This window comes from Pseudomonas sp. FW305-E2, from assembly GCF_058782925.1.
Window position 1 is genome coordinate 1 of record NZ_JBYSYE010000020.1, and the last position, 95,776, is coordinate 95,776.

The window sequence follows — 95,776 nt, forward strand, 5'->3', positions numbered from 1 at the left end:
GGCGAGGGGCATGGGGCGTCCTTGTCCGTTGAAAAGGTGCCACTGTAGCGCAGTTGCTCCCCTTATGGTCGACCAGCCGGCAGCAATGGTTGACCACCCGCCAGCCACTGCGTAGCCTTGCCCACTTCGAGGTTCTTCGGCCTGGCCGAAGCTAAGACGGGAACGCGGTACAAGCCGCGGCTGCCCCCGCAACTGTAAGCACCGACAACGGATCGACACAGCCACTGCGCCAGCGCGCGGGAAGGCGTCATCCCGCCAGCCCGCTGTTCGACTGAACGGGGACATGGAACGGTGCAAGCCAGGAGACCTGCCTCGTCACGTTTTCGACTTTCAACCGGGCGGGGTGATCCGGTGGCGAACAAGCCCGGCCGGCCTGGCCTGCGGCTGTCGTCCTGCATGCCCGCGCCACACTGCCAAGGGCAATGCGACATGAAAACACTGGCCAAGCTCCCCGTCACCATCGTCACCGGCTTCCTCGGCTCGGGCAAGACCACCTTGCTGCGCCACATGCTCGACAACGCCCAGGGGCGCCGCATTGCGGTCATCGTCAACGAGTTCGGCGAACTGGGCATCGATGGCGAAATTCTCAAGCAGTGCAGCATCGGGTGCACCGAGGAAGAAGCCAGCGGCCGCGTCTACGAGCTGGCCAATGGCTGCCTGTGCTGCACCGTGCAGGAAGAATTCTTCCCGGTGATGCGCGAGCTGGTGGCCCGCCGTGGCGACCTCGACCACATCCTCATCGAAACCAGCGGCCTGGCCCTGCCCAAGCCATTGGTACAAGCGTTCCAGTGGCCGGAAATCCGTAACGCCTGCACCGTCGATGCGGTCATCACCGTGGTCGACAGCCCGGCCGTGGCCGCTGGCACCTTTGCTGCCTACCCGGACCAGGTCGATGCCCAGCGCAAGCTCGACCCTAACCTGGACCATGAATCGCCCCTGCATGAGCTGTTCGCTGACCAGTTGGCCAGCGCCGACCTGGTGGTGTTGAACAAGGCCGACCTGATCGACGCCGAAGGCCTGGCCAAGGTGCGTGCCGAGGTGGCCGAAGAACTGCCGCCGGCGGTGAAAGTCATCGAGGCCAGCAGCGGCAAGCTGCCACTGGAGGTGCTGCTGGGCGTGGGTGCCGAGTCCGAGGCGCATATCGATGGCCGCCGAACCCACCACGATTCGCATCACGACGGCGACGATCATGACGATCATGACCACGACGCTTTCGACTCCATCTCTATCGACCTGCCGGAAGCCGACGAAAGCCTGCTGCTCGATGCATTGACCCAGTTGGTGGTGGAGTTCGGTATCCTGCGCGCCAAAGGCTTCGCCGCCATCCCGGGCAAGCCGATGCGCCTGCTGGTACAAGGCGTGGGCACCCGTTTCGACAAGCACTTCGACCGCGCCTGGCGCGCCGATGAGCCGCGCATCACTCGCCTGGTGCTGATCGGCCAGGACCTCGATGCTGCCCAGCTGGAAGCGCGCCTGCGCCAGGCACTGGGCGCCTGACCCATGCACCTGCTGCGGACCCAGCCCGGTGGTTTCGTACCGGATGACAGCATTGCCGACCTCGGCCAGACACCCGCCGAGCTGGTGATTCTCTGCAGCGGCGATTCACACCTGGCCTTGCTCGCCGACACCGCCGAGCAATTGCCCGAAGACTTTCCCAGCCTGCGCCTGGCCAACCCGATGCAGGTGCAGAACCATGCCTCGGTCGACCTGTATGTCGACCAGGTGCTGCGCCACGCCAAGGTCATCCTGGTGTCGCTGCACGGTGGCGTTGGTTACTGGCGCTATGGTGTCGAACAACTGGTCGAGCTGGCCGCCCGTGGCGTGCAGCTGATTCTGGTGCCGGGCGATGACCGCCCGGACCCGGAGCTGACCAGCCTGGGCAACGTCCGCGGTGAGCAGGCCGAGCGGCTTTGGCATTACCTGCGCCAGGGCGGCAAGGCAAACGCCATCAACCTGTTCAACTGCCTGGCCAGCCAATGGCTGGGCCGCGACTATGCCTGGGACGAGCCGCAGCCTTTGCCGCGAACGGCGGTCTATCACCCCGCCAAGGGCAGCGCGACACTCGAGGACTGGTACCCGCACTGGCACCCCGAGCAGCCAGTGGCGCCGTTGCTGTTCTACCGTTCGCACCTGCAAGCGGCCAATACCGCGTTCATCGACGTGTTCTGCCAGCGCCTGCAGGCTGCCGGCCTGAACCCGTTGCCGATCGCCGTGGCCAGCCTCAAGGAAAGCGCCTGCCTGGAACAGGTCGAAGCCTGGCTGGACGAGGTCGGCGCTGAAGTGCTGGTCAATACCACCGGTTTCGCCTTGTCCAGCCCCGAGCGCCCCAACCTGCGCCCGTTTCGCCGCGACATCCCGGTGCTTCAGGCAATCTGCGCGCAGGACAACCAGCCAGGGTGGGAAGCCAGCGAGCAGGGCCTGGGCGCGCGCGACCTGGCCATGCACATTGCATTGCCGGAGCTGGACGGGCGCATCATCACACGCCCTGTCAGTTTCAAGGACATGGCTTGGCGCAGCGAGCGCAGCCAGTCCGACGTTGTCTGCTACCGCGCCCACCCCGAGCGCATGGACTTTGTCGCCGAGCTGGCCCGCCGCTGGGTCGAGCTGGCCCGCCTGCCCAACGCCCAGAAGCGTGTGGCATTGGTGCTGGCCAACTACCCGACCCGGGATGGCCGCATTGGCAATGGCGTCGGCCTGGACACGCCCGCCGCCGCACTCAACATCCTCAAGGCGCTGCAGGCCGAAGGCTATCCGCTGGCCGAGTTGCCGGGCAGCGGTACGCAACTGATCCACCAGCTGCTCGGTGGCGTGACCAACGACCTCGACCATCTCGACCAGCGTCCCTGTGCCCAGAGCCTGAGCCTGGCCGATTACCAGGTGGCGTTCGAGCGCCTGCCGCAGGCCAACCGCCAGGCAGTACTGGAACGCTGGGGGCCGCCCGAACAGGACCCGATGTTCCGCAGCGGCCGGCTGATGGTTGCCGGCCTGCGCTTTGGCTTGACCTTCGTCGGTATCCAGCCGGCGCGGGGCTACCAGGTGGACCCTAGCGCGGTGTATCACGACCCTGACCTGGTGCCACCGCATGGCTACCTGGCATTTCACTTCTGGTTGCGTCACGCATTTGCCGCCGATGCGGTGATCCACGTCGGCAAGCATGGCAACCTCGAATGGCTGCCCGGCAAAGGCGTCGGGCTGTCGGCGCAGTGCTGGCCGGACGCGCTGCTGGGTCCGCTGCCGAACATCTACCCGTTCATCGTCAACGACCCGGGCGAAGGTGCCCAGGCCAAGCGCCGCACCCACGCGGTGATCATCGACCACCTGATGCCGCCGCTGACCCGTGCCGAAACCTATGGCCCGCTGCGCCACCTGGAACAACTGGCTGACGAGTTCTATGAAGCGCAGTTGCTCGACCCTCGACGTGCCCGCGAGTTGCAGCGTGACATCCTCGAGCTGGTCAAGGCCAACCACATCGACCGTGAGTTGCAACTGGAAGGGCAACTGGACGATGCGGCGCTCTGGCTGCCGCGCCTGGACACCTACCTGTGCGACCTGAAGGAGTCGCAGATTCGCGATGGCCTGCACGTGTTTGGTCAGTCACCTGAAGGGCGGCTACGCCTGGATACGCTGCTGGCGTTGTTGCGGGTCGAGCGTGGCGACGGTCGTGGGGGTAATGCCAGCCTGCTGCGGGCTTTGGCCAAAGCACTGGTGCCGGGCTGGGACCCGCTCGACTGCGACCTTGGGCAGCCGTGGCAGGGCATACGCCCTGAACAGCTGCAGGCCATGAGCAATGAACCTTGGCGCACCTGTGGCGACACCCGCGAGCGCCTTGAGCTGCTGGCACTTCAGGTGATCGGGCAGGCACTGGAGGGCACGGCACAGTTACCCGACCTGAGTGAGTGGCAACCGGTGCACGCTGTAGTGCAAGCCCTGCGTGAAGCGGTCGCACCCAGCCTGGACGCCTGCGGCACGGCTGAAATGCATGGCCTGCTGGCGGCACTGGCCGGGCGCTTCGTGCCCGCCGGCCCCAGTGGTGCGCCTAGCCGAGGGCGCCTCGATGTGCTGCCCACTGGCCGCAACTTCTATACGGTGGACGTGCGCAACCTGCCCACCACCACAGCCTGGCGCCTGGGCTTCGCCTCGGCCAGCCTGATCCTCGAGCGCCATCTGCAGGACCACGGCGATCACTTGCGTCAGCTCGGCCTGTCGGTGTGGGGCACGGCGACCATGCGCACCGGCGGCGACGACATCGCGCAGGCCATGGCGCTGATGGGCGTGCGGCCTGTCTGGGCCACCGGCAGCCAGCGCGTCGACGACTTCGAAATCTTGCCGTTGAGCCTGCTCGACCGCCCGCGGGTGGATGTGACGTTGCGCGTTTCCGGCTTCTTCCGCGATGCCTTCGGTAACCTGATCCGCCTGTTCGACGCCGCCGTGCAGGCCGTGGCCGCGCTGGACGAACCTGACGACCTCAACCCCCTGGCTGCCCGCGTGCGCAGCGAACGGGCCACGCTGCAGGCTCAAGGCGTGGATGCCGAGCAGGCTGCACGTCAGGCTGGCTGGCGGGTGTTCGGTGCCAAACCCGGCGCATACGGTGCCGGGGTCCAGAACGCCATCGACGGGCGCTTGTGGCACAGCCGCGACGACCTGGCAGAGGTCTACCTCAACCACGGCGGCTATGCCTACGGCGGCAGCGACGACGGCACCCCGGCCCGCGCCCAGTTCGCCCAGCGCCTGGCCAAGGTGCAGGCGGTGCTGCAGAACCAGGACAACCACGAGCACGACCTGCTCGATTCCAACGATTACTACCAGTTTCAGGGCGGCATGCTGGCGGCCTCGGAAACCCTGTCCGGGGCGGTGGTGGCCAGCTACCATGGCGACCACAGCCAGGCCGACCGACCGCGCATCCGTACCCTCAAGGAAGAGCTGAACCGGGTGATCCGCGCCCGTGCGCTCAATCCCAAGTGGATCGACGGGGTCAAGCGTCACGGCTATAAGGGTGCCTTCGAGATGGCCGCGACAGTCGACAACCTGTTCGCCTTCGACGCCACCACGCACCTGATCGACGACCATCATTACCAGGGGCTGGCCGATGCCTATGTGCTCGACCCGGCAACCCGCGATTTCATGCGCGAGCACAACCCCGAGGCCCTGCGCGACCTCACCGAGCGCCTGCTGGAGGCCCAGCAGCGCGGCTTGTGGCAGGCGCCGGGCGACTACCGCGAAGCCCTTGAGGAACAACTGCTCGATGGCGAGGAACAGGCTTGAAATGAGTGAACCCGTACAATTTCCGCTGGCGGCCGTGGTCGGTGCAGACGAACTCAAGCTGGCGCTGTGCCTGACCGCCATCGACCCCAGGATCGGTGGTGTGCTGATCGAAGGGCCGCGTGGCATGGCCAAGAGCACCCTGGCCCGTGGCCTGGCCGACCTGCTTGGCGAAGGCCCGTTCGTCACCTTGCCATTGGGCGCCAGTGAAGAGCGGCTGGTCGGCACCCTCGACCTGGATGCCGCGCTGGGGCAGGGCAAGGCGCAGTTTTCCCCGGGCGTGCTGGCCCAGGCCGACGGCGGTGTGCTGTATGTCGATGAGGTCAACCTGCTGCCCGACACCTTGGTCGATCTGTTGCTTGACGTGGCTGCCAGCGGCACAAACCGCATCGAGCGTGACGGTATCTCGCATCGGCACAGCGCCCGCTTCGTACTGATCGGCACCATGAACCCGGAAGAGGGCGAACTGCGCCCGCAGTTGCTCGACCGTTTCGGATTGAACGTGGCGCTGGAGGGCTTGCCGGAGCCCGAGGCCCGGCAGCAGATCATTCGCCGCCGTCTGGCCTTCGACAGTGACCCTCAGGCGTTCTGCGCACACTGGGCCCAGGCCCAGGCGCAACTGCGCGAGCGCTGCCACGCGGCGCGCCAGGCCTTGGCCGACATTGCCCTGGATGACCAGGCGCTTGCCTGGATTACAGAGCGCTGCTACGCCGCCGGCGTGGACGGCCTGCGTGCCGACCTGGTGTGGCTGCGCGCTGCGCGCGCCCACTGTGCCTGGCGTGGGGCTGCAGCTATCGAAGAAGTGGATGTCGAGGCGGTGGCCGAATTCGCCTTGCGCCATCGCCGCCGTATGACGCCCCAGGCCAGCCCGCCGTCGGCGCCACAGCCGCCTGACCAGCAGCCTGGCGCCGGCAACCCGGGCGAACAGGGTGGGCAGGGCGACTGGGGGGCATTACCGGCACAGCCGGTAGCCAGCGGCGCCCGCCGCGAGGTGCCGAACTGGGCAAAAAAGCCCTGAGCATCCCCCAGCCACCAGCCAACGGGGCGGATGCCAGAACGGGCATAGGCAAGCAGAACGGTACCCGCCGTGGCCTCGTGCGAAATGCGGCGGCCGGCCGGGTAGCCTGGCTGCCGACCTTGCTCAAAGGGCGGCCACGCCAGCGACAGGACCTGTGCTGGCAGCAGCGCCAAGGCAGGCCGGCAGAATTGTGGCTGGTGATCGTCGATGCCTCGGCTTCAACCCGGCGCCATCAGGCGCTGGCACAGACCAAAGGGCTGCTGGCGGCATTGTTCGACCAGGCCTACCGCCAGCGCGCCCGCCTGGCCCTGCTGACTGCCAGCGGGCGCACACCACAGTGGCAGCGCCACGGGCTGAAGGCATCCGCTGCCTTGCAACCCTGGCTGCAGGCCTTGGGAGCAGGTGGGGGCACGCCGCTGATCGCCGCCCTGGAACAGGCGCGGCACTGGCTACAGGCGCGGCAGCGAGCCCATCCGCAAGAGGCCTTGCGTTGCCTGGTGTTCACCGACGGTCGCCTGCAGCACAGCAATACCGTGCAGCCGATGCCATGCGCCACGTTGTTGGTCGATATGGAACTGGCGCCCGTGCGCCTGGGACGCGCGCAGCGTCTGGCAGAACAATTACAGGCTGATTACCAGCACTTGCAACAATTCAAGGTGGTGGATTGAACTGGCAGGTTGCGACACGTTGTCGCAATTGGGAAAGTTGCCACAACAGCAACAGAGAAGTTGTACAAGTGCGTGACCATGCACGCACTTGTTGTGCTGGCCGATCTTACTTCGGCATCGACCACGGTTGCAGGTCGTAGCCCTTTTCACACAATTCGGCGCGCACTTCTTCGATCAGGCTGGCCCACTGGGCCGGGTCGGAGTAGATGCGCGACGACACTTGCTTGGCGCCGATGCGGGTGCTGGTCCGGTCGATCACTGCCAGGCTCAGTTCACCAGTACCGTTGGGTGCATCCCAGGCTACGCACTGGAAAGGTTCGAAGGCGTGGTCGGCAATCAGCAGTGCTTCGTTGACACGGAGCGGGGCATTCATGGTTCGGTCTCTCTATGGTCCCAAACATCGAAGTGAAGTCCGCGTTGCTTCAAAGTCGCCTCATTGATCGCGAAATGCAGCGCGGGGTTATGTCTACTGATGCTCGTTGTTCGTGGGTAAGTCACACATTGGCTGTAAATTTTTTTTCAGGGTCGACGCTGTTCTTGCCTGCGCCGCCATGTGATGTCGATAAAGTGCGAAAATTCCCGTGGCGGTTTGTAAAAAAATGATTCGGCAGACAGACGGTACTGGGCACCGTCAACTTCGTTGCTACTGTTAAACGGGCGCCACAACTTGCTGTTTTACTTCAAAAAACCAAAAACTGGCGCCAAGGATCGGTCATGCAGCAGCCTGCCGCTCAACGCCGTTTGCTTATCGTCGACCCCTGCGACGATTGCCACCGCTTGTTACCTGGCCTGCGCAACGCAGGCTGGGATGTGGACAGCTGTATGCTCGGGGCCGCGCTGGACCACACGTGCGATGTCGGGCTATTGCGCTTGCAGGCTTCGCACCTGAGGCACCCGGACGCGGTCAAGGACATGATCAAGCGCAGCAACACCGAATGGATTGCCGTGCTCAGCGCCGATCAGTTGCGCATGCCGGCGTTCGGTGATTTTGTGTGTGAGTGGTTTTTCGACTTCCATACCCTGCCGTTCGACGTCTCCCGCGTGCAGGTAACCCTGGGCCGGGCCTTCGGCATGGCGCGCTTGCGCGGCAAGGGGGCCGTCAAGGTCGATGAGGCAACCCATGAGTTGCTCGGCGAAAGCCGGCCTATCCGCGAGTTGCGCAAGTTGCTGGGTAAACTGGCACCCACCGAATCGCCTGTGCTGATCCGCGGAGAAAGCGGCACCGGCAAAGAGCTGGTGGCGCGCACCTTGCACCGCCAGTCGCAACGCAGCGAGCAACCGTTCATCGCGATCAACTGCGGGGCGATCCCCGAGCACTTGATCCAGTCCGAACTGTTCGGCCATGAGAAGGGCGCCTTTACCGGTGCCCACCAGCGCAAGACCGGGCGTATCGAAGCGGCCGATGGCGGCACATTGTTTCTTGATGAAATCGGCGACCTGCCGTTGGAATTGCAGGCCAACTTGCTGCGTTTTTTGCAGGAGAAGCACATCGAGCGGGTGGGTGGCAGCCAGCCCATACCGGTGGATGTACGGGTGCTGGCGGCCACCCATGTGGACCTCGAGCGGGCCATCGAGCAAGGGCGTTTCCGCGAAGACCTGTATTACCGCCTGAACGTCTTGCAGGTGGTGACCGCGCCGTTGCGCGACCGGCATGGTGACCTGTCGATGCTGGCCAACCATTTTGCCCATTTCTACAGCGTGGAGACCGGGCGTCGGCCACGGTCGTTCAGCGACCATGCCCTGGCGGCGATGGGGCGGCATGACTGGCCGGGCAATGTGCGCGAACTGGCCAACCGCGTGCGCCGCGGGTTGGTGCTGGCCGAAGGGCGGCAGATCGAGGCGCAAGACTTGGGGTTGCAACTGCTCGACCCGGAACAACAACCGCTGGGCACGCTGGAAGAATACAAGCAGCGCGCCGAGCGCCAGGCGCTGTGCGATGTGCTCAACCGGCACAGCGACAACCTGAGCGTGGCGGCCAAGGTGCTGGGCATTTCACGGCCGACGTTCTATCGGTTGTTGCACAAGCACCAGATACGCTGAGCGCTGCTGAGGTACGCTTGCGCTGTTCTTTGAAGCCGCTCTTACACAAGCCGGTGTAGGAGCGGGTTCACCCGCGAAAGGGCCGGGCCTGCTGGCCAATTTCCACCCGCCGTTCACCGTTGTCGCGGCTACCGTATTCGCGGCTAAAGCCGCTCCTACCGGGGAACCACAAGCCTGTGTAGGCGCGGGTTTACCCGCGAAAGGGCCGGGCCTGCTGGCCAATGTCCACCGGCCGTTCACTGTTGTCGCTGCTACCGTATTCGCGGGTAAACCCGCTCCTACACCGGGGGTGGACACACATCGGTTTAGCCGCGAAGAGGCCCTGCCCGGCGAACTCAGTGCGGTCCGCGCGGGATGGTCTTGAGCAAGTCTTCGGGGCTGATATGCCCCACCACCTGGGCCACCGCGCTGCCCGGGGTCGGCAGGTCGATGATGTGGCTCTTCATCTTGCCGATCACATGCATCTCGCACGGCTTGCAGTCGAACTTCAGGGTCAGCACTTCGTCACCCTGAATCAGCTGCATCGGTGCCACCTTGGTACGCACGCCGGTCACGCCCTTGGCCTGCTTGGGGCACAGGTTGAAGGAGAAGCGCAGGCAGTGCTTGGTGATCATCACCGGCACTTCGCCGTGTTCTTCATGCGCTTCATAGGCCGCATCGATCAGTTGCACACCGTGGCGGTGGTAGAAGTCGCGGGCCTTCTGGTTGTATACGTTGGCCAGGAACGACAGGTGCGACTCGGGGTACACCGGCGGTGGCGTGGTCTCGGCCTTGCGCCCGCCACGCGGATGCGCCTGCACGCGTGCTGCAGTCAGTGCCTCGATGGCTTCGCGGCGCAGGGCCTTGAGCTGCGAGTTGGGAATGAAGTACGCCTGCGGGGCATCCAGTTCGATGCGGTCGGCGTGGTACAGGGTGGTGCCCAACTGGCCGAGCAGGTCGTGCAACTGCTCCAGTGCCTGCTGCGGCTTGTTGGCTACGCCGAATGGGCCGTCCAGGGCCACCTGCACGCTTACGCCTTCTTCACTGCTGAGGGTTAGCATCAAGCGCTGCTCGCGCAGGACGGCGTGCCACTCCACGCCGACCCGGCGTTCGGAGGAGGTGCGTTGCAGGGCCTGTTGCCAGTTGTGGTCGAGGTTGCGCGACAGCGGGTGGTTGGGCCGCAGCTTGTGCAGGCCTTCGGGCATTTCGTTGGGCTCGACGCGATAGCGGTAGCGCTTCTGGCCGTCTTCTTCGAATTCGCCACGCGGTTCGGCGATGTTGGCGCGGAAGCCCACCACTTCGCGCTTGACCAGCACATTGAGGCCGTCGCCGTTGGTCAGCGGTACGTCGGTGACCACTTGCATGTCACGCTTGCCGACCTTCTCCACTACGCCCACCGGCAGGCCGGTGAAGGTTGGCGAGTCGAAGGCGCCGATATCGACCTTGCGGTCGGTCACGAAGTAGTCGGTGCTGCCGCGGTGGAAGGTTTTATCCGGGTCGGGCAGGAAGAAGTGTTCGGTACGGCCGCTGGACGCGCGGGCGTACTGAGGGCGGTCTTCAAGGATGGCATCGAGCTCTTTGCGGTAATGGGCGGTGATGTTCTTCACATAGCCCATGTCCTTGTAGCGGCCCTCGATCTTGAACGAGCGCACGCCGGCATCGACCAGGTCAGCCAGGTTGGCGGTCTGGTTGTTGTCCTTCATCGACAGCAGGTGTTTCTCGAACGCAACCACGCGGCCCTGGTCATCTTTCAGCGTGTAGGGCAGGCGGCAGGCTTGCGAGCAATCACCACGGTTGGCGCTGCGGCCGGTCTGCGCATGGGAAATGTTGCATTGGCCAGAGAACGCCACGCACAGCGCGCCGTGGATGAAGAACTCGATGGCGGCATCGGTTTCGGCGGCGATGGCGCGGATTTGCTGCAGGTTCAGCTCCCGCGCCAGTACCAGTTGCGAGAACCCGGCCTGGTCGAGAAACTTGGCCCGTTCCAGGGTGCGGATGTCGGTCTGGGTGCTGGCATGCAGCTCGATCGGCGGGATGTCCAGCTCCATCACCCCAAGGTCCTGCACGATCAGCGCGTCAACGCCGGCATCGTACAGCTGGTGAATCAGCTTGCGCGCCGGTTCCAGCTCGTTGTCGTGCAGGATGGTGTTGATGGTGGTGAACACGCGTGCATGGTAGCGATGGGCGAACTCGACCAGCTCGGCGATATCGCTGACTTCGTTGCAGGCGTTATGGCGCGCGCCGAAGCTCGGGCCGCCGATATAGATGGCGTCAGCGCCGTGCAGGATCGCTTCACGGGCGATGGCCACGTCACGGGCAGGGCTGAGCAGTTCCAGGTGATTCTTTGGAAGGGACATGTCGTTATATTTTCGGGCTGTCACGGTTTAGGCGGGCATTGTAGCGGTGAAATGGGCTGGCGGCATCATTGGGGTGCCGAGAGGTGCGGGATTGGCTGCGGGTACGCGCAACTGTGGGAGCGGCCTTGCGTCGCGAAAGGGCCGCAGAGCGGCCCCGGCGATCTTGCAGTCAGTCAACGATGTTGGGGGCGCGCACCCCAACATGCGCAGCTCAGCGCTTGGCAGCCATCGCCGTCACTTCCACACGCATGCCTTCAAAGGCCAGTGAAGCCACACCCACCGCCGCACGCACCGGCCAGGGCTTGCTGAAGAAGCGCTGGTACACCTCGTTGAACGCTGCGCGGTCGGCCATGTCGGTCAGGTAGATGGTCAGGTGCAGCACGCGGTCCATACCGCTACCGGCCTTTTCCAGAGCCACTTTCAGCGCCTGCAGGGTGCATTCGCTCTGCTCGACGATGCCGCCCAGTTCCAGGCTGCCGTCGGCGTGGGTCGGGATTTGCGTGGTGACCAGCACGCCGTTGTACTCGGCAACGTCCGAGGAAATCGACTCGGCGTCCGGGTCCGGGGTGTAGAGGATGTCTGCATGTGCCATGGTGTGTCTGCCTTGCAACGGAAGGAAAACGGCAAGCCTACGCGAGCGCACCTGCCCGGTCGAGGGTGCCTCGGCGTTTGAAATGCGCGGCGTTCGCCGTCAGAATCGCAGGCGATTGCAAAACCAGGGGTTTACGTTGAACGAACAGACTTTGTCCAGGCGCCTGGAGCGTGTGGCCGCCCATGTGCCACAGGGCGCGCGCCTGGCCGACATTGGCTCGGATCACGGCTACCTGCCGGTGGCCTTGATGCTGCGTGGCGTGCTCGAGGCCGCGGTAGCGGGTGAAGTGGCACAGACGCCGTTCGCCTCGGCCCAGCGCAATGTGCGCAGAAACGGCCTGCAAGCGCAGGTAACCGTACGCCTGGCCGATGGGCTGGCAGCGGTCGAGCCGCAAGACCGTATCTCGGTGGTGAGCATCTGCGGGATGGGCGGCGACACCATGTGCGAGATACTCGAGGCCGGCAAGCAGCGCCTTGGCGGCGTCACGCGCCTGGTACTGCAGCCCAATGGCGGTGAGCGCGAACTGCGCCAGTGGCTGGCGGGCAATGGTTACCAGATCGTCAGCGAAGAGCTGCTACGGGAAAACCGCTTCGATTACGAGATCATCGTCGCCGAGCCGGGCAGGGGGGTGTATAGCGCTGAACAGCTGTACTTCGGCCCCGTGTTGATGCAGGAGAAAAGCGAGGCGTTTGTGGTCAAGTGGCGGCGCATGCTGCGGCAGAAGCAGCAGACCCTGGCCAATTTCCAGCGGGCCCGCGATGCGGTGCCTCAGGCGAAGGTCGACGATTTCAATCAGCAGGTGGGCTGGATCACCCAGGTGCTGGCCTGACTCACTGCTGCGAGCAGTTGCCCATTTCCCGGTAGTCGATTTCGCGCTTCTGGCCCTGATGGTCGACGTACACCATGTGTGCGGTGCCTACCTGGCAGTCGGCGGCGTTGCTGGCCGGTGTGATGGAGATGACCTTGGCCACGTCCAGCGGCATGCCGTATTCATATTGGCTGCTGACTGGCTGGTTGTTGCCGGCATCGGCAAAAGCACCGAACGAGGCGAAGGCAGCGGCAATGGCAAGGACAGCGATCGAGCGTTTCATGACAGGCTCCTTTTTTAATGGATGGCTAATGATCTATTCATTGGTCATCCACAATAAATGGGCTAAACCGTGATAGATTCCTGCCTGTAACGCAAGAATAAGACAAAGAAAGGAGCCCACCTTCATGGACATGCTGCATGCCATGCGTACCTTCACCCGTGTGGTGGAATGTGGCAGCTTCGCTGCAGCTGCCAATGCTCTGGATATTTCTGCAGCGCAGGTTTCGCGCATCATTGCCGAGCTGGAGAACCAGCTGCAGACCCGCCTGCTGCACCGCACCACCCGGCGCTTGCGCATGAGCGAGGCGGGTGAGCGGTTTCTGGAGCGTGCTCGGCAGATCATGCTGCTGACCGAAGAAGCCGTGGGCGAAGCGCGAGGGGCGCACCTCACGCCTCGCGGCCATCTGCGTTTGCACTGCCCGCACGGCATGGGGCTGTTGCTGATGCCGCTGGTGGCCGGCTACAACACGCTATACCCGGAAGTGGTGATTGAGCTGACGCTGTCGCAGCGTAACCCCGACCCGCTGGCAGAAGGGCATGACGTGGTGATCACCGTGGACGGTGCGCTGCCGGATTCGCAGCTGATCGCTGTGCCGCTGGGCAACATTTTCAGCATCCCCTGCGCGGCCCCCGGTTACCTGGATACCCACGGTGTACCGGAGCGCCCCGAAGACTTGCACGGCCATCGCTGCCTGCGCATGGCTTACCCGATGTACGAAGGCGATTGGGTGTTCCCGCAAGGGGTTGACCAGTGCGTGATCGCGCCGAATGACAGTTTTTCCACCAACGTTGCCGACGCCATGCTGGTGGCCAGCGAGCTGGGCATGGGCATTGGCCTGCTGCCGTTCTACACCGCCAGCGAGGCGATCGAGCAGGGGCGCTTGCGCCGGTTGTTGGCACCGTATCGGTTGAGGGAGAGTGCGCTGTATGCGATGTATCCGTCACGCCACTACCTGGACGCCAAGGTGCGCACCTGGATCGACTACCTCAAGGAGCAGTTGCCGGCGCTGTTCGAGGGGCATGCCAGGGTGGTGGATGACGCGCGGTATTGGCGCTGAGGCGAGAAGTTTGCCGCGGTGACATTCCTGTGGGCGCGGGCGCGCCCGCGAACACCGGCAAAGCCGGTGCCAGCCACAGCGTCGCCCGCGCCCCCAAGAACCGCGTTGCCTTTGCGTTACAGCGGATAGTTTTTCAATTCCCGTGCAATCAGCATGCGCTGGATCTCGCTCGACCCTTCATAGATCTGGGTAATCCGCGCATCCCGGTAGTAGCGCTCCACCGGGTAATCTTCCAGATAGCCGTACCCACCATGCACCTGGATGGCCATCGAGCACACCCGCTCGGCCATCTCCGAAGCGAAGAGCTTGGCCTGTGACGCTTCCGACAGGCACGGCTTGCCGGCGCTGCGCAGGCGGGCGGCATGCAGGATCAGCAAACGTGCGGCGTTCACCTGCACCTGCATGTCAGCCAGCAGATTGGCGATGCTCTGGTGTTCGTTGATCGGCTTGCCAAACTGTATGCGGTCACGCGAGTAGACCAGCGCCGCTTCGAATGCGGCGCGGGCGATGCCCAAGGCCTGGGCGGCAATGCCGATACGGCCGCCTTCGAGGTTGGACAGGGCAATGGCCAGGCCCTTGCCACGCTCACCGAGGATATTGGCGGCAGGAATGCGGCAGTTGTCGAAGGTCACTGCGCAGGTGTCGGAGGCGCGAATGCCCATCTTGTGCTCGCTGCGGTCAACCTTGAACCCAGGGTTGTCGGTGGGCACCAGGAACGCCGACAGGCCTTTCTTGCCCAGCTCCGGGTCGGTCACTGCGAAGACGATCGCCAGGCCGGCACGGCGGGCATTGCTGACGAACTGCTTGGCACCGTTGATGACCCACTGGCCATCCACCCGCTCGGCGCGGGTGCGCAGGTTGTGCGCCTCGGAGCCGGCCTGTGGCTCGGTCAGGCAGAAGCAGCCAATCACCTCGCCGCTGGCCAGGCGTGGCAGCCACTGCTGTTGCTGGTCGGCGGTGCCGTAGGCCAGCAGCGGGCCGCAACCTACCGAGTTGTGGATGCTCATCATCGCCCCGGTGGCGCCGCAGCCGGCGGCGATCTCTTCCACGGCCAGGGCATAGGCGACATAGTCGGTGTAGCTGCCGCCGAAGTCCTCGGGCACCACCATGCCCAACAGGCCCAGTTCGCCCATCTTGCGCACCACGCCATCATCGATCCAGCCGGCCTTTTCCCAAGCCTGGGCATGGGGTGCGATTTCGCCACGGGCAAAGTCCCGGGCCATGTCGCGGATCATGATCTGTTCTTCGCTCAGTTCGAGGTCTTGCATCTGTGTACTCCCGGGCTCACAAGCCTTCGAAGAATTGTTCGACCCGCTGGCCTTGCAGCGCGGCCAGGGTCGGCGGGTTCCAGCGGGGCTGCTTGTCCTTGTCGATGATCAGGGCACGCACGCCTTCGATGATGTCGCCGTGCTGGAACCACTGGCGGTCCAGGTGCAGTTCCATGGCAAAGCAGTCGTCAATGCCCAGCTCGCGCCCCCGGCGCAGCATCTCCAGCGTAACCGCCATGGCCAGAGGCGAGCGGGTTTCCAACTGATCGGCGGTGGCCACCGCCCAGGCGTGGCTGTCGCCAAGGCTCACCGCACGCAGTTGCTCGACGATGGCTGGCAGGTCGGGCAGGGCGAAGAAGTGGTCGATGGCCGGGCGCAGCTTTTCCAGTGGCGCATCATCCAGTGTCTGGGTGCCGAGCCTGGCCAGCAGGTTTTGCAGGTCCTTGAGCGGGTGGTCGCTGAAGTCGAGCTGGTCGAGGCCCCGGTCGAGGGCAGCGAGCTGATCGCTGGCCAGGTACCAGTCGGCCAGGCCGCAGTACAAGGCGTCGGCCGCCTGGATCTGGGCACCGCTGACACCCAGGTAGATGCCCAGCTCGCCGGGGATGCGCGAGAGGAAGTAGCTGCCGCCCACGTCCGGGAAGTAGCCGATGCCAACCTCGGGCATGCCCAGCCGGCTGCGCTCGGTGACCACGCGCAGGTCGCAGCCTTGGGCCAGGCCCATGCCGCCCCCGAGGGTGAAGCCGTCCATTACCACCAGTATTGGCTTGCGGTAGCGGTGGATGACCAGGTCGAGGGCGTACTCTTCGACGAAAAAGGTTTCATGCAGCGTGTCGCCGGCCTTGAAGCTGTCGTACAGCGAGCGGATATCGCCACCGGCACAGAACCCCTTGGGGCCTTCGCCGCGCAGGACCACGGCGCGTACCTGCGGGTTGTCGGCCCACTGGTCCAGGTGCTGACGCAGGCTGCGCACCATGTCCAGGGTCAGGGCATTGAGACCGGCTGGGCGGTTCAGGGTCAGGTGGCCGATCTGGTTGCGGACCTCGGCCAGTACATGGTCGGTTGCTGCCGGGGTATGAGCGTGTGCAGTCATTGCGTTCTCCCTGCTTTGTTATTGATTTTCCAAGTGAAGTCTGGAGTTCGCTGGAGGATCGCAGGATCCTGGCATGCGAATTTGCCTTGCACAATCGACAATTGTGCAAGGGTACCGTGCGTTTTTACCTTGTGTGAGGCCAGCGCGCGCTTGTGGAGCAGCCTTTGCCCCCACGGGATTCCGTCCCCCGATTCGGGGGATCCTGCTGGGGGATCCTCCCCAATCCGTTGCGGTTGATCGTACAAGTTATTGATTAATATTGAACTTTTCTTCTGGCACACACCTTGCTCCAGCTCCCCGCAGAGATCCTGTGTCCCGGAGGTGCAGCATGTCGACGCCGCTCAAAGGCCCCATCCTGTCATCACTTGTACTGGCCTTGCTTGGCTGGGAAGCAACCAGCGAGGCGGCTGTGCAGTGCCAGCGCACCCTGGTCGCCAACGTGGTGGCACTGGACCAGCCACTGATGTTCAACCGCCTTGGCGCGCAAAACGCCAACGGCATGATGTTTGCCCTCCGTGAGGACGTGGTGGACGACAAGCACGTCCCCCTCAGCAAGGGCGGGGCCGCGGTACCGGGCAAGGTCACCCTGCGCCCCGACAAGCGCCCGCGGCCTATCGTGCTGCGCGTGGCGGCCGGTGACTGCCTGACGGTCAACCTGACCAACCTGCTGGATTACAAGGCGAACCCCAACAAGCACGGCATCGAGGCTGAAGAGCCCGAGGGTGAGGAAGAGGGGCCGGAGGTTGAAAACGAAGGCGGCGAAGGCTTTGTCGCCGACGAACAGGTGGCCGAGCGTATGGTTGGCTTCCAGGTCAACGGGATGCAGGCGGTGAACAGCATTGCCGATATTTCCGCCTATACCGGGCGTAACGGCAACTTCTTCGTCAGCCCCGGCAGCACCCGCAGCTACACCCTGTATGCCGAGCGCGAAGGGGCCTTCGCCGCCACCAGCAAAGCCGCTACGTTCGGCGGCGAGGGCACGGCGGGCAATGTCTCCAACGGCCTGTTCGGCCAGGTGGTGGTCGTGCCCAAACTGGGCCGTACCTACCGCAACACCCTCACTGAAGAAGAAATGCGCCTGGCCACCACGGGTCGAACCGCCACCGGCCAGCCCGTGATCGACTACGAAGCCCGTTATCCGCAGGTCGAACCGTGGATCGCCGAAGGCAAGGCCGGCAAACCGATCATTGCCATGGTCAACGGCAACGAGATCATCAGCAGCGAAACCGATGCCATCGTCATGGGGCCCAACCCTGACGGTAGCTTCCCCAGTTCCACTTACCCGCTGGAAAGCGCGGGCAAACGCAACCCGGCGCTGCCCAACCGACTGGAAGCGTTCCGTGATTTCGCCTCGCAGTTCGCCGACGAGGTTGCCGGTACCCAGGCCTTCCCTGGCTACTGGGCCGACCCGGTGATGGGCCACGTGCTGGAGCCGGCGCGCGATTCGTTCATGATCAATTACGGCTCTGGTGGCATGGGTGCCGAAGTGGTGGCCAACCGCTTGGGGGTGGGCCCGATGCACGACTGCCTGTCGTGTGCCTATGAGGAGTTCTTCCTCAGCGCCCACACGGTCGGCGATATAGGCACCCTGGTGGATGTACCGGCCAACGTTGGCCTGGAACACATCCGTCCGGGCGAGGTGCCGCCGGCCAGCGCCGTCGGGGTCAAGGCCAGCATGGCCCTCTACCCCTCAGAGCCTGCCAACGTGCACCACAGCTATATCGGTGACTTCACCAAGTTCCGCAACACCCACAACGGGCACGAGCAGCACATCTTCCACTTGCACGGCCATCAGTGGTTGTTCAACCCCAATGACGACAACTCCGACTACATCGATGCCCAAGGCATCGGCGCCGGTGTCGGCTACACCTACGAAATCGCCAACGGTGGTTCGGGCAACCGCAACCGCGTTGCCGGCGATGCCATTTACCACTGTCACTTCTACCCGCACTTCGCCCAGGGCATGTGGGCCATGTGGCGGGTGCATGACGTGTTCGAAGAAGGCACGCGTCTGGAGGTAAGCGGGCAGGGCGAGAATGGCTTCCACAGTACCCCGTTCGCCCTGCGTAGCGGTAAGCCGGCCGTTGGCGCCCGGGCCCTGCCCGATGGCGAGATCGTTGCCGGTACGCCGATTCCGGCCATTGTGCCGTTGCCCGGCAAGGCCATGGCGCCCATGCCCGGCAAAGTCGTGGTCGTGCCCAAGCTCTCCGAAGCGTTGGTTGCCGCCAACGATGATGACCACGAAGACGAGGATGATGACGACCACGCCAGCGAGGCGCCCGTGCGCAAGGCCGTGGGCTCGCTGGCGCTGGTCGATCGCACCGAGGCCAACCGCAATGCCGACGGCACGCTGAAAAACCCAGGCTACCCGTTCTGGATCGGCGGCATGGAAAGCAGCGTGGGCAACCGCCCGCCAACCCCGCCCCTGGACATGCTCGACCCGGCCCTGGCCCGGCAACTGAAAGACAGTGGTAAAGCCCTGTGGGCCAACCTGGATGCGAACCAGGTCGATGGCTGGGACGGCGGCCTTGGCCGCCATGCACTGGACGGTGTGTCCGCCGGTGGCGTGGCGGAGACCACCACCACCAAACTGGACTTCACCAAGGTCGTGCACAAGGCCAAGCCCATCTACCTGCCGGAAGAGGGCACCGATGTCGAGCAGGCCGCCATGCAGTTCCACGCCATGGCTGAACACCCCAGCTATGCATTGATCCCCGGCAGCCAGCCAGTGGCCAGTGCGTTCCGCACCAACGGCGCCTTGCCGACTGCGGGTGCGCCGTTCTACGAGCCGTGCATGGATGACCGTGGAAAACGCCTGACCCAGTCTTCCGGGGTAGGGGAGTTCAACAGTGGAGAGAGCCTGACGGGCGTGAACTTCCGTGGCGCCTCGGCCTTCACTGCCGACCGCCCACGCATCTACAAAGGGGCCAACATCCAGTTCGACGCGGTGTACAACAAAGTGGGCTACCACTTCCCGCAGGCACGCATCATTGCCCTGTGGGAAGACGCTTGGCCGGTCATTACCAAGCAGCGCCCGCCAGAGCCGCTGGTGATGCGCATGAACACCTTCGACTGCGCGATGTACCAGCACACCAACCTGATCCCGAACATCTATGAGATGGACGATTACCAGGTGCGCACCCCGACCGACGTGATCGGCCAGCACATCCACCTGCCCAAGTGGGACCTGACCGCTGCCGACGGCTCGGCCAACGGCTGGAACTACGAAGACGGCATTCTTTCGCCCGGTAGCGTGGTCGAGCGCGTGCATGCCATTCGTACTTACAACGGTTGCACTGATGGGGATAGCCGCGATGGCACCGCTGCCTGCCCGAAAGCCAGACAGCACCCGTACTTCGGCCGCTTTGGTCGCGCCGACTGGCTGGGCGCGCGTACAGCCATGCAGCGCTGGTTCGCTGACCCGCTGGTGAACGTGCATAACGTCGACCGTGGCCTGGGTACCATCTTCACCCATGACCACCTTGGCCCATCGACCCACCAGCAACTGGGCCTGTATGCCACCGTGCTGGCCGAACCGGCCGGCTCCACCTGGTACCACGCCGAAACCGGCGAGCAACTGTACAACCCGGCCACGCGCCAGGACGGCGGCCCGACCTCGTGGCAGGCGGTGATCCAGACCGGCGACCACGATGGCGACGGCAAGAACGACAGCTACCGCGAGTTCTTCCTGGAGTACAGTGACTTCCAGCATGCCTATGAAGCCGGGGTGTACGTAGGCGCAGGGCCGGACGGCATTCCCAATGCCCAGTCGTACCCGGCCACAGCCGACAGCTTCCGCTACGCCATCAACCCGCCCGTGCGCGGCAAGGCGTCGAACCTGCTCGAAGCCATCGTCGAGAAACGCGGCGGTCTCAACCCGGGCTGCCCAAGCCGGCCATGCCCGCAGGCGATCTCGGTGGATGACCCGGGGATGTTCGTCGTCAACTACCGCAACGAACCGCTGGCCCTGCGCGTGTATGACCCGAACAAGGTCGGCCCGGACGGCAAGCGTGGCATGCAGGCCGACGGCCTGGCCGGCGACCTCAGCTATGCCCTGCAAACCCGTACCGACCGCGCCATCCCGGCGATGAACCTGTCGCCATCGGCGATTACCTCGGCAGTCGGCCCTACCGGCGGCACTACGCTGTTCCCGCCGCATATCAACACGGCTGGCGCCGAGCCGGGCGACCCGTTCACCCCGTTGCTGCGCACCTATTCCGGCGACAACGTGCGCCTGCGCATGCACGCCGGTGGCCATGAAGAGGAGCACAACGTCACCCTGCACGGCGTGAAATGGCTGCAGAACGGTTCTGGCTTCGGCAACAGCTCCAACTCGGGCTGGAAGTCGTCGCAAATGATCGGCATCTCCGAGCAGTTGGGCTTCATGGCGCCGGTGTCGATGATCTCCAGTTCGGCAGCCACCAACGGCGACTACCTGTACTCGCTGGACGCGGCCCTGGAGGGCTATTGGAACGGTATCTGGGGCATCATGCGCAACTACACCGCGCAGCGTGCCGACCTGTTCCCGCTGCCCAACAACCCGCAGCCGGTGGCCATGCGCAACACCGTGAACTTCAACGGCATCTGCCCGAAAACCACGGCCAACCCGAACGGCATCGGTACCCGCACCACGGTCAAGCGCAGCTACGAGATCGTCGCAGCGCTGGCCAACGACATCCTCGAAAACCGTAACGGCGTCAGCATCAACGACCCGGCGGGCGTCGGCCAGCATGTCGGTGGCGCGCTCAAGGCCAACGGCGGCACCCTGGTGTTCAACAGCCGTAGAACCGCCATCCCACTGGTGAGCGGGGTAGACCCCGAAGATGGGGAGCCTTTCACCATCGGTGGCCACAGTGCGCCGCTGCATGACCCGACCGCGATCCTGTACGTGCGCAAGGCTGACCTCGATGCCACCACCGGCAAGCTCAAGGCGGGTGTCCCGGTAGAGCCGCTGGTATTGCGCGCCAATGCCGGCGACTGCATCAGCATCACCCTGGAGAACCGCTTGCCACTGGTGATGCCAGACCTGCCGAGCACTGCAGTGATGCACAACGTGGTCAAGCGTGACCGCTTCGACAGCGAAGGCTCCACCGCCTTTGCCAACAACCTGATGCGGCCGTCCAGCCACGTGGGCCTGCATGCGCAACTGCTGGCCTACGACATCACCAAGTCAGACGGTGCCAACGTTGGCCTGAACCCGGTGCAGACCGTGCCACCACGTGCCGGCACCAGCGGCGCTTACCCGACCAAGGAGTACCAGTACTACGCCGGCCACCTGGAGCGTGAAGGCAAACCGGTGTCGCAGCTGGGCCGCACGGTGGACAACATAAACACCACGCCTATCGAGTTCGGCGGCCTCAACCTGACCCCGTCAGACTTCATCAAGCAGCCGCAGAAAGGCCTGGTGGGCGCCATGAGCATCCTGCCGCAAACCGCCACCTGGACCGAGGATACTGCTACCCGTACCCAGGCCACGGTGAAGGTCAGCGGCCAGCCGGACTACCGCGACTTCGTCACGGTGTGGCAGCGCGCACTGAACATGCGCTGGGCCGATGGCCGTCCGGTAGAAGGCATCAATACCGAAGGCAACGGTGCTGCCGGTGACCCGCAAGACAACGGCAACATGGCGGTCAACTACAAGACCGAACCGTTGTGGCTGCGCTTCGGCATGGCGCCCGACTCGCCATTCGGCCGCGCCAATGGCCTGGGCTTTGGTGATGTACCCAACGCCCACATGGCCTACGCCAACGCCCTGGTCGGTGGCGACCCGCAAACCCCGGTGCTGTACGCCAAGCCTGGCCAACCGGTGCGCAACCATATCGTGATGCCCAGTGGTGGCAGCCGCGGCATGGTCTACCAGCTGGACGGGCACGTATGGCCACTGCACAACTACCAGGCCGAGAAGAGCGATGCGGACGGTTACCCGATTGGCCTGCCTGGTATCGGTTCGGTGCGCTTTGGCTACAACCCGATGGCCATGTACATCGGCGCGCAGGAAAGCGTACTGCCAGCGGCGCACTTCAGCTTCATGTTGCCGAGTGCTGGCGGTGCCAACGCGGTGGCGGGTGACTACCTGTTCCGCGACTACGCCGCCTACGGCAACCTCTCGGGGCTGTGGGGGATCTTGCGGGTGACCAATGAAGCGCCGCCGGCAACGGCCCCGGCGCAGTGACGGAAGGGGAACGCGAGCATGAACAAAAAGACTCGCCCTGCTTACCTGGGGGTAGTGCTGGGGGTAGCGCTGATCGGCCTGGGCGTGGCGTACGAAAAGCTATGGTGCGACCCGCGCGAGCTGTTGCAGGAACGGGGCGGCTCGCAGGCCTTGCACCGGCTCAGCCGGGACGGCGTGAACGTGGAGTTCGAGGCCCGGCCATTGGCCGGCGGCGAACTGAAGGAGGGCGGCTTCGCCAACATCCGCTTCAAGCTCAGCGACCAGACCAGTGGCCAACCGCTGTCGGGCATGGCCCCGGGGGCGTGGATCGACCCGGCGCAGTCGGCCCCGGCCGGGGACCGCGAGCAGAGCTGCAAGGCGCGGGTCGCGCTGTTTCTCAAGAGCAGCATCGGGGCCCGGCCGCTGCTCGACCTGAACAGCTACTTCTTGCTGATGTTGAACAATGACGCCAGCCTGACAGTGATCGACCCGACGGTGTCGGTGGGGGGCGTGACCAGCACCATGGCCCGCATCGAGCTGCCAGGGCGGCCCATGGACTGGGCGGCCACCAGCGACGACAAGCAGGTTTTCGTGTCGATACCCGAGCGGGGCAAGGTCTCGGTGATCGATACCGAAACCTTCACCCGCGTGGCCGACCTGGACGCCGGCGACCAGCCGCTTCGCGTGGCCCTGCAGCCGGACCAGCATCGGCTGTGGGTTGGCAACAACAGCAGCGACCCGGGCAAAGGCGGGGTAACAGTGATCGACGTGCCGGGGCGCAGCGCCATGAAGCACTTCAACACCGGTACCGGGCACCACGAAATCGCCTTCAGCGCCGACTCGCGCTATGCCTATGTTAGCAATCGCGACAGCGGCACCCTGAGCGTCATCGACATCCCGGAAATGCGCCTGGCCAAGACCATCAAGGTAGGCCCGCACCCGCTGTCGGTCAGCTATTCGGCGCTGTCCCAGGCTGTGTACGTGGTCGATGGCGAGGAGGGCAGCGTACGGGTGTTCGATGCCCGCAGCCATCAGTTGCGCCACACGGTCCAGGCCGAACAGGGCCTGGGGCCGATGCGCTTCAGCCATGATGGCCGCTACGGCCTCGTGCTCAATACCCTGGAGAACCAGGCCCTGGTCATCGACGCCAGTACCGACAAGCTGATCCACCGCATCCCGGTGGCGGCCGAACCGTACCAGCTGACGTTCACCAAAGGCTATGCCTATGTGCGTGGCCTGGCCTCGCCGAAAGTGAGCATGATCAATCTGGCCAGCCTGGGCGAGGGGCGTGCGCCCATCGTGCAAGGCTTCGAGGCTGGCCCGGCAGCGCCGCGCCAGGCCGGCGACCTGCCACTGGCCCAGGGGCTGTCGGTATCGCGTGATGACAATTCGGTGTTCGTGGTCAACCCGGTGGACAACACCACCTACTTCTATGCTGAAGGCATGAATGCCCCGATGTCCGGCTACAACAACCGCGGCCACCAGGCCCGCGCCGCCATCGTCGTTGACCGCAGCCTGCGCGAAGTGGCCCCCGGGGTGTATGGCTCGACGGTGAAGCTGCCCGCCGCCGGCAAGTTCGACGTTGCCTTCCTGCTCAACCAGCCGCAAATCATTCATTGCTTCAGTACCGAAGTGGCCGCAGGGAGCGATGCCAGCAAACGTAAAGGTGCGCGTGCCGAGTTCATTGGCCTCGACCAGCCGCTGCCGCAGCACAGCGACTTCACCGCGCGGGTACGGATTGTCGGTGACGACGGGCAGCCGCGCCTGGGCCTGAACGACTTGAGCCTGCGCTACTTCCTGGCGCCATCGTCGATGCCGCGCAACCTGCAGCTGCAAGAGGTGGGCGAGGGCGTCTACCAGGCAGCGCTGAACTTGCCTGAGGCCGGCGCCTGGTACCTGCATGTGCAGTCGCCCTCGTTGGGGCGCAAGTTTGCCGAAGAAAACTACACCAGCCTGCGCGTTCTGCCGGCTGCTGCAACCAACGCCTCCCAGACTGACGTGAGGAATGTGCGATGAACGCCAAGCCTGCTTGCACACTGTTGGCCCTGAGCCTGGCATTCGCCAGCCACCTGGCCATGGCCCACGCCGGTCACGCGCATGACGGCCATGCCGGGCAGCCCCCGGCGGCGCATCAGGAAAAGGCCAGTGTGCGTTTTGCCGATGTGTCGCTGCTGAACCAGGAAGGCATGCCGGTACGTCTGGAGAAAGACCTGGTGGGTGACCATCTGGTGGTCATGGGCTTCATTTACACCAGCTGCACCACGGTATGCCCGGTGGTGTCGTCAATCATGGGCAAGGTCCAGCAGCAGCTGGGCGGCCGGGTAGGCGAGGAGGTTCGCCTGGTGTCGATCAGTGTCGACCCTCAGCGTGACGACGCCAAGCGCCTGCAAAACTATGCCAAGGCATTCCAGAAAGGGCCGGGCTGGAGCTGGCTGACCGGTACCCCGTACGCCATCACCGAAACCCTGAAGGGGCTGGGCAGCTTCAACGCCGACCTCAGCCAGCACCCGCCGCTGATACTGGTGGGTGACGGGCGTAGCGGGCACTGGACGCGTTACTACGGCTTCACCGACCCGGGCGTATTGATCGAAGAAATCAACCGCCTCAGTGCGCGCCGGGTACATGCCAAGAGCACCGCCATTGCCGACCATCACGAGGTGCAACCATGAGCACTGCAACCTCCCACCGCGCTGGGATGCGCGCATTCGACTGGCTGGTACTGGGTGGCTGCCTGTGGATCCTCACGTCGGTGGCGTTCGCCCACGAAGGCCATGCGCCGCAACCCCCCGAGCCGCAGCCAGCACCGCAGGCGATGGCCAGTGGTGGCGGTACACGCGACGCCAAGACCTGGTTCACCGACACCGTGCTGAAGGACCAGAATGGCCGCGAGCTGCGCTTTTACAGTGACGTGCTCAAGGACAAGGTGGTGATGCTCAACGTGATCTTCACCCATTGCACCGATGCCTGCCCGTTGATCACCCGCAAGCTGCGCGAGGTGCGCGAGGCCATGGGGCCAGCCCTGGCCGCCCAGGTGACCTTCGTGTCGATCAGCAGTGACCCGCTGAACGACACCCCCGAGGCGCTGAAGGCGTTCGCTGCCAAGCAAGGGGTGGATGGGCCGAACTGGTTGTTCCTGACCGGTGACAAGGCCAATGTCGACCTGGTGCTTGGCCGTATAGGGCAGTTCCTGCCGAGTCCCGAGCAGCATTCGACGCAGCTGATTGCCGGTGATGTTGCAGGTAAACGCTGGAGCAAGATTCGCCCGGATGCACCGCCAGCGGCGATTGCCCAGCGCATGCAGCTGTTGACCCAGCCGCTGGCAGGTCGGTAAGTATCATGGGCCGCCTGGGGAACTGGCCTCTGTGGCATCACCTGTTGTGGGAGCGGTCTTGCGTCGCGAAAGGGCTGCGCAGCAGCCCCGGCAGTGGCAGCTTAAGCGCAGAAAGAGGGGCGCGCTGCGCGCGCCTTTCGCGACGCAAGGCCGCGCCCACAGGGCTTGCGATATGGCTCACATGCGTGCTTGGCATGGCATCTTCGACCTCAGCCCTGGCCCTGGACCTGACCGACCACGAACAAGCCGGCAAACGCCTTTACCGCGAGGGCGTTTCCAGTAGCGACGCTCAATTGCAAGCCCGGGTAGGCGCCAGCGGTATCACAGTCCCCGCCAGCGTGCTGCCCTGCGCCAGTTGCCATGGCAACGACGGCCGTGGCCGTGCCGAAGGTGGTGTTCGCCCCCCCAGCCTCGACTGGCAACACCTGGCACTCGGTCAGGGCTCGCGCGAGGCCAACGGCCGCCGCTACCCGGCCTACACCGACAGCAGCCTGGCGCGGGCCATCCAGCAGGGTATCGACCCGGCTGGCAATCGCCTCGACCCGGCCATGCCACGCTTCGAGTTGACCTTGGCCGACCAGCGCAACCTCACCGCCTATCTCAAACGCTTGGCCGAAGAACGTGACCCTGGTGTGGAAGAGGGCGTGCTGCGCCTTGGCACGCTGCTGCCTGCGAGCGGTCCGCTGGCCGACGCCGGGCAGGTGGTGCGTGCCGTGCTGGAAGACGGCGTGGGTCAACTCAATCAGCAAGGCGGCATTCACGGGCGGCGCCTGGAAATGGTGGTGCTTGACTCAGGTTCTGACCCAGTCAGTGCCGAACGCGCCTTGCAACAGTTGCTCGAGCAAAAGCGAGTGTTCGCCCTGATCGCGCCATTGGCGCCCATGCTCGACCAGCGCCTGACGACCTTGCTGGCGCCACAGAACGTGCCGATGATCGGCAGTACCCCGCGCAGCGGCGGCAGTGCACAGATCTTCGACCCGCTGCCCGGCTTGCCCGAGCAATTGCTGAGCCTGGCAGGCCATGCCCGTGTGGCGCTGGGCTTGGCGCCGGATGAGTTACGCGTGGTGTATGCCGGTAACGAACACGCCGCGTTAGCCGAGCAGGTGCGCGAGCGTTTACGACAGCAGGGCTGGGCGCCACCCGCTATCCAGGCGTTCGACGGCCAGGCGGTGGACGGGCAGGGCATCGTCTTCCTTGGCCGCGCCCAGGCCTTTGCCGAGTTGGCGGCGGCGTTGCAGGTGGCGGGCCGCGAGCCCTACCTGTTCGCCGCTTCCAGTCAGGTAGCCGGCGCTGTGGCGCGCTTGCCGGCGCAGTGGTCGCAGCGGCTGTTTCTGGCCTACCCCTACGTGCCAGAGGACTGGACCGAGCATGGCCAGGCTACGCTCGCCGGGCTGCAGCAGCGCCAGGGCCTGGACCCGCGCCAGGTGTCGTTGCAGGTCAATACGCTGTGCGCGTTGCGCCTGCTGAGCGAAGCGCTGAAGCAGATTGGACGGGATGCCAGCCGCGAGCAACTGATTGCTGCGCTCGAAGGCTTGCACGATGTGCCCACCGGCCTGACCCCGGCACTGGGCTTTGGCCCTGGTCGCCGCCAGGGCATGGCAGGTGCCCATGTGGTGGCGGTGGCCCTGCCCGGGCCACGCTTTACTGCGGTCACCCCCTACCGGCCAGTGCCGGTCAGCCCTTGAGCGGAGGTTGTCATGCGGATCGTGTGGTTGTGCCTGTTGCTGGTGCTGACCAGCGTGAGCTGGGCCGATGTGCCAGCGGCGCGGGTCAATGGTGTCGAGATCGGGTTGATGCGCCTGGAGCGCTACTTCAGCGAGTACCTGGACGCCCAGGGGCGAGCGGTGACCAGCATCCGCAACCCAGGCCTGTACAAACGCCTGCGTGACCAAGCGCTGGACGAGCTGATCGACAAGGAGTTGTTATGGCAGGAAGCGCAACGCCAAGGCATTGCCGTCAGCGATGAACACGTGTCGGCACAGATTGGCGAGATAGAAGCGGCGTTTGGCAGCCCGGCGTTATTCGAAAGGCGACTGGCAGAGGCGGGCTTCGACAGGGCGCAGTACACTGAGTACACCCGGCATGAGATGGCGGCCCAGCAAGTGTACGCCCTGCTCAGCGCAGTCGACGCGCCGAGCCAGGGCGAAGTGGAGGCATTTTATGATGCCAACCAGCAGAGACTGCAAGGAGCGCAGAACCAAAGTGATAATCCATCGGTCATACGCGAACACGGCCTGGCCTTGGCCAGGGCAACGCTCATCGGGCAGCGGGAGGCGCAGGCGCGCCAATCCGTGCGCCAACGTTTGCGCGAGTCCGCTAAAGTGGAGATCGCTGACTGAGGCCGTTGATGGCGCTTGCCCCAATGCTGGGGAATTAGGGTTTGGCAATGTGCCATCATTTTCCCCGCTTGTGGGGAACAGGGTGGGTGCGCCTGCTCAGCGTAGGTGGGTTGCTGGCCAGCACCCTAGTAAAATCAGTGGCTTACAGTGGTGCAACATGACTATTCACGCCTGGCACGAAGCCTGCTCAAGTCTCTACAAGGGCGCACTTCGCAGACCGGGGAACCGGGCAGTATTGGGGAGTCGACCTTGGTGAACAGAGTATTGGTAGTCGATGACGAACAGACTCTTGCGCAGAACCTGCAAGCGTATCTGCAGGCGCAAGGCCTGGAAGTTCATGTTGCCCACGACGGTGCCAGTGGTATCGAACAGGCTGATAGCCTGGCACCGCAAGTAGTTGTGCTGGATTACCGCCTGCCCGACATGGAAGGTTTTCAGGTTCTGGAGGCTGTACGCAAGAACAGGCAATGCCACTTCGTGCTGATCACCGCCCACCCCACCGTCGAGGTGCGTGAGCGGGCCGCCGAACTCGGTGTGAGTCACGTCCTGTTCAAGCCGTTCCCACTGATGGAGCTGGCGCGTGCGATCTTCGACCTGCTGGGCATCGAGCGCCGGCGCAGGGCCACGGACAACCCGGCCGAAGGGTTCGTCGAACGACGCCAGAACAGGAACGAATCGTTCCCCCTGCAGTTGTACGATGGAAGCTGGGTGTTGGCCGACCGCCGCCGTAATGGCGCCAAGCCACCAGGGCCCGACGACGATCAACTGCTCACAGGGGAATAGCGGCGCCCGCACCCCTGGCCGAGCCAGCCTGCGACGCGCCCCTGAGCGGAGTCGCAGGCCATGCCAGAAGCATTCGATGCAACCCCGGAATCTGCAAAGCCTGCACCGACGTCTTCGCGCGCAGGCCCGCTCCCACAGGATGTATGCAGCCCACAGACCTGTGATGTACCTGTGGGAGCGGGCACGCCCGCGAAGAACCCAGCAAAAATTTCCGCCTACCCCCGCGAACTGCTGGCCCAGGCCCGTCTGCAAGCCACCGACGAGCGCCTGCTCGACTGCCTGGAACGCCTGGCCTGCGACACCCCCGACACCTTCACCCAGCGCCTGGGCCTGACCCTGCATTACCCGGTACTCGACAGCCACAGCCTGCTGGCCAGCACCCCACGCTTCGACAAGCTGGCCTTGGCCCAGTGCCTCAAGCGCGAATGTGTGCTGATCGAGCAAGGCGGCCAACTGCTGGGCGTGTTCGCCGACCCCTTCGACCACGCCCGCCTGGCCTGGATCGACGACGTACTGCAAGGCGCGCCGCTTTACCTGGCCCACGCCGCCGACCTGGCCACCTTTCTGGCCCGTCATGAAGAAAGCTTCCACGCAGTCGATGCCCTTGACCACGACGCCGACGCCAGCAGCGAAAGCGACCCGCTGCAACGCCTGTCGCTGGCCAGTATCAGCGAAGACCAGAGCCGCGTGGTCAAGCTGGTCAACTCCACCCTGTACGACGCCCTCAAGCTGCACGCCAGCGACATCCACCTGGGCATGACCGGCCAGGGCCTGACCATCAAGTACCGCATCGACGGCGTGCTCAACGGTGCCGGCAAGGCCAGTGGCAGCGCCTTCGCCGACCAGGTGATCTCGCGCATCAAGGTCATGGCCGAGCTGGACATCGGCGAAAAACGCGTGCCCCAGGACGGCCGCTTCAAGGTGGCCGTGGGCGACCGGCAAATCGACTTCCGGGTGTCGATCATGCCTAGCATCTTCGGTGAAGATGCCGTGCTGCGGGTGCTCGACAAGCAGGACTTGTCCGACCGGGTCAGCGGCGTGCAACTGCAAGCCTTGGGCTTTGCCGACGAAACCTTGCGCGCCCTGCGCCGGTTGGCGGCAGAACCCTACGGCATGATCCTGGTCACCGGCCCTACAGGCAGCGGCAAGACCACCACCCTGTACGCCATGATCAGCGAGATCAACCATGGCGTGGACAAGATCATCACCATCGAGGACCCGGTCGAGTATCAACTGCCCGGCGTGCTGCAGATCCCGGTCAACGAGAAGAAGGGCCTGACCTTCGCCCGCGGCCTGCGCTCGATCCTGCGTCACGACCCGGACAAGATCCTGGTCGGTGAAATCCGTGACCCCGACACGGCCCAGATTGCCGTGCAATCGGCGCTCACCGGCCATCTGGTGTTCACCACCATCCACGCCAACAACGTGTTCGACGTGATTGGCCGCTTCAGCCAGATGCAGGTCGACCCCTACAGCTTCGTTTCTGCGCTCAACGCGGTGCTGGCCCAGCGCCTGATTCGCCTGGCCTGCCCGCACTGTGCCACGCCCTGCGAACACGATGACGACACCCTGTATGGCTCAGGCCTGACCCGCGAGGGGGTGGCCGGCTGGACATTCGTCCGCGTCAAGGGCTGCGGCCACTGCCGTGGCAGTGGTTACCGCGGCCGCAGTGCCATTGCCGAACTGCTGCACCTGGATGACGACCTGCGGCAAATGATCGTGGAGCGCCGCCCGCTGGCGCAGATCAAGACGCTTGCCTGCCAGCGCGGCCTGCGCCTGCTGCGAGCCTCGGCCTTGGACCTGGTCCGCGATGGCCGTACCACCCTTGAGGAGATCAACCGTGTCACATTCATCTGACCGTTACTGCGCCGTCTTGGGCGCCGAGGGTGTCGGCCTGGGTCGCTGGCACAACAATCACCACCAATGGCTGGGCAGCCGCGCGTTCAGCAGCGACGCCATCCAACCGACCTGGGATGCCGCTGTCGACGGGCTGGCCGCACTGCTGGCCGAGCATGCGGTACGTGGCGCCCAGTTGCGGGTGTTGCTGTCGGCCCGCTACAGCCGCTTCTGTCTGGTGCCCTGGAGTGACGCCATCGGCCACCCTCGCGAGCTGGACGCCTATGCCCGCGCTTGCTTCGAAAACCTCTACGGGCAGCCGTTGGACGACTGGCGCATCGTGCTGTCACCGGAGCCTGCCGGTGCCGCCCGCATCGCCACGGCGCTGCCCGAAGCCTTGCTGCAGCGGCTGCAGGCACTGGGCCGGGAAAGCCGCCTGAGCCTGCGCTCGGTGCAGCCATACCTGATGGCTGCCTACAACCGTTGCTGGTCACAGCTGGAGCAGGGTGACTTCCTGTTCGTGCTGGCCGAGCCGCGCCGCAGTGTATTGCTGCTGGCCGCCGGCGGTGCCTGGCAACAAGTGCTGGCGCAAGGCTGCGCTGACAGCGACCAGGCCCTGCAAGCACTGATCGAGCGTACCTGTGAGCTGTACGGCGAGCACCTGCCGCGGGTGTACCTGCATGCCCCGGGCCGCTGCGACGTGCCGCAACTGGCGGCCGTGCAATTGTGCCAGCCGGCCAGCGAAGCCGACCCGCTGTGCGCCATGTGGCGGGCGGTGGCCTGACATGCGCCGCCTCGACCTGGAATTCCAGCCACGGCGCAGCGGACCGCTGGTTTGGTCGCTGCTCATCCTTGCCTGCGCCATGGTCGCCGGCCTGGTGCTGCTGCAGCAACGCTTGCAGACCGAGCACGTGGCGCTGGAAGCCAGCGTCCATAGCCTGGAACTGCAACTGGGCCGGCGCCCGGCCATCGCACAACCCAATAACAGCGCTGCCAGCCGGGAGCAGGCTGAGCGCCTGGCACAAATGCGCAGTGTGTCGCAGCAACTGCAACGCCCTTGGCAGCAACTGTTCGCCATGCTTGAAGCCATGCCGCAGGACGACGTCGCGCTGCTCGGCCTGACGCCGGATGCGCGCAAGGGCCAGGTGCGCATTGCCGCCGAGGCGCGCAACCTCGAAGCGATGCTGCAGTACCACCAGCGCCTGGAAGCCAGCGACGAGCTCAGCGACGTGTCGCTGCTCAACCACGAAGTGCTCGCTGCGCGGCCCGAGCACCCGGTGCGCTTCACCCTCACCGCCACCTGGGAGACCGGCCATGCGCGCCCTTGAATCGTTCAGCAGCCTGATCCTCCAGGAGCGCCTGCGCGTTGTCGGCCCGGTAGGCCTGGCTGCCATAGCCGTGGGCCTGCTCGCCATTGGCGTGGGGTGTGCCGGTGTGCTGCCGCAATGGCAAAGCGTACGCGAACTGCGCGCCAGCGAAGCTCAGGCCGGCGAACAGGTGGGGCGTGTCAAGCGGGGTGAGCTGAAGATTGCGGTCCAGCCCGAGCAGCAGGCCCTCGACAGCCTGCGCCAGCAACTGCCCGGTCAGCCCCAGGCCAGCGAGCTGATCGAGCGTCTGTACCGCCTGGCCAGCGCCGAGCGCATCAGCTTGGCCCGCGGTGAATACGCGCTGGGCATCGACCCCAAGACCCAGCTGGCCCGCTACCAGATCGTGCTGCCAGTGCGCGGCAGCTACCCGCAGATTCGCGGCTTTATCAAGGGCCTGCTCAAGCAACTGCCGACGCTGGTGCTGGAAGACCTTGAGCTGCAACGCAAACGCATCGGCGACAGCGAGCTCAATGCCCGCCTGCGCATGACCCTTTACCTGTCGAGGTCATGATGAACACACAACGTGCAGTCATCTGGGCCGGCTTCCTTGGCGTGAGCGCGGCGCTGGCCTGGGCACCGGACCATTGGTTTGGCCAGGACGATGGCGTCGCGGCCTTCGCGGGTAAACCCGCGCCTGCAACAGAAAGCGCTGCGTCCATGGTCGGCGCGGGCTTACCCGCGAAAGGGCCGGAACAGGCCTCCCGCGACCTGTTCCCAACCCAGCAATGGACGCCACCCAAAACCCTGGCCACGGTCACCGAACAACCCGTCATGACCGCACCTGTCGTCGCCGCGGCCCCGACGGCCCCGGAGCTGCCTTTCCAGTTCATCGGCCGCATGGGTGACCGCGACGACCTGCAGGTCTTCCTGCAGAGCGGCGAAAAACTCTACGTCGTGCGCCAAGGCGACGTGATCGAAGACACCTATCGCCTCGATCGGGTATCGGCCAGCGAGCTGAACCTGGTCTACCTGCCTTTGCACCAGTCGCAGACCTTGTCTGTCGGGAGCGCACCATGAAGTCGTCAAAGCTGTGCAAGCCTGCTCCGTTTCTGCTCGTGGCGCTGTGCGTGGCCATTGCCGGTTGCGGCTCCAGTGCGGTTCGCCAGGACAGCGACCAGTTGATGAAAGAGGGCCAGTACGAGGCCGGCATCGCCCGCCTGGAAGAGGCCCTGCGCGACGACCCGCGTGACACAGAGCTGAATATCGCCCTGGCCCACAGCCGCCAGGCGGCAGTCGAGGCCCTGATCAGCCAGGCCGACAGCGACCGCGTCCGCCATGACTTCGCCAATGCCCGCATGGGCTATGGCCGGGTGCTCACCCTGGAGCCGAACAACCGCCGCGCCCAGGATGGCATTCGCCAGCTGGAGCTGATCCGCACCCTGGACGATCGCGTAGCGCTTGGCCAGGCGGCGCTGCGCCAGGGCGACCTGTTCGGTGCCGAACGTTACATGCGCGAAGTCTTGCGTCTGGACCCGCAGAACCAGAAGGGCATAACCCTGCGCAGCGACATCGAAAACGTGCAGGCACGCACCGCGCAGCCGTACCCGCAATTGCGCAGCAAGCTCGAGCGGCCGGTCACCCTGGAGTTTCGCGATGCCAACCTGAAGACCATCTTCGAAGTGCTGTCGCAGGTGGCCGGCATCAACTTCATCTTCGACAAGGACCTGCGCCCGGACATGAAAGCCACCATCTTCGTGCGCGAGGTGCGCATCGAGGACGCGATAGCGCTGCTGCTGGAACAAAACCAGCTGCGCCAGAAGATCGTCAACGACAACACCGTCATGGTCTACCCCGATTCGCCGCAGAAGACCAAGGACTACCAGGAACTGGTCATGCGTACGTTCTACCTGACCAGCATCGACGCCAATACCGCGTTGAACATGGTCAAGACCATGCTCAAGACCCGCGACGTGTTCGTTGACGAGCGCCTCAACACCCTGACCATGCGCGACACGTCGGACGCGGTGCGCATGGCCGAGAAGCTGCTGCAGTCGCAGGACCAGTCCAACCCCGAGGTGGTGCTGGAAGTGGAGGTGATGGAGGTGGCCACCTCGCGCATCCTCGACCTTGGCCTGCAATGGCCGAACACCTTCGGCGTGCTGAGCGACGATGGCAACCCGGTCAGCGTGCTCGACCAGCTCAAGGGCATCAGTTCCAGCCGCATCAGCATTGCGCCGGCGCCGCAGGCCAAGATCAACGCCCAGGACAAGGACATCAACACCCTGGCCAGCCCGGTGATCCGCGTCAGCAACCGCGAGCAAGCGCGCATCCACATCGGCCAGCGGGTACCGATCATCAGCGCCACCTCGGTGCCATCGACCCAAGGGCCGGTCATTACCGAGAGCGTCACCTACCTGGACGTCGGCCTGAAGCTTGAAGTGCAGCCCACCGTGCACCTGAACAACGAAGTGGCGATCAAGGTGGCGCTCGAGGTCAGCAACGCCACCCCGCTGGAGGCCACCCGCCAGGGCACCATCCCGGTCCAGGTCGACACCCGCAACGCGCAGACCAGCCTGCGCCTGCATGACGGCGAAACCCAGGTGCTGGCCGGCCTGGTGCGCAACGACCACAACGCCAGTGGCAACAAGATTCCCGGCCTTGGCGATATCCCGGGCCTGGGCCGGCTGTTCGGCAGCAACAAGGACGACATGAGCAAGAGTGAGCTGGTGCTGGCGATCACCCCGCGCATCGTACGTAACCTGCCGTACCAGAGCCCGTCGGACATGGAGTTTTCCACGGGCACCGAGTCGGCCATGCAGGTGCGCCAGATGGCGCCACTGCCGCCGATGGACGTACCCGGTAATGCGCCGACCACCGATGAACCGGTCGTGGACAGCCAGATGGCGGTCGCCCCGGTCAACGGGAGCCCACGGCCATGAACGCGCGGCGTCGCATGCACGGCTTCAGCCTGATCGAGGTGGTGCTGACCCTGGCACTGCTCGGGTTGCTCGCCAGCATGGCCGCGCCGCTGACCGAAACAGTGGTACGCCGCGGCAAGGAGCAGCAACTGCGCGAGGCGCTGTACCAGATTCGCGACGCCATCGATGCCTACAAGCGGGCCTTCGACGCCGGCTACATCGAGAAGCGCGTGGACAGCAGTGGCTACCCGCCGAACCTGCAGGTGCTGGTAGAGGGCGTGCGCGATGTGCGCAGTGCCAAGGGCGCCAAGTTCTACTTCCTGCGGCGCATCCCGCACGACCCGCTGGTGGCGGCAAAGGATGAAGACGAAGGCGGCTGGGGCTTGCGCGCCTACGACAGCAGCCCCGACAACCCGCGCGACGGCGAAGACGTGTTCGACGTGTACTCCAGGGCCCGCGGCAAAGGCCTGAACAATATCCCTTACGGGCAATGGTGACAGCCATGAAACGCAGCAAAGGCTTCACCCTGATCGAACTGCTGGTGGTGATGGCGATCATCGCCACGCTGATGACCATCGCCATGCCGCGCTACTTCAACAGCCTGGAAAGCTCGCGCGAGGCCACCCTGCGTCAGAGCCTGGCAGTGCTGCGCGAGGCGCTGGACCACTACTACGGTGATACCGGCCACTACCCCGATTCGCTGGAACAACTGGTGGAGCAACGTTACCTGCGCAACACACCGGTCGACCCGATCACCGAGCGCAGCGATGCCTGGCAGTTGGTGCCGCCGCCCGAGGGCGTGGCGGGCGGCGTGGCCGATATCAAGAGCGGTGCCACAGGGAGGGCGCGTGATGGCAGCCTCTTCGCTGAATGGTAAGGCCAACGGCGGCTTCACCTACCTGGGTGTGCTGCTGCTGATAGCGGTCAGCAGCGTATCCCTGGCTGCCACCGGCACGATCTGGGCGAGCGCCGCCCAGCGCGACCGCGAACGCCAGTTGCTGTGGGTAGGCAGCCAGTACGCCCAGGCCCTGCGCAGCTACTACCGCGCATCCCCCGGGCTGGCCCAGTACCCGCAAGACTTGGCCGACCTGCTGCAGGACAACCGTTTCCCGCAGGCCAAACGGCATATCCGCAGGCTTTACCCTGACCCGATCAGCAACAGCGACGAATGGGGCCTGCTGCGCTCGATCGACGGCCGTATCACTGGCGTCTACAGCCGTTCGGACGCCACCCCTTTCAAGCGCAGTGGCTTCAGCGCCGAATGGAGCGGGTTCGAGGGGATGGAGCACTACAGCGACTGGCAGTTCGTCGCCGAGCAGGCCTTTACAGAAAGTGCACGCGGTGTGCAGACGAATGCAGGCCCGGGAGACACGCCATGAAGCGCCTGACTGCGCTGTGCCTGAGCCTGCTGCTGATGGCTGGGGTGACCACCTGCGCCAAGGCGGGTGCTGAAGACGAGATGCAGGGTTTTATCGTCGACAACACCATCTCGCACATTGGCCACGACTTTTACTACTACTTCGCCGACCGCCTGCGTGCCACCAGCCGTCTGGACTTCAACCTGGTGGTACGCGAACGCCCCGATGCCCGCTGGGGCAGCCTGGTGACGGTGGAGTTCGAGCGTGAAGTGGTGTACCGCCGCTTCCTGCCACCCAATACCACCGAGCTCAAAGACGAGGCCGTCGCCGCTGCCGACCTGGTCAAGCAGCAGATCATTCAACGCAAGCTGCAACGTCTGCTACAGGACACCACCGACTTGGAGAGGGACGAGCTATGAACCACCGCATACCCCGTTGCATTGCCGCCTGCCTGCTGGCCAGCGCCTGTGCTGCCCAGGCCACCGAGCTGGTGTACACCCCGGTCAACCCGGCCTTTGGCGGCAACCCGTTGAACGGCACCTGGCTGTTGAACAACGCCCAGGCGCAGAACGACTACGACGACCCGGACCTCAAGGACCGCGCCTCGGCCTTTACCGGCACCACGGCCCTTGAGCGCTTCAGCAACCAGCTGGAGTCGCGGATGTTGTCGCAGTTGCTGGACAACATCAGCAACGGCAACACCGGCAGCATGGCGACCGATGCGTTTCTCATCGACGTCATCGACGATTCCGGGGCCTTGAGCATCAAGGTCACCGATCGTGCCACAGGAGAAATTTCGATCATTGAGGTCAGCGGCCTGAACCCCTGAGAGGGAAGGGCTTTTATGTTGGGGAGAGAACACCATGAAACGTCTGCTGAGCGCGCTGCTGATCCTCACCGCCCTGGGCCTGCAAAGTGGTTGCAGCCTGCGCGAACCCATGTCGGCCGAACAGGACTCGGAAACCCCGACCCTGACCCCTCGGGCCTCGACCTACTACGACCTGATCAACATGCCACGGCCCAAAGGCCGGCTGATGGCCGTGGTGTACGGCTTCCGCGACCAGACCGGGCAGTACAAGCCGACCCCGGCCAGCTCGTTTTCCACCAGCGTCACCCAAGGCGCGGCCAGCATGTTGATGGACGCCTTGAGTGCCAGCGGCTGGTTCGTGGTGCTGGAGCGTGAAGGGCTGCAGAACCTGCTGACCGAGCGCAAGATCATCCGCGCGTCGCAGAAAAAGCCGGATGTCGCGGAAAACATCATGGGCGAACTGCCCCCGCTGCAGGCCGCCAACCTGATGCTGGAGGGCGGCATCATTGCCTACGACACCAACGTGCGCAGCGGCGGCGAAGGCGCCCGCTACCTAGGCATCGACATCTCCCGCGAGTACCGGGTGGACCAGGTCACCGTCAACCTGCGCGCTGTGGACGTGCGCACCGGGCAGGTGCTGGCCAACGTGATGACCAGCAAGACCATCTACTCGGTAGGGCGCAGTGCCGGCGTGTTCAAGTTCATCGAGTTCAAGAAGCTGCTGGAAGCCGAGGTGGGGTATACCACCAATGAACCGGCGCAGTTGTGCGTGCTGTCGGCGATTGAATCGGCGGTGGGGCACTTGCTGGCGCAGGGGATCGAGCGGCGGTTGTGGCAGGTGGCGGGGGATCCAGCTGATGGCAAGGCCACGGTGGACAAGTTCTTGAGCCAGAATCAGCAGCCTTGAAGCAGATTCAACGGCACCTGCGCGGTCGATGTGTGGGCCTTTTGTCGCGATAATGCAGCCATCCACCGTTGTTCGCCGTTCGTTCGGGCGTGGATTACGAAGATGCGCTGGTGCGCCTGTCCACGCTGCTGAAAGGGGCGTTTGCGACCAACCTCAAGGCGCTGGAACTGGCCAAGGGCACCTGCCGTGATCTGTTGTTGAGCAATGACCATGGGTTGGATTCGGCCAAGGCGGTGGTGGAGGCGTTGCTGGATGGGGTTGAGAGGCAGCAGCTGGCTGGGCGGAAGGCGGCGTCGAGTGCCTGACGGGGCTTGGGTATTGGTGATAGCGATCGATATCCCTGATTGACCTCGAGGGCCTCTTCGCGGGCTCGCCCGCACACACAGGTATGCGCAGTCCTCAGGCTTGGTGCCACCCTGTGGGAGCGGGCAAGCCCGCGAAGCAGGCGACGCGGTGTATCGCACCGGCAACGCCGGTGATCGCCGGCAAGCCAGCGCCCACAGCAATTGCGCCCGCTTACAGTAACCTGGCCAGCTACACCCCAATCCATCCACTACCAGATGACGGCCAGCCATTTCTCCCGCACACTGCGGAAAATTCCCAAGCCCGTACCCTGCCAACGTTGCAGGGCACAGCCGGAGTAGAAAATGGCGCGACAACTTATAACAAACGCCCACGACCCGCTGCACGAATCCCGCGAGGCCCGCCTGAAGCTGGTCAGCGAAGGCGAACTACCGCTGGGCATGCTGCGTGATGAGATCGACGCTTCCTGGCGCCGCAGCCTGGGCCACGGCCTGGATTGCCTGCAGGGCGAACAGGTCGGCTTGGGCTTGGAACAGGGCCATGACCTGCGCCTGCTGCTGGCGCGCAACCGCCTGTTGATCGATGCCGTTACCCCCGAACTCGACTACCTGGTCGCGCGCCAGGGCAAGGCTGGCATCGTCATCCTCGGCGATGCCCAGGCCAACGTGCTGGCCATCGAAGGCCAGAAGCACGTGCTGCAACGCGAAGGCCTGCGCGATCTGCACCCGGGCAGTTGCTGGAGCGAATCGCTGCGCGGCACCAATGCCATCGGCACGGCCGTGGTCGAAGGCCGGCCGACGCTGATCAACTGCGGCGAACATTACCTTGACCGCCTGAGCCCGTTCTCCTGTACTTCCGTGCCACTGCGCGACCCGCGGGGCGAGGTGATCGGCGTGCTCGACATCACCCGCGAAGGGGTGATGGCGCAACCGCAGGACAGCCTGTCGACCCTGATGCTGGCGGCCGGCAACATTGAAAGCCGCCTGTTTGGCCTGTGCCACCCGGACCAGTTGGTGCTGGCCTTCCACAGCCGCCCGCAGTACCTCAACAGTGCCTGGCACGGCCTGTTGGCCCTGAGCCTGGACGGCGAAGTGCTGGCTGCCAACGACAGTGCCTGCCAGCTGTTGCAGGTGCCGCGTCACGAACTGATTGGTCGGCGCAGCACCGACCTGCTGGGCGAACGTTCCCCGGCCTTTATCGCTCGCCTGTGGCAGGGTGGGGTCAGCAGCGTGCAGACCGCCAAGGGCGAGTTCTATTTCCGTGCCCTACAGCTGCCGCGCCATGGCCGGGTAACCCCCAGCACACCATCCAGCAAGCCGGCCTTGAGCAAACAGTCACCTGCACTCGATGCTCTGGCCGGTGGTGATCAACGCCTGGCGCGCAACCTGCGCATGGCTCGCCAGGGGCTGGGCAATGGTTTGCCAGTGCTGCTGCTGGGCGAAACCGGTACCGGCAAGGAAGTGGTCGCTCGCGCCTTGCACCAGGCCAGCCCGCGTGCCGACAAACCGTTTGTGGCAGTCAACTGCGCGGCCATTCCCGAAGGGCTGATCGAGTCCGAGCTGTTCGGCTACCGTGAGGGCGCCTTCACCGGTTCGCGCCGGGGCGGCATGGTCGGGCGGCTGATGCAGGCCCATGGTGGCACGCTGTTCCTCGACGAAATCGGCGACATGCCGCTGGCCCTGCAAGCACGCCTGCTGCGGGTGCTGCAGGAGCGCCGCGTAGCACCCTTGGGGGCGGGCGACGAGCAGGACATCGACGTGGCGCTGATCTGCGCCACCCACCGCGACCTCAAGCGCCTGGTGCAGGAGCAGCACTTCCGTGAAGACCTGTTCTACCGGGTCAACGGCGTGTCGCTGCGCCTGCCGGCCCTGCGCGAACGCGACGACCTGGCGGCGATCATCCAAGGCCTGCTGGACAAGGCCGATGCGCGTGGCGTAACCCTCGACCCGGCGTTGACCGCGTTGCTCGAAGGCTTCGACTGGCCAGGCAACATCCGCCAGCTGGAAATGGTGGTGCGCACCGCCCTCGCCATGCGCGAGGATGGCGAGCAGGTGCTGACACTCGATCACCTTACCGACTGCCTGCTGGACGAACTCGCCAGCAGCGCAGCGCCCTCCGGCAGCCTCAAGGACAGTGAACTGGAACAGATTCGCGGTGCTCTGGCGCGCCACCAGGGCAACGTCTCGGCCGCCGCCGCGGCACTGGGTATCAGCCGGGCGACGCTGTACCGCAAGCTCAAGCAGTTGCGCGGCTGACGTGGGCGGCCTGTTCGCAAGGCTGGTGGATTCCAGCGACCCTGTACTCATGCGCCAGGCGTTGGCCTGGCTGTATGGTTTCGTGCGCCCACACCGACGTGCCATCGGCCTGTTGCTCGGCTTATCGCTGGGTGCATCGCTGCTGGCGCTGGCGCAACCCTGGCTGGTCAAGACCCTGATCGACGAAGGGCTGTTGGCCAAGGACTACCAGACCCTCTGGCACATGGCGGCAATCATGATCGGCGCGGGCCTGCTGGGCACTGTGCTGGCCGGCGTCAACCGCTACCTGCATACGCGCCTGTCGGGGCGCATCCTGTTCGCCTTGCGCGATGACCTTTACCGCCATCTGCAGCAATTGTCACCGACCTTCTACGGGCGGCGGCGTATCGGCGACATCCTTTCGCGGCTGGATGGCGATGTGGCAGAGATCCAGCGCTTTGCCGTGGACTCGCTGTTCTCGGCGGTGTCGGCGGTGATCGGCCTGGTGGGTGCGGTGACGTTGATGCTGATGCTGTCGTGGCAGTTGTCCCTGTTGCTGGCGGTGCTGGTGCCGATCGAGGTGCTGTGGCTGCGCTGGATGCGGCGCAAGGTGGAACGCGAAGTGCGCAACCTGCGTGAGCGCTCGGCGGATGTGTCGTCTTTTCTGGTCGAGACCCTGCCGGCGATGAAGTTCATCCAGGCGGCCGGCCAGCAAGGCCGGGAAGCAGGGCGCCTGGACCAGCTTGGGCAAGGTTACATGCGCCAGCTGCTGAAGGTGCAGGTGACCGAATTCTTCACCCAGGCCATCCCCGGCACGCTCACCTCGTGGTGCCGCGCCTGTGCGTTTCTGGTCGGTGGCTGGTGGGTGATCCAGGGTACTTGGCAGTTGGGCGCGTTGATCGCCTTTTCTACCTACATGGGCATGGCCGTGGGGCCGGTGCAGAGCCTGCTGGGCCTGTATGTGGCGGTGCAGCGCATGGCCGTGAGCCTGGGGCGGGTCATGGAGCTCAAGCGCGAAGCGGTGACCGTGCATCAGGCAGTCAATCCGCAGCCCATCCCCGATGGCCCAGGCGAGTTGCGCCTGGAGGCGCTGAGCTTTGCCCATGAGGGGCGCCAGGGTGCGGTACTGAACAACGTGCAGGTGAGCATCCCGGGTGGCCTGAAAGTCGCCATCAGCGGTGCCTCCGGCGTGGGCAAGTCAACCCTGATCGACCTGCTGCAGCGCTTCTACGACCCGGACGCCGGGCGCATCCTGCTGGACGGCGTCGACCTGCGCGACCTGGACCTGGCTGCGCTGCGCAGGCGAATCGCCGTGGTCAGCCAGGACATCGTGCTGTTCCGTGGCACCCTGGCGCAGAACCTGGCTTATGGCGTGCCCGAGGCCAGCCGTGATGAACTGGAGCGGGTGGTGCGCCTGGCGCGGCTGGACAGCCTGGTCGACAGCCTGCCGCTGGGCCTGGACGGCCTGCTGGGCGAGCGTGGCCAGCAGTTGTCCGGGGGGCAGAAGCAGCGTATTGCCATTGCTCGTGCAGTGTTGCAGGCCCCGGCGATTCTGGTGCTGGACGAGGCCACTTCGGCGGTGGATGAGGCCACCGAACGTGAAGTGATCGCGGCCATCGACCAGCTGTTCGCCGGCCGCACGCGCATCCTGATCAGCCACCGGGCTTCGACCCTGGCCGATGCCGACCTGCATCTGCAACTGCATGACGGTCAGTTGCAGGTACTGGCGCAGGAGGTGATCAAGCATGGGCACTGACGTGCGCGTTGGCATCATCGACAGCGGCTGCTCGCCGGAGCAGGCCAACGGCTTGCGGGACGCCCGCCGTTTCTGGCTGGAAGACGGCCAGTTGCGCGAAGGTGAAATGCTCCCCGACCAGCTTGGGCACGGCAGTGCGGTGCTCGCCAGCTTGCAACACGAGGCCGGTCCGGTGTCGGTGCTGGTGGCCCAGGTGTTCAGTGCTCAGGCCAGCACCAGTGCGTTGCAGGTGGCTGCCGCATTGCTGTGGCTGGTGGAGTCGGGGGCGACGCTGATCAACCTCAGCCTGGGCTTGCAGCAGGACCGGCCCGTGCTGCACCAGGCCTGTGCCGAGGCTTTGGCCGCGGGTGTGCTGTTGTGTGCATCCAGCCCGGCGCAGGGTGGGCCGGTGTTCCCGGCCAGCTACCCGGGTGTCATTCGGGTCACTGGCGATGCCCGCTGTGCACCGGGCCAGTGGTCGTGGCTGGGTACTCGACAGGCGGATTTTGGCGCTTACGTGGGGGCGGGTGAGCGGGCGGGTGCGAGCCTGGGTTGTGCGGCGTTGAGCGGGAAGATTGCCGCCTTGCTGCGTGATGCCCAGGGAATGGACCGCCAGCAAGTGCATGACTGGTTGCGTGAACATGCGGCCTTCAAAGGGCCCGAGCGGCGAGGTGGCCGCCATGGCTGAGCTGCGCATCGTGGTGCTGGGCGCCGGCCCTGCGGGGGCCGCCACGGCCATTGGCTTGCGGCGGCTGGGTTACACCGTGACGGTGGTGTCGGAGTGGCGCCGTTTCGCGGCAGTTGAAGGTGTTTCGCAGCGGGTGCTGGAGGGCTTGCGTCATGCAGGCCTGGGTGGGGCCTTGAGCCAGGCGGCCATGCCGGCCACCCGCCAGGTACGCTGGAACGGCCAGCACCTGCACATGAACCAGGAGTTTTTGCTCGACCGGCAACGTTTTGACCAGGCGCTGCGCGAAGACCTTCAGCGCGCAGGCGTGAGTGTGGTCGAGGCGCGGGTGCGTGAGGTCGTGCCGGGGGGCGGTCATCATGTGCGCCTGGACGATGGGCAGGTGCTGACTGCTGATTTCCTGGTCGAGGCTCGAGGCCGTCAGGCGCCCCTGGCCACAGACCGCCTGCGTGGGCCGGAAACGGTCAGCCTGCTCAATGTCTGGCAGGGTAGCCCGGGTGCGCCTGCGTCGGCGGTGGAGAGCCTGGAGGATGGCTGGGCGTGGATGGCACGGCTGGAAGATGGCCGCTGTTACTGGCAAGTCACCCAGGACGCTGCCGGGCTGCCGGCAAAGGCTGGGCTGGCAGCGTACTGCGTGGCGTTGCGGGGCCGCAGCGCGTTGGTCGCTGAACTGTTCGACGATCAGGCATTGATACCGGCACAGGTGCATGCACGCAGCAGTACCGCCATTCTGGCGGGTGAATGTGTCGGGCAGGACTGGATCCGGGTGGGGGATGCCGCCATGGCCGTTGACCCGCTGTCGGGCAACGGGATTTTTCAGTCGCTCTCTTCGGCATTGCAGGCGCCGGTGGTGATCAATACGTTGCTGCGCAGGCCTGAACGGGCCGAGCTGGCGCGGCAGTTTCACCAGCAGCGGGTCGAGCAGCTGTTCTTGCGTTTTGCCCGCATTGGCCGGGATTTTTATGCCCAGGAACAAAGCCGGGTGGGGCAACCGTTCTGGGCCCGGCGCCAGGGTTGGCCGGATGCGGAACCCCTGCATCAGGCGGCTGATTGGCAAGCGGTGCGGGTTGAGCGGCGGCCGGTGCTGCGTGACGGGCTGGTGGATGAAGCCGAGGTCGTGGTGACAGCGGATCAGCCGTTGGGGGTGTGGCATTTGCAGGGGGTGGAACTGGCGCCGGTGGTGCGACAAATGCGCAGTGGGCGGCCTGTTGAGGCGGTATTGTCGGGGCTTGCGGGTGAACAGCAGAGGAGCGTGCGGCGGTGGCTAAGGGAGCAGGGGTTGGCTTGGTTTGAGACCAGGAGGCGGTAAATCAGCCCTACTGGACACCGCACTTGAGGTTTGGGTCATGGGGGGGCACGTTCACTCTTACAGCCGTCTGATGTTATTGCTTAATGAGTAATTATCCCTGGGATGAAGAGCTAAGGCCTCCGTATTGCCTGGAGAAATTGTCACCGGATGGTAGAGAAATTTCTTATGGTTTTCTGAGCCTGGCTTGAAAGTGTTGGACTCGACAATTTCGATTGCATAGCGGTCAGGGGTATACACCTCACGGACGTGTACGGGGCCCTGATATCCCGTCACAGATGATTGAGTCTTGTTCATGAGTTGTTCCATCATCGAAAGTCCACCGCCATGAGGACGGTTTGCAGAGTAACAGGAGATTAGATGGATGGGTTGTTGGGAAGCATCGATGCCCAGCTCATCGTTGAGGGCCGCTAGCATCTTGGTACCCGATATCAGGTTACCCCGACTCATCTGAATTTTTCCTGGTGCTCCATGCCCGTAGATGTTCAAGACGAGCCCGGTGGGACTTGACAAGTCCGAGGTCCAGAAAACTGCAAGATCATCCAACCTCGCAGCCCAGCCTTCATAGCTAAAGGCTATTTTTCCGATACCGATGGGTTGATGCCCAGAAGGGTCTCGTAAGTTTATGGGGTCGCCCAACACGTAGGTATAGGCATTAATTCCACCCCGATCGAATGGAGCATCATGATCGGGACTTTGGAATCGCATAATAACCGGATTGTATAGCCTGTAGCCGTTGCCCAGAAGATAATTTCCCGTGAGTGTATCGCGGTATTCTCCTTTGAATCCGAAATGGATGGGGTTTTTCAGTCCGTCATGGCCATAAGGGGAATAGGCGATAGCTCTGCGTTCATGTTCAAAAACGGAGTTGGCCACGTCTGTTGGCATTAACGATGTACGCGGCAGCAAACCTGATTGCTGCAGTGCGAGCAGTTGCTCGCCCTGGCGAAAAGCTGTACGGGCAGTGGTTTTCTCGATGCAGCTATGTTGATGTGCGCCTTGATAAAAAAATCTCATGTCAATCTCCGGTTCTCTCAGAAAATCATCCATGGGAGATGAATGATGTGCAGCTTGAGAGACAAGAAGCTACTGGCAAAATTGACAGGGTCTATGGAGGCATTGCTTGCTGAAGCTCAGACCCCACTCGTTCGTGGCTCGATCAATACATTCACCCCGGTTGATTGTCGAGTGTTAAATTGCTACCTACATTGCCCGAAGATATTAAAGTCTGGGCGCGACAAGGCGGACCACGAGCGTATTACCCAATATATGGGGGGCTTCCTCGCGGTGTGCCGGTCAGGTACTGCAAGATGAAAAGTATGAGCAAAAAATTGGCGAGCCATTACGCTTGAGCGCCTGGTTTGGCAGATGTGCTGATGGGCCGCAAAGCGGCCCGGGATTTCTAATCAGAAAAAGGTCCCGACAATCAATTGCAGGTAAGTCCCGGTATCCCGCCCACCCAGCTGCGTACCGCCATTGGCCGCACTGCGCTCCGGCTTGTAGAACCCCACCACCGGGCTGATCAGCAAGTGGTCGTTGACCATCCATTCCACATACAGATCCAACTCGCGCCCGCCAAGGTTGCCCTGGTCGGTGTCCAGCGTGTCGAAGTCGAAGTACAGCGCGCCGACGGTCAGGTTGTCCCGTGGCTTGCCCTTCAGCGCTACATGGTGCACTTGGCTGTTCTTGTTGAACGGCCCGGCATAGTTGGCTGCCACTTCACCCTGGAACCAGGTGCCGTAACCCCGGCTGAGGCCATAGAACAGTGGGTCGAAGCCTTCGGAGAAGCGGCTGTAGCGGTAGGTGGTGGTGGGTGACCAGGGCAGTTGGGAGAAGGTCCAGCTGCCCTCCAGGTACCAGGCATTCTCGCGCCCGCCGGTCTTGTCCTGGGTCACGTACTCGGCGGCCAGCTCCAGGTCTTTGACGCCCAGGTTGCCGCGCCCGCGCAGGCTGGCGGTGTCCATGCCGTCGCGGTGTTCCAGGCCCATGATCTGCGCGTAGCGCTGGTCCACGTCGAGGCCGCGGATCCAGCTCAGGCCGACGGTACCGGTATCGGCGACGTGCTCCAGGTTGGCGACCGCCAGGGAAGTGTCGGCCTGGTAATGGTTGTCGGACTTCAACCACATCAGGTCACCGCGCCAGCCCTGGTTGCCACCCAGGCGCAGCACGGCGGTGCGGTCGAAGGCCTTGCGTGCGGCCAGGTAGTAGGCACCGCCGCGATCGAAGTTGGCCCCCAGGTCGACCTTGCCCAGGTTGACCGGGTCACCCTGGATCAGAAAACCATCACCCAGGGTGACGACCTGGCGGCCACCGGAAATGTCCACGCCATCTTCGCCCAGCGCCGGGAACAGGTTGGCCGAGCGCCAGCCCAGGTACAAGTCTTCGATGGCGGTACGGCGTTCGTCGCCCAAGGTCAGGCCGGCGGCGTCGCCATCGCCCCAGGTGGCGGAACTGAGCAGGCTGAAGGCCCCGTAGAGGGTGCCGCTATCGGCCAGGGTCTGGCTGCCGCTGAGGCCGTATTTGACGTAGCCTTCCTGCCAGGCGGTGCTGCCGGGTTGGCGGTTGCCGGCCTGGTTGAAGCTTTCGTCGCTGTGGAAGACGCCGAACAGGGCTTCGAGGTTGGCGTTAAGGGTGGTGCCATCGTGGTTGTACAGCTCGTAGGCTTGGCTGGCGGGGACGGTTAACAGCAGGGCCAATGTGCAGGCGAGTGTGTGCCTCATGGGTTTGCTCCATGGTTTTTATTGTTGTTTTTGTGTCGCCTGTACCGGCCTCTTCGCGGGTGAGTTCGCGCCCACAAGGCACGTGATACCGGGTGTAGGAGCGGGTTTACCCGCGAAGAGGCCGGTACAGGAGAAAGGATCAGAGCTTGATCAACACCGATTTCAGCTCGGTGTAGTGCTCGATGGCCGCTGAGCCCATCTCACGACCAACGCCAGACATCTTGTAGCCACCAAACGGCAGCGCCGGGTCCAGCGCGCTGTGGCAGTTGACCCACACCGAGCCGGACTTGATGCGCGGGATCATGCGGTGCACGGCGGCCAGGTCGTTGGACCAGATACTTGCACCCAGGCCGTAGGGATTGTCGTTGGCCATGCCGATCACTTCGTCGATGTCATCGAATGGCATCGCCACCAGTACCGGCCCGAAGATTTCTTCCTGTACCAGGCGGTGACGCTGGTCCACATCGACAATCACCGTCGGCTTGACGAAGTAGCCAGGCCCGAAACTTTCACCCCCGCAGGCGATGGTGGCGCCCATTTCGCGGCCAAGTTCGATGTAGCCGGTGACACGGTCCTGCTGCTTGGCCGAGATCAGCGGGCCCATCTGCACCGCAGGGTCCAACCCGCTGCCCAGCGTCATGCCATTGGCGATGCTGGCAATGTCTGCCACCACGTTGTCGAAGTGCTTGCGGTGCACGTACAGCCGCGAGCCGGCGCAGCACACCTGGCCCTGGTTGAAGAAGATCGCCGTGGCCGCACCGGCTGCGGCCTCCTGCAGGTTGGCGTCGGGCATGACGATGGTCGGCGATTTGCCGCCCAGTTCCAGGGTGACGCGGGTCATGTTGTCCATGGCCGCCTTGCCGATCAGCTTGCCGACCTCGGTGGAGCCGGTGAAGGTCAGTTTGTCTACGCCGGGGTGGCGGCTGAGCGCGGCGCCGGCGTTCAGGCCAGTACCGGTAACCACGTTGAACACGCCGGCCGGGTAGCCGGCCTCGTCGACCAGCTCGGCCAGCTTGAGCACGCTCAGTGGGGTTTCATCGGCAGGCTTGAGCACCACGGTGCAGCCGGTGGCCAGTGCCGGGCCGAGCTTCCAGCAGGCCAGCAGCAGTGGGAAGTTCCAGGCAACGATGGCGCCAACCACGCCCACTGCCTCGCGGCGCACGAAGCCGTGGAACTGGTCGTTAGGCATCAGCGGCATGGACGCTTCGACGGTGCTACCCTCGATCTTGGTGGCCCAGCCCGCCATATAGCGCAGGAAGTCGATGGCCAGTTGCACGTCCATCACCTGGGCCACGGCGGCGCTCTTGCCATTGTTCAGGCATTCCAGTTCGGCCAGCTGGCGCGCATCGCGCTCCATCAGGTCGGCCAGGCGCCACAGCAGGTTCTGCCGCTCGCGCGGGCGCATGCGGCTCCAGGGCGAGTCGTCGAAGGCCTGGCGCGCAGCGCGCACGGCGCGGTCGACATCTTCGGCCTCGGCGGCCGGCACTTCACCCAGCACCTCGCCGGTGGCCGGGTTGCGGAACGACAGGGTGCGACCGCTGGCGGCGTCCTGCCAGTCGGCACCGATGCGCATCTTCAGCTTGCGTTCGAGAAAGGCGCGGGTGGCGGGCAGGATGGGCAGTTCGGAAAGCATGGGGCTGTGCCTCTTGTCATTGGATGTGACGGGCACTGGCGCAATGGCCGTGCCAACCTGGGCCGATGGCCGCAAAGCGTTGTGGGCGTTGGGTTTTGCCTGAGCGCAAGGCTGCGATTGCCAGGTTGCGCTGTTGCACATTGAGACGGTGTGAGACGGTGGTGAAACAGTGGCTGTTCGGCCTCTTCGCGGGCCCTGTCTCAACATGAAACACCCTGTCGCGAAATGGCACGCTGCAAATGGCCATCCCGGCTCCTGGCCAAGCCCCGAAAACCGCTTAAAGGGTTGAAAGGAAACGCTTTTACCCTAACTGGCACAGTTCCTGTATCACAACCGTCACATGCACACCTGCTGTACCAAAGCGTGCGAAAACGATAAGAACAACAACCGTGGAGGTCTGACCTTGAAGACGACTCGACTCCGGCGGCATGCGGGCAAACTGGCGCTGGTCGCCGCCGCGCTGCTGAGCACCCAGGCCATGGCGGCCGAGCAGGGCCCGAGCCTGTTGCAGAACAAGTGCATGGGGTGCCATATCCCCGAAGGCAACGACACCTATAGCCGCATCAGCCACCAGCGCAAGACGCCGGAAGGCTGGCTGATGAGCATCGCCCGCATGCAGGTGATGCATGGCCTTCAGATCAGCGACGACGACCGTCGCACGCTGGTCAAATACCTGGCCGACAAACAGGGCCTGGCGCCCAGCGAAACCGATGGCGTGCGTTACGCCATGGAGCGTCGGCTCAATACCGCCGAGCACTTCGACACCCAGCTCAGCGAGACCTGTGGCCGTTGCCACTCGGGTGCCCGTGTCGCCTTGCAACGGCGCCCGGCCAAGGAGTGGGAACACCTGGTCCACTTCCACCTTGGCCAATGGCCGTCCCTTGAATACCAGGCCCAGGCGCGTGACCGCGACTGGCTGCCGATCGCCCTGCAGCAAGTGGTGCCGGACCTTGCCAAGCGCTTCCCGATGGACAGCGCGGTTTGGGACGAATGGCAGAAGGCCAAACCCAAGGCGGACGTACTGCCGGGGCAGTGGGCATTCAGTGGCCATATGCTGGCCAAGGGCGATGTACGTGGGGTGATGAGCGTCACGGCCGGAGAGGGCGATACCTTCAAGGTCGAGGTCAAGGGTGCTTACGCCGACGGTACACCGTTCAACGGCAGCGGCTCGGCCATCCTGTACAACGGTTATGAATGGCGGGGCAATGTGAAGGTTGGCGATGCCAACCTGCGCCAGGTGTTCGCCGCGCTGGATGGCGAAATGAAAGGCCGTATGTTCGAAGCCGATCACGATGAGCGCGGCCTGGACTTCAGCGCCGTAAAAGAAGGCAAGGCGCAGTTGCTGGCGGTACAACCGGCGTTCATCAAGGCCGGAGGTGAAAGCGAAATCACCCTGGTTGGCAGTGGCCTGACTGGCAAGCCGGACCTGGGTGCCGGGGTGGAAGTGACCGAAGTGCTGGAGCAGACCCCGACCCTGGTAAGGGTCAAGGCCCGTGCCGCGGCCGATGCCAGGCCAGGGCTGCGCGAGGTGGCGGTAGGTGCGCTCAAGGGCGTGAACCTGGCGGTTTACGACAAAGTCGATGAAGTCAAGGTCGTGCCGGCGTTCTCCATCGCGCGCATTGGCGAGAACGGTGCCTCCGTGCCGAAAGTGCAGGGGCGTTTCGAGGCCGAAGCCTGGGGCAAGGATGCCAATGGCCAGCCGCTGCGTATCGGCTACCTGCCGGCCAGCTGGAAGGTCGAGCCGTTCAACGAGCGTGCTGTCGAGGATGAAGACGTCAAGTTCGCCGGGCAGATGCAGGCCGACGGTGTGTTCGTGCCAGGCGGTGCCGGGCCCAACCCTGAGCGCAAGATGATGACCAACAACGCCGGTAACCTGAAGGTCATCGCCACACTGGCCGACGGTGGCCAGACCGGCGAAGGGCACATGATCGTCACCGTACAGCGCTGGAATAACCCGCCGCTGCCGTAACGGCAGGCTGCAACGGTTTTCCAACGGATCGATTATCGGGAGGTCGCCATGGGCGTACTACTGAACTTGGTCGAACGCAACCTGCACGAAGTACAGGTTGATGCCGACCGCATGCTGTTCCATATCCCCAGCAGTTCGCTGTTCACCGCTGACGCGGTGACCGGCGGCATCATCGACACCTTGCGCCAGCAGGGCTGCTCGGCCGAGGAGCTGATGCAGCGCCTTGGCCAGCAGTTTGCCGGCGACGATATCCAGGACACCCTGCGCGAGCTGATCGCGCTGGAGCTGGTCAGCGACGGCTCGCCGCTGACCCCGGAAATCGCCCTCAGGCAAGTCGAGCGCACCGCTCTTAACACCGTGGTGCTCAACGTCAACACCGGTTGCAACCTCAGCTGCACCTATTGCTACAAGGAAGACCTGGACAAGCCTTCCGCCGGCAAGAAGATGAGTACCGCCACCGCCGAAGCCTCGGTGGAGATGCTGCTCAAGGAATCACCCAACGAGCAGCGCTACAGCGTGGTGTTCTTCGGTGGCGAACCGCTGTCCAACCGGCCGTTGATCGAACACATGGTGGCTTACTGCGAGCGGCGGTTCGCCGAAGCGGGCAAGCAGGTGGAGTTCATCATGACCACCAACGCTACTTTGCTGACCGAAGAAATCATCGATTGGCTCAACGTCCACCGTTTTGGCCTGTCGATCAGCATCGATGGCCCCAAGACCGTGCACGACCGCAACCGTATCACCGTGGGCGGGCAGGGCACCTATGACGTGGTGCGGCGCAAGGCCGACCTGCTGCTGTCGCGCTACACCAGCCGGCCAGTGGGTGCGCGGGTTACGCTGACCCGTGGCATTACTGACGTTGAAACCATTTGGAACCACCTGTTCAACGAAATGGGTTTCGCCGAGGTCGGCTTTGCCCCGGTTACCTCTGGCGACATGGCCGACTTCAACCTCACTGGCGACGAGCTGGTGCAAGTCTTCGCCAACATGAAGGCACTCGGCCGGCGCTACTTGGAGGCGGCACTGGAGCACCGCAACATCGGGTTCTCCAACCTGCATCAGCTGATCACCGACATCCACGAAGGCCACAAGAAGGCCCTGCCGTGTGGCGCCGGGTTGAAGATGCTGGCAGTGGACCACGAAGGTGAGTTGAACCTGTGCCACCGCTTCACCGGCTCCAGCCTGCCCACCTTCGGTAACGTGCACCAGGGCGTGAAGCAGGCGCAGCTCAACGACTTCCTGTCGCAGCGCCTGGACCGCAGCAACACCGGCTGTGAAAGCTGTCGCATCCGCAACCTGTGCTCCGGCGGCTGCTATCACGAAAGCTATGCGCGCTACGGCGACCCGCAGCACCCGACGTATCACTACTGCGAGCTGATGCGCGACTGGGTGGACTTCGGCATTGAAGTCTACAGCCGCATCATGGCCGCCAACCCGGCCTTCATCGATCGCTACATCACCCCGCGGAAGGCGCACTGACATGAAGCACTTGAAGCCCCTGAACAACAAGGCGCGCATCCTGGAGCAGGCCGCCGCCGAAGACCGTGTCGAAGAAGTGATGGCAATGAGCGCGGTGGCCGGCTGCACGGCCACTACCGACCCCGGCTGGGAGGTGGACGCCTTTGGCGGCGTGAGCTCGCTGTGCCAGCCGATGGAGGCCGACCTTTATGGTTGTTCCGACCCTTGCTGGTGGCCGGCCCAGGTGCCGGACATGATGAGCACCTACCAGGACTGGAACGCCCAGGCGACCAACTCGGCAGAGGACTGGCGCAACCTCGGCACCGTGTTCCCGAAAGACAAGTGACGGCCCAACAAGAATGACAAGGGGAAACCGCATGAAAGCTGGACGCTGCGCGCCATTGGCGCTCACCATCGCCGCCATGGCTTGCGCCGGGCTGGCACAGGCCGACGACACTGGCCCGGCACTCAAGGCTGGCCACGAATACATGATCGTGACCAACTACCCGAACAACCTGCATGTGGTCGATGTGGCCAGTGACACGGTCTACAAGAGCTGCCGGATGCCGGACAAGTTTGGCCCTGGCACCGCAATGATGGCGCCGGACAACCGCACCGCCTACGTGCTCAACAACCATTACGGCGACATCTACGGCATCGACCTGGACACCTGCAAGAACACCTTCCACGCCAACCTGTCCAGCGTAGCCGGTGAAGTCGGCCGCTCGATCTATTCGTTCGCCATCAGCCCAGACGGCAAAGAGGTGTATGCCACGGTCAACCCGACCCAGAGGCTGAACGACCATTACGTGGTCAAGCCACCCCGGCTGGAGGTGTTCAGCACCGCCGATGGCCTTCAGGCCAAGCCCGTACGCACCTTCCCGATGCCGCGCCAGGTGTACCTGATGCGCGCCTCCGACGATGGCAGCCTGTACGTTGCCGGGCCGGACATTTACAAGATGGACGTGAAGACCGGCAAATACTCGGTAGCCCTGCCGTTGCGCAACTGGAACCGCAAAGGCTACAGCGCCCCGGATGTGCTGTACTTCTGGCCGCACCAGAGCCCGCGCCATGAGTTCACCATGCTGTACACCATTGCCAGGTTCAAGGATGACAAGCAGGACCCTGCCACCGCCGAACCGCTGTATGGCTACCTGAGCATCGACCTGAAGACCGGCAAGACCCAGACCCAGGAGTTCGCCGATCTGACCGAGCTGTACTTCACCGGCCTGCGCTCGCCCAAGGACCCAAACCAGATCTACGGCGTGCTCAACCGCCTGGCCAAGTACGACATCAAACAGCGCAAGCTGATCAAGGCGGCTAATCTGGAGCACACCTACTACTGCGTGACGTTCGACAAGAAGGGCGACAAGCTTTACCTGGGCGGCACCTTCAATGACCTGGCGGTGTTCAACCCAGATACGCTGGAAAAGGTGAAGAACATCAAGTTGCCGGGTGGTGACATGTCTACCACGACGCCGCAGGTGTTCGTTCGCTAAACCGGTGTGTGCTTCTTCGCGGGTAAACCTACAAAGGACGGCGCCACATTTGAGGCCGGTGGAGGTTTTTGTAGGAGCGGGTTTACCTGCGAAGAGGCCAGCACAGAAAACACAAGAACAACAAGAGAACGCCCATGCCCCAGCCAAGCTACACCCAGGGCAACCAGGACAAGCCCCTGCTGACCCAATGCATCGGCGACGCCTTCGACGCCACCGTGGCCCGCTTCCCCGAGCGTGAGGCGCTGGTGGTTCACCATCAGGCCCTGCGCTACACGTGGCGGCAACTGGCCGACGCCGTCGACCAGCACGCCCGCGCGCTGATGGCCCTGGGCGTGCAGCCCGGTGACCGTCTTGGCATCTGGGCACCCAACTGCGCCGAGTGGTGCATTACCCAGTTTGCCAGCGCCAAGGTTGGCGCGATCCTGGTCAACATCAACCCGGCCTACCGTTCCAGCGAACTGGACTACGCCCTTGGCCAGTCCGGCTGCCGCTGGGTGATCTGTGCCGATGCGTTCAAGACCTCCGATTACCACGCCACGCTGCAGGGCCTGCTCCCGGGCCTGGCCAACGGCCAACCGGGCGCGCTGATCTGCGAGCGCTTCCCCGAGCTGCGTGGCGTGGTCAGCCTGGCGCTGTCGCCACCGCCGGGCTTCCTGGCTTGGCACGCATTGCAGGCCCGTGCCGAGGTTGTCAGCGGCGAGGCCCTGGCTGCGCGCCAGGCACAACTGCGTTGCGACGATCCGATCAACATCCAGTACACCTCAGGCACCACCGGTTTCCCCAAGGGGGCCACCCTTAGCCACAGCAATATCCTCAACAACGGGTACATGGTCGGTGAAAGCCTGGGCCTTACCGAGCACGATCGGCTGGTGGTGCCGGTGCCGCTGTACCACTGCTTCGGCATGGTCATGGCCAACCTTGGCTGCATGACACACGGCAGCGCACTGATTTACCCCAGCGATGCCTTCGACCCGCTGGCCACGCTGCGGGCAGTGGCGCAGGAAAAAGCCACTGCGCTGTATGGCGTGCCGACCATGTTCATTGCCGAACTGGACCATCCGCAGCGTGGAGAGTTCGACCTGTCGAGCCTGCGCACCGGGATCATGGCCGGCGCGACCTGCCCGATCGAGGTGATGCGCCGCGTGATTGGCGAGATGCACATGGCCGAAGTGCAGATTGCCTATGGCATGACCGAGACCAGCCCGGTGTCCTTGCAGACCGGTGCCGCTGACGACCTGGAGCGTCGCGTGACCAGCGTCGGTCGCACCCAGCCCCGGCTGGAGAGCAAGGTGGTGGACGCCGAAGGCAACACTGTCCCGCGTGGCGAGATCGGCGAACTGTGCACCCGCGGCTACAGCGTGATGCTGGGTTACTGGAACAACCCCAAAGCCACCGCCGAGAGCATCGACGCAGAGGGCTGGATGCACACCGGCGACCTGGCGGTGATGGACGAGCAGGGCTATGTGCGTATTGTCGGACGTAGCAAGGACATGATCATTCGCGGCGGCGAGAACATTTATCCGCGCGAGCTGGAGGAGTTCTTCTTCACCCATCCGGCGGTGGCCGATGTGCAGGTGATTGGCGTGCCGTGCAGCAAGTACGGTGAAGAGATCGTGGCCTGGGTGCGGCTGCATCCGGGGCATGCTGTCAGTGAGGACGCGTTGCGTGAGTGGGCGAGGGCGAGGATTGCGCACTTCAAGGTGCCCAGGTACTTCCGTTTTGTCGACGCGTTTCCGATGACGGTTACGGGCAAGGTGCAGAAGTTCCGGATGCGCGAGATCAGTGTTGAAGAGCTGTCTGCCAGATGACCTTTTACGTGCCCAAGGTGAACGCCTTGCTCAAGATTCGAACATCCTGCGCGGTCGCCCGTAGGAGCGGGTTCACCCGCTAAAGGGCCGGCCCTGCTGGCCAGTGAACTACCTGTGTTAACGGTGTCATGCCCTCAGTCCTGCAGCCGTTCCGGGCTGTTGAAGTTGCTTAGCCGGCGATCACTCTCGGCGCACTCCAGCCCCTGCACCGCCTCGCGCAGCAAGGCCTTCTGCAAACTCCGCTCACCCGCTGCCCAGGCCTGCTCCAGCGCCGGCAACACCCGCTTGGGCAGTACGCTGAACATCGGCTGCCAAAAACCACCCTGACGCACCATTGCCGCGCTGTTACCGGCCACTGCCAGCCGCAGCAGGCCCTCGATCAATTCGCGATCAACCAGCGGCGCATCGCAAGCCAGCACCACCACCCACCCATGACGTGCCACCTTGAGCCCGGCAATCACCCCCGCCAGCGGCCCTGGGAAGTCGGCTTCTGCATCGCCCACCAACCGGTCGGCGTATGCCCGGTAATCCGCCTGGTTGCGATTGCAGGAAATCACCAGGTCGTCGCTCAGTGGCCGCACCACTCGATGAACATGTGCAATTAACGGCTCGCCTCGCCAGTCCACCAGGCCCTTGTCACGGCCGCCCATGCGCTGGCCGCGGCCACCGGCGAGAATGAGGATGGAGCAGGGGGGGCGTGCATCAGGCATGAAAAAGGGTTCCGGGCAGTCATTGCCGGGAACCCTCCCATTTCACGCGGGGCTTGTCCAGTCAGCTTTCGCGGGGCACGGGTTGCCCGTCGCTGTCATGCGCCTGGCGTCGCCGGGACAGGCGCATCACCACCACGAAGAACACCGGCACGAACACCACTGCCAGCGTGGCGCTGAGCATGCCGCCGATCACCCCGGTGCCAATCGCTTGCTGGCTGGCAGAGCTTGCGCCGCTGGCGATGGCCAGGGGCACCACGCCGAGGATGAACGCCAGCGAAGTCATCACGATCGGCCGCAGGCGCAGGCGAGCCGCTTGCACGGCGGCGTCGACGGCGTCCACGCCCTGGTCTACCAGATGTTTGGCAAACTCGATGATCAGGATGGCGTTCTTCGCCGACAGGCCAATCAGCGTGATCAGGCCAACCTTGAAGAAAACGTCGTTGGGCATACCGCGCAAGGTCACCGCCAGCACCGCACCGAGCACGCCGAGCGGAACGACCAGCAGCACCGCAGTCGGGATCGACCAGCTTTCGTACAGCGCAGCCAGGCACAGGAACACCACCAGCAGCGACAGCGCCATCAGCAGGGGGGCCTGGCTACCGGACAGCCGCTCCTGCAATGACAGGCCGGTCCATTCCAGGCCGGTACCGGCCGGTAGCTGCGCCACCAGCCGCTCGACTTCGGCCATGGCTTCGCCCGAGCTGTAGCCGGCGGCTGGCTCGCCAGAGATCGACACCGCCGGGTAACCGTTGTAGCGGGTCAGTTGCACCGGGCCGCTGACCCACCTGGCCTGAACGAACGCACCCAGTGGCACCATCTTGCCGCTGTCGTTGCGCACGTGAATGTTCAGCAAGTCTTCAACCTGGCTGCGCTGGTCACCTTCGGCCTGCACCACCACCCGCTGCATACGGCCCTGGTTGGGGAAATCGTTGACGTAGCTGGAGCCTACGGCCACGTCCAGCACCGTGCCGATATCGGCAAACGACACGCCCAGTGCATTAGCCTGGCGGCGGTCGATTTCCAGTTGCACCTGCGGGCTTTCCGCCAGCGAGGCTTCGCGCACGTTGGTCAGCACCTTGCTTTTGCTGGCGCTTTCGAGCAACTGGTCACGGGCTGCCATCAGCTCGGCGTGGCCCATGCCGCCACGGTCCTGAAGGCGAAATTCGAAACCGGTAGACTCACCGAGGCCGTCGATGGGGGGCGGCAGCACCGAATAGGCTATCGCGTCCTTGAGCTGGGTGAAGGCCATGGTCGCGCGGTCGGCGATCGACTGGGCGCTGTCGTCGGCGCCGCGCTCGGACCAGTCCTTGAGGGTGGTGAAGGCCAGCGCCGCGTTCTGCCCGCTACCGGAGAAGCTGAAGCCGAGGATCAAGGTGGTGTTGCCCACGCCCGGTTCTTCGGCGTTGTGCGCCTCGATCTGCGCGGCTACCTGTTCGGTGCGCATGCGGCTGGCGCCCGGCGGCAGTTGAATGTCGGTAATGGTGTAGCCTTGGTCTTCGGTGGGCAGGAACGCCGTAGGCAGCTGGCTGAAACCGTAGCCCAGCACCGCCAGCAGCACCGCGTACACCAGCAGGTAGCGGCCGCTGCGCTTGAGCGCCTGCACCACCCAGCGCTGGTAGCCGTTGCTCATGCGTTCGAAGCGGCGATTGAACCAGCCGAAGAAGCCTTTGCGTTCATGGTGCTCGCCCTTGGCCACGGGTTTGAGCAAGGTGGCGCACAATGCCGGGGTCAGGCTGAGGGCGAGAAACGCCGAGAACAGGATCGACACCGCCATCGACAGCGAGAACTGCTGGTAGATCACCCCCACCGAGCCTTGCATGAAGGCCATGGGCAGGAATACCGCCACCAGCACCAGCGTGATGCCAACGATTGCACCGCTGATCTGGCCCATGGCCTTGCGTGTGGCGTCCTTGGGCGGCAAGCCTTCTTCGGCCATGATGCGTTCGACGTTCTCCACCACCACAATGGCATCGTCGACCAGAATGCCGATGGCCAGTACCATGCCGAACAGTGTCAGCACATTGACCGAGAAGCCCATGGCCAGCATCACGGCGAAGGTGCCCATCAATGCCACTGGCACGACCAGGGTCGGGATCAGTGTGTAGCGCAGGTTCTGCAGGAACAGGAACATGACTGCGAACACCAGCAGCATGGCTTCGAACAGGGTGTTGATGACCTGCTCGATCGACACCTTGACGAACGGCGAGGTGTCGTAGGGGATGTCGTACTTGACGCCTTCCGGGAAGTAGCGCGCCAGGTCCTGCATCTTCGCCCGTACCAGGGTAGCGGTTTCCATGGCGTTGGCGCCGGGTGACAACTGCACGCTGAAGGCCGTGGCCGGTTTGCCGTTCAGGCGCGTGCCGTACTGGTATTCCTGGGCGCCGATTTCAACCCGGGCGACATCCCCGATGGTGACCGTGGAGCCGTCCGGGTTGGCACGCAGGACAATGGCAGCAAACGCTTCGGGGCTGCTCAACTGGCCTTTGACCACCACGTTGGCGGTGATTTCCTGGGTGCTGCGGCTGGGCAGATCGCCGATGCTGCCAGGGGCCACCTGGGCGTTCTGCGCGGCGATGGCTTCGGCCACATCGTTGGGTGTGAGGTTGAAGCCAATCAGCTTGCGCGGGTCGATCCAGATGCGCATGGCGCGTTCGGAGCCATACAACTGGGCCTTGCCGACGCCCTTGAGGCGGCGGATTTCGTCCATCACGTTACGTGCCAGGATGTCCGACAGCGCGGTTTCATCGAGTTTGCCGTCTTCGGAGGTGAGGGTGGCCAACAGCAGGAAGCCGGTGGACACTTTCTCCACCTGCAGGCCTTGCTGGGTGACCGGGCGTGGCAGGCGCGACTCGACCACCTTCAGGCGGTTCTGCACGTCGACCTGGGCCAGGTCCGGGTGGGTGCCCGGGGCGAAGGTGGCGGTGATGGTGGCGCTGCCCAGGCTGCTCTGCGACTCGAAGTACAGCAGGTTGTCGGCGCCATTGAGCTCTTGCTCGATCAGGCCGACCACGCTTTCGTCCATGGTCGCCGCCGAGGCGCCTGGGTACACGGCGTAGATTTCCACCTGCGGCGGTGCCACGTTGGGGTACTGGGCGACCGGCAGCTGCGGGATGGCCAGCGCGCCGGCCAGCAGGATGAACAGTGCGACCACCCAGGCGAATACCGGGCGATCGATGAAGAATTGCGGCATGAATCAGGCCCTCACTGGCCGGTATGCTGTGCGATGGGCGGGGCAGCGGGTGCGTTGTCGACCTGCACCTGGTCACCGGCCTTGACGTGCTGCAGGCCTTCGACCACCACCCGTTCGCCGGCCGCCAGGCCCTCGCTGACGACCCAGCGGTCGCCTTGGGCGCTGCCCAGTACAACCTGGCGGTCGCTGACCCGGGCGTGCTGGTCTACCACCAGCACCTTCGGCACACCGGCGCTGTCACGCAGGATGGCGCGTTGCGGCACGCTCAGGCCCTTGGGTTGCACCGCTTGCTCCAGGCGTACCCGCACGTAGCTGCCAGGCAGCAGGTCGAGGTCCGGGTTGGGGAACTCGCTGCGCAGGGTGATCTGGTTGGTGCTGGGATCGACGCTGATGTCGGAGAACAGCAGCTTGCCCGGTAGCGGGTAGGCGCTGCCGTCATCCTGGATCAGCGTGGCGCGTGCCTGGCCGTCGCCCACCTGCTGCAATTCGCCAGCGCGCAGGGCGCGGCGCAGCGCGTTGAGCTCACGGGTAGACTGGGTGACATCGGCATGGATCGGGTCCAGTTGCTGGATGGTCGCCAGCGGGGTGGTTTCGTTTTGCCCGACCAGCGCGCCTTCGGTGACCTGGGCGCGGCCGATACGGCCGGAGATCGGCGCGGTCACAGTGGCATAGCCGAGGTTCAGCCGGGCGCGCTCCAGCGCCGCCCTGGCTTCGGCCACTTCGGCATCGGCCTGCAGGAAACTGGCCTTGGCGTTGTCGTATTCCTGGCGGCTGACGGCTTTGTCGTCGACCAGCTCGCGGTAGCGCTGCTCTTGCAGGCGCGCCTGGTACCGGGTGGCCTCGGCCTTGGCCAGCGTGGCGCGGGCGCTGTCGTGGTCGGCCTTGAACGGTGCCGGGTCGATCAGGAACAGTACATCACCCTGCTTGACGTCGCTGCCTTCGCGGTACACCCGCTTGAGCACCACGCCTGCGACCCGCGCACGCACTTCGGCGGTGCGTGGCGCGAGGATACGGCCGCTGAGTTCGCTGCTGATGGCCAGTGGCTGCAGTTGCAGGGTTTCCACGCGCACTTGCGCAGTGGGGGCCTGGTCGTCTGGCTCGGTGCTGTCGCTGCAGCCGGCCAGGGACAGGCTCAGCAATGCCATGAGCGCCAACGGGCGCAGGCACGGGGAGAGGGTAGTAGGCATGCGGATCTTCCGATGATGACCGTGTATATGCTAAGGCAGACGCTGCCTGGGCGGCTGTTAATACCTGTAGGGCGAGTGTGAAAAAGTGTGAAGAATGATCCTGTCGAGTGGTTGGGTTCTATATTCTGCATGGGCCTGTGCTGGCCTCTTCGCGGGTGAACCCGCTCCTACGGGGACCTGCAGGAGCGGGTTTACCCGCGAAGTGCTCTCCACAGGCTTACTTCAACCCAGACGCCCAAGCACCTATGCCGAATATTTTCCTGGTCGAAGACGACAGCGCCCTGTCCGAGCTGATCGCCAGCTACCTGCAACGCAACGACTTCCATGTCCAGGTGATCGCCCGGGGCGATCATGTACTGGACGAGTACCGTCGGCAAAGGCCTGACCTGGTCATCCTTGACCTGATGCTGCCGGGCATCGATGGCCTGCAGCTGTGCCGGCTGCTGCGCCAGGAGTCGCAGACTCTGCCAATCCTCATGCTGACGGCCCGCGACGACAGCCATGACCAGGTGCTTGGCCTGGAAATGGGGGCCGACGACTACGTGACCAAACCCTGTGAGCCACGCGTGCTGCTGGCCCGCGTGCGCACGCTGCTGCGCCGCAGCAGTGTCAACGAACCGCGCCTGGAAAACGACCTGATCCTGATTGGTGGCCTGCGCATCGACCTGGCCGAGCGCACGGTGAGTTGGCGCGGCGAGGAGGTGGAGCTGTCCAGCGGCGAGTACAACCTGCTGGTGGTGTTGGCGCGCAATGCCGGTGAGGTGATGAACCGCGACCGTATCCTGCAACAACTGCGCGGCATCGAGTTCAATGGCACCGATCGCTCCGTTGACGTGGCCATTTCCAAACTGCGGCGCAAGTTCGACGACAACGCCGGCGAAGCGCGCAAGATCAAGACCGTGTGGGGCAAGGGCTACCTGTTCAGCCGTGTCGAGTGGGAGTGCTGATCGGCCATGCTCAAGATCCTGGTGCGGTTGTACCTGGTGATCATCGTCGCCTACGCCGGCGCATTGCTGTTCATCCCTGACACCATTGTCGGCCTGTTCCGCGACCGGTTCATGGCCTACAACCTGGACCAGGCCAAGGGTGTACAAGCGTTGATCGTGCGCCAGTTCCGCCAGGCCCCGCGCGAGCAGTGGCCAGCGGTGGAGCAGGAACTGGCCAGTGATTTCGCGCCGCTGGAACTGCAGCTGCTGCGCAGGGATCAGGCCGGTTTGAGCGATGAGGAGCAGGCGCGCCTGGAGCATGGCCTGTACGCAGTGCGCATTGCCGAGTGGGGCTATTACGAGACGGTGCTGGCGCCGCTGGACAAGGAGTGGCTGGTACGCCTGCATTCCCCGCCAGACCCGCTGGACATCAACGTGCTGTCGTGGGGCGTGACCGTATTGATTGGTGCAGCCATGCTGGGTTGCCTGCTGCTGTGGGTTTGGCCGCACTGGCGTGATCTGGAGCGCCTCAAGGAGACCGCTCGGCGCCTGGGCCAGGGGCAGATGGCTGAGCGTACGCACATTTCGCCTCACTCCAACATTGGTGAGCTGGCCGGGGTATTCGACACCATGGCCAGTGACCTGGAACGCCATGTCAACCAGCAGCGTGAACTGCTCAATGCGGTATCGCACGAGTTACGCACGCCACTGACCCGGCTGGACTTCGGCCTGGTGCTGCTGTTCGACGAAGTGCCGCCAGCCAGCCGCAAGCGCCTGCTGGAGCTGGTCGGGCATGTGCGCGAGCTGGATGAACTGGTGCTGGAGCTGCTGTCCTACAGCCGGTTGTACAATGCCGATCAGGCGCGAGAGCGGGTGGAGGTATCGCTGCTGGAGCTGGTCGACAGTGTGCTTGGGGGCTTTGCCGAGGAACTCGATGGCCGGGGTATCCAGTGGGAAGTGCGCGCCGAGGGTGAGTTGCCGCGCTTTGTACTGGACCCGCGACTGACGGCGCGCGCGGTGCAGAACCTGGTGCGCAATGCCATGCGCTATTGCGATGAAAGCCTGTTGCTGCGCCTGCGCCTGGAAGCCGATGGCGCCTGCTTGCTGACGGTTGAGGATGACGGGATTGGCGTCCCTGTGGAGGAGCGCGAGCGGGTGTTCCAGCCGTTCTACCGTCTGGACCGCAGTCGCGATCGCAACACCGGTGGTTTTGGCCTGGGGTTGGCCATCAGCCGCCGGGCGATCGAGGGGCAGGGTGGTACCTTGACCCTGGCGCAGTCGGCGCTGGGTGGGGCGCAGTTCAGGATTCGTTTGCCCGCCGGATGATGTTTCACCTGGTCTGCCAACTGGCTTGATCCCAACGCAAAGCGGTCTTGGCTTCATGCAACACCTGGGCAGGGACGGCGCCGCCACGCGTTGTTCGGCCCCAGCGGGTCCAGCCCTTCAACGCCTATGGCGAACGCTTTACCTCACAGCCGGGCGGCCACGCGCGAAGTTGTCCAGCGTTCGGGCTTTTTCTTGGGGGCTACATCTTGTAGCTTTACAGGTCGTTCATTCAGGGAGCTGAACATGCAAGGCAAGGCCCGCAAGATCGTCCAGGCCATTCTCTATGAGGCCATCGCCGTCGCCTGTGTGGCGCCCGCGCTGGAGCTGGCGTTCGGCGCCGGCATGGCGCAGTCGACCGTGCTCTCGGTGCTGATGTCGGGTATCGCGATGAGCTGGAACATGGGCTACAACTGGGTGTTCGAACGTTGGGAAGCACGCCAGCACAAGCGTGAGCGCACCTTCTTGCGGCGCCTGCTGCACGCGCTGGGTTTCGAGGGTGGGCTGGTGGTGATTCTGCTGCCGCTGGTGGCGTACTGGCTGGACGTGAGCCTGTGGGCGGCACTGCTGACCAACCTGGCGCTGTTCGTGTTCTTCTTCGTTTACGCCTTTGTCTTCCAGTGGGGCTTCGACAAGGTGTTCGATGTGCCGCTTTCGGCGCAGCAGGCCAAGTGTTGACTTCTGGCCGCGAGGCAGGCTAAGTTCCTACCCATGAACACATTCCCGCACGTGAACGCCATTATTATTACCGCCATTATCAGCTTGGCGGGCTAGCGCGTACGTGCACCGAACCCGCCCTGGAGGCGGGTTTTTTCTCTCTGACTCCTGGGCAACGTAAAAACAGCCAAGGAGTCATCGATGACCAGCTTCAGTGTCCCTCGTACTACCGTCACCCCCCAGCAACTGCTGTCGGAGCAGGTGCGGCGCATTCTTGCCGCGCCGGTGTACGACCTGGCCATCGAAACGCCCCTGCAAGCGGCCCCGGCCTTGTCTGCCGCCCTGGGCAACCAGGTGTTGCTCAAGCGCGAAGACCTGCAGCCTACGTTTTCGTTCAAGATCCGCGGTGCCTACACCCGCCTGTCGCGTCTGACCGATGTGCAGCGTGAGCGCGGGGTGATCACCGCTTCGGCGGGCAACCATGCCCAGGGCGTGGCCTTGGCGGCATCGCATCTGGGTATCAAAGCAACGATCGTCATGCCCACCACCACGCCATCGTTGAAAGTGGAAGGCGTGCGTTCGCGCGGCGGGCATGTGGTGCTGCATGGCGAGAGCTTCCCGCATGCGCTGGCCCATGCACTGAAGCTGGCCGACAGCGAAGGCGCGACCTTCGTGCCACCGTTCGATGACCCGGATGTGATCGCCGGGCAGGGTACCGTGGCCATGGAAATCCTCCGTCAGCGCCCGGGGGCGCTGGACGCGATCTTTGTGCCCGTGGGCGGTGGTGGGTTGATCGCCGGGATCGCCGCCTATGTGAAGTACCTGCGCCCTGAGGTGAAGGTGATCGGCGTCGAACCGGTGGATTCCAACTGCCTGCAGGCTGCCATGGCCGTCGGCGAACGCGTGATCCTGCCGCAGGTCGGCACCTTTGCCGATGGCGTGGCGGTGGCGCAGATCGGCGCCCATTGCTTCGAGCTGTGCCGCCACTTCGTCGACGAGGTGGTGACGGTGAGCAGTGACGAGCTGTGCGCGGCGATCAAGGATATCTACGACGACACCCGTTCGATCACCGAGCCGTCCGGGGCCTTGGCTGTGGCCGGGATCAAGAAGTACGTGGCGCGTGAAGGTGTGCAGGGGCAGACCCTGGTGGCCATCGACTCCGGGGCCAACGTCAATTTCGACCGCTTGCGCCACGTGGCCGAGCGGGCCGAGCTGGGCGAGCAGCGCGAGGCGATCATCGCCGTGACAATTCCGGAACAGCCGGGCAGCTTCCGGGCCTTTTGCCAGGCACTGGGCAAGCGGCAGATCACCGAATTCAACTACCGTTTCTACCCTGGCAAGGAGGCGCGCCTGTTCGTGGGCGTGCAGACCCACCCGGTGCACGACCCACGTGAGCAGTTGCTGGCCAGCCTGCGGGAGCAGGGGTACAGCGTGCTGGACCTGACCGACAACGAGCTGGCAAAGCTGCATGTGCGCCATACCGTGGGCGGGCATGCCGCGTCAGGGGCTGATGAGCGGGTCCTGCGCTTCGAGTTTCCCGAACGGCCAGGGGCGTTGCTGGGGTTTCTGGAGCGGTTGGGCAAACGTTGGAACATCAGCCTGTTCCATTACCGCAACCATGGTGCGGCGGAGGCGCGGGTGTTCGCTGCTTTGGAAGTGCCAGCGGACGAATTGGCGAGCTTGCCGTTGACGCTGGACGAGATGGGGTACCGGTATTGGGACGAGACTGACAACCCGGCGTACAAGCTGTTCCTGGGCTGAGGCACCTGTGTGGCCAATGCAGGCGTGTCTAGCCGCTTGCTTGCCGCCTTTGTTCGCAGCGTGATCGCCCGGTCCAAAGGGCAGGGCGATCTCCTGCAAGAAACTGCGCGAGCCAACGAGTGGGTTTCAACGCTCGCGCATGAAAAAGCCGGCAACGAACTTGCGGAATGTTTCCAGGCTTTTGAAGTCGGCGTAGCGCTTGAAGTTCTCGGTATCCGGCTCGGGGCCGATGGGCTGTTCCAGCAGCGACACTGACAACACCCGGTCCTGGTCCGAGGTCAGCACCAGCTCATCCATCACCTGCCCACCGATCACGGGGCGACGCATCTGCACTTTCACCCCTTTACTGGCCATCCAGTCGATCAGCGACACCAATGCCTTGAGCGGCTCGCGCTCTTCATCGCGGTACACCGGGAACAGGTGGGCGCGCGACAGCACGGGCACACTGGCCACATGAATCAGCTCATAGAAATGGCTGCCGGCGCTGGTCGGCGAGTAGATCATCAGCGCCAGCAACGGCCCGGTGGTGCGGCTCCCGCCCCAGTACAGGTGATGCCCCTGGAAGTCGAAGCCGTCCTCGCTGCGGTTGTTGAACAACTTGCGCCCTTTGATCTGGTCGACGCAGTCCAGCAGCAGACCGTGGCGGCGGTGGTTGCCGAACACAGACGCTTCGCGCAGGCGGGACTTGAGCATCATCATGTGCTTCATGTCCAGGCGGGTTTCCAGGTAGTTGCTGGCGGGCACCCGCTCCAGCAACGGATAGCGGCTGGCCACGCTGCGCAACTCGGCAAACTGCGTGGTCAGGTCTTTTTTCAAGTGGGTGGCGTAGAGGTTGAGCCCGCTGGTTTCAATCCAGGTTAGCAGCAGTGACAGCAGGCGCTGCTGTTCGCGTCTGTCGTTGCCGTCGCCGGCGCCACCGGCCGTGCCAGCACGGAAGTCGCTGATCAGGCGCAAGGGTGTATCGGGTGGCAGCCAGGCGGCAGGTGGTGCGGGGTCGTTTTCACGTTCGGCGGCTTCCCGCTCGTCCTTGGTGAACGGGCAGCCAGGCGCGTGCTCGGCGGTGCCTGGGTTGTTCTTGAGGAAAAGTGTGCCGGTGCTGCCGTTGAGGGTGACATTGAGCACCGGCAAGGCATCGTTGCGGCAGTCGCAAGCCAGCCACTGGTTGGCGTTGCGTACTTTCATCAGTAGCTGGTTGGCCTGTAGCAGGCGCGGGCCGGCGAGGCTGCCGGTGGCAAAGCCGACCAGCAGTTCCTCTTCAGCGGGGGTCAGGCTGCGCACCTGGGTGGCGGTTTTGTCGATGATTCGCATGAAGCAGCTCCAAGCTACGAGCCTCAAGCTTCAAGCAAAGTCGCGCGGCTTTCAACTCGCCGCTTGGCTACCGCCGAACATCTTCGCGGCACGGGCGCGAATCTCGTCGGGGGTCAGGTCCTCTTTGTGGGTGGACACGAACCAGATGTTGCCAAACGGATCTTTCAGGGTGCCGCTGCGGTCACCGTAAAACTGGTCGGTCAAGGGATGTAACTGGATGCCCCCGGCGGCCAGGGCCTGGGCGTAAACCTTGTCGCAGTCTTCAACATACAAGTGCAGGCCAACACCCGCACCGCTGAGCTTCTGGCTGGCGGTGAGGCCGCCTTCCATGTCGCAGGGGTCGCCCAGCATCAGCGACGAATCGCCGATTCTCAGTTCGGCATGGCCAACGCGACCGCCCGGGGCATCGAGGCGGAACATTTCCTTCGCGCCAAAGGCTTGCTTGTAGAACTCGATGGCCTTGGCGGCGTCGTTGATGGCCAGGTAGGGCGTGATGCTGTGCTGGCCTTCGGGGATGGGTTTGACTGCCATGTTCGACTCTCCTGTGCAATGGGCGCCGAAAGGCGCCCTGTTGCTTAGAGTCGTTCGCCCAGATGGAAAATCGACAGTGACGCTAGATCGATTGTCTATAAGCGCGGCGGTCAGAAGATGTAGTCGGTGGTCAGGAAGCTTGACTGGCGGTTGCGAATGATCTCGCTGATCAGCGCTTTGTTGGCCTCCTGGAAGCGGGTGGCGACCAGCGTCCGGATGGAGAACACACGCAAAGCGTCATCCACCGAGAGCGTGCCCTCGGCGCTGTTCTTGCGGCCGTTGAACGGGTAGGTGTCAGGGCCGCGTTGGCACTGAGCATTGATGTTGATGCGCCCGACCTGGTTGGCGAAGATGTCGACGAGGCTGCCGATGGTGGCCGGGTCGTTGCCGAACAGGCTCAGTTGCTGACCGTAGTCGGAGTCCAGCACATAGTCGATCACTGTCTGCAGGTCGCGGTAGGGCACCACCGGTACCAGCGGGCCGAACTGCTCCTCGTGGTACACGCGCATTTCTTGGCTGACCGGGTACAGCAAGGCCGGGTAGAAGAATGAGCCGCGGCTGTGCCCGCCATTTTCGTTGAGCACGCGCGCGCCCTTGGCCGTCGCATCGGCAACCAGGCCATCGAGGTAGTCGACCTTGCCAGGCTCGGGCAATGGTGTCAGCGCCACGCCAGGTTCCCACGGCATGCCGGGCTTGAGCGCCGCCAATTTGCGCTGAAACTTGTCGAGGAAGGCCTCGACCACATCCTCGTGCACGAACAGGATCTTCAGTGCCGTGCAGCGCTGGCCGTTGAACGACAACGCCCCGGTGACGGCCTCTTCGACAGCGTTGTCGAGGTCGACCTGGGGTAGCACGATGCCCGGGTTCTTGGCGTCCAGGCCCAGTGCGGCGCGCAGACGATGCGGGCGTGGGTGCAGTTTTTTCAGGTCGCTGGCGGCCTTGTGGGTGCCGATGAAGGCGAATACATCGACCTTGCCGCTGGCCATCAGCGCGCTCACCGTTTCCCGGCCGCGTCCATAGATGACATTGATCACGCCTGCCGGGAAGCTGTCGCGGAACGCTTCGAGCAAGGGGCGGATCAGCAGTACGCCGAACTTGGCCGGCTTGAACACCACCGTGTTGCCCATGATCAGCGCCGGGATGAGCGTGGTGAAGGTCTCGTTCAGCGGGTAGTTGTAGGGCCCCATGCACAGGGCCACGCCCAGTGGGGCGCGACGGATCTGGCCGAGGGTGCCTTGTTCCAGCTCGAAGCGGCTGGAGCGGCGGTCCAGGTCCTTGAGGGCGTTGATGGTGTCGACGATGTAGTCGCAGGTGCGATCGAATTCCTTTTCTGAATCCTTCAGGTTCTTGCCGATCTCCCACATCAGCAGCTTGACCACGGCCTGGCGCTGTTCACGCATGCGGGCAAGGAAGGATTCCACATGCTGGATACGCTCGGCCACGCGCATGTTCGGCCAGGCGCCACGGCCTTTGTCATAGGCCTGCACGGCAGCATCGAGGGCGGTCAGCGCGGTCTCGGCATCCAGCAGCGGGGCGCTGCCCAGTATGACCTGATGCTCTTCGTCGCCTTGCTTGAGCCACACCGGGCTACGCACCGTGGCCAACGGGCCGTCCCAGCGCCTGAGTTCACCGTTGACCAGGTAGTCGCGTTGTTCCAGTGGGGCTCCCAGACGCCAGGTTTCCGGGATGTTCTCGGCGCTGGGGAAGAGTGAATCGAGCAAACGGTCCATGGGTACTGCACCTCACATCAAAGGGCGGTTTTCAAGTCAGTTGAATCGTTTCAGCTTGGAGCATGCACTGGCTGCCGGAAAAACACCAGTCTGGTTCAACATGGCCATCCATGCCTGCCCGGCAATCCGTCAGCGGCCTGAGAGACGTTGATGCAAGTCGTCAAAGGTTATTCATGGATAGCGAAGTGGCCAGCGGAGCTTGATGGGCACGGTTATAGCAAATGTGTTGTTGAGCGTCGGTTTGATGCGGGGAATTTGACGCCATGAAACTTGATCTAAAGTCAGCCAGAAGCCGCTTGCCAAAGCGTTTGCAGGCATCTTAAATTGTTACTGAATGTGATAAGAAAGTTGCAAGCCACACTATAAAAATCAAAGTGTTAAGTGTTTTTGCTGGATTTTTCTCTTTTTCCGATTGGCCAATAGAGCACTTCAAAAGGACGTCGAAGAAGAAATGAAAAAGACCTTGACGACTGTGGCGCGCAAGCTCCTGTCGCCCTCCATGCGCTACGAAATCAGGCTGCTGGCCAGCAAGGTGCGAGAAATGATGGCGCGTGCCTGTCTCTGGCGTTGGGAAGTCGCCAGGTTTCGCCCGCAACAGGAGAGCCCGTACGAAATCCTCTACATCGGCCGCAAGCAGCAACGGGAAATGGCCAAGCTGCTGATCGGTGGCAAGGGTCAGGGCAGCGCATCGATGGTAGACGGTGCAAGTGCCACGGCGGCTGCCAGCCACGTCGTGGTCATCAGCGAAATGCCCACGTCGGGGGCGCTGTCAGTGCCGCACTACCTGAGCGCCGTGGTGCCCTTGGGGCGCCCTCTGGAAGACATCACGGCCCGCTACGACAGCGAACTGCGGCGCAGCATTCGTAAGAACCGGCCGCTGTATCACATGCGCCAAGCCCTTTCGGACGAAGAAATCGCCATGGCCGACCGGGATTTGCTGCGCCCTTATGCTTCGGCCCGGCAGGGCATTCATGCCGCGCAGTTTCCTACCGAAGAGGTGTTCCGTATTGCCAAGAGTGTCGGCCGGCTAGACTTGATCATGCTGGGCGATGAGGTGATCGGCTGCCACCTGGGGTGTGAAGTGGTACGCGGCGGCAAGCGTTACTGGAGCACGTTGCGCTTTGGCTATTGCGAGGCGGTGTTTTCCGATGCGAAGAAATTGCGCGAGGTGAATTCGATCACCACCTTCATGGCGCTTGAATGGGCACTGGAGCAGGGCTTCGATTATTACGACATCGGCCTGTGTCTGGCGCGCCCGGACGACGGCCTGCTGAAGTGGAAGCGCCGCCGCGGTGGTGATATCGATTCGCTGGGTAACCATGCGTACCTGTTTGTCCGCCTGCCCAAGACCGGTACGGCAAAGTTCCTGTGGGACACGCCGATGTTCGCGGTCGAAGGCGACAAGCTGACGTTGCATTTGGGGCTCCCGGATGGCCCAAGCGATGAGGAAGTTGCCAGTCGCTATCACGAAATGGTGTTTGGTGGCCTGCACAAGATTTATCTCTATGGCGGCAGCGGGGCAGGCGAACCGTTTGTGCAAACGTTGCGCAGCCGTTACGCCAGCTTGCAGTCACCGCCCACCATGGAAAGAGTCACGAGTAATTGAGTAACTGCCAGGGATGCTTTGATCTGGCGCCTAGGCGCTGTAAGAAAAGCCTTGATACTGGTTCATGCTGCGTTGAAAACCGCCTCGGAATGCTCATGTACTCCAGTACAGTCGGGCGCGACCCCGGCCGTTCCTCGGCTGTTTTCGCCTTGCCTGACCTGCGTCTCAAGACTTTTCGTACAGCGCCTAGCGCCGGGCTCCACATTTCGCCATCAAGGGAGGACGCTTCATGGGAAGCGACATCTCGCAGTTCAGTGCATCGCCCGCAGGCAGGCAACACAGCTGGACCTTGGCCGCCTACCGCCACATGGCGCGCAAACGGCTGGGTGGAAAAGCGGCGACCGATCTCAAGAGCGTCGCCACCAAGTGCTGGGACATCGCCCCGGGCGAAGCCACGGTTTCGCCACCGGCCATTTTCCTGCCTGGCCAGCTGGAGCGGGTAACGGGCTGGGAAGGCAAGCGGTTTTACCCCTACGTGCACCCGGCGCAGACCATGCAGGGAGGCGTCAACACATTGCAAGGGCCAACCCGCGGCTACTTGATCAAGGATGTATGGCTGGTCGAGGGGGCGTTGTACAAGGGCAAGGCCAGCCATTGGCTGTCACAGAAGCCGAGTACCTTCCCGACCATCCTCATCGACAATGAAATCGACCGCGCTGCAATCTACTGCACACAAAACGGTAACGCCTGGTTCGGCACCTGGTTGATGGAAGATTGTCCGACCTATGCGCTGGCCTGCAACGAGGGCATCCCGGTGACCACCGCCCCCTCTGCCAGGTATCCGCTGTTTACCCAGGCACCGGCCTATGAAGACTGGCTGGACATGAAGCCTTTGCGCCTGCGCAGTGCGTTCTTCCGTGAGCTGGTGCTGTTCGATGACCAGAGCAACAACCGCAGCCGGCATGCTCGCTACCGGGCCATGGGTGACAAGCTGCTCTCGCATGTGTCGTACACGCAGCACCCGGGGGTTTTCCTGTTGCGGGGCGGTGATGGTGACCTGCGCCTGTTGCGCAACGAGCTGGAGCTTGCCGAACACTTGCGTACTACCCGCGGTTTTCGCATCGTCAACCCGCTGAAGTCCGATGTGCCGAGCATTGTCGCGGCCTGCGCCGGGGCTAAAGTGGTCATTGGGGTGGAGGGTAGCCAGTTGGTGCATGGCGTGAATGTGCTGCAGGCTGGAGGCTGCCTGCTGACTTTGCAGCCGCCGAACCGTTTCGTCAGTTACTACAAATACCTGACGGATCGTGACCAGCAGCATTTTGGCTTTGTGGTGGGCCTGCCGGAAGGCGACGGTTTCAGGATCGATATTGACGAAGTGGAGCGCACGTTGGATCTGTTCCCACGATAAGTGTGTAGTATCGGTGCATGGATCCGCGGCGGGCAGGGCAGTAGAGGATGATCGAGGTATCACGGTTTTGGCGCGACCCTGCCTTGCCGTTCGTCGAAGCCCGACGGGTAGGGGACGGGCGCAAGGTGTGCTACGCCGCGCACTCTCACGAGAGCTTCTCCATCGGGGTGATCACGGGGGGGCGTAGCACTTACATCAACAGTGACCAGTGCGTTGAGGTGGGGGCGGGTACCACGGTGTTGATGAACCCGGGCGTGGTGCATACCTGCAACCCTGTTGCCGGGGAATCCTGGTCTTACCTGATGCTGTTCGTCGATCAGCCTTGGTTGCAGGCAGTGGGTTTTACCCTGCCAACGCAGACCTGGAGCCGCTCACCTGTATTGTACGGGCGGCTGTTGCAGGCCTTTGCCGACCTGTTCGACGCCAGGCTGCCTGATCGGGAAACCCGCCTGGCGGCCCTGTTCAGCGAGCTGCCGGGCATGCTTGCCCGTAATGCCAGCGAGATTGACCAGGGCAATCCACGGCTGGATGCAGCGGCTGCTTTCATACGCGCCCACCGCAGTGACCCGCTCAGCCTCGAAGACATCTGCGGGGCTTGCGGCCTGTCCCGTTCCTACCTGATTCGTGCCTTTGGCCAACGCTTCGGCCTGACGCCCCATGGTTACCTGCTAGACCAGCGTGTACAACTGGCCCGGGCGCAGTTGCGCCAGGGCCGTTCAATTGCTGAAGTTGCACAGGAGGCCGGGTTCGCTGATCAGGCACACCTGCAGCGGGCATTCAAACAGCACCTGGCGGCGACACCGGGGCATTACAGAAATGCCGTCGCTAGCCTGGGCGCTCCTGCAGGAGCCGTGCATGCCTTAAAGGATCAGGTAAACCGCACTGGCGACCAGTAACACAGCCAGGCTCCGATTGAGCATGCGCAGGTGACGTGGGTTGTCCAGGTACTGGCGAATCACGCTGCCGGCCCAGGCCCAGCAGGCCACCGAGATGAAACAGATCGGCCCGTAGATCCAGGCAAACAGCCACAGCAAGTGCTGTTCACCACCGGTGTAGGCACCCACCCCGGCAACGGCGGCCAACCAGGCTTTGGGGTTCAGCCACTGCATTGCTGCGCCGTGCCAGGCTGAAGGGGCTTGGGTAGGCTGTGCGTTGTTCAGGTTACCGTCGTCACTGGCCAGCTTCCACGCCATGTACAGCAGAAACGCCACCCCGCCCCAGTGCAACATCAGGCCCAGCAAAGGCCAGCGAAGCAGCAGTTGATGCAGGCCCAGCCCGACCAGCACCAGCAGCAGGCAGAAACCCAGCGTGGCACCGGCCACATGCGCCAGGCTGGCGCGCAGGCCATGGCGGGCACCGCTGCCAAGGGCGACGATGTTGACCGGGCCGGGGGAGATAGAGGCCGCAAGGGCGAAGGCGGCCATGGACAGGGATAGGCTCATGAGGAAGATCCACGTGGTTGGGGAGGCGTTATCCTCGCGTCGCCGACGGTCTGATGTATTGAACAAAAGTACCCGCGCACGACTCGCGCCTGCAGGGCTAATGGTGATGCAGGGTTGTTACAGGTTTTGTAATAGTTTTGCGCTACAACAGAAACGTGCTGTGCTTGTAGCATCGTTCTCCCAATTTGTTATCAAGGTCTATATGAGCACCTTCGCGGAGCCCCCCAGTCTTCGGCCTTTCTGGCCATCCTTCTCCCGTCCTTGTGACGTGTTCCACGTGAGTACCCGCTAATGGAATGGTTAGCCGACCCCACGGCCTGGCTAGGCCTGTTGACGCTTATCGTCCTCGAACTGGTGCTGGGTATCGACAACCTGGTGTTCATCGCCATCCTTGCCGACAAGTTGCCGCCCCATCAGCGCGACCGCGCGCGGGTCATTGGCCTGAGCCTGGCGCTCATCATGCGCCTGGGCCTGTTGGCCAGCATTTCGTGGATGGTCACCCTGACCGCACCGCTGTTCGAAGTGTTCGGCAAGAGCTTCTCTGGCCGTGACCTGATCATGCTGTTCGGTGGTGTGTTCCTGCTGTTCAAGGCCACCATGGAGCTGCACGAACGCCTGGAAGGTCACGTGACCCAGGCCAGTGGCACGCTGCGCCATGCCGCGTTCTGGCCGATCGTTGCCCAGATCGTGGTACTGGACGCGGTATTCTCGCTGGATGCCGTGATCACGGCGGTGGGCATGGTCGATGAGCTGTCCGTGATGATGATCGCGGTGATCTTCTCGATCGGTATCATGATCGTTGCCAGCAAGCCGCTGACCCGCTTCGTCAACGCCCACCCCACGGTGATCATGCTGTGTCTGGGCTTCCTGATGATGATCGGTTTCAGCCTCACCGCCGAAGGCCTGGGCTTCCATATCCCGAAAGGCTACCTGTACGCGGCCATCGGCTTCTCGATCCTGATCGAGCTGTTCAACCAGCTGGCGCGCGCCCGTCGCAAGCGCAGCCTGCAACAGCACAAGCCGTTGCGTGAACGTACTGCTCATGCCGTGCTGCGCCTGCTGGGCGGCCGCCGGGTCGAGGCTGACGAGGTCGGCGAGGAGATTGCCGACCTGGTCGAGGGCGGCGGGGAACAGGTGCTGTTCGACCGCCGTGAGCGGGTCATGATCAGCGGCGTGCTGAACCTGGCCGAGCGGCCGATTCGTACGGTGATGACAGCCCGTGCCGAGGTTGATGTGATCGACCTGGCGCAACCGGCCGACGCCATTGCCCAGGCCCTGGCCAATTCGCCGTACTCGCGCCTGCCGCTGATCCGCGATGGTCGCGTGGACGAGCCCCTGGGCTTTGTGCACAAGAAGGAACTGCTGAAGGAACTGCTCTCGGGCAGCCAGCCCGACCTGGAAAACATGGCCCGGGCGCCGTTGAACCTGCTGGAGAGCTTCAGCATCCTCAATGCCCTGGAGCAAATGCGCGGTCAGTCGACCCATATTGCCTTCGTGGTCAACGAGTTCGGTGACTTCACCGGGCTGTTGACCATGACCGACATCCTTGAGTCGATTGCCGGTGAGCTGCCGGATGCCAGTGAAGTTGAAGGCCCGGGCATCGTCCAGGAGGGGGAAGGCTTTGTGGTCAGCGGCGCGCTGAACCTCAGCCAGGTGCAGGCGCGTACTGGCTTCAGTGCCCGTGCTACCGAGGATTACCAGACCCTTGCGGGCCTGGTGATGAGCTTGCTCGACCGCCTGCCGATGGTCGGTGACCGGCTAGCCTGGAATGGCTGGATGCTGACCGTGGAGGCGGTTGAAGAGCGACGGGTACGCCAGGTTCGGCTTACACCGAGCGGCGACGCTGACGCAGCAGGTGCTTGAAGCCCTCAAGCACCAGCACCAGTACTGCGGCCCAGATTGGCAGGTAGGTCAGCCACTGATCCGGGCCGATGGTTTCGCCCAGCAGCAACGCCACGCCCACCAGCAGCACGGGTTCGACGTAGCTGAGCAGGCCGAACAGGCTGAATGGCAGCATGCGGCTGGCCAGCACGTAGGCGATAAGCGCCGAAGCGCTGATCGCGCCAAGGATCGGCACCAACACATACAGCCCCGGGTGTGCTTGCAGGTCAGCGCTGGAAAGTGGGCTCTGGATCACGAAGTACAGCGCCCACGGCAGCAGCAGGCACATGTCGCACCACAGGCCGCCCAGGTGGTCGGTGCGGCAGCGTCGGCGCAGCACGAAGTAGACCGGGTAGCCGATCGTTACCAGCAGGGTTTCCCAGGCAAAACTGCCATTTTGGTACAGCTCGTGGCCCACGCCCAGTGCGGCGCAGGCCACGGCTACCGTCTGCAGGCGTGACAGGCGCTCGCCATAGACCAGCCGCCCGGTCAGGACCATGGCCAGTGGCAGCAGGAAGTAACCCATCGACACTTCCAGGCTGCGCCCGTGCAGGGGCGCCCAGAGAAACAGCCACAGTTGCACCCCCATCAGCCAGGACGTGCCGACCATGCCGAGCAACAGCACCGGCGTGCGTTTTACCCGGCCCATCAGTTCGCCCACTCGCTTCCAGTCTTTCGAGACAAGCATGAACAAGGTGAGGCAGGGCAGTGTCAGCAGGGTGCGCCAGCCAAAGATTTCTTCGCCATCGAGTGGCTTGAGCAGGGAGGTATAGAAGTACATCACAGCGAACAGGCAGGACGCCATGACCGATGAAACAATGCCTTTTGACACGAATGCCTCGAATACGGGAATTGAGCGGGTTGATCAGCCGCGCATGATCTCAGGGGGCGCCTCTTGCGGCAACTGCGTTACGCCCGGGCGAGTGGCCAAGGCTTCGAGGAACTGGGCGGCCGGCATGGGCCTGGCAAACAGGTAACCCTGCTGGAAGTCCACCCCATGCTTGGCCAGGTAGTCGCGCTGCAGGTCGGTTTCCACACCCTCGGCAACGATGCCCAGGTCCAGCTTTCCTGACAGTTCAATGATGCTCTCGAGTATGTGCACTGACAGCGCATCGGCGCCGATCATGGCAACGAAGCTCTGGTCGATCTTCAGGTAGTCGACCTTGAATTGCCGCAGGTAGTTGAGGCTCGACTGGCCGGTGCCGAAGTCGTCGAGCGCGATCATCACGCCCATGGCATGCAGCTTTTCGAACAACTCAAGGGTGACCGGCGTGGGCTCGATCAGCTTGCGCTCTGTCAGTTCCAGGGTCAGCACCACCCGGCCGGGCGGAAAGTGCTGCAGGAACGTGCGACAGTCATCCAGCAGGCTGAGGTCGCGGCAGTGGTCAGCGGTGATGTTGACACCAATATGGAAGCCGTCTTCCAACAACCCGGCATAAGGCGCCAGGCTTTGCGCGGTATGGGTCAACAGCGCGCGGGTCATGGCGACAATCTGCCCGCTGTGTTCGGCATAGGGGATGAACAGGTCGGGGCGAACCAGGCCTTCTCGTGGGTGGTGCCAGCGCATCAGCACTTCCGCACCGGCCCAGCGGTAATCGCCCTTGCGCACCACCGGCTGAAAATACGGCAGGAATTCATCGGCCTGCAGGGCACGGTCCAGTTCGGCACGCGGTGAGGTGGCGCGGCGAATCTGCCAGCGGCACGCCAGCGCCGCCAGGGCACCCAGTACCAGCAACAGACTGAGCAGGCCAGGGTAGTGGCTGCGCAACAGTTGGCCTTGCTTGTCGGCACTGTAGCCGCCCTGCACGCTGAAAGGGTAACGCGTCGAGCCTATCAGCACGTTGGCGCTGGGGGCGGCAGGGGAGACGCCTTTGTGGACCACGCCGTCCTTGCCCATCCACGCGTCGCCCACGCGGATTTGCAGTTCTTCATCGGGCCCGATCAGGCGCAGTGCTGTCAGCAGGTGGTCGCCATCCACCGTGGTGATTGCGCCGTGGTCGCCGTCGCTGGCACGGTAGACCAGCAGCGGGTGGCCCGGCGTAACCGAGTTGCCGTCCATCAGCCATAACTTGCCGTCGACGTAATCGCCAGGATTGACCGGTTCATCGAACTCGCCGAACAGCGAGGTGCAATACAGGTTGTTGTGCCTGAACAGGTTGGTCGAGCGCACGAAGGCATTGCGGGTAACCTGGGCCCGTAGCATGAGCTGGGCCTGCTCGCATGAACTGTCAGTCAGTGGAAGCAGCGAATTGGCGGCTCGGGACAGGTTGTCGAGGATGTGTTCGACGTGCTCCAACGCCTGGCGGGTGGTGGCGTGGCTGCTGGCCTGCATTTCACGCTCGACCTGCCAGTTCATCACGGCCAGGCCGCACATGACCGGCAGAAGGCCGACGACCCAAGGCAAGAGCGTGCGCCAGCTGAGTGCGGCGCGGCGTTTGGCGGTAAGGGGCATGCTGACCTGACTATCATGGCGTAAAACGAGAGGATAGCCGTTTGTCGCCGCGTGCGAGCAACTAAAACGCGACAAACCATTTTACGCAATGTAGAATCGATTTACGAATACAACAATAAGGTCCTTCACCTCCGAAGGATCAAGCCCGCCGAGAATGGGTCCATATGACATACCATGGGTTCAAGCTGATCATAGGTGACTTCCTCGCCCGCAGCGTGCGCGGTATCCCGTGCTCACCGCCGTTTCTGTTCCACATCCTACGCAATCTATAATTTTCGCAGCAGATGAGGACACGAACATGGCTGATATCTTCGACAATCCAATGGGCCTGATGGGCTTTGAGTTCATCGAACTGGCTTCGCCGACCCCTGGCGTACTTGAGCCTGTATTCCAGATACTGGGTTTCACCAAAGTGGCCACCCACCGCTCCAAGGATGTGCACCTGTATCGCCAGGGTGGCATCAACCTGATCCTGAACAATGAACCCAAAAGCATCGCTTCGTACTTCGCCGCTGAACACGGCCCGTCGGTATGTGGCATGGCTTTTCGCGTGCGCAATGCCCATGAGGCTTATGCCCGCGCCCTGGAACTGGGCGCCCAGCCGGTAGAAATCGAAACCGGCCCGATGGAATTGCGCCTGCCTGCGATCAAGGGTATCGGGGGGGCACCGCTCTACCTGATCGACCGCTTCGAGGAAGGCAGTTCGATTTACGACATCGATTTCAACTTCATCGAAGGCGTGGATCGCAACCCGGTGGGTGCTGGCCTGAAAATCATCGACCACCTCACCCATAACGTCTACCGCGGGCGCATGGCCTACTGGGCCGGGTTCTACGAGAAACTGTTCAACTTCCGTGAAATCCGCTACTTCGACATCAAGGGCGAATACACCGGCCTCACCTCCAAGGCCATGACTGCGCCTGATGGCATGATCCGCATTCCGCTCAACGAAGAGTCGTCCAAGGGCGCGGGGCAGATCGAAGAGTTCCTGATGCAGTTCAACGGTGAAGGTATCCAGCACGTGGCCTTCCTGACCGATGACCTGCTCAAGACCTGGGATGCCCTGAAGGGGCTGGGCATGCGCTTCATGACCGCGCCACCGCAAACCTACTACGAAATGCTGGAAGAGCGCCTGCCTGGCCATGGTGAGCCGGTCGACCAACTGCAAGCGCGTGGCATCCTGCTCGATGGCGCCTCGCAGCCCGAAGACAAGCGCCTGCTGCTGCAGATTTTCTCGGAAACCCTGCTTGGCCCGGTCTTCTTCGAGTTCATCCAGCGCAAAGGTGACGATGGCTTCGGTGAAGGCAACTTCAAGGCGCTGTTCGAATCCATCGAGCGTGACCAGGTACGCCGCGGCGTGCTGAGCACAGACTGATCGCCCCTGGAGTACCGTCGTCAGCTTCGTTCGGCGGCGGTACCCCGTCTGTTGGCACGTGCCCTGAACAGGGCCAGGTAGACGATCGAGCCGGTCACGATCCCCACCAGCATCAGCGAGGGGGCGATCTGCAGCACTGACTGGCGGATTTCCTGAGCGGTGAAACCCTCCGGGTAGCCACCTTTGACCGTATATCCATATTTGGCCGACATTGCGCTTGTAAAGAATTCGGACTGTGAGGGGCGCTTAAGGTCACGGCTGTCACCATTGCTCCATATGTAGCGGTCGCCAAATTCGACCAGCAGTGTCAGCCCATCCAGAAAACCATCCAGCTCGTTGCGAATCTGCATGGCATAGGCTGTCACGATTACGCTATTGCTTTTGCCCTTCTGGTGAAAGTCGACCAGCAGCTTCTGACGCGTATCAGGAGGGCCGTAGGACAGTGCGACTCGCTGGCCGGACGACGCGAAGGATGAATAATGCTCCAGCGAACCTGAAGCCGTGCTGCAGTAGGGTTGATTGTCTTTGAGTAAGGTCAGTGACCTGATCATGGAGCGAATGGCAACCTGGTCCTGCAAGGCACTTTTGACGCTATCGCAAGATTCCCCTGCAAAGGGCAGGGTGCGCAGGGCCGTCTCGTGCATTCTGTCCAGTGCATTGTCGACGCTGAAAACCGCCTCCTGAACGGAAATGTTGGCGTTTTCTGCAAGTTTTGCTTCCAGCTGAAAAGCCATCACCAGCAAACCGGAAACCACAGGCACCAGCGCCACCGCAATGAGTAGCAGCAGCTCTACCATGCTGCGCCCCGCGTGCATGATTTTCGACATAGGCTAATAGTTCTCCGCTCTGAAACTGTTCGTGGTGAACAGCTGAGCCCTGAGCCTATGTATTTGCTGTCCGCGCTGCTGTAGTCCGGCTGCAGCTGAAGCGGTAGGAAATCGAGCGCCTTGATGTAGCTAAGTGCCCTTGAGCTTTTTCAGCACTGTCTCGGCCAGCAAGGCAGTGGAAGCGGGGTTCTGCCCGGTGATCAGCCTATCATCGTCGACCACGTACGGCTTCCACGGCTCATCATGTTTGCTGTACTCACCGCCGCGAGCTACAAGTTCGTTCTCCGTCAGGAACGGCACTTTGTCGTCCAGTTCGGCCAGTTTTTCCTCTATGTTGGAAAAGCCGGTCACCTTACGGCCTTTGAGGAGCAGGCAGTTGTTACTCAGCTTGATGCTCAGCAGGCCGACAACGCCGTGACAGACTGCTGCGACAATGCCACCTTTTTCGTAGATTTTGCGTGCCAGTTCCTGCAGAGCCTGGTTTTCTGCGAAGTCATACATTACCCCATGACCACCGGTGTAATAGATGACGCTGTATTCGTCAGCCTTCACCTGCCCTGGGGCCAAGGTACTGCCAAGGCGCGTCATGAAACGCTTGTCGTCGTACCACTGCCAGTCCAGGTCAGGGGCCATCTGCAGGCTGTGCGGATCGACGGGAACGTAACCGCCCTGTGGACTGACATAGTCGACGGTGTAGCCGGCCTTTTCGACTTTCTCGACAAAGTGAACGGCTTCACCCAGCCACAACCCGGTCGCCCGTTTGAGGGTTGGATACTTCGCTGTATTGGTCAGTACCACCAGAATTTTCTTGCTCATGACCCTGCTCCCGTCGCCAACCTGAATGGGCCGGTGCTCCCTGGCCCGAGGGAAAACCTAAATAGCATAGCTGTCACCTGCAAGTGCGCCATGGTGTGCGGGACATGCTGTGCTAATTTGAACAAATCCACGGGCGAGCATGCCAGGCTTGGCGGCGCTGTGGTCAACCCTTAGCATTGCTGGAGTCACGGTATTGGTCGCAAACGGTACGCCACGCGAGCCTGCGTCGCAGGTCATCCTGCAGTCGCCTGTTTTGCCATTGATCGCGCCGATGGGGGAGCGTATTGCCCAGTTCGACTGGTGGCGTACCTCGCTTGGGCCATTGTCGCGCTGGCCGGCTTCGTTGCGCATTGCCGTGGACATGATGCATTTGTCACCCTTCCCGTGTGCGGTGGTCTGGGGGCCCGACCTGTGTGTAGTGCATAACGATGGCTACCGGGCGTTGCGGGCATTACCGGATGCGCTGGGCATGGCGTTCGATACCCTGTGGAGTGATATCTGGCCTGCAGTGGGACCCTGGGTGTTCAAGGCACTGGAAGGCCAGTCGAGTTTTGTCGAGGACCTACCCTTGCGTATCGTCCGCAGTGAAGGCGCCGAACCGCTATGGTGCGCATTCGGTTATGCCCCCCTGCACGATGAACTCGGTAACGTGGCGGGGTTTCTGCATACGGTGATCGAGACCACGGCCAGCGTCGAGGCCCACCGCCATTGGCGTGAGCAGGTGCAGAGCTTTGAACGCCAGGTTGAGCAGCATGTGGCCGAGCGAGAGCAGTTCTGGTTGCTGTCGCGCGAAGCGATGATGATGCTCACCCCTGAATTGAAACTGCATGCTGCCAACCCGGCCTGGTACCGCATTCTGGGCTGGACAGAAGAACACGTGCAGGCGATGTCGGTGATGCAGCTGGTGCACCCGACAGAGCGTGCCGAAGTGCAATTGGCAGTGTCCGAGCTGCTGCAATGCAGCCACGCGGAGCAGTTGGAGATCCGCCTGCGACACCGCGATGGTCACTACCACTGGTTTCGCTGGAGTGCGCGGTTTGACGGCAGCCTGCTGACTGCGGTTGGCCGCGACATCACCGCAGACCGTGAGGAGGCTGCGCGTCAGGCAGAGATGCTGATGCACAACAGCGAGCGTATGGAGGTGGTTGGCCAGTTGGCAGGCGGCATGGGCCATGAAATGAACAACTTGCTGTCCGGTATCGGTGGCAGCCTCGAACTGCTGCAGCGGCGCCTGCAGGAGGGGCGGCTGGAGCGTGTGGAGGCCTACGTGGACGTTGCGCGCGACGCGGTACAGCGGGCCATGGACCTGACCCATCGGTTGATCGCATTTTCCCGCCATCAGCCACTGGCCCCTCGGCCACTGGACTTCAAGCGGCAGTTACGTTTGAGCGAACCCCTGTTGCTGCGGGCGTTGGGGGCAGAAATGCGTTTGCACTGGCAACTGGACATTGCACCTTGGGCAGTGAGCCTGGACGTGCCCCAGCTCGAGAATGCCTTGGTCAACTTGTGTGCCAATGCGCGTGAAGCGTGCCTGGAACAAGGGAATGTCACCATCAGCAGCGTGAACGAACGGCTGACTGCGTTTTTCCCGGATGAAAGTGGCTTGCCGCCAGGCGACTATGTGGCGTTGCATGTCGAGGATGATGGCCATGGCATGGCAGTGGTGGATATCGCCAGGGCTTTTGAGCCGTTTTACACAACCAAACCTCTCGGGCGTGGGGCCGGGCTTGGTCTGTCGATGGTATATGGCTTCGTCCGTCAGTCGGGCGGGTATGCCTGGATCGAGTCGGCGCCAGAGCAGGGCACCAAGGTGTCCATGCTTTTCCCCAGGTGCCATGAGCCGGTTCCGGATGAGCCCGTGCCGGTACCGCTTTCGCAGCACATGGCACTGGGCAAGCGCCTGCTGCTGGTGGATGACGCGCTTGATCTGCGCGCGGTCATGCGCGAGTACCTGACTGAGCGTGGATTTGACGTCACGGATGTGGGCGATGCCAATAGCGCACTGGAGCGCTTCCGCCATGGCGGCCCTTTCGATCTGGTCATCACCGATATCGGATTGCCGGGCGGGTTCAGTGGCCGGCAAGTGGCGAAGGCCATGCGCATGCAGCTTGCACAGCAGAAAATACTGTTCATCACCGGTTATGCGGATCAGACCATTGAAGCGCAATTGCTCGATCAGCCGGGCACGGCATTGTTGAACAAGCCGTTTTCGCTGGCGCTGCTTGCCGATGAGGCGCTACGCATGCTTGAGGCGTAAGGCGCTTCAAGGCTTGCCTAGAATCTGTGTCACTCGCGCCTGCAACTGCTGCAACTCGAAGGGCTTGCAGATCAGGTGCATGCCTGCGCCCAGGAAGCCTTCGCGGGCCATGGCCGTTTCCGCGTAACCGGTGATGAACAGCACCGGTAATCGAGGCCGCAGGTTGCGGGCAATTTCTGCCAGTTGCCGGCCGTTCATGCCGGGCAAGCCCACATCGGTGATCAGCAAATCCACCGGTTGTGCCGAGCGCAGCACCTTCAGTCCCTCGTTGGCGTCGGCTGCGCTTTGGCAGGGGAAGCCGTTTTCGCCCAGTGCCTGGCAAAGCAATTGGCGCACATGGGGATCGTCCTCGACAATCAGCACGTGTCGGCTGCAGCCGTCTTGCCTGGGCGGCACAGGCTCGCTGGATGGCAGGGCCTGGTCGACATGGCGTGGCAAATACAGCTCCACCTGGGTTCCCTGGCCAATCTCGCTGCTGAGGGTGATATGCCCATGGGACTGCTTACTGAAGCCGTACACCATCGACAACCCCAAGCCAATGCCCTGGCCGGTCGCCTTGGTGCTGAAGAAGGGTTCGAAGGCGTGCTCCAGCGTGCTTTGCGCCATACCTTGGCCGCTGTCGATGATTCGCAGGCGCACATAGTCGCCAGTGCGCAAAGCGCCGTCAGCGAATTGCTCGGTAGCGATGTGATGATTGTTCGCCTCGATGCGCAGCAGGCCACCGTTGGGCATGGCCTCGCTGGCATTGAGCAGCAGGTTGCCGAGGGCTTCTTGCAACTGCTGGTCATCCGCCTCCACAGGCCACAGGTCTTTGGCCGCGTGCACTTGCAGGGTTATCGACGGGCTCAGGCAAGCTTCGAGGCGCTCTGTCTTGAGCAAGGTAGGCAGGTCTATACGTTGGCTGTGCAGCGATTGGCGGGAAGAGAAGGCAAGCAGGCGGTGGGTCAGGCGGGCGGCGCGTGAAACGGCCTCGCGGCCCATGCACAGAACGCCATCCAGTCCCTCGCTGCGGCCTTTGCTCAGGCGCCGCTGGATAAGTTCAAAGCTGCCGCTGATGCTGGTGAGCAGGTTGTTGAAGTCATGCGCCACGCCACCGGCCAGTTGGCCGATGGCCTCCATCTTGCGTGCCTGGCAGCGGGCGAACTCACCGCGGTCCTGCTCTTCTTCCGGCGTTGAAGGCCGGCTGTCCAGGCGCTGCTGCATGCCATGGAGTTGATCACGTGTAACGTACTGTCGCCGGCGGTTGCGCAGCGCGGATCGGGTGATGTGCAGTAACTGGGCATTTTCGTAGGGCGCGCCCAGCCATAGAAGATTGCCCACCGGATGATGACTCACGCCAGCGGCCGACCAGGCGCTCTGGCTCAGCAGCACGATGGGCAAATCCGACCAGCTCGGTTGCTGGTCGATGAATGCCTGCAGCAAGGCGCTTGGGCCTTGGCTGAACACCTGCTCGGCAATGATCGCCAAGCCTGCGCCTTCGGCCAGACGCGCCTGCAGGTTGGCCAGGTCGACCGCGCAGAGGCTGTTGATGCCGGCGGAAGTCAACAGACGTGAGGTATCCGCCGCCAGTTGTGGCGGTGCGAGGATCAAGGCACGTTCATCCAGCGCCAACGAACTGGCCAAAACGACTCTCCTTTAGGGTGGCCTGATACCCACTGGACCCTGGCGCAGGCTCAGGGTTCAACTGAATCCAGGCACTGCCTACAGGCCCTGTTGCAGCGCAGGGTCGTCCGGGTTCTGGCGCTCCAGCTCGGCTAGCGAAACTTGCACGTTCTGCAGTTGGCCGGACTCTTTCCAGTACTGGATCAGCAGCACCCGCGCCCGGCGATTGGCTGGCTGGCGATTGAGCACGGTTTCCAGTTGCTTCTGGGCGGCGTCGAGCTGGTCCAGCTCATGCAGGGTGACCGCCAGGGTATAACGGTAATCGGCGTTGTCCGGGTCCAGTTCGACGGCGCGGGACAGGGCCAGCAAGGCGTACTCGCGCTGTTCGTGGCGCTTCAGCCAAAGCCCAAGCTCATACTGCAGAAAGGCCGAGTCGGGGCTCAGCGCCAGGGCTTTGCCCAGCACCTGGCGGGAGGCGTCGTGGTGGCCCTGGCGCTCAAGCAGGCGTACCTGAGTCGCCAGGGCATCGAGGTTGTCGGGGGCAACCGCGAGCGCACGTTGCAAGGCCACAGCAGCGTGCGTGTAGTTGTTTTCGTGCAGGTACAGGCGCGCCAGGTGCACTTGGGCGTCGGCATCTTCAGGCTGTTGCTCGAGGGCTTGCTGGTATTGCTCCAGGGCTGACTGCAGGGGGCCGAAATAGAGGCCGATGGCGTCGGGATCGAGGCCCAGCAGGGCATCCACGGCGGCAAAACGCACGCTTTGCTCACGGTCGTCCAGCAGCGGGCCGAGTACCAGGCTGCGCTGTGCTGGCGGTAACAGGCGACGGATACTGGCAATGGCCGCTCGACGCACCAGCGGCTCGGCATGTTCCAGGTCCTGGCGGGCCAGTTTCAACGCCTGCGGCGAGGGGTAGTTGGGCAACTCGGCGTACAGCGCCGCACGGCGGATCGCAGGCAGGTCGGTTCGTTGCAATTGCTGGTACAGCACCCGTGCGGCACCGGGCTGGCCGTCGTGGGCCTGGCGCAGCGCCTTGGCGTAGCTGTGTGCTGGCAAGGTCGGCGGGGTTGGCGGGGCGTCGTGCCACAGGTAGCCGAACAGGGCCGATACCAGAATCGACAACAGCAGGGCGATCAGGTAGCGGTTGCGTCTGGGCATCGGACGATCCGTGGCGGCGGGAAGGGCAGAGCTTGGGCCAGCCGGGGGGTAAATGCAACCGAACCGGGCACGCCGTTGGCCAGTCGCCAGGCCTGCGGTGGCATTCCATGCACTGCGTATTGGGGTGAATACGATGGCAAACATAAAAAAGCCCCGCGGGCCATGGCCTGCGGGGCAAACGGTTGGGGGAGGAGCCAACCAAAGGAGTCGTTGAGGCAGTGGAATCAGTGTGCGCTGGCCACCGTCTCCGGTTGCCAGCCGCCACCCAGGGCCTTGTAGATCGAGACGATGCCGCGATAAAGGTCGACTTCACCCTGAGCTTGTGCATCTTCAGCACTTAGCCGCTCACGTTCGGCATCGAGCAGTACCAGATAGTCCACGGTACCCTCGCGATAGCGAATCGAGGCCAGTTCTGCAGCCTTGCGGCTGGCGTCGCTCTGGCGCATCAGCGACAGCAGACGCTGCTGGGTCTTGTCGTAATCGCTGAAGGCGTTGGCCGACTCTTCCAGTGCCAGCAGCACCTGCTGTTCGTAGTTGGCCAGAGCCCCTTCGGCATCGGCCTTGGCGCCGCGCAGGCGGGCCCGCACGCTGCCCAGGTCGAAGGCCGCCCAGGTGATGCTCGGGCCCAGTGCCCAGGCGTTGGCCGCCGAAGAGCCGATCTGCGAGCCGCGGGCGGCGGTAAAGCCGAGGAAGCCACTGAGGCTGACGCGCGGGAACAGGTCGGCGGTGGCCACGCCAACGTTGGCGGTGGCGGCCGCCAGCTGGCGCTCGGCGCTGCGGATGTCCGGGCGGCGGCGCAACAGCTCACCCGGGTCACCGACCGGCAGCGCCTTGGCGATGGCCGGCAGGGCCTTGGGCGACAGGTCTACGCTGAGCGCGTCAGGGCGCTGGCCGAGCAGGGTGGCGATGCGATGCCGCGCCCGTGCCTGTTCGGCTTGCAGTTGCGGCACGGTGGCTTCGACCCCGGCCAGGCGGGCATCGGCACGCACCACGTCGAGGTCGTTGCCCACGCCGGCATCGCGCAGGGTTTCGGTGATGGTGCGCGATTCCTGCTGGGTCTTGAGGTTGGCCAGGGCGATTTTCTCGCGCAATTGCGCGCCACGCAGCTGCCCATAAGCATCCACCAGCTCGGCGATCAGGCTGACTTGCAACTGTTGCAGGTCGGCGGCGGCCACCGCTTCCTGGGCTTCGCTGGCTTCGATCTGGCGCTGGATGCGCCCGAACAGGTCAAGCTCCCAGGCCATGTCCAGGCCCAGGTCGTAGCGCTCGCTATTGACCCGCTCGGTGGTCTGGCCGGGGATCTGGCCTTTGCCGAGATCGCTGCTGGCACGGCTGGTGACCACCGGGAACGGGTCGTTTTCGGCGTCCTCGCGAATCGAGCGAGCCGACTTCAGGCGGGCGAAAGCTACGCGCAAGTCACGGTTGCCGTCCAGCGAAGCCTGCACCAGCTGGTTCAGCACCGGGTCGTCGAACTGCTTCCACCACAGGCTCTCGAAGCGACTACGGTCGTAGGCCTTGGCCTGCACATCGCTGCCCAGTTGAGCAGGTTCGGTGGCTGGCGCCTGGTAGTCCGGGCCTACCGCACAGGCCGCCAGGGCCAGTGCCAGCAAGCTTGGGGTCAAGGGTTTGAGCAGGTTCATGCATGGTTCTCCAGCACTTGAGCGTGTTCAGCCTTGCGGGCCTGGCGACGCTCGACGAAACGGCGGATCAGGAAGAAGAACACCGGGGTCAGGAACAGGCCGAACACGGTCACGCCGATCATCCCCGAGAACACCGCCACACCCATGGCATGGCGCATTTCCGAACCAGCACCGGAGCTGAACACCAGGGGCACTACCCCCATGATGAAGGCGATCGAGGTCATCAGGATCGGCCGCAGACGCAGGCGGCAGGCTTCCAGCACCGCAGCCAGCGGATCGAGGCCCTTGGCCTGTTCGTCCTTGGCGAACTCGACGATCAGGATCGCGTTCTTGCACGCCAGGCCCACCAGTACGATCAGGCCGATCTGGGTGAAGATGTTGTTGTCGCCACCCGAGACGATCACACCGGTGATGGCCGACAGCAGGGTCATCGGCACGATCAGGATCACCGCCAGCGGCAGGCTCCAGCTTTCATACTGGGCGGCCAGCACCAGGAACGCCAGCAGCACGCACAGCGGGAACACCAGCAATGCGGTATTGCCCGAGAGGATTTGCTGGTAGGTCAGGTCGGTCCACTCGAAGGTCATGCCGTTGGGCAGTTCCTCTTTCAGCAGCTTCTCGATCGCAGCTTCCGCCTGACCAGAGCTGTAGCCCGGGGCAGCAGCGCCGTTGATCTCGGCAGTGATGAAGCCGTTGTAGTGCATGACCCGGTCCGGCCCGGAGGTGTCGCTGACCTTGAGGAAGGTCGCCAGCGGGATCATCTCGCCAAGGTTGTTGCGCACCTTCAGTTGGCCGATCTGCTCGGCATCAAGGCGGAACTGCTGCTCGGCCTGGACGTTGACCTGGTAAGTGCGGCCAAAGCGGTTGAAGTCGTTGGTGTACAGCGAGCCCAGGTAAACCTGCAGGGTGTCGAAGATGTCGGTAATCGCCACACCGTGGGTCTTGGCCTTTTCCCGGTCGATGGCGGCATCGACTTGCGGCACGTTGACCTGGTAGCTGGTGAACAGGCCTGCCAGCTCTGGGACATTGTGGCTCTTGGCGATGATGTTCTGGGTTTCCTTGTACAGCGCTTCGTAACCCAGGTTGCCACGGTCTTCGATTTGCAGACGGAAGCCGCCAATCGTGCCCAGGCCCTGTACCGGCGGCGGTGGGAAGATGGCAATGTAAGCGTCCTGGATGTCGGCGAACTGGGCATTCAGCGCGGCTGCGATGGCTGCCGCCGACTGGCTCGGGTCCTTGCGCTCATCGAATGGCTTGAGCGGGGTGAACACGATGCCGCTGTTAGGGCTGTTGGTGAAACCGTTGATCGACAGGCCCGGGAAGGCTACCGAGTCGGCCACGCCAGGCTGCTTGAGGGCGATTTCGCTCATGCGCTTGATCACCGCTTCGGTACGGTCGAGGCTGGCCGCGTCCGGCAGTTGGGCGAAGGCCACCAGGTACTGCTTGTCCTGGGCCGGCACGAAACCGGTCGGCGTGGACGAGAAACCGAGGTAGGTCAGGCCCATCAGGCCGGCATACACGAACAGGGCGATGCCGCTGGAGCGGATGACGCGGCGCACGCCACCGACGTAGCTGTGGCTGGCCCGGTCGAAGAAGCGGTTGAAAGGGGAGAACAGCCAGCTGCCCAGCAGCTTGTCGAGGAACCGCGAGAAACGGTCCTTGGGTGCGTGATGGTCCTTGAGCAGCACCGCGGCCAAGGCTGGCGACAGGGTCAGCGAGTTGAACGCCGAAATGACGGTCGAGATGGCGATGGTCAGGGCGAACTGCTTGTAGAACTGCCCGGTCAGGCCGGAAATGAACGCTGCAGGTACGAACACCGCGCACAGCACCAGGGCGGTGGCGATGATCGGCCCGGTCACTTCGCTCATGGCTTTTTGCGTGGCTTCCAGCGGCTTCAGGCCCAGCCCGATGTTACGTTCGACGTTCTCCACCACGACGATGGCATCGTCCACCACGATACCGATGGCGAGCACCAGCCCGAATAACGACAGTGCGTTGAGTGAGAAACCGAACAGGTGCATGACCGCGAAGGTACCGATCAGCGAGACTGGCACAGCCAGCAGTGGGATGATCGAGGCGCGCCAGGTCTGCAGGAACAGGATCACCACCAGTACCACCAGCACCAAGGCTTCGAACAGGGTGTGCACCACTGCTTCGATGGAGCCGCGCACGAAGATGGTCGGGTCATAGACGATGCTGTAGTCCATCCCTTCCGGGAAGTCCTTTTTAAGCTCGGCCATTTTCGCCCGCACTTCGTCGGAGATCTCGATGGCGTTGGAGCCTGGGCGCTGGAAAATCGGGATGGCCACCGCCGGCTGGTTGTTCAGCAGCGAGCGCAGGGCGTACTGGCTGGAGCCGAGTTCGACCCGGGCGATGTCTTTCAGGCGGGTGATCTCGCCATCGGCACCGGCGCGGATGATGATGTTCTCGAACTCTTCCTCGTTGACCAGACGGCCCTGGGTATTGATCGACAGCTGGAAGCTGGTCGAGCCTGGGGCAGGTGGTGCGCCCAGCTGGCCGGCGGCCACCTGGCGGTTCTGCTCACGGATTGCCGCGACCACATCACTGGCTGTCAGGTTGCGCGAAGCGGTCTTGTTCGGGTCCAGCCAGACGCGCAGCGAGTAGTCGCCCATGCCAAACAGCTGCACGTCGCCTACGCCGCCCAGGCGCGCCAGCTCGTCCTTGATGTTGAGGATGGCGTAGTTGGACAGATAGAGCATGTCGTAGCGGTTGTCCGGCGAGGTCAGGTGCACGACCATGGTCAGGTCAGGCGAGGCCTTGTCGACGGTGATACCGATACGGGTCACTTCCTCGGGCAGCTTGGGCTGGGTACGGGTGACGCGGTTCTGCACCTGCACCTGGGCGTTGTCCAGGTCGGTACCCAGGGCGAAGGTGATGGTCAGTGTCAGCTTGCCGTCCGCAGTGGACTGGGAGGACATGTACAGCATGTTCTCCACACCGGTAATGGCCTGCTCCAGCGGCGCGGCAACGGTTTCGCCGATGACCTTGGGGTTGGCGCCGGGGAAGTTGGCGCGCACCACCACGGTAGGCGGCACCACTTCGGGGTATTCGCTGATCGGCAGCTGGAACAGCGAGATAGAACCCGCGATCAGCAGCACCAGCGACAGCACCGCGGCGAAGATCGGCCGGGTAATGAAGAATTTCGAGAAGTTCATCGGTAGGGTCCCTTAACCGCGTGGCGCCTGGGCGCTGGCGACTTTCACGTTGTTGCCCGCCACCTTCGGCGCCGGGTTGCTGGCCTCCAGGGCCTGACGCTGCTGGGCGAGGGCGGCGAGGGTTTGCTCGCTGGCCATCTGTGTTTCTTCCGGGGTTACCGGCGAACCAGGGCGCACGCGCTGCAGGCCCTTGACCACGATGCGGTCGTCCTTGCCCAGGCCGCTGCGCACGATGCGCAAGCCTTCCAGCTTTGGCCCCAGTTCCACGGCGCGGTAGGTGGCTTTGTTGTCCTTGTCCATGACCAGCACAAACTTCTTGCCAAGGTCGGTGCCCACGGCTTCGTCGTTGATCAGCATGGCGTCGTACTGGGCGCTGCCGACCAGCTTCAGGCGCGCATACAGGCCCGGGGTGAACTGGCCGTTGCTGTTGTCGAATACCGCGCGGCCGCGGATGGTGCCGGTGCGCGGGTTGACCTGGTTGTCGACGAAGTTCATCTGGCCCAGGTGCGGGTTGCCGCTTTCGTTGGTCAGGCCCAGGTATACCGGGGTGCTCTGGCTACGCTGGCCTTCACGGGCCAGCTGGGTGTACTTGAGGTACACGCGCTCGTCGGCGTCGAAGTAGGCGTAGACCTTGTCGGTGGACACCACACTGGTCAGCGGGGTGACATCGGCGGTGACGATGTTGCCGGCGGTGAACTCGGCGCGGCTGACACGGCCGCTGATGGGCGCGGTGACGCGGGTGAAGCTGAGGTTCAGGCGTGCCAGGTCGAGCTGGGCCTGGATCGCATCGACGCCGGCACGGGCTTCGGCGGCGGCACTGCTGCGCGATTCGGCCAGTTCGGCGGAGATGGCGTTGCTGTCACGCAGGCGTTCACCACGGCGGGCTTCGTTGGCGCTGCGGATGGCGGTGGCCTTGGCCTGTTGCAGTTGGGCTTCGAGACGGCGGACTTCAGCCTGGAACGGGCGCGGGTCGATCTGGAACAGCAGGTCGCCTTTCTTGACCTGGGCGCCTTCGGTGAAGGCGACCTGGTCGATCTGGCCGGAGACCCGCGGGCGCACTTCGACGGTTTCCGGGGCTTCGAGGCGGCCGGTGAACTCGTCCCATTCGGTGATCGGTTGTTCGATCACCTTGGCCACACTTACCTTCGGCGCGGCGGGAGCCTGCACGGCGTCGGGGGTTCGACCGCAAGCGCTGATCACCACCACTGCCAGGGCAGCGAGGGGGAAGCGCAAAGGTTTGAGTGATTGTTCCATGGAGAACTCCGCCAAAGTATTAGTAGTGGGCGGAGTGTGAGTGTGTTGCGCGCGAGGCACGAATCGAACGGGACGAAGGTTAATATCACGCTGAATGATAAGTGGGGATCAACTATCGATGGCTGCCAGGGTTGCACGCAGGGCACCGCCTGTGCGGGCACTACGTTACGCGAAAGCCTGGGCCTGGCCATTCAGTGAATACTTGAGGCCAGCTCGAAGATTGGCATGTACATGAGGATCACGATCAGGCCGATCAGCAGGCCGATGAAGGTCATCAACAGCGGCTCGAACAGTTTGACGAACCATTCCACCCAGCGGCCGATTTCCTGATCATGGAAGTCGGCGCAGCGCTCCAGCATCTCGCCCAGGTTGCCAGACTGCTCGCCAGCGCGCAGCAGGCGCAGGGATACCGGCGTCACCAGGTGCCCGGCCGCGAGTGCATCGGAGAGCGGCAGCCCTTCGCCCACCCGCTGGCTGGCCTGCTCCAGGCCCTGTGCTGCTGCGTTGCCGAGCAGGCCGCGGGCCATGCCCATGGCGGTGAGGATGGGAATCCCGCCTTGCAGCAGGATGCCCAGCGAGCGATAGAAACGCGCCAGCTCGTACATCATCAGGCGTTGGTGCAGTGCTGGCAGGCGCCGCAGTTGGCAGGAGGCCCAGTACCGTACACGCGGGTGCCGGCGTAGCAGCCAAAGCGCCGCGCCCCCACCGGCGGTACCCAGCGCCAGTGGCGCTTGCTGGGCATGCAGAAACAGGCCGACCTGCATCAGCACCCGGGATAGCCAGGGTAGTTCGGTGCCCATGCCCTCGAACACCTGGCTGAACCGCGGCACCACATAGCCGAGCAGGAACAGCACCACACCGCCCCCCACCAGTAACAGCAGTAACGGGTAGACCGAGGCACCCACCAGTTTCTGCCGGACCAGGTCCAGGCGCTGGCGATAGCTGATGTAGCGGGTGAGGGCGTCGCCCAGAGCACCGGTGCGTTCGCTGGACTGCACCAGCGCCACATACAGCGGCGGGAATACCCGCGGTTGCTGGCCCAGCGCCTGGGACAGTGAGCGGCCTTCGTACAGCTGGCGCACCAGCTCGGCGAGCACCTTGCGCGCTGTCGCTGCCGGGCTCTTCTCCGCCAGGCTCTCCAGTGCGTCGATCAGCGGCAGGCCGGCATTGAGCAAGGTTGACAGCTCTTGGCTGAACAGCACCAGGTCGAACGCCGCTTCACGGCGCCAGGCCATGCCGCGCAGGGCGCCGCCGCTGCTGCGCAGGCTGAGCACACGCAGGCCTTGGTCTTCGGCCTGGCGGCGGGCCTGGTCGGCGTCCTCGGCGTCGATCTGCAACTGCACCACGCCCTGCCTACCCAGGGCCTTGAGGCTGTAGCGCATGGCTGCTCTCCTTACTGCCAGCTGGTAACTTCGGCATTTTCGCCATCGCCACCCGGCTGGCCGTCCTTGCCCATCGACAGCAGGTCGTACTCACCGCCGTTCTCGCCAGGTTGCCGGTAGATATAAGGGCGGCCCCACGGGTCTTGCGGCACGGCCTTCTGCAGGTACGGGCCGGTCCAGCGAGCCTCGCCACTGGGCGCGACCACCAGCGCCTGCAAGCCTTGTTCGCTGTTGGGGTAGTGGCCGACCTCCAGACGGTACAAGTCCAGGGCCTTGCTCAGCCCCTCGATCTGCGCCCGCGCTACCTTGGCCTCGGAGCGGCCTAGCTGACTGAAGTACTTGGGGGCGACGATGCCGGCCAGCAGGCCGAGTACTACCAGTACCACCAGGAGTTCAAGCAGAGTGAAGCCACGTTGCGGGTTGGTTCTGCGCTGCATGGTGAAACCCTCCACTGCATGGGGACAAGCGTTGACATGCACCATGCAACAGCCGTGCACGTCTGCCTTGGGGCCTTGCGCCATGCGGCACAGGAAGCGGCACAGTGCTTGCGTCGTGGTGAATGTCCTCGGGTTTTCCGGGGCATTTCCCCCACATCGGGGGCCACGACGAAGAGGCGACCGGCATGCGTGGACTCATCCTCGGTTTGATCTGGCTGGCGGCAGGTGCTGCCCAGGCCGATGTGTACATCTCAATCGATGCCAAGGGTGGCTACGTACTAACCAATGTCCATCGACCAGGGCGACACTATGAGAAGGTGATCAGCGAGCCGCTGGCCCAGGGCGGGCCGGTCAACGCGCAGATGATCACCGGCCGCCCTTACGCCAAGGTAGTCGCCACGGCTGCGCGCCTCCACAACCTGCCGCCGGCGCTGCTGCACGCGGTGATCAAGGCCGAGTCCGGCTACAACCCCAAAGCCCGTTCGCGGGCGGGTGCGGTGGGGTTGATGCAACTGATGCCGGACACCGCCCGCGAGATGGGGGTGCAGGACCGCCTGGACCCGGAAGACAATGTGCAGGGCGGGGCACGCTACCTCAAGCAGATGCTCACCCTGTTCGACAACGACATCACCTTGGCCGTGGCGGCCTACAACGCCGGCCCGGATGCTGTGCTGCGGCGTGGTGCCGTGCCGCCGTTTGCCGAGACACGGCGCTATGTGCCGACGGTGCTGCGGGAGTATCGAAAGTTGCAAGGGTTGGCTGATGATTCGTCTTTGTAACAACGGGCGTGCAGCTCACGGATTCCTGCAGGGGACGCGCCACCCTCAGGCTGTTTCGGGTAGTTGAAGTGAGGAGGGAATAAATACCCTTCGGCGGATGCCATCAATTTAATATTATGGTTTCCCCAAGTCTGGGCTATAACCTTCTGAAGGTGCCCAGCTGAGGAGTCCGTTATGGACGTCGCCCCTCGTTCCGTCACTCTTGAAGTGCCTGCCGGTAGCGAGCTGGCCGCCCCGCGCAAGCCATTCAACCTGCTGCGCTGGTATGCCTGGGTCAGTCTGGCCATCATTCTCTCGGTGGCTGCCGGGCTGGGGCTGATTTCCAGCCGCTTCATCATCGACGAGAGCGTCGAGCGTGATGCGTTACTCACCGCACAGTTCATCACCTCCATTGCCGATGCCGAAGTGCGCCATGTGTCGATCCCCAATGTGCGGACCATGGGCGAACTGCTCGATCCGCGCACCGACCGCAATAACTTGCCCGACGTCGACCCGCAAGCCCGGCGCAAGGCCCGCGGCGAGTTCCTTGACCATATCGCTCACCTGCCCGATATGCTGCTGGCCAATATTTACGCCTTGGACCGCACAGTGATCTGGTCCAGCAACCCGGCGCTGATCGGCAAGCTGATCGAAGGCGACGAAGACCTGGATCAGGCTTTCGAGTACAAGATGCGGGTCTCGGCCAGCTACCACAATTTCGAACAGGCGCGCGCCGAGCAGAAGTTCATCACCCCGCCCAAGCAGTTGTTCATTGAGAACTACATTCCGCTGTTCGATGCCGATGGCGATCGGGTCACAGCGATGGTCGAGATTTACAAGGAGCCCCACGACCTGATCGTACGCATCGAACGTGGCCTGATCCTGATCTGGTTGGCTATCACGGTCGGCGCTGCACTGGTCTATGTCGGCCTTTACGGCATCATGCACCGCGCCGCACGGCTGCTGGCGGTGCAGCAGAAACGACTGATCAGCAGCGAAACCTACGTGGCACTGGGTGAGGTGTCTTCGGCGGTGGCCCATAGCTTGCGCAACCCACTGGCCAGTATCCGCTCAAGTGCCGAACTGGCCCAGGCGTTCGACGAAGGCCCGGCGCAACGCCAGGTCAACGATATCATCAGCCAGGTCGATCGCATGTCGCAGTGGATCCGCCAGATGCTGCAGTCACTGCGCCCGCTGAACGACGAGGTATTGGCAGTGGACTTGCCGCAGGCGTTGCAGGAAAGCCTGCAGACCTACGCTGTGCCGCTGGCGCGCAGCGGGGTAAGCCTGGACCTGCAACCCTTACCGGCCGTGCAGGTGTTGGGGCACCCGGTATTGCTGCGCCAGGTATTCAGTAGCCTGATTGCCAATGCCTTGGAGTCGATGGAGCAGGGCGGGCGGTTGCGTATCGAGGTGGTACGTCACAACCGGCGCAGCCTGACTTTGCGCCTGTCCGACAATGGCAAGGGCATGAACGAAGAGCAGCAGCGTATGGCTTTTCGACCGTTCTTTACCACCAAACAGGGTGGGCTGGGGGT

75 protein-coding genes and 1 riboswitch are annotated in these 95,776 nt (G+C 63.6%); of the genes, 48 read left to right on the forward strand and 27 right to left on the reverse strand.

Annotated elements, in window-relative coordinates; translation table 11 throughout:
- Positions 1-112 precede the first annotated feature (112 nt).
- Positions 113-329, forward strand: a riboswitch (cobalamin riboswitch).
- Positions 330-429: 100 nt separating this feature from the next.
- The 4 genes from cobW (at position 430) to AC3WLP_RS16145 (ending at position 6,945) form a co-directional block, all read left to right on the forward strand.
- Positions 430-1,497 (forward strand): cobalamin biosynthesis protein CobW, encoded by a 1,068-nt coding sequence (gene cobW / locus AC3WLP_RS16130; RefSeq protein WP_003247913.1) that lies wholly within the window; start codon positions 430-432, stop codon positions 1,495-1,497.
- Positions 1,498-1,500: 3 nt separating this feature from the next.
- Positions 1,501-5,262, forward strand: coding sequence for a cobaltochelatase subunit CobN (gene cobN, locus AC3WLP_RS16135; RefSeq protein WP_088512697.1), 3,762 nt, complete (start codon positions 1,501-1,503; stop codon positions 5,260-5,262).
- Position 5,263: 1 nt separating this feature from the next.
- Complete coding sequence (locus AC3WLP_RS16140; RefSeq protein ID WP_088512696.1) at positions 5,264-6,277, forward strand: magnesium chelatase ATPase subunit I; 1,014 nt, start codon at positions 5,264-5,266, stop codon at positions 6,275-6,277.
- A 77-nt stretch (positions 6,278-6,354) separates the two neighbouring features.
- A complete protein-coding gene (locus AC3WLP_RS16145; RefSeq protein ID WP_012052138.1) occupies positions 6,355-6,945 on the forward strand; it encodes a vWA domain-containing protein in 591 nt (196 codons plus the stop codon).
- Between the two features lie 106 nt (positions 6,946-7,051).
- Here the strand turns inward: AC3WLP_RS16145 and AC3WLP_RS16150 are convergent, their stop codons facing one another.
- On the reverse strand, positions 7,052-7,318 hold the full coding sequence (locus tag AC3WLP_RS16150; protein ID WP_003247923.1) for a hypothetical protein: 267 nt from the start codon (positions 7,316-7,318) through the stop codon (positions 7,052-7,054).
- A gap of 341 nt (positions 7,319-7,659) precedes the next feature.
- Between AC3WLP_RS16150 and AC3WLP_RS16155 the strand changes: the two genes are divergently transcribed.
- Complete coding sequence (locus tag AC3WLP_RS16155; protein WP_010954363.1) at positions 7,660-8,985, forward strand: sigma-54 dependent transcriptional regulator; 1,326 nt, start codon at positions 7,660-7,662, stop codon at positions 8,983-8,985.
- Between the two features lie 335 nt (positions 8,986-9,320).
- Here AC3WLP_RS16155 and AC3WLP_RS16160 read toward each other — a convergent pair whose 3' ends face one another.
- Both AC3WLP_RS16160 and AC3WLP_RS16165 read right to left on the reverse strand, forming a co-directional pair.
- Entirely contained in the window at positions 9,321-11,321 is a 2,001-nt protein-coding gene (locus AC3WLP_RS16160) for a peptidase U32 family protein (RefSeq protein ID WP_003247926.1), read from the reverse strand.
- 211 nt (positions 11,322-11,532) lie between these two features.
- A complete protein-coding gene (locus AC3WLP_RS16165; RefSeq protein ID WP_014860143.1) occupies positions 11,533-11,913 on the reverse strand; it encodes a RidA family protein in 381 nt (126 codons plus the stop codon).
- Between the two features lie 136 nt (positions 11,914-12,049).
- Between AC3WLP_RS16165 and AC3WLP_RS16170 the strand changes: the two genes are divergently transcribed.
- Entirely contained in the window at positions 12,050-12,742 is a 693-nt protein-coding gene (locus AC3WLP_RS16170; RefSeq protein ID WP_088512695.1) for a tRNA (adenine(22)-N(1))-methyltransferase, read from the forward strand.
- A gap of 1 nt (position 12,743) precedes the next feature.
- Here the strand turns inward: AC3WLP_RS16170 and AC3WLP_RS16175 are convergent, their stop codons facing one another.
- On the reverse strand, positions 12,744-13,004 hold the full coding sequence (locus AC3WLP_RS16175) for a DUF2790 domain-containing protein (RefSeq protein WP_003247932.1): 261 nt from the start codon (positions 13,002-13,004) through the stop codon (positions 12,744-12,746).
- Between the two features lie 124 nt (positions 13,005-13,128).
- Between AC3WLP_RS16175 and AC3WLP_RS16180 the strand changes: the two genes are divergently transcribed.
- Positions 13,129-14,061, forward strand: a complete 933-nt coding sequence (locus AC3WLP_RS16180; protein ID WP_088512694.1) for a LysR family transcriptional regulator — start codon at positions 13,129-13,131, stop codon at positions 14,059-14,061.
- A gap of 116 nt (positions 14,062-14,177) precedes the next feature.
- Here the strand turns inward: AC3WLP_RS16180 and AC3WLP_RS16185 are convergent, their stop codons facing one another.
- Positions 14,178-15,329: an acyl-CoA dehydrogenase family protein gene (locus AC3WLP_RS16185; RefSeq protein WP_014756960.1), complete on the reverse strand. Its 1,152-nt coding sequence runs from the start codon at positions 15,327-15,329 to the stop codon at positions 14,178-14,180.
- A 16-nt stretch (positions 15,330-15,345) separates the two neighbouring features.
- Positions 15,346-16,419: an enoyl-CoA hydratase/isomerase family protein gene (locus AC3WLP_RS16190; RefSeq protein WP_012052142.1), complete on the reverse strand. Its 1,074-nt coding sequence runs from the start codon at positions 16,417-16,419 to the stop codon at positions 15,346-15,348.
- A 328-nt stretch (positions 16,420-16,747) separates the two neighbouring features.
- Here AC3WLP_RS16190 and mnxG point away from each other — a divergent pair, with 328 nt between their 5' ends.
- From mnxG to qhpG, 24 genes are all read left to right on the forward strand, one after another.
- Positions 16,748-22,591 carry a manganese-oxidizing multicopper oxidase MnxG gene (gene mnxG, locus AC3WLP_RS16195; protein ID WP_088512693.1) on the forward strand — a complete coding sequence of 1,948 codons (5,844 nt, stop codon included), beginning with the start codon at positions 16,748-16,750 and terminating at the stop codon, positions 22,589-22,591.
- Between the two features lie 18 nt (positions 22,592-22,609).
- A complete protein-coding gene (locus AC3WLP_RS16200; RefSeq protein WP_012052144.1) occupies positions 22,610-24,586 on the forward strand; it encodes a cytochrome D1 domain-containing protein in 1,977 nt (658 codons plus the stop codon).
- On the forward strand, positions 24,583-25,239 hold the full coding sequence (locus AC3WLP_RS16205) for an SCO family protein (protein ID WP_004577519.1): 657 nt from the start codon (positions 24,583-24,585) through the stop codon (positions 25,237-25,239). The genes AC3WLP_RS16200 and AC3WLP_RS16205 overlap by 4 nt, the downstream gene beginning before the upstream one ends.
- A complete protein-coding gene (locus AC3WLP_RS16210) occupies positions 25,236-25,901 on the forward strand; it encodes an SCO family protein (protein ID WP_012052145.1) in 666 nt (221 codons plus the stop codon). The genes AC3WLP_RS16205 and AC3WLP_RS16210 overlap by 4 nt, the downstream gene beginning before the upstream one ends.
- Before the next feature lie 194 nt (positions 25,902-26,095).
- The gene (locus AC3WLP_RS16215; RefSeq protein WP_235784397.1) at positions 26,096-27,586 is read left to right on the forward strand and encodes a cytochrome c/ABC transporter substrate-binding protein; all 1,491 of its coding nucleotides are present in this window, start codon (positions 26,096-26,098) and stop codon (positions 27,584-27,586) included.
- A gap of 12 nt (positions 27,587-27,598) precedes the next feature.
- Positions 27,599-28,240 carry a SurA N-terminal domain-containing protein gene (locus AC3WLP_RS16220; protein WP_012052147.1) on the forward strand — a complete coding sequence of 214 codons (642 nt, stop codon included), beginning with the start codon at positions 27,599-27,601 and terminating at the stop codon, positions 28,238-28,240.
- A gap of 249 nt (positions 28,241-28,489) precedes the next feature.
- On the forward strand, positions 28,490-29,023 hold the full coding sequence (locus tag AC3WLP_RS16225; RefSeq protein WP_017148304.1) for a response regulator: 534 nt from the start codon (positions 28,490-28,492) through the stop codon (positions 29,021-29,023).
- A gap of 60 nt (positions 29,024-29,083) precedes the next feature.
- Entirely contained in the window at positions 29,084-30,880 is a 1,797-nt protein-coding gene (locus AC3WLP_RS16230) for a GspE/PulE family protein (RefSeq protein WP_012052148.1), read from the forward strand.
- Positions 30,864-31,643 carry a hypothetical protein gene (locus tag AC3WLP_RS16235; RefSeq protein ID WP_003247953.1) on the forward strand — a complete coding sequence of 260 codons (780 nt, stop codon included), beginning with the start codon at positions 30,864-30,866 and terminating at the stop codon, positions 31,641-31,643. Before AC3WLP_RS16230 ends, AC3WLP_RS16235 begins: the two co-directional genes overlap by 17 nt.
- Position 31,644: 1 nt before the next feature.
- Positions 31,645-32,187, forward strand: coding sequence for a pilus protein (locus AC3WLP_RS16240; protein WP_012052149.1), 543 nt, complete (start codon positions 31,645-31,647; stop codon positions 32,185-32,187).
- Complete coding sequence (locus tag AC3WLP_RS16245) at positions 32,174-32,737, forward strand: GspMb/PilO family protein (RefSeq protein WP_012052150.1); 564 nt, start codon at positions 32,174-32,176, stop codon at positions 32,735-32,737. The genes AC3WLP_RS16240 and AC3WLP_RS16245 overlap by 14 nt, the downstream gene beginning before the upstream one ends.
- Positions 32,737-33,243: a hypothetical protein gene (locus tag AC3WLP_RS16250; RefSeq protein WP_012052151.1), complete on the forward strand. Its 507-nt coding sequence runs from the start codon at positions 32,737-32,739 to the stop codon at positions 33,241-33,243. Before AC3WLP_RS16245 ends, AC3WLP_RS16250 begins: the two co-directional genes overlap by 1 nt.
- Positions 33,240-35,105: a secretin GspD/PilQ domain-containing protein gene (locus tag AC3WLP_RS16255; RefSeq protein WP_012052152.1), complete on the forward strand. Its 1,866-nt coding sequence runs from the start codon at positions 33,240-33,242 to the stop codon at positions 35,103-35,105. The genes AC3WLP_RS16250 and AC3WLP_RS16255 overlap by 4 nt, the downstream gene beginning before the upstream one ends.
- Complete coding sequence (locus AC3WLP_RS16260) at positions 35,102-35,581, forward strand: type II secretion system protein (RefSeq protein WP_003247963.1); 480 nt, start codon at positions 35,102-35,104, stop codon at positions 35,579-35,581. Before AC3WLP_RS16255 ends, AC3WLP_RS16260 begins: the two co-directional genes overlap by 4 nt.
- Positions 35,582-35,586: 5 nt before the next feature.
- On the forward strand, positions 35,587-35,961 hold the full coding sequence (locus AC3WLP_RS16265) for a type II secretion system protein (RefSeq protein ID WP_003247965.1): 375 nt from the start codon (positions 35,587-35,589) through the stop codon (positions 35,959-35,961).
- Positions 35,936-36,463: a type II secretion system protein gene (locus tag AC3WLP_RS16270; RefSeq protein WP_012052153.1), complete on the forward strand. Its 528-nt coding sequence runs from the start codon at positions 35,936-35,938 to the stop codon at positions 36,461-36,463. The genes AC3WLP_RS16265 and AC3WLP_RS16270 overlap by 26 nt, the downstream gene beginning before the upstream one ends.
- On the forward strand, positions 36,460-36,861 hold the full coding sequence (csgE, locus tag AC3WLP_RS16275; RefSeq protein ID WP_003247969.1) for a curli production assembly/transport protein CsgE: 402 nt from the start codon (positions 36,460-36,462) through the stop codon (positions 36,859-36,861). Before AC3WLP_RS16270 ends, csgE begins: the two co-directional genes overlap by 4 nt.
- Positions 36,858-37,271 carry a curli assembly protein CsgF gene (locus tag AC3WLP_RS16280; protein ID WP_003247970.1) on the forward strand — a complete coding sequence of 138 codons (414 nt, stop codon included), beginning with the start codon at positions 36,858-36,860 and terminating at the stop codon, positions 37,269-37,271. The genes csgE and AC3WLP_RS16280 overlap by 4 nt, the downstream gene beginning before the upstream one ends.
- A gap of 34 nt (positions 37,272-37,305) precedes the next feature.
- Positions 37,306-38,157 (forward strand): CsgG/HfaB family protein, encoded by an 852-nt coding sequence (locus tag AC3WLP_RS16285; RefSeq protein WP_012052154.1) that lies wholly within the window; start codon positions 37,306-37,308, stop codon positions 38,155-38,157.
- Between the two features lie 68 nt (positions 38,158-38,225).
- A complete protein-coding gene (locus AC3WLP_RS16290) occupies positions 38,226-38,462 on the forward strand; it encodes a hypothetical protein (RefSeq protein ID WP_012052155.1) in 237 nt (78 codons plus the stop codon).
- A 342-nt stretch (positions 38,463-38,804) separates the two neighbouring features.
- Positions 38,805-40,715 carry a sigma-54-dependent Fis family transcriptional regulator gene (locus tag AC3WLP_RS16295; RefSeq protein ID WP_012052156.1) on the forward strand — a complete coding sequence of 637 codons (1,911 nt, stop codon included), beginning with the start codon at positions 38,805-38,807 and terminating at the stop codon, positions 40,713-40,715.
- Position 40,716: 1 nt separating this feature from the next.
- Positions 40,717-42,450 (forward strand): ABC transporter ATP-binding protein, encoded by a 1,734-nt coding sequence (locus AC3WLP_RS16300; protein ID WP_012052157.1) that lies wholly within the window; start codon positions 40,717-40,719, stop codon positions 42,448-42,450.
- Positions 42,440-43,117: a subtilisin-like serine protease QhpE gene (gene qhpE, locus AC3WLP_RS16305; RefSeq protein ID WP_014756944.1), complete on the forward strand. Its 678-nt coding sequence runs from the start codon at positions 42,440-42,442 to the stop codon at positions 43,115-43,117. Before AC3WLP_RS16300 ends, qhpE begins: the two co-directional genes overlap by 11 nt.
- Positions 43,110-44,423, forward strand: coding sequence for a flavin-dependent monooxygenase QhpG (gene qhpG / locus AC3WLP_RS16310; protein ID WP_088512692.1), 1,314 nt, complete (start codon positions 43,110-43,112; stop codon positions 44,421-44,423). The genes qhpE and qhpG overlap by 8 nt, the downstream gene beginning before the upstream one ends.
- 57 nt (positions 44,424-44,480) lie before the next feature.
- Here qhpG and AC3WLP_RS16315 read toward each other — a convergent pair whose 3' ends face one another.
- The 3 genes from AC3WLP_RS16315 to AC3WLP_RS16325 form a co-directional block, all read right to left on the reverse strand.
- On the reverse strand, positions 44,481-45,437 hold the full coding sequence (locus AC3WLP_RS16315; protein WP_060544951.1) for an RHS repeat-associated core domain-containing protein: 957 nt from the start codon (positions 45,435-45,437) through the stop codon (positions 44,481-44,483).
- Positions 45,438-45,826: 389 nt separating this feature from the next.
- The gene (locus AC3WLP_RS16320) at positions 45,827-47,140 is read right to left on the reverse strand and encodes an alginate export family protein (protein ID WP_088512691.1); all 1,314 of its coding nucleotides are present in this window, start codon (positions 47,138-47,140) and stop codon (positions 45,827-45,829) included.
- 139 nt (positions 47,141-47,279) lie between these two features.
- On the reverse strand, positions 47,280-48,773 hold the full coding sequence (locus AC3WLP_RS16325; RefSeq protein WP_088512690.1) for an aldehyde dehydrogenase family protein: 1,494 nt from the start codon (positions 48,771-48,773) through the stop codon (positions 47,280-47,282).
- Positions 48,774-49,176: 403 nt separating this feature from the next.
- Here AC3WLP_RS16325 and peaA point away from each other — a divergent pair, with 403 nt between their 5' ends.
- The 5 genes from peaA to AC3WLP_RS16350 all read left to right on the forward strand — a co-directional run bounded on the left by peaA (position 49,177) and on the right by AC3WLP_RS16350 (position 55,507).
- A complete protein-coding gene (gene peaA, locus AC3WLP_RS16330) occupies positions 49,177-50,742 on the forward strand; it encodes a quinohemoprotein amine dehydrogenase subunit alpha (RefSeq protein ID WP_088512689.1) in 1,566 nt (521 codons plus the stop codon).
- A gap of 48 nt (positions 50,743-50,790) precedes the next feature.
- On the forward strand, positions 50,791-52,221 hold the full coding sequence (gene peaB / locus AC3WLP_RS16335) for a quinohemoprotein amine dehydrogenase maturation protein (RefSeq protein ID WP_088512688.1): 1,431 nt from the start codon (positions 50,791-50,793) through the stop codon (positions 52,219-52,221).
- 1 nt (position 52,222) lies between these two features.
- A complete protein-coding gene (qhpC, locus tag AC3WLP_RS16340; protein WP_014590799.1) occupies positions 52,223-52,546 on the forward strand; it encodes a quinohemoprotein amine dehydrogenase subunit gamma in 324 nt (107 codons plus the stop codon).
- 31 nt (positions 52,547-52,577) lie between these two features.
- On the forward strand, positions 52,578-53,699 hold the full coding sequence (peaD, locus tag AC3WLP_RS16345; RefSeq protein ID WP_088512687.1) for a quinohemoprotein amine dehydrogenase subunit beta: 1,122 nt from the start codon (positions 52,578-52,580) through the stop codon (positions 53,697-53,699).
- Positions 53,700-53,833: 134 nt separating this feature from the next.
- On the forward strand, positions 53,834-55,507 hold the full coding sequence (locus AC3WLP_RS16350; protein ID WP_088512686.1) for a fatty acid CoA ligase family protein: 1,674 nt from the start codon (positions 53,834-53,836) through the stop codon (positions 55,505-55,507).
- A gap of 134 nt (positions 55,508-55,641) precedes the next feature.
- Here AC3WLP_RS16350 and mobA read toward each other — a convergent pair whose 3' ends face one another.
- From mobA to AC3WLP_RS16365, 3 genes are all read right to left on the reverse strand, one after another.
- Positions 55,642-56,217 carry a molybdenum cofactor guanylyltransferase MobA gene (gene mobA / locus AC3WLP_RS16355; RefSeq protein ID WP_012052165.1) on the reverse strand — a complete coding sequence of 192 codons (576 nt, stop codon included), beginning with the start codon at positions 56,215-56,217 and terminating at the stop codon, positions 55,642-55,644.
- 61 nt (positions 56,218-56,278) lie between these two features.
- The gene (locus tag AC3WLP_RS16360; RefSeq protein WP_088512685.1) at positions 56,279-59,407 is read right to left on the reverse strand and encodes a multidrug efflux RND transporter permease subunit; all 3,129 of its coding nucleotides are present in this window, start codon (positions 59,405-59,407) and stop codon (positions 56,279-56,281) included.
- 11 nt (positions 59,408-59,418) lie between these two features.
- Entirely contained in the window at positions 59,419-60,594 is a 1,176-nt protein-coding gene (locus AC3WLP_RS16365; RefSeq protein WP_088512684.1) for an efflux RND transporter periplasmic adaptor subunit, read from the reverse strand.
- A 245-nt stretch (positions 60,595-60,839) separates the two neighbouring features.
- Between AC3WLP_RS16365 and AC3WLP_RS16370 the strand changes: the two genes are divergently transcribed.
- The 4 genes from AC3WLP_RS16370 to ilvA all read left to right on the forward strand — a co-directional run bounded on the left by AC3WLP_RS16370 (position 60,840) and on the right by ilvA (position 65,261).
- On the forward strand, positions 60,840-61,541 hold the full coding sequence (locus AC3WLP_RS16370) for a response regulator (protein WP_003253889.1): 702 nt from the start codon (positions 60,840-60,842) through the stop codon (positions 61,539-61,541).
- A 6-nt stretch (positions 61,542-61,547) separates the two neighbouring features.
- Positions 61,548-62,846: an ATP-binding protein gene (locus tag AC3WLP_RS16375; RefSeq protein WP_012052168.1), complete on the forward strand. Its 1,299-nt coding sequence runs from the start codon at positions 61,548-61,550 to the stop codon at positions 62,844-62,846.
- Between the two features lie 243 nt (positions 62,847-63,089).
- A complete protein-coding gene (locus AC3WLP_RS16380; protein ID WP_003253887.1) occupies positions 63,090-63,521 on the forward strand; it encodes a PACE efflux transporter in 432 nt (143 codons plus the stop codon).
- Positions 63,522-63,701: 180 nt separating this feature from the next.
- Positions 63,702-65,261 carry a threonine ammonia-lyase, biosynthetic gene (ilvA, locus tag AC3WLP_RS16385; RefSeq protein ID WP_012052169.1) on the forward strand — a complete coding sequence of 520 codons (1,560 nt, stop codon included), beginning with the start codon at positions 63,702-63,704 and terminating at the stop codon, positions 65,259-65,261.
- 126 nt (positions 65,262-65,387) lie between these two features.
- Here ilvA and AC3WLP_RS16390 read toward each other — a convergent pair whose 3' ends face one another.
- The 3 genes from AC3WLP_RS16390 to AC3WLP_RS16400 form a co-directional block, all read right to left on the reverse strand.
- On the reverse strand, positions 65,388-66,569 hold the full coding sequence (locus tag AC3WLP_RS16390; RefSeq protein WP_012052170.1) for a DUF8534 domain-containing protein: 1,182 nt from the start codon (positions 66,567-66,569) through the stop codon (positions 65,388-65,390).
- A gap of 51 nt (positions 66,570-66,620) precedes the next feature.
- Positions 66,621-67,100, reverse strand: a complete 480-nt coding sequence (locus tag AC3WLP_RS16395; RefSeq protein WP_004577478.1) for a VOC family protein — start codon at positions 67,098-67,100, stop codon at positions 66,621-66,623.
- A gap of 110 nt (positions 67,101-67,210) precedes the next feature.
- Positions 67,211-68,830, reverse strand: a complete 1,620-nt coding sequence (locus AC3WLP_RS16400; protein WP_012052171.1) for an NADP-dependent glyceraldehyde-3-phosphate dehydrogenase — start codon at positions 68,828-68,830, stop codon at positions 67,211-67,213.
- 451 nt (positions 68,831-69,281) lie between these two features.
- On the opposite strand from AC3WLP_RS16400, the gene AC3WLP_RS16405 reads away from it, so the two are divergent.
- From AC3WLP_RS16405 to AC3WLP_RS16415, 3 genes are all read left to right on the forward strand, one after another.
- Positions 69,282-70,436 carry a GNAT family N-acetyltransferase gene (locus tag AC3WLP_RS16405; protein WP_017148312.1) on the forward strand — a complete coding sequence of 385 codons (1,155 nt, stop codon included), beginning with the start codon at positions 69,282-69,284 and terminating at the stop codon, positions 70,434-70,436.
- Positions 70,437-70,665: 229 nt separating this feature from the next.
- Positions 70,666-71,784, forward strand: a complete 1,119-nt coding sequence (locus AC3WLP_RS16410; RefSeq protein WP_012052173.1) for a glycosyltransferase 61 family protein — start codon at positions 70,666-70,668, stop codon at positions 71,782-71,784.
- Between the two features lie 47 nt (positions 71,785-71,831).
- Positions 71,832-72,680, forward strand: coding sequence for an AraC family transcriptional regulator (locus tag AC3WLP_RS16415; protein WP_012052174.1), 849 nt, complete (start codon positions 71,832-71,834; stop codon positions 72,678-72,680).
- Here the strand turns inward: AC3WLP_RS16415 and AC3WLP_RS16420 are convergent.
- The gene (locus AC3WLP_RS16420) at positions 72,645-73,226 is read right to left on the reverse strand and encodes a LysE family translocator (RefSeq protein WP_017148313.1); all 582 of its coding nucleotides are present in this window, start codon (positions 73,224-73,226) and stop codon (positions 72,645-72,647) included. The two genes, AC3WLP_RS16415 and AC3WLP_RS16420, sit on opposite strands and share 36 nt — an antisense overlap.
- A gap of 291 nt (positions 73,227-73,517) precedes the next feature.
- On the opposite strand from AC3WLP_RS16420, the gene AC3WLP_RS16425 reads away from it, so the two are divergent.
- Positions 73,518-75,089 (forward strand): TerC family protein, encoded by a 1,572-nt coding sequence (locus tag AC3WLP_RS16425; protein WP_012052176.1) that lies wholly within the window; start codon positions 73,518-73,520, stop codon positions 75,087-75,089.
- Here the strand turns inward: AC3WLP_RS16425 and rarD are convergent.
- Together rarD and AC3WLP_RS16435 are read right to left on the reverse strand one after the other, a co-directional pair.
- Positions 75,052-75,939, reverse strand: a complete 888-nt coding sequence (gene rarD, locus AC3WLP_RS16430; RefSeq protein ID WP_003253870.1) for an EamA family transporter RarD — start codon at positions 75,937-75,939, stop codon at positions 75,052-75,054. The genes AC3WLP_RS16425 and rarD overlap by 38 nt on opposite strands.
- Positions 75,940-75,972: 33 nt before the next feature.
- The gene (locus tag AC3WLP_RS16435) at positions 75,973-77,559 is read right to left on the reverse strand and encodes an EAL domain-containing protein (protein WP_088512683.1); all 1,587 of its coding nucleotides are present in this window, start codon (positions 77,557-77,559) and stop codon (positions 75,973-75,975) included.
- A 298-nt stretch (positions 77,560-77,857) separates the two neighbouring features.
- Here AC3WLP_RS16435 and hppD point away from each other — a divergent pair, with 298 nt between their 5' ends.
- Positions 77,858-78,934, forward strand: a complete 1,077-nt coding sequence (gene hppD, locus AC3WLP_RS16440; RefSeq protein ID WP_003253865.1) for a 4-hydroxyphenylpyruvate dioxygenase — start codon at positions 77,858-77,860, stop codon at positions 78,932-78,934.
- Positions 78,935-78,954: 20 nt separating this feature from the next.
- On the opposite strand, the gene AC3WLP_RS16445 is transcribed toward hppD, so the two are convergent.
- Together AC3WLP_RS16445 and AC3WLP_RS16450 are read right to left on the reverse strand one after the other, a co-directional pair.
- Positions 78,955-79,761, reverse strand: coding sequence for a CSS-motif domain-containing protein (locus AC3WLP_RS16445; protein ID WP_012052178.1), 807 nt, complete (start codon positions 79,759-79,761; stop codon positions 78,955-78,957).
- A 129-nt stretch (positions 79,762-79,890) separates the two neighbouring features.
- Entirely contained in the window at positions 79,891-80,577 is a 687-nt protein-coding gene (locus tag AC3WLP_RS16450) for a type 1 glutamine amidotransferase domain-containing protein (RefSeq protein ID WP_012052179.1), read from the reverse strand.
- A gap of 139 nt (positions 80,578-80,716) precedes the next feature.
- Between AC3WLP_RS16450 and AC3WLP_RS16455 the strand changes: the two genes are divergently transcribed.
- Positions 80,717-82,834 carry a hybrid sensor histidine kinase/response regulator gene (locus AC3WLP_RS16455; protein WP_017148315.1) on the forward strand — a complete coding sequence of 706 codons (2,118 nt, stop codon included), beginning with the start codon at positions 80,717-80,719 and terminating at the stop codon, positions 82,832-82,834.
- Positions 82,835-82,840: 6 nt separating this feature from the next.
- Here the strand turns inward: AC3WLP_RS16455 and AC3WLP_RS16460 are convergent, their stop codons facing one another.
- The 7 genes from AC3WLP_RS16460 to gspG all read right to left on the reverse strand — a co-directional run bounded on the left by AC3WLP_RS16460 (position 82,841) and on the right by gspG (position 93,480).
- Positions 82,841-84,457 carry a response regulator gene (locus AC3WLP_RS16460; RefSeq protein WP_012052181.1) on the reverse strand — a complete coding sequence of 539 codons (1,617 nt, stop codon included), beginning with the start codon at positions 84,455-84,457 and terminating at the stop codon, positions 82,841-82,843.
- A gap of 78 nt (positions 84,458-84,535) precedes the next feature.
- Entirely contained in the window at positions 84,536-85,591 is a 1,056-nt protein-coding gene (locus AC3WLP_RS16465) for a tetratricopeptide repeat protein (RefSeq protein WP_014756924.1), read from the reverse strand.
- A gap of 224 nt (positions 85,592-85,815) precedes the next feature.
- Positions 85,816-87,231 carry an efflux transporter outer membrane subunit gene (locus tag AC3WLP_RS16470; RefSeq protein ID WP_003253851.1) on the reverse strand — a complete coding sequence of 472 codons (1,416 nt, stop codon included), beginning with the start codon at positions 87,229-87,231 and terminating at the stop codon, positions 85,816-85,818.
- Positions 87,228-90,407, reverse strand: coding sequence for an efflux RND transporter permease subunit (locus AC3WLP_RS16475; protein ID WP_003253849.1), 3,180 nt, complete (start codon positions 90,405-90,407; stop codon positions 87,228-87,230). Before AC3WLP_RS16475 ends, AC3WLP_RS16470 begins: the two co-directional genes overlap by 4 nt.
- Positions 90,408-90,419: 12 nt before the next feature.
- The gene (gene mexE, locus AC3WLP_RS16480) at positions 90,420-91,661 is read right to left on the reverse strand and encodes a multidrug efflux RND transporter periplasmic adaptor subunit MexE (RefSeq protein WP_003253847.1); all 1,242 of its coding nucleotides are present in this window, start codon (positions 91,659-91,661) and stop codon (positions 90,420-90,422) included.
- Between the two features lie 191 nt (positions 91,662-91,852).
- Positions 91,853-93,043 carry a type II secretion system F family protein gene (locus AC3WLP_RS16485; RefSeq protein ID WP_088512682.1) on the reverse strand — a complete coding sequence of 397 codons (1,191 nt, stop codon included), beginning with the start codon at positions 93,041-93,043 and terminating at the stop codon, positions 91,853-91,855.
- Between the two features lie 11 nt (positions 93,044-93,054).
- Entirely contained in the window at positions 93,055-93,480 is a 426-nt protein-coding gene (gene gspG / locus AC3WLP_RS16490) for a type II secretion system major pseudopilin GspG (protein ID WP_012052184.1), read from the reverse strand.
- Positions 93,481-93,665: 185 nt separating this feature from the next.
- On the opposite strand from gspG, the gene AC3WLP_RS16495 reads away from it, so the two are divergent.
- Both AC3WLP_RS16495 and AC3WLP_RS16500 read left to right on the forward strand, forming a co-directional pair.
- Entirely contained in the window at positions 93,666-94,259 is a 594-nt protein-coding gene (locus AC3WLP_RS16495; RefSeq protein WP_014756921.1) for a lytic transglycosylase domain-containing protein, read from the forward strand.
- Between the two features lie 174 nt (positions 94,260-94,433).
- A partial coding sequence (locus AC3WLP_RS16500) for a sensor histidine kinase (protein WP_103340208.1) occupies positions 94,434-95,776 on the forward strand: 1,343 nt, incomplete at its 3' end.

What these genes read in the sequence shown, in the direction of transcription:
- AC3WLP_RS16155 (WP_010954363.1), top strand. Translation starts at nt 7,660, where the DNA reads ATGCAGCAGCCTGCCGCTCAACGCCGTTTGCTTATCGTCGACCCCTGC.
- qhpC (WP_014590799.1), top strand. Translation starts at nt 52,223, where the DNA reads ATGAAGCACTTGAAGCCCCTGAACAACAAGGCGCGCATCCTGGAGCAG.
- mnxG (WP_088512693.1), top strand. Translation starts at nt 16,748, where the DNA reads ATGTCGACGCCGCTCAAAGGCCCCATCCTGTCATCACTTGTACTGGCC.
- AC3WLP_RS16210 (WP_012052145.1), top strand. Translation starts at nt 25,236, where the DNA reads ATGAGCACTGCAACCTCCCACCGCGCTGGGATGCGCGCATTCGACTGG.
- AC3WLP_RS16205 (WP_004577519.1), top strand. Translation starts at nt 24,583, where the DNA reads ATGAACGCCAAGCCTGCTTGCACACTGTTGGCCCTGAGCCTGGCATTC.
- AC3WLP_RS16190 (WP_012052142.1), bottom strand. Translation starts at nt 16,419, where the DNA reads ATGACTGCACACGCTCATACCCCGGCAGCAACCGACCATGTACTGGCC.
- AC3WLP_RS16215 (WP_235784397.1), top strand. Translation starts at nt 26,096, where the DNA reads ATGGCATCTTCGACCTCAGCCCTGGCCCTGGACCTGACCGACCACGAA.
- AC3WLP_RS16360 (WP_088512685.1), bottom strand. Translation starts at nt 59,407, where the DNA reads ATGCCGCAATTCTTCATCGATCGCCCGGTATTCGCCTGGGTGGTCGCA.
- AC3WLP_RS16280 (WP_003247970.1), top strand. Translation starts at nt 36,858, where the DNA reads ATGAACCACCGCATACCCCGTTGCATTGCCGCCTGCCTGCTGGCCAGC.
- qhpG (WP_088512692.1), top strand. Translation starts at nt 43,110, where the DNA reads ATGGCTGAGCTGCGCATCGTGGTGCTGGGCGCCGGCCCTGCGGGGGCC.
- AC3WLP_RS16165 (WP_014860143.1), bottom strand. Translation starts at nt 11,913, where the DNA reads ATGGCACATGCAGACATCCTCTACACCCCGGACCCGGACGCCGAGTCG.
- AC3WLP_RS16400 (WP_012052171.1), bottom strand. Translation starts at nt 68,830, where the DNA reads ATGGACCGTTTGCTCGATTCACTCTTCCCCAGCGCCGAGAACATCCCG.
- AC3WLP_RS16435 (WP_088512683.1), bottom strand. Translation starts at nt 77,559, where the DNA reads ATGCCCCTTACCGCCAAACGCCGCGCCGCACTCAGCTGGCGCACGCTC.
- AC3WLP_RS16240 (WP_012052149.1), top strand. Translation starts at nt 31,645, where the DNA reads ATGCGCCGCCTCGACCTGGAATTCCAGCCACGGCGCAGCGGACCGCTG.
- AC3WLP_RS16475 (WP_003253849.1), bottom strand. Translation starts at nt 90,407, where the DNA reads ATGAACTTCTCGAAATTCTTCATTACCCGGCCGATCTTCGCCGCGGTG.
- mexE (WP_003253847.1), bottom strand. Translation starts at nt 91,661, where the DNA reads ATGGAACAATCACTCAAACCTTTGCGCTTCCCCCTCGCTGCCCTGGCA.
- AC3WLP_RS16315 (WP_060544951.1), bottom strand. Translation starts at nt 45,437, where the DNA reads ATGAGATTTTTTTATCAAGGCGCACATCAACATAGCTGCATCGAGAAA.
- AC3WLP_RS16420 (WP_017148313.1), bottom strand. Translation starts at nt 73,226, where the DNA reads ATGAGCCTATCCCTGTCCATGGCCGCCTTCGCCCTTGCGGCCTCTATC.
- AC3WLP_RS16365 (WP_088512684.1), bottom strand. Translation starts at nt 60,594, where the DNA reads ATGCCTACTACCCTCTCCCCGTGCCTGCGCCCGTTGGCGCTCATGGCA.
- AC3WLP_RS16455 (WP_017148315.1), top strand. Translation starts at nt 80,717, where the DNA reads ATGCCAGGCTTGGCGGCGCTGTGGTCAACCCTTAGCATTGCTGGAGTC.
- AC3WLP_RS16230 (WP_012052148.1), top strand. Translation starts at nt 29,084, where the DNA reads ATGCCAGAAGCATTCGATGCAACCCCGGAATCTGCAAAGCCTGCACCG.
- AC3WLP_RS16220 (WP_012052147.1), top strand. Translation starts at nt 27,599, where the DNA reads ATGCGGATCGTGTGGTTGTGCCTGTTGCTGGTGCTGACCAGCGTGAGC.
- AC3WLP_RS16160 (WP_003247926.1), bottom strand. Translation starts at nt 11,321, where the DNA reads ATGTCCCTTCCAAAGAATCACCTGGAACTGCTCAGCCCTGCCCGTGAC.
- AC3WLP_RS16415 (WP_012052174.1), top strand. Translation starts at nt 71,832, where the DNA reads ATGATCGAGGTATCACGGTTTTGGCGCGACCCTGCCTTGCCGTTCGTC.
- peaD (WP_088512687.1), top strand. Translation starts at nt 52,578, where the DNA reads ATGAAAGCTGGACGCTGCGCGCCATTGGCGCTCACCATCGCCGCCATG.
- AC3WLP_RS16375 (WP_012052168.1), top strand. Translation starts at nt 61,548, where the DNA reads ATGCTCAAGATCCTGGTGCGGTTGTACCTGGTGATCATCGTCGCCTAC.
- AC3WLP_RS16185 (WP_014756960.1), bottom strand. Translation starts at nt 15,329, where the DNA reads ATGCAAGACCTCGAACTGAGCGAAGAACAGATCATGATCCGCGACATG.
- AC3WLP_RS16470 (WP_003253851.1), bottom strand. Translation starts at nt 87,231, where the DNA reads ATGAACCTGCTCAAACCCTTGACCCCAAGCTTGCTGGCACTGGCCCTG.
- AC3WLP_RS16175 (WP_003247932.1), bottom strand. Translation starts at nt 13,004, where the DNA reads ATGAAACGCTCGATCGCTGTCCTTGCCATTGCCGCTGCCTTCGCCTCG.
- AC3WLP_RS16320 (WP_088512691.1), bottom strand. Translation starts at nt 47,140, where the DNA reads ATGAGGCACACACTCGCCTGCACATTGGCCCTGCTGTTAACCGTCCCC.
- AC3WLP_RS16380 (WP_003253887.1), top strand. Translation starts at nt 63,090, where the DNA reads ATGCAAGGCAAGGCCCGCAAGATCGTCCAGGCCATTCTCTATGAGGCC.
- ilvA (WP_012052169.1), top strand. Translation starts at nt 63,702, where the DNA reads ATGACCAGCTTCAGTGTCCCTCGTACTACCGTCACCCCCCAGCAACTG.
- AC3WLP_RS16150 (WP_003247923.1), bottom strand. Translation starts at nt 7,318, where the DNA reads ATGAATGCCCCGCTCCGTGTCAACGAAGCACTGCTGATTGCCGACCAC.
- AC3WLP_RS16390 (WP_012052170.1), bottom strand. Translation starts at nt 66,569, where the DNA reads ATGCGAATCATCGACAAAACCGCCACCCAGGTGCGCAGCCTGACCCCC.
- qhpE (WP_014756944.1), top strand. Translation starts at nt 42,440, where the DNA reads ATGGGCACTGACGTGCGCGTTGGCATCATCGACAGCGGCTGCTCGCCG.
- AC3WLP_RS16200 (WP_012052144.1), top strand. Translation starts at nt 22,610, where the DNA reads ATGAACAAAAAGACTCGCCCTGCTTACCTGGGGGTAGTGCTGGGGGTA.
- AC3WLP_RS16255 (WP_012052152.1), top strand. Translation starts at nt 33,240, where the DNA reads ATGAAGTCGTCAAAGCTGTGCAAGCCTGCTCCGTTTCTGCTCGTGGCG.
- AC3WLP_RS16270 (WP_012052153.1), top strand. Translation starts at nt 35,936, where the DNA reads ATGGCAGCCTCTTCGCTGAATGGTAAGGCCAACGGCGGCTTCACCTAC.
- hppD (WP_003253865.1), top strand. Translation starts at nt 77,858, where the DNA reads ATGGCTGATATCTTCGACAATCCAATGGGCCTGATGGGCTTTGAGTTC.
- AC3WLP_RS16285 (WP_012052154.1), top strand. Translation starts at nt 37,306, where the DNA reads ATGAAACGTCTGCTGAGCGCGCTGCTGATCCTCACCGCCCTGGGCCTG.
- peaB (WP_088512688.1), top strand. Translation starts at nt 50,791, where the DNA reads ATGGGCGTACTACTGAACTTGGTCGAACGCAACCTGCACGAAGTACAG.
- AC3WLP_RS16410 (WP_012052173.1), top strand. Translation starts at nt 70,666, where the DNA reads ATGGGAAGCGACATCTCGCAGTTCAGTGCATCGCCCGCAGGCAGGCAA.
- AC3WLP_RS16265 (WP_003247965.1), top strand. Translation starts at nt 35,587, where the DNA reads ATGAAACGCAGCAAAGGCTTCACCCTGATCGAACTGCTGGTGGTGATG.
- AC3WLP_RS16140 (WP_088512696.1), top strand. Translation starts at nt 5,264, where the DNA reads ATGAGTGAACCCGTACAATTTCCGCTGGCGGCCGTGGTCGGTGCAGAC.
- AC3WLP_RS16260 (WP_003247963.1), top strand. Translation starts at nt 35,102, where the DNA reads ATGAACGCGCGGCGTCGCATGCACGGCTTCAGCCTGATCGAGGTGGTG.
- cobW (WP_003247913.1), top strand. Translation starts at nt 430, where the DNA reads ATGAAAACACTGGCCAAGCTCCCCGTCACCATCGTCACCGGCTTCCTC.
- cobN (WP_088512697.1), top strand. Translation starts at nt 1,501, where the DNA reads ATGCACCTGCTGCGGACCCAGCCCGGTGGTTTCGTACCGGATGACAGC.
- AC3WLP_RS16295 (WP_012052156.1), top strand. Translation starts at nt 38,805, where the DNA reads ATGGCGCGACAACTTATAACAAACGCCCACGACCCGCTGCACGAATCC.
- csgE (WP_003247969.1), top strand. Translation starts at nt 36,460, where the DNA reads ATGAAGCGCCTGACTGCGCTGTGCCTGAGCCTGCTGCTGATGGCTGGG.
- AC3WLP_RS16250 (WP_012052151.1), top strand. Translation starts at nt 32,737, where the DNA reads ATGAACACACAACGTGCAGTCATCTGGGCCGGCTTCCTTGGCGTGAGC.
- AC3WLP_RS16495 (WP_014756921.1), top strand. Translation starts at nt 93,666, where the DNA reads ATGCGTGGACTCATCCTCGGTTTGATCTGGCTGGCGGCAGGTGCTGCC.
- AC3WLP_RS16465 (WP_014756924.1), bottom strand. Translation starts at nt 85,591, where the DNA reads ATGCCCAGACGCAACCGCTACCTGATCGCCCTGCTGTTGTCGATTCTG.
- AC3WLP_RS16485 (WP_088512682.1), bottom strand. Translation starts at nt 93,043, where the DNA reads ATGCGCTACAGCCTCAAGGCCCTGGGTAGGCAGGGCGTGGTGCAGTTG.
- AC3WLP_RS16325 (WP_088512690.1), bottom strand. Translation starts at nt 48,773, where the DNA reads ATGCTTTCCGAACTGCCCATCCTGCCCGCCACCCGCGCCTTTCTCGAA.
- AC3WLP_RS16395 (WP_004577478.1), bottom strand. Translation starts at nt 67,100, where the DNA reads ATGGCAGTCAAACCCATCCCCGAAGGCCAGCACAGCATCACGCCCTAC.
- AC3WLP_RS16180 (WP_088512694.1), top strand. Translation starts at nt 13,129, where the DNA reads ATGGACATGCTGCATGCCATGCGTACCTTCACCCGTGTGGTGGAATGT.
- AC3WLP_RS16425 (WP_012052176.1), top strand. Translation starts at nt 73,518, where the DNA reads ATGGAATGGTTAGCCGACCCCACGGCCTGGCTAGGCCTGTTGACGCTT.
- AC3WLP_RS16370 (WP_003253889.1), top strand. Translation starts at nt 60,840, where the DNA reads ATGCCGAATATTTTCCTGGTCGAAGACGACAGCGCCCTGTCCGAGCTG.
- AC3WLP_RS16405 (WP_017148312.1), top strand. Translation starts at nt 69,282, where the DNA reads ATGAAAAAGACCTTGACGACTGTGGCGCGCAAGCTCCTGTCGCCCTCC.
- mobA (WP_012052165.1), bottom strand. Translation starts at nt 56,217, where the DNA reads ATGCCTGATGCACGCCCCCCCTGCTCCATCCTCATTCTCGCCGGTGGC.
- gspG (WP_012052184.1), bottom strand. Translation starts at nt 93,480, where the DNA reads ATGCAGCGCAGAACCAACCCGCAACGTGGCTTCACTCTGCTTGAACTC.
- AC3WLP_RS16445 (WP_012052178.1), bottom strand. Translation starts at nt 79,761, where the DNA reads ATGTCGAAAATCATGCACGCGGGGCGCAGCATGGTAGAGCTGCTGCTA.
- AC3WLP_RS16450 (WP_012052179.1), bottom strand. Translation starts at nt 80,577, where the DNA reads ATGAGCAAGAAAATTCTGGTGGTACTGACCAATACAGCGAAGTATCCA.
- AC3WLP_RS16350 (WP_088512686.1), top strand. Translation starts at nt 53,834, where the DNA reads ATGCCCCAGCCAAGCTACACCCAGGGCAACCAGGACAAGCCCCTGCTG.
- AC3WLP_RS16245 (WP_012052150.1), top strand. Translation starts at nt 32,174, where the DNA reads ATGCGCGCCCTTGAATCGTTCAGCAGCCTGATCCTCCAGGAGCGCCTG.